Source organism: Lactococcus petauri (assembly GCF_023499275.1).
In the GTDB taxonomy this organism is placed as follows: domain Bacteria; phylum Bacillota; class Bacilli; order Lactobacillales; family Streptococcaceae; genus Lactococcus; species Lactococcus petauri.
On the sequence record NZ_CP094882.1, the window covers coordinates 633594 to 748936 of the forward strand.

Here is a 115343-nt window from a genome sequence, read left to right on the forward strand (position 1 = left end):
TGGTGAATCAATCTATGGTGAAAAATTTGAAGATGAATTTTCACAAGATGCGTTCAATATTCGTGGTGCCTTGTCAATGGCCAATGCTGGACCAAATACAAATGGAAGCCAGTTCTTCATTGTTCAAAACCAAAACCTCCCTTATCCAAAATCAGCCTTGATTGATGGTGGATGGCCTGAAGAAGTTGCTGAAGTCTACACTCAAGGTGGAACACCGCATCTGGACGGGCGTCACACAGTATTTGGCCAACTTGTAGATGAAAAATCATTTGAAGTTTTAGATAAAATTGCCGCTGTACGTGTCGGAATGCAAGATCGTCCAGTTGACGATGTAGTCATCGAAAATATTGAAATTATCGAGAAATAAAATGATTGATAAATCCGTAAAAATTGGTGATAAAGTCACTGCTGAGATAATCGGGCTCCAAGATTATGGTGCTTTTGTAAAGTTTGCGGACTGTCAAAATACTGAACATAAAGGCTTGATTCATATTTCTGAAGTTCAGTCAGGTTTCGTCAAAAATATTCGAGAAGTTATCAAAGTAGGGCAACATGTAAAAGCTCAGATAATAGATATTGATGAGTACAATGGTAAAGTCAGTCTCTCCATTCGCAGTCTCGAAGAAAATCCACAAAATCATTACTTTTATCGTAAAAAACGATTCACAGATTCTCGTAATAAGATTGGCTTTAAAAGTTTAGCTGAGAAAAGAGAACTTTGGATTGAAGAAGGCGAAAAATATCTGAAAGAAAGAGCAAACTAAATCCACACGAGGTGAAGATGAACAACAATGTCTTAAAATATACCAAACGAGTTTTTAACGTGATTACAATTTTGGGTTTTATTGCTACTATTGTTGGTAGTGTTTACCTCTGGCATCTCGGGGCTTTTCAAGATCAAGAAATTTTGAAACGTCTAGTAACAGCGCATGCTTTGCTTGGTCCGATAATTTTCTTCTGTATGCAAATTATTCAAGTAATTATTCCGATTATTCCGGGAGGATTAACAATTGCAGCAGGGGTCTTAATATTTGGACCTTTCTGGGGTTTTGTTTACAATTATGTCGGGATAGTTGTTGGTTCAGTGATACTTTTCCATCTTGGTCGAAAGTATGGACAGTCCTTAGTTCAGGTCTTTGTCAAAGAGAAAACCTACAACAAGTATATGGCTTGGCTCGAAAAAGGGCAAAAGAGATTTAATATCGCTTTTCTACTTTTAATTCTCTCACCAATCGCGCCTGATGATGCTTTGGTTCTCATTGCGAGTCAGACTCGTATGAGTTGGAAATTCTTTAACTGGGTGATGATTTTATGTAAGCCACTACCGATTTTATTCTATTCGTATGCTTTAATCTTCGGTGGAAACTTACTTGGAAATTTGTTCTAAGAAGAACTTTAAATAACAAACAATAATGGTTTTGCGAAAGCAACCATTTTTATATAAATAATGTATAATAGAGCCTATAGACTTTCTAGTGATGGAGCTTCATTTTGAATAATAAAACAAATACAATAAATAAAAAGAAAAAGCAGCCTAAAAATAAGCTAACTTTTGACAGTCGTATTGACTATGCGCTTATTCTACCAGCTTTTCTTTTAACAGTTATCGGTCTTTATGCCATTTGGGTTGCTGTAAGTCATGATTATCCGACACAAGCGGTTAAGATGGTTGGACAACAAGGGACTTGGATTATTGTCGGTGTTATTTTAGCCTTAATTGTCATGCATATGGACTCGAGGCTGCTTTGGAACCTTACGCCGGTTCTGTATGGTTTTGGTCTTATTTTGATGGTGCTGCCCATATTCTTTTACAGCCCTTCGATGTATGAGCTGACAGGTGCAAAGAACTGGGTTGCCTTTCATAACACCAATCTTTTCCAGCCCTCGGAGCTCATGAAAATAGCCTATATATTGTTTTTAGCAAGGATTGTCGTTTCCTTTCAAAACAAACTGAAAAAACGTTATCTTAAAGATGATTTTATCTTAATTGGACAAATTGGCTTGGCTACTGTGCCCATTGCTATTCTTGCAGCTTTACAAAAAGACTTTGGTACCTTTATGGTTTTCCTTGTGATTGCAGCGGGAATCATTCTTGTTTCAGGGGTATCTTGGAAAATTATCTTGCCTGTCCTCCTCATAGCTATCCTAGTCGCCGTGGGTGTTGTAGCTATGGTGATGAATCCTAAGGGACAAGAGCTCTTAGGAACTGTTTTCAGCCAATATCAGGTTAATCGTTTCTTAGCTTGGCTTCATCCCTTTGAGTACACACAGACATTCTCACTTCAACAATCTCGTGCTTTGATTGCTATCGGTGTCGGCGGTCTCTTTGGACATGGATTTGGAGTGGCAAATGTCAACGTACCAGTCCGTGAATCAGATATGATTTTTACCGTTATCGGAGAAGATTTTGGTTTTGTCGGTGCAACTTTTGTCATTTTACTTTATTTCATCTTGATTTATCGTATGATTCGGGTGACTTTTCAATCCAATAACCAGTTCTATATCTTTATATCCACGGGGATTATTATGATGATTCTGTTCCATGTCTTTGAAAATATTGGAGCAGCGATTGGCTTGGTCCCATTGACGGGTATTCCTTTACCGTTCATTTCACAAGGTGGTTCGGCATTGATCAGTAATATTATTGGTTTAGGGCTCGTACTTTCCATGAAATATAATCAATTGCCTGAGTTCGTATTAGTTCGCGAAGCAGGTAGAAAGAAATTAGAACATAAAAGAGCGCGTCTGTCTCGTTCATCCTATAAAAGAGTGAAGCCAAAAGGGAGACGTAGAATAAGTAAATAAAAAAGCTTTTCAAGGAAAAGCTTTTTTATTTGGAATAACTACAGCAATATGATGAAGTCCACGAAATTTATAAGCTAGAAATTTCACATACTTCACAAAATATGATAGTCTATAAGTGAAGGAACAAAGGAGGAATTATTAAGATGAAATATGCAGTAAGATATGCTTCACGAGGTGGAAATACACGTGCAGTTGCTGATGAAATTGCGAAAAAAATTGATGTGAAAGCAGAACGAATCTCTGAACCTCTAGAAGAGGAAGTAGATGTCTTGTTTCTTGGAGCAGGTGTTTGGTTTGCTTCTGTAACAAAAGACATGAAGGAATACTTGGCAGCTTTAGACAGTGGTAAAATCAAACAAATTGTTGCCTTTTCTACTTCGGGTCACTTGGAATCTGCAATTAAAAAAATTACTGCAGCAGCAAAAGACAAAGGCATTAAAGTTAATGAAGAATCTTTTGATTTGCATTTAAACATGCAAGGTATGACATTTTTCGCACCTGCTGGTGGTGATTTAACAAAAGAACAAATCAATGAAGTTGATGCCTTTGTTGATAAAGTTCTTGCAAAACTATAATATTAATTAACGCCCTTTTATTTAAAAGCTCCTTATTTTGGAGCTTTTTTTGTTTCTTTAAATTATATAGTGTATTAAAAACAAGTTACGCCGGTGCAATAATAGGTAATTTAAATGTAACACGATAAGCAGCTTCTGTAACAAAAATAAAAGGTTTTGTGATACAATAGTAATGTTCAAACAAGAAAACCTAGAGGAAGTAAATTTAAAATTTATGAAAAAGAAATTAATTATGACGCTAATGCTTTCAACGGTTGTCCTGACTACAGGTGCTCCCTTAGCTGCTGTAAAAGCAGATTCAACGGAAAATAAGTTAGCAGCACAGGACTCAAAGATTGCAAACTTGAAGGATGAGGCGAGTTTGGCACAAGCGAAAGTTGAAGCAGTTGGGACCCAAGTAGGGGCTCTAAAAGCTAAGCAAACTTCAATGAAAGAACAGATAGAAAAGCTGTTAGAACAGCAAAAAGCGCAGTCTACACAGATTCGTGAATTGGATAAGAATATTGAAGAACGTAGTCACGCATTAGAAGCACAAGCACGAAGTGCTCAAACTGATGGTTCAGCAACGAATTATATTTCAGCAATTTTGGATTCTAAATCTTTAACCAATGCCATTCAAAAAATCACAGCTATGTCGACTGTTGCAGGTGCCAATAAGGCAATGATTGAACAGCAAGAACAAGATCAAAAGAATGTTCAAGCGAAACTCAAAGATAACATGGAAAAATACGCGGAAGTTACGCGCTTGCAACAAGAGTTGAGCACTCAGGCCGATGAATTGGCAACACAAGAAGCACAACTTAAAGTTGCGCAACTTAATTACCAAGCCACAATCACATCTGAAGAAGGCAAAAAACAAGAATTGTTAACTCAAAAAGCTGAAGCTGAGCAAGCAGCACAAGAAGCTGTTCAAGCTCAAAAAATAGCTACACAAGAGTCAGTGGTAGCCCAACAGGAAAAGGTCAAAGAAACTGTAGTGGAAAGTAAACCAGCTCCAGTGGCACCACCAGTTGTTGATGAAGGCAATCAAACTGTAGAACCTGAAATTGAGAAACCTAAGCCGCCAATTACAGATCCTAAACCACCAGTTTCAACGACGAATCCATATCCAGCTGGACAATGTACGGCTTATGTTTGGGATTACTTTGGTGGTGCAATTCCAACATATGTAGGTAATGCGGCAGACTGGGTACGTTACGCAAACAGTGGACCAGCAGCGGGAACTATTGCTGTCTTTCCACCAGGAAACCAGGGTGCCGGTGGTGTTGGACACGTTGCAGTAGTCATCTCTGTTTCTGGCTCTACGATGAGAGTCAAAGAAGGCAACTTTAACGGTGGTTGGGGGACTGAACGTGAATGTTCAACAGCCGGCGTGAGCTTTATCCGTCCTTAGTAAAAGAGTAAACACAAGAAGCAAGGAGAACTTGCTTCTTTTTTAATTTTTCACCTCTAACTAGGAAAGGATAAGGTTTTTACTTCAATATATCTACTTAATAAGGTATACTAAGTTAAAAGATTATCATTTAATTTTAAGGAGGAAGGGATGCTCGAAGTGAAAAATCTCCGAAAGACATTCGGAGAACTTGTTGCTGTTGATGATCTGAGTTTTACTATTGAAGATGGTGAAATTTTAGGTTTTATTGGACAAAATGGATCGGGAAAAACAACAACATTTAGATTAATATTGGATTTTTTGATGCAAGATTCAGGAAGCGTGCTCTGGAATGGTAAGCCGCTCTCTAGTGATGAATATAACATCATTGGTTATTTACCAGAGGAAAGAGGGCTTTATCCTAAAGATAGTATAGAAACTCAGTTGCGTTTCTTTGGTCAACTAAGAGGCAAAACGCGAAAAGAAATCGATGAGAAAATCGATTATTGGATGGAAAAATTTGAGGTTAAAGGCAAGCGCACAGATAAGGTTAAAACATTATCAAAAGGGAATCAGCAGAAGGTTCAGCTTATAGCTACGCTGATTCATGAACCGAAGCTTGTTATTTTAGATGAACCGTTCTCTGGTTTAGATCCTGTGAATGCAGAGTTGCTCAAAACAGCTGTAGCTGAATTACGTGAGCAAAAAGTCTGTGTTGTCTTTTCAGACCATAATATGCTGAATGTCGAAAAAATGGTGGATAAGATGATAATGGTAAAAGAAGGTAAGAAAATACTGGATGGAACCGTTGATGCTGTACGTCAAAGTTTTGGACGGACTAAAGTATTTATTGAAGCACCGGTAGCACAAGAAGATCTCGCACAGCTGGAAGGTGTAAAAGAAGTACAGGTGGAGCGTAATGGTACTTATGAGTTAACTTTAGAAAATGAAGAAGCAGGCAAAGCTGTCTTTGACTATGTTACACAATCAGGCTATATCCAGATGTTTTCACAACAACCGCCAAGCTTGGAAGAAATATTCAAAATGAAGGCAGGTGATGCACATGAATAGTAAGTTTTGGACAATCGTGAAAGAAGTCTTTCGTAAAAATGTTAAATCAGTTGCCTTTTTAGTTATGGTCTTTCTCCCGCTTCTCATTGGATTAGTTATTTATGTTATTGCAAGAGTAGCAGATGATGGAGCAGGCGACGTTGATCGGATTGCGGTAGTGACAAAAAGCAAGGAAATTGGAAGTGCGCTGACTGAAGTTAAAGGCAATATTAAGTATGAAGTAATGGACAGAACAGCAGCAAATCGTAAACTTAAAGATGAAGATGTAGGCGCGATTTTAGCTTTAGAGATGGAACAAGGGAAAATAAGCTCAACCTTAGAAACCACACGTTCTCTTGATACGGCAACTCAAATGACTGTCTCACAGACGCTTACAGCAATCCAGCAAAGTGTCTTTGCCACTCAATTAGGCTTGTCACCAGAAGAAAAAACGAACCTTCTTTCTCCCGCGAAATTAGAGCCTGTGCATGTTGAGTTTGACGCGGATGGCAATAGAATTCAAGGTACAGATTATTCTGGTTTGAGGCAGGTTATAGCAACAGTCTTGATTGTAATGATTTGGATTTTTGTTGCAACTTATGGTAGTATTGTGGCGCAAGAAATTGCCAGCGAAAAAGGAACGCGTATTATGGAAGTGATTCTTTCAAGCGTTAAAGCCGAAACTCATTTTTATGGAAAATTAGTGGGGATTATCTTAGTCTGTTCAGTCAATGTTCTTGCTTATGCTGTTCAGATTGGGGTAGGTTATCTAATCTTCAGAGATAATGACATGATGCGTAGCTTCCTTAACGGTTTAAATCTTCAAGAAGTGTTTACTGGACAATTTTGGCTTGTAATTCCGATTGTCATCTTAGGAATTCTCCTGTTTACATTTTTAGCAGCTCTTTCTGGTTCATTGATTTCTCGTGTTGAAGATGTACCTAAAGCACAAACACCAATGACAATGATTGGGTTACTTGGTTACATGCTTTCTGTAATTTTTGCTTCTCAACCTGATAATATCGTGATGACCGTGACAAGTTATATCCCTTTTATTTCGAGTTTTGTCTTGCCAATGCAAATTGCAACAGGTGTAGCAAGTAATTTACAAGTCTGGATTTCCATGGGAATTATGTTTATAACGATGTTGTTTATACTCCTGTTCTCTGCTCGACTTTATAAATCAAATGTTTTAATCTATAGCAGCGATGGCTTACTTAAAGTTTTGAAACAATCACTTAATAATATCAAAAATGAAGACAAGTTAAAAAATAAAGCTTAATAAAAAAACCAAGTCTCTGAATTCAGAGGTCTTGGTTTTTTATTAACTCGCATGAATATGGAAGTCACGTTCTAATACAATATCACGTACTTTACGACTAATATCGCTCAATCTTACCTCACGAACAGGACGTGGGAGAAATTTTCGGATATCATCGTCATTGTAACCAATCTGAAGGCGCTTGTCATCCAAAATAAGCGGACGACGTAAAATGGAACGGTTCTCTTTCATGATTGTAACCAGAGTATTTAAAGAAAATCGCTCAAGGTCTAATGATAAACTCTGATATGCACGGCTTCTTTTGGAAATAATTTCCTCCGTACCATTTTCAGTCAAAGCAAGAATTTCAAGAAAGTCTTCTTTCTTAATATCATCTGTAAGAAGATTTATTTCTTGAAAATCTACACCGTTATCAACGAGCCATTTTTTTGCTTTTTGGCTTGAGCTGCAACCAGCAACTGTATAAATTTTTATCATATTATCCCCCTTGTCTAAAATCTTATTTATTTCTAATTTACTTATGAATTAATTATAACATTTTTACGGAAAGTGTCAAGAGTATTATTATAAAAATTTAATTGTAAATTTATAATTAATTTTAAAAATAGCATGTTTTGTTTAAAATAAAGGGTTTATGCTGTGTTTATAGAGGGGTGATAGAATACTCTTTCAAAAAGAAAAGAACTTTTTTCTCTTTTTATTTATTAAATAGAAGGCGCTTTCTATTTAATGTAAATCTTATTACTGTTTTTTGATACAAGTTTTTTTCACTGAAATCTCTCAAGTAAGAGATCTCTCAAAGTTTTCATTTGACTGCATCTTTAGAAAATGATATTCTACTAAAGATAAAACTTTTAAACTGGTCCAGAGAGGCTAGCAAGGTTGTGAACATGAATATTAAATCCTTTTGAATAAAAAGGGAATACTCTATCTTCTTTGCACTTGCTTTTTCTGGCAGGTGCTTTTTTCTTAAAATTCCTAGGAAATGAGAAAAATGTCTGTCAGAGAGTAGTACAAAGTTTATCTCACAGCTGCTTTGGAATTTTAGAAATGGGGATACTATGCCAAAACGTACGGATATTAAGAAGATTATGATTATCGGTTCAGGACCGATTGTTATTGGTCAGGCTGCTGAATTTGACTATGCTGGTACTCAAGCCTGCTTAGCGCTCAAAGAAGAAGGTTATCAAGTTATTTTGGTCAATTCAAATCCAGCAACGATTATGACTGACCGTGAAATTGCTGATAAAGTTTATATTGAGCCGATTACGCTTGAGTTTGTCAGCAAAATCCTTCGCAAAGAAAGACCAGATGCCCTCTTGCCAACCTTAGGTGGTCAAACAGGGCTAAATATGGCGATGGAATTGGCGGAAAGCGGTATTTTGAAAGAACTTTCGGTTGAACTTTTAGGTACAAAATTAACTGCCATTGACCGAGCAGAAGACCGTGAATTATTTAAAGAACTCTGTGAAAGTATTGGAGAGCCTTTGTGCGAATCTGAAATTGCCACAACGGTTGAGGAGGCAGTTAATCAAGCAAAAGAGATTGGCTACCCAATCATTGTCCGTCCAGCCTTTACGATGGGGGGAACAGGCGGCGGAATTTGCAACAACGAAACAGAACTTCGTGAGGTAGTTGCCAATGGATTAAAACTTTCTCCAGTGACACAATGTTTGATTGAAAAATCAATAGCCGGATATAAAGAAATAGAGTACGAAGTGATGCGTGACTCGGCAGATAATGCGATTGTGGTCTGCAACATGGAAAACTTTGATCCCGTAGGTATACATACAGGAGATTCGATTGTGTTCGCGCCTAGTCAAACCTTGTCAGATGTTGAATACCAAATGCTTCGTGATGCTTCATTAAAAATCATTCGTGCTTTGAAAATCGAAGGAGGATGTAATGTTCAGCTTGCTTTGGATCCACATTCTTATAAATATTATGTGATTGAAGTAAATCCCCGTGTCTCACGCTCCTCTGCCTTAGCTTCTAAAGCGACAGGTTATCCGATTGCTAAGATGTCGGCCAAAATTGCAGTCGGAATGACATTAGATGAAATTATCAATCCGGTAACAAACACGACTTATGCTATGTTTGAGCCAGCACTTGACTACGTTGTCTCTAAAATTGCCCGCTTCCCCTTTGATAAATTTGAAAATGGTGATCGTAATCTCGGGACACAAATGAAAGCGACTGGAGAGGTAATGGCTATCGGACGCAACATCGAAGAAAGCTTACTCAAGGCAGTACGTTCATTGGAGATAGGTGTGAGCCACAACCGTTTAGAAGGTGCTGAAGAAGTCACAGAAGAGTTCCTGTACGAAAAAATTATTAAAGCACAGGATGACCGTCTCTTCTATATTTCAGAAGCGATTCGCCGTGGTATTCCGATTGAGGAAATTGCGGCTTTAAGTAAGATTGACATTTTCTTCCTAGATAAATTACTCCATATCGTTGAGATTGAAAAAGAGTTAGAACTGAATGTTTTTGATCCAGAAATTTTGAAAACAGCCAAGAAAAATGGTTTTTCGGATAAAGAGATTGCTCGTCTTTGGAATGTGACAGAGTCCGAAGTACGTCGGCGTCGCAAAGATGGTGAAATTCTGCCAGTCTACAAAATGGTAGATACTTGTGCTGCTGAGTTTGAAAGTAGTACGCCATATTTCTACTCGTCTTATGCTTGGGAGAACGAATCTGTAAAATCTGAAAAGGAAAAAATCCTTGTTTTAGGTTCAGGTCCGATTCGTATCGGTCAAGGCGTAGAGTTTGACTATGCGACTGTTCATTCTGTTAAAGCGATTCAGGCTTTAGGTTATGAAGCAATTATTGTTAACAGCAATCCTGAGACGGTTTCTACTGATTTCTCAATTTCGGATAAACTCTACTTTGAACCTTTGACTTTCGAAGATGTCATGAACATTATCGATTTAGAGGAACCCAAAGGTGTAATCGTTCAGTTTGGCGGGCAGACAGCGATTAATCTAGCGGAACCTTTGGAAAAAGCTGGCGTAAGTATCTTAGGAACACAAGTAGCAGACCTTGAACGTTCAGAAGACCGAGATTCCTTTGAAAAGGCTTTGTCCGACTTGGATATTCCACAACCACCGGGAGCAACAGCCACAAATGAAGAAGAAGCAGTTGCCAATGCTGAAAAAATAGGTTATCCTGTCCTGCTACGTCCATCCTTTGTCTTAGGTGGACGTGCTATGGAAATTATTGATAATGAAGCAGATTTGCGTAATTATATGAACCGTGCAGTCAAGGCTTCGCCAGAACACCCAGTATTAGTAGACAGCTATTTGACTGGACAAGAGTGTGAAGTAGATGCTATTTGTGATGGAAAAGATGTTTTGTTGCCAGGAATTATGGAGCATATTGAACGTGCGGGGGTTCACTCGGGAGACTCAATGGCTGTTTATCCACCACAAACCTTCAGTCCTGAAATTATTGAGACAATCGTGGATTATACTAAACGCTTGGCAGAAGGCTTAAACTGCATCGGTATGATGAATATTCAGTTCGTTATCCACGAGCAAAAAGTCTATGTTATTGAAGTTAACCCACGAGCTTCGCGTACGGTTCCTTTCCTATCAAAAGTTACAGGAATTCCGATGGCACAACTTGCCACACAGATGATTTTAGGGAAAACACTAGCAGAACTTGGTTACACATCAGGTCTTGCCCCAGAATCTGAACTGGTCCACATCAAAGCGCCAGTCTTCAGTTTTAGCAAATTGGCAAAAGTTGATAGCCTCCTTGGTCCAGAGATGAAATCAACGGGGGAAGTGATGGGATCAGATACAACCTTAGAAAAGGCGCTTTATAAATCTTTTGAAGCTGCAAAACTGCACATGGCTGACCATGGGTCAATTCTCTTTACAGTGGCCGATGAAGATAAAGCAGAAACCTTAGAGATGGCAAAGCGCTTTGCTGATATTGGTTATTCGCTAGTAGCGACTTCAGGAACTGCACAGTACCTAAAAACTGCAGGGCTTTATGTTCGAGAGGTTGGTAAAGTGACGGAATCCACTGAGGACACAGTTATTGATGACATTCGTATGGGGCGTGTTCAAGCTATTGTGAATACAATGGGTAGCAAACGCGTATCAACACAAGAAACAGATGGCTTCCTCATACGTCAGGAAGCAATTAGTCGTGGTATTCCACTCTTTACAGCTTTAGACACAGCAGAAGCTATTCTTCGTGTGATGGAGAGCCGCTCATTTACCATGAATGTTATTTAAACAAAAAAAGCAGACTGGTACTGCTTTTTTTATGTGACATTTTCTTTATGGCAGGTGCGAAGCTGGACCACTTTTGGTACAATAGAGGAGATGATATTACTATTTAATAAACCCTTTGACGTACTCACAAAATTTACGGATACTGAAAATCGTAAAACATTGAAAGATTATATTGATGTTCCTAATGTATATGCTGCAGGACGTTTAGATAAAGACAGTGAAGGCTTACTTTTGCTGACAGATGATGGAAAGTTAAATCATAAGCTTACTGACCCCAAGTCCAAGTCTTATAAGACTTATCTTGTACAGGTCGAGGGAGAATTCACTGAGTCAGCAGCTCAAAAACTCCGTGCAGGTGTTTTGCTTAAAGATGGTAAAACACTTCCGGCGAAAGTTAGACGAGTTTCAGAACCAGAGTGGCTTTGGGAGAGAACACCACCGATTCGTGAGCGAAAATCAATACCCACAAGCTGGGTCGAAATCTCTATCAAAGAAGGAAAAAATCGTCAAGTGCGTCGAATGACAGCCAATGTTGGTTTTCCAACATTACGTTTAATCCGTACAAAGATTGGAAATTATGAATTGGGGAATCTTCCTTCAGGAAAGTATAAGATAATAAAATAAAAAAGAGCATTTGCTCTTTTTGTTTTATTAAAAACTCCGTCCACCGCCAGAACCTCCGCCACCAGAGAAGCCGCCTCCACTAGAGTTATTATTTCTAGGAATACGGCGAGTAGTAATGAAGGAGTTGACCAACGTATCGCTTTGTTTGGATAAGTTTAATTTTCCATTCTCTTGATAACCATAATTCCAGTGTGCGCCCATCTTTAATTGATAGCGAGAGACCAGAACAATAACAAAGGCACCAGCGGATATGAGTGCAAGAATAACTGCAATTAGAATATAAGCAGGACGGAAGGAACGATGAAAAGTAACGGCTCCCGTTTGCGGGTCAACCGTATATTTTCGTCCGCCAGGTATCCCCTGTTCATAATAATGCGTCACTTGTGCATAAAAACTCTCTATGGCTTGTGGATAATTCCCATCGGACAATTGAGGTTGCACAACATCTAAAATCGACTCAATCCGAGAAGAGGTAATGTAATACTTCAAGTTTCCTGTTGCCCAGATATAAAGTTTCCGCTGTGACATATTAATCACCAAGACAATACCATTGTTCCCTTGCCCGACTTTTTGTGCTAAATAATTGACTGCTAACTCTTTGGGCGATTCAGTATCGTCCATGGTTGTAACTACAAAAACTCCAGCTTTGGTCTGGTTTGCAAGCAGTTGAGCTTCTTGCTCAAGGGATTGTGTTGAGTCACTCAAAAGAGCAGCCTGATCGTCAATACCTACCTGCTGTGCAGAAGTATCTTTAGCAAAAGCAAACAATGTACAGAGTGTAATTACTGTAAAAAATAGTGTTAAAAGTATTCGTTTCTTTTTCATGAGACAAACCACCCCACAGTTACGCCAAGTATGAGTACAGTGATGAAAATAAGAAGTGCCACCAGAGCGACTTTCATTTTATCCACAGGAAGGATACCAGCGGTTTTACCTGTTTGCCCATTCATTGCATAATAGAAAAGTTTATCACTATTTTTTTGACGATAAGTCACGAGCCAGAGTGGTAAAAGCACATAATCACTTTCCAAATTTTTAATGCTTTGTTGAGAGTGAACACTGGTTACAGCAGTGTAGCCTTGAATTGTGTCGCGCATGAGCGCTTCGGAATACTGACGTAATTCGCTATCTACGCGTTCCTTGATTTCTGCATACTCAATATCTCTTTTTTCAGTTAAAAAACCGGAGAGATACTGATTTTTAAAAGATACCGCTTTGGATAAATCGAAAGGTTGGACCGCACCAACCATTTTTTCAGGTTCATTTTTTTTCAAGGCATTTTTAACTAAATCTTGAAAAGAACTGTTCCCTTCTCGGATAATTTGGTACTGCTTGGTTTCTGTGTATTCTAAATCTCCAACAATCCAGACCCGTATCCTATTGGCACGTGCTTGCAATTGTCCTTCTAAATCTGCACCAACAACCCAATAAGGAAAATAAACGCCTTGAAGTTGCTTGATTTGTTTTTTATCAAAGAAATCTTTTGGGACAAATCTCTTTTTCCCTACCCAGTCGAGGAAAGCTTTTTCAGCATCCTTCTGTTCAATCTGGAAAGGTAGAACTTTTTCTGGGAGAAATTTCCCAGAGAGACGTTCTGAAAGAACGACAGGATTGTGACAATAATAGCAGAAAGTAGAAGCAGTAGTTGCATCTGTCACAATTTCTGCACCACATGAAGGACAAACAAAGAGTCCAACCTGATCATCAATCGGTGTTTCTGCCTCATCAGTTTCTAAAGGAACATCTGGAATGCTTTCTTCTGGAATTCCCTTGTCTTTTTGTTTGGCTTCAAAGGCAGTAACTTCCTCTTCCGTAAAGGTAGATAAGCAGTACTGGCAATGAAACTTTTGACTTTTAGGATCAAATAAGAGGGGACCGCCACAATTAGGACAGAGATGGGTGAGAACCTTCGACTGGCTCATAATTTACCTCTTTTCTGATTTTTATAAAGGTTTAGCAACAAAAGGTTGTCCACATTCTGGACAGAATTTTGGAACACCATTAGCTAAATTAACGACTGCATTACAAGCTGAGCAAGCCATTTCGATCTTTAAGTTAGCTTGCACTTCAGGTTTTTTCTCACCACAGTTTGAACAGAATTTTCCTGCATTTTCTGTACCACAAGCTGAACAAGTCCACGTGTCTTCCGATTTTGTCGCTGCCTTTTCCTGTTGAGCCATTTGGGCTTGATTTGAGGTACTGGCCTGACCAAGCACATCTCCCGCTTGGTTCATTCCCATGCCCATTCCCATAAAGGCTTGCATGGCTCCACCAGTGTTGCTTCCAGCTGCTTCAATACCGCGCGCCACAGCGCCTTGCATATAGCCTTCACGTACACTTGGATCACCTAGCATTGCACCTTGGTTACGCATATTGATTAGTTTTTGGCTGTCATCTGTGTAACTGATTGAGCTTACAGCAACAGCGACCACTTCGATTCCACGAAGTTTGCGCCATTCTTCGTCAAGTGTATCTGCCATATATTTTGAAAGTTCAACAGATTTTGAAGGGAGGAAAGAAACGCGCTCACCTTGTGCTGAGTAGAGGTTGATTGACGTATTCAATGCTGTTAAAAATTCTTGGAGATATTGTTCATTGATATCTGAGATTTCAACTTGTGTTTGATTTTTTGGAATGGCATTAGCATAGAACAAGATAGGATCTGTAATTCTTAGCGAATATGTTCCATGTGTACGGAGAAAGAGTTCCGCATTATAGAAGTTATCAAAGTATTGTAAAGGCGTAGCTGTTCCAAACTTAATGCCTTTAATTTCTTGAAGATTAATATAGTAAACTTCTTGTTTTTGAGGTGTCACACCACCAAATTTAAAACGAAAGAAGGCTTCTTGAACAGATTCTTTAAGTCCACCGTTAAACATAGAAGGTGCAGTATCATTTTTGACCGTATAATAACCTTCTTCTGCGGTATAGTCAATGATTTTACCGCCGTCAACAAGGAGCATCATCATATTAGGATAGACATGCACGACAGATCCATCTGTAATGACATCAGAAGTTCCTTTACGATTGCTGCCACGTTTATCGTCCTTGCGCACCATAACACCTTTGGTCATAACAGTTTGATCGGACATATCTTCTGGTTCGATGACTTCAAGCCATTGATCGGCTAACGTTCCTCCGATGCTACTTGTCGCTGCTTTAATGATACCCATATTTTTCTCCTGTCTTTATTTAAATTACACGCTTTCATTATACCATATAAAGAAAGGATTTTTTTACAACTTGAGTAGGATTTATTGATTCTTGTAATTCCTCTTAATTTAAGTTATAATACTTTAAAACCTTTAACTTAGTCCAGAGAGGCTAGCAAGGATACGATAAATTATATCCCCTTTATTTCGCGTACTTTTAAGTATGAGAAAAGGATGATAGACGCTTTTGTACACCTGCAGCCTCTCTGCAGGTGTTTTTATTATCACTCTTTCTGCTTTAGCAGATTAGAATGATAATACGCAAGGAGCAAAGCGAGTTGTAAAGCATTAGTTATTATTTCTGCTTTAATATGCGGGTTCATTGTAGATAAAGAACTCTTGACCTGCAAAACGCTTTGGCTAATGGATTCGTTTTATAAAAAGGAGGAGCAATGAAGCTTCAAGAAGAGATGCTTATTGTCAGTCAGAAAGAAGTTGCTGAAGATATTTTTGAGTTGGTGTTGCAAGGCGATTTGGTAGATGATATGGAGATGGCAGGACAGTTTTTGCAATTAAAAGTTCCCAGTCAAGAATTACTTTTACGGCGGCCAATTTCGATTTCGAGTTGGAATAAGCAGGAAAAAACGTGTACATTACTCTATCGTCGAGGTGATAAAACCACGGGAACCCACCTTTTATCAAAAATGGTTGCAGGACAATCAGTGGATATTCTTGGTCCTTTAGGTAAAGGATTTCCAGTTGATGAAGTAACAGAAAATGATCAAGTCCTTATAGTAGGTGGAGGAATAGGTGTTCCTCCGCTGTACGAGTTAGCGAAGCAGCTTAGTAAAAAAGGCTGCAATATTACGGTTTTGCTCGGATTTGCACGTGCGGAAGTCAAGATTCTTGAAGAGCAGTTCGCGCAGCTCCCTAATATTGAGGTAAAAGTAGCTACAGATAATGGTTCTTATGGTTCTCGAGGACATGTTGGGCATTTATTCAATCAGCTTGAACAAGAGGTAGATGTGGTCTATGCTTGTGGTGCACCAATGATGTTAAAAACCGTAGCAACAAGGTTTGAAACTTTAGAGCGCTTGTATTTGTCAATGGAAGCACGTATGGCTTGTGGAATTGGTGCATGTTATGCTTGTGTTGTCCCAGATAAAAAAGACCCAGAACATGCTTTAAAAGTATGTCAAGACGGGCCGGTATTTAAAGGAAATGGAGTAGTAATATAATGAATCGACTTGCAGTGGAACTTCCTGGATTGAATCTAAAAAATCCAATTATGCCTGCTTCAGGCTGTTTCGGTTTTGGCGAGGACTATGCACGATATTATGATTTAAATCAACTGGGTTCCATAATGATTAAGGCCACAACTCTTAAACCACGTTATGGTAATCCAACGCCACGTGTTGCAGAAACAAGTGCCGGCATGCTTAATGCGATTGGTCTGCAAAATCCTGGTCTAGATGTAGTACTCTCAGATAAATTGCCTTGGCTGTATGAAAACTTTCCTGAGCTACCTATTATTGCTAACGTAGCCGGTTCTGAACTATATGATTATGTAGCTGTTTGCGATAAAATAGGGACAGCACCAAATGTTAAAGCTATTGAACTCAATATTTCTTGTCCTAATGTGAAGCATGGCGGGCAAGCATTTGGTACAGATCCGAAAGTTGCTTATGATTTGGTCAAGGCTTGTAAGGAGGTAGCGGATGTCCCACTTTATGTCAAGCTCTCGCCAAATGTGACGGATATCGTAGAAATCGCTCAGGCCGTAGAAGCAGCAGGAGCTGATGGGATTACGATGATTAATACTTTAATGGGAATGCGTTATGATCTGCAGACTCGTAAACCGATTTTAGCCAACATTACAGGTGGTCTCTCAGGGCCGGCGATTAAACCAGTAGCTTTAAAATTGGTTCACCAAGTGGCACAAGCAGTGGAATTACCGATTATCGGAATGGGCGGTGTAATGACTGCTCAAGATGTTCTTGAATTTTATCTGGCTGGTGCAAGTGCGGTTGCAGTAGGGACAGCAAACTTTTCCGATCCCTATGTGTGTCCGAAAATTATTAATGAACTTCCTGAACTTATGGATAAGTATGGGATTGAAAGTTTAGAAGAATTACGTAAAGAAGTAAAAAAGGAGAAAAAAGAAAATGCATGAATCAAGACCAATGGTAGCCCTTGACTTCCCCAGCTTACGCGACGTAAAAAATTTTTTACTGCGCTTTGATGATCACGAAAAACTCTATGTAAAAGTGGGAATGGAGCTCCTCTATCAAGAAGGACCGGTTGTTGTAGATTTCCTTAAATTTCAAGGTCATGATGTCTTCTTAGATTTGAAACTCCATGATATTCCAAATACAGTTGGCTCAGCCATGAAAGGTCTAGCCCGTTTAGGAATAGATATGATTAATGTTCATGCTGCTGGAGGGATTGAGATGATGCAGCAAGCTAAAGAAGGTTTGATAGCTGGAACACCTGCTGGAGAAAAGGTTGCAGATTTGATTGCTGTCACTCAGCTGACTTCCACTAGCCAAGAAAGTATGCACCATGATCAAATGATTATGACAAGTTTGGAAGAATCAGTTCTACACTATGCTAAATGCACAGATGAGGCTGGTTTAGATGGTGTTGTATGTTCAGCTCATGAGGTTCAAAAGATTAAAAGTGTCACACGTCCAGATTTCATCTGTTTGACACCAGGTATTCGTCCTGCAGGCACAGCCAAGGGAGATCAAAAACGAGTGATGACACCAGAAGAAGCACGCAATATCGGATCGGATTATATTGTTGTTGGCCGTCCAATTACGCGTGCTGAAAATCCAATTCAAGCCTATCAAACTATTAAAAATGAATGGAATGGGCGTGCATAATAAAGAAAAAGCTCTGAATGAACCAGAGCTTTTTAAAGTGGCTTTTTATTGGGCGTTCCCGCTTTTCGTGGGTACTTTTTCGGCGTTTCTTTTTTCTTTTCGATAATAGCAATGTGTCGCTCATCACCATTTGGAAGTTGATAATCAATCTGTTCGATAAATTTACTTCCTAAGACGGCAATTGCATGTTTAGCATCCGAAAGTTCTTCATCAAATTTAGCCGCTTTGAGTGACAAGAGCTGGCCATTTTTCTTAAGAAAAGGAATAGTGAGTTCAGAGAGTACACTGAGACGCGCAACTGCGCGTGCTGTAACAATATCAAATTGAGCGCGGTAGAGAGGATTTTGTCCAAAATCCTCAGCGCGACCGTGCAATAAAGTCACTTTCTCTAAGTGCAACTCTTTTGATAAAAGAGACAAGAAGTTGATGCGCTTGTTAAGCGAATCAATAATAGTTACTTGTAGCTCTGGGAAAATAATCTTCATTGGTAAACTAGGAAAGCCTGCCCCGGCACCAATATCAAGGATTTTTAAGGGTTTATTTTGAATGAGCTTATAGAGAATCGGTGCAATTGAATCATAGAAATGCTTGAGAAAGACTTCTTTTTTCTCTGTAATTGCCGTAAGGTTAATTTTTTCATTCCACTCAACGAGAAGCTCAAAATAGCGTTCAAATTGTTCTTTTTGTTGATCATTTAAGAAAAGGTCAAAAGTTTCAAGTTGCGCATAAAATTCTTCAGGGTTCATTATAAATTCCGTTCCAAAAGTTTTCTTGTAACACTGCTAATGTTATCACGTGTTTGGCCCTCAGGGAGTTTATTAATTAGATTGAGAGCTTGATTAGTATAATATTGGGCCAACTCTTTAGTTTTAGTCAGCGCTCCAGAGCTTTGAATGAAGCTGTAAACTTCTTCAAATTGTTCTTTTTGAATCAAAGATTTCACATGACGATGATCGATTTCTAAAGCAAAAAGAACGGGTGCAGAAAAGATACCTTGCTTGATGTCTTCATGTACAGGTTTTCCCAGGGTTTGACTGTCGCTAGCATAATCAAGATAGTCATCCATAATTTGGAAGGCAATTCCAATGTCCATCCCAATATTATAGGAGAGTTCAGATAAGTGAACATCTTGCATAATTAAAGGAGCGATTGAGGATGACATAGCAAAAAGTTCGCCAGTTTTTCCAGAAATATTTTGAATATAATCATCGAGCGTTTGCTCAAAATCAAAATGTTTGTTGAGTTGTCCAAGTTCTCCGCCTAAAAGGCGTTCAATAGATCCGATGTTTTTTGTTAAATTTGGCAAATCAAAAGAATATTTTGACAAAAGTTTAAAAACAGCTACAAAGAGATAATCGCCAGCATAAACAGCAATTGACGGATCGTATTTTTTCGAGAGAGTCTCGACACCGCGACGTGTATCTGCTTGGTCAACAATATCGTCGTGAATAAGCGTTGCAGTGTGCAGCATTTCGACGCTTGCAGCAAGTGCGATTTTACTTTTATTATCCATAGCAGTAAAATCAGCAAACATTAATAAATAAGCCGGACGTAGCATTTTTCCACCTGCATCAAACAGGTCAAAAATGGCTGACTTGATTTCTTTATTTTTGATGCCAACCTGTTGCTTCATCAGCTTTTGAACTTTGACTAAGGAAGATTCTAATTTTGGATATTCTGACCAAATTGTATTTTTTACGTCCATTTTTTACTTTCTTTAATAAATAATAACTGTATTGGTGCTACACGCTGAATGAGTTGGTTGCCACCAACACCGATGGCAAAACCAGCGAGCATACCGAAAAAAGAGAGCCATGGTAAATAAAGCATTACGGAGCTTGTACCTGTAATAAGCGAAGCAACAAGCAGTTGTCCGAGATTATGAAAGAAGCCTCCGACAACAGAAATACCAATGAGAGAGACCCATTTGGGTCCTAGTTGCTTCATGAGGTACATGGCTAAGAGGCTTAAAATAGCTCCTGCCGCAGAGTAGATAACCACAGAAACACCTGTGAATAAGGCAGTAATTAGCAAGCGCAAGACTTGCATTGTCCAAACTTTTCGCCAATCTAAGGTGAAAATGGCAATAATCATTACCAGATTAGCTAGGCCAATTTTGGCTCCCGGAGCAAAAGCGAAGAAGGAGGGAATCCAGCTTTCAAAAATGCCCATAACAACAGCTACTGCAGTGAGAAGTGCTATATAAATATTTTCTTTTACATTCATCCGCTATAATCCACTCCAGATTCTGATTGATCTCCAATGATTTGAATGACTAAATCATGAGGTAAACAAACGATAGTATCGTTAACTTTTGAAATAAAGCCACGCTGCACATCAATTTGATCGCGACAAGAAGCCTTAACAACAGCAATCGCTCCATCCTTTACCTCTATTTCATTGTAATCCCCATCCTCAGAGCGATAAGTCCAGCGCTGATTTTTGCTTAAATCAAATGTTTTAATCACTTTCCCTTGCACACGTAATTGGGCCTTTGTCCCAGAGCTATTGTGAGGCAGGAGAAAAAAAACAGAAAAAGAAGCACAAAATAAGGCAAGAATAATGATAATATCCAGAGCTTTAATCTTGATTTCTTTGAAAAATTTCATCCCCTCCATGATAGCATAATTTAGGCAAAATAAGAAGTTCGGAATGATTTGTTCTTACAAGGAAAAAGGGGATAAGAAGAGCTGCCCAAGCAAACGCTGGACAGCCTTGAATTATTTTTCAGTTTTGCTTTCAGATTTTAAAAGTTCTTCTGCTTTAGCGATGATGTAATCATGTAATTCATCCTTGATTTGTGGATGATTGAGACCATATTCGATAGTTGTTTCAACGAAACCAAATTTATCGCCGACATCATAGCGTTTGCCAGTGAACTCGTGTGCAAAAACGCGTTGTGTTTTATTTAAAGTTTCAATCGCATCTGTCAATTGGATTTCGTTACCTGCACCAGGTTTTTGTTTTTCTAAAACTTGGAAAATTTCTGGAGTTAAAAGGTAGCGGCCGATGATAGCCAAATCAGAAGGAGCATCCTCAACAGCAGGTTTTTCGACGAATTCTGCAACATTGTAAAGACCTTTAGAAACTTCACCTTCTGGAGCAATAACACCATATTTGTCCACATCGTCATGTGGAACTTTCATTACAGCGATTGTTGAAGCGTGTGTTTTCTCATAGTCAGAAATTAATTCTTTTGTGAGTGGTGTACCATCCCCCATGATGTTCATAAGATCGTCACCAAGCATAACAACAAATGGTTCATCGCCAACAAAGGCTTTTGCTTGAAGAACTGCATGTCCAAGCCCCATTGGGTGGCTTTGACGTATAAAGTGAAGATTGATATCTGTTGTTTCTTCAACTAATTTTAAAAGCTCTGTTTTACCTTTTTCTTTAAGGTTTTGTTCCAACTCAATGTTTGAGTCAAAGTGGTCTTCAATAGGACGTTTAGCTTTACCTGTAACGATTAAGATATCTTCAATTCCTGATTTTAAGGCTTCTTCAACGATAAATTGAATCGTTGGTTTATCAACGATAGGTAACATTTCTTTGGCAAGGGCTTTAGTAGCAGGCAAGAAACGTGTACCCAGACCGGCTGCGGGAATAATTGCTTTTCTTACTTTTTGTTTTGGGTTTGTTTTAATCATTTTAAAAATTAGCTCCTTTTGATTTAGATACTGAATTCGTTTTCGGTACGTGTTTCACGGCGCATAATGTCTAAGATGCCTTCACGGGCATCCATATTTTCATAAAGCACCTTGTAGATTGTCTCAGTGATGGGCATATCGATATGCATACTTTGTGCGAGTTCGTAAGCGGCTTTGGTTGTTGAAACACCTTCGATAACCATTCCCATATTTGCTTCGATATCCGCAAGCTTCTCACCTCGACCGAGAGCATCACCTGCTCGCCAATTGCGTGAGTGAATCGATGTACCCGTAACAATCAAGTCACCTACACCAGACAAGCCGCTATAAGTAAGTGGTTGAGCGCCCATAGCAACACCTAAACGGGTAATTTCTGCTAAGCCACGCGTGATAATTGCTGCTTTAGCATTATCACCAAAACCAAGACCATGTAAAGCCCCAGCACCGACTGCAATAATATTTTTCAAAGCACCCGCTGTTTCTACACCAATAACATCCGTATTGGTATAGAGTCGGAAATAATCGTTAGAAAAAATTTCTTGGGCATATTTAGCCGTCTCTAAATCATTTGAAGCAGCAGAGATTAAGGTAATATCACGTCGAATTGTTTCTTCGGCATGCGAAGGACCAGAAACCACAACAATTTCGCTTCGGTATTCTTCTGGAATCTCTTCTTCGAGTATTGAAGAAATACGTTCATGGGTCCCTTGTTCGAGCCCCTTAGATGCATGCATAACTGTCACTTTATGTTTAAGAACTTTTGCGACTTGTTGAGCAACCAAACGTGTGACTTTTGTTGGAACAACGAAAAGAATAGCATCAATATCAGACAAGGCAAATTCGAGATCGGTATAAGCAGAAATTTTCTGATTTAAAGTGATCCCTTTGAAGTAACGTTCGTTGGTATGCTTTTCATTAATTTCAGCAATTTGGTCAACATTGTTTCCCCAAATACGAACTTCATGTCCATTGTCATTAAGAACTTGAGAAAGAGCAGTTCCCCATGATCCAGGGCCGAGCACGGCAATTTTTTGTGGATTCATATTTTTTCCTTTACTAATTTATCCTAGCTTATAAAAGCCCAATACATCCTCATTTTACCATAATCTATATTAAAATTCACTGAAAACCCAAGTGAGAAAATAAAACAAAAAAGAAATTTTGCTTAAAAGATGTCAATAATACAGTAAACGCTTTTATTTACAGCGGGTTCATTGTATAATAAAGTCTAACTATTTTATTATGGAATAAGGAAGGTGAATATGCAAAGACAAAAACATATTGCGCTTTTGGAACGCTGTGTGGAGATTTCCCAAAATGCTCGCAATCATGGGAATACTCCTTTTGGTGCACTTTTGACAGATAGCAAGGGAAATATTCTCCTAGAACAAGAAAATATTGAAATTACAGAACAGATTTGTACGGGACATGCAGAAACCAGTTTGGCTGCAAAAGCTTCCAAGCTTTATTCTAAAGAATTTTTGTGGCAATGTAAACTTTATACTACAGCAGAACCTTGTGCAATGTGTACCGGAGCTATTTATTGGGGGAATATTGGAACTATCGTTTATGCTCTAACTGAAAAACGTTTGTTAGAATTAACAGGAGACAATGAACAAAATCCCACTTTTGATTTGCCTGCGCAACAGATTATTGATCGCGGACAAAAGCTCATACGGATTATCGGACCCTTTCCAGAAGTAGAGGAAAAAGCTAGAAAAGTTCATGAAGGATATTGGAAATGAAAAGCAAGGAGATTCTAAAATGAAAATCAGAGCACTAGAAAGAACAGACTTAAAAAATATTCATATCATCAACAATGAAGCTAAAACTATGCATTTATGGTTTCAAGAACCTTACGAATCCTTAGATGAATTAACGGCTCTATATGATAAGCACATTCATAGTATGGATGAACGTCGTTTTGTTGTAGATGTGGATGGTGCATTTGCGGGCATAGTAGAATTGATGGAAATCAACTTCATCCATCGTAGTTGTGAAATACAGCTTATCATTACAGAAGAGTATTCTGGTCGAGGCTTGGCACAAGAAGCATTTCACCAAGCCTTAGAATATGCTTTTAAAGTATTAAACATGCATAAAGTTTATCTTTGGGTTGATGTTGATAATGCTCCTGCTGTTCATATCTATGAAAAAGTTGGGTTCAAAATTGAAGGAACAATGAAAGAACATTTCTTTGCAGCTGGAAGTTACCACGACAGTCATTTTATGGGGCTTTTGAAAAAAGATTATTTAAAATAAAAAGGAGAAGAAGATGACAAGAATTCGTCCGGCACATTATTCTGATTTAGAAGAAATAGCACATATTAACGTAGACAATTGGCAAACGACATATGAAAGCATCTTGCCTCCTACTTATTTAGAAAGTTTAGAATATGATACATTTCAGAAAAATTGGGAGCATTTTCTTGCAAAACCCTCACAATATATTCTCGTCAAAGAGTTAGAAAATAACGTTGCAGGTTTCATTGCTTACTCAGAAAGTAGCGACCAGAGAGGTAACTTGTACATTGATTCCCTTCACATCTCCCAGAAGTTTCAAAGAAAAGGGGTGGGGACTCAGTTATTGTCACATGTGTTGCAGCAAGCAAAAGAAGCCCAAATGACGGTTACCATTGCAATTCTTAAAAATAATGAAAATGCAAGAAGCCTTTATACAAAGTTAGGTGCAGTACATTTTAAAGATTTTTCGGATAAGTTTGGGGATGTTACTACAGAGTCAGAACTTCTTATTTGGAAATAAGCTTATAATAAATTTAGAAAGAAGGTTTCTGTGCTATCCTTACTAATTGCGACCAAAAAATTATTCACTTCCTTTAGTTTTATCTTAAAAAAGGACGATACAAAAGCTTTGTTTTTCTTAATGGCAACAACCTTGATGAGTGGAACTATCTTTTATTCAACAGTAGAAAAATTTAGTATTCTTGATGCCTTGTATTTAAGTTTTATGACCTTAACAACGATAGGATACGGTGACTTATATCCGATAACTACAACAGGTAAAATATTTACAATGATCTATGCTACGGTTGGTTTAGGTATCATGGCTATGTTCATCTCTGTTATTGCCAAGGCCTTTATATATTCCAAACAAAAGCACAAAGAATAAATGTGCAAAAAAAAATCAGTTGTATTTGACAACTGTTTTTTTCTTTTAATATTCATAAACGTTTAATGATGTTGGAGCATATACTGACGAGTCATTGGAAGACCAACACCTGAAGGCCCTTTTGTTAAAAGATATTGAACCACATCAATGTTCCCTGATTCAAAACTAGCGGCACAAGCTTGAAGATAAAGCGTCCACATGCGAGCAAAGGGACGGCCCATTTCCTTTTCAACATCTACAAAAACTTTACTGTAGTTTTCGTTCCAGATTTCTAGTGTTTTTTGATAGTGACGACGTAAAGGTTCCAAATCATCAAGTTGTAATTTTGCAGTCATAATGTGTTCGACATTTTCAGCAATGTTTGGAATATAACCTCCTGGGAAGATATATTTTTCGATGAAGGGATCAACACCTGCTCCACGATGTTGACCAGTAATTCCATGGATAAGGGCACGAGAATTTGGTTTGAGATAATCATAAACCTTTTGGAAATACATTTCTAAATTTTCTTTACCCACATGCTCAAACATGCCCACAGAAGTTACATAATCAAAGGTTCCTTCATTTAGATCACGATAATCTGTAAGGAAGACTTTGACTTTATCCTCAAGTCCGAGTTTTTTTGCCTTATTTACGATATAGTTGTATTGTTCTTCAGAAAGAGTAACACCTACAGTTTCTAAGCCGTATTCTTGTGCAGCGGTAAAGAGCAATGTTCCCCAGCCACAACCAATATCTAATAAACGTCCGCCAGGTGTACTGTTGAGCTTGTCAAGGATATGATGTACTTTAGCGATTTGTGCTTGTTCCAGTGTCATATTCTCATTTTCAAAATAAGCACAAGAATAAGTCATCGTTGGGTCCAACCATTTTCTGTAAAAGTCGTTCCCAATGTCATAGTGCTGATGAATATCCTTTTTCGATTGCTTTTGGGAGTGATTGCCCAAGAGCTCAACAATGGATTTTCCGAAGCCTGATTGATTTGTTAAAAAGCTATCTGCTTTACGATAAGCGGAAGCGACAAGTTCTTGAATACTTCCTTCAATTTCGATTTCATCGTGCATGTAAGCTTCAGCAAGAACCAGAGTAGGCATGGATGCTAAATCGCTAAAAGCGAATTTTTTATTGAAAATGATGTGTACTTGAGCTTCACCATCGCCATATTTCTCTGTTTTGCCATCCCAGTAAGTTACTTTTACTGGAATATCAAAGGCAGAGGCGAGAGCTTTGTTTAATACTGTTTTTTCAAATACCAAGTTATTTCCCCTTTTCTAACTTTGCTATAGATAAAACTATACTCCGAGTTTTTTTGAATGTCAAATAGTTAAATTTTACAGATAAATGAGGTTAAGTGCTTCATTTATTTGATAGTCTGTTATGACTTCAAGCCCAGCAAGTGATATAATGAATAGCATAAAGATGAGTTAAATTGATAAAAAGTTTTAAATCACCCAATGAATGAAGCGACTAACCATTGGTATTTAAAACTTCTTAAAAATAAATTTAAAAACAGAAAGATAGCAATGACAACAACAGGACTTCTTATTTTAACAGCACTTATTATTTGGAACATTATTGTCTTTCTGTTTTATGCTATTGACAAATACAAGGCGCAGCATCATTTGTGGCGGATTCCAGAGAAGGTGCTTATTTCCCAGGCGATATTGGGCGGTGGTTTAGGCGCATTTCTAGGTGGAAAAATTTGTCGACATAAAACACAAAAAACATATTTTATCGTTTCATGGTATCTTGGCTTGGCTATTGATTTAATTTTAGTGGTTCTGATTTTTAAAACCTTGCTCAAATAAATCAAAACAGGCTTTTCAAAAGGAGTTCACTTATGAAAAATGTAAATTTATCCGCAAGTGAAGAACAGATTTTAAACGATATTTATCGATTAATATTGGATGAATCCTTGACGAGCCAAGAACGGGAAGTACTGACTAAGGCGAAAAACTTGATAGAAAGCGGTGACTATGTCCCGCAGATAGTGCAACGTATTCAAGTGAGCTTTACCTTGCTTGCCTTAAACGGAAAATTATCGCCAAATGCAAGAAAATTTAGTCAAAAAATTCCTGAAAGGCTTTATGAAATTTTGCCTTTTGGAAGTGTTCCGCTGGGGATAAATCGACCTTTATGATTGATCTAAAATAGGAGGAATAATAATCTGGAAAAAGGAGATGAGAGATGAGGTTATGGCACGAAGATTTAATAAAGCATCTTCCGCGGATGCAATTGCTTGGACAGCACAGAGAATGCTGTGCTTTGAGAGGGAGAGGCTGGGGCAAGCCACACGCGACTGTAAATTATGTTTTTGATTATTCACCCTATAAATTATTTCAATATCATCAACAAGTTATGGAGGAAATGAAGCGAAGAGGATACAAACCGGCTAAGGAATGGGAAAGTCCCTTGTACCGTGGTAACCATTGTTTAAATTATGAGTCACTGGAGACTATGTCTTTGACTGTTCCTATTTATCCAGAGCATAATGTAGATTATTTGATAGAATGCCTGGATAACTTAAAGGCTAAAAATGTGCTGATTGAACTCTAAATTATAAGGAGTTATATTATTAAAATTAAAAAAACAAGTGCAAAAATTTCAGTATCTATTCGCTCTCTTTTGATAATCCTAGTTGCTGCCCTATTGATTTATTTCAGCCCACTTTTATTAGTGTTGGGTTCTTTTGCATGTACGGATATAAGCGCCAAAATGTATAGCCAACAAAATATTACGGACATTATTAACGATCCACAGATGCGAGGCGCTAAGATTCAGCAGGATAAGGACAGTTCGAGTTTATCATGGGATGCCTTAAGCACTCCTATGATAAATATCAAAAATGCTTCTACCAAAGACCTAGAACGATTAGCAAAATCTGTTTATGGTAAAACAAATTATGACAGATGTGCCGTCAAAAAAATGAATCTTGACACTAAAGTAGAGTTTTATAAAGAAGATTCCCTTATTTATACTGTTAATTTTACAGGAAATTAGTGCTCACAGCCAAAAAGAAAAACAAGAAAGTCAAGGAGGAAGAGAAAATGGAAAATAAAAAAATGAGTTTAATAAATGCAGTAATGAGTGCCTTTTTAGGCAGTGTCCTCATTGTGTTGTCTCTTTTTGGCTTCCAACTTTTCTGGAATACTAATCCATACTTTAATGGGATTCAAGGACACGTACCAGAGAACTGGAATCCTCAATTATTATTAGGTATGTTTGGTGTAACAGTAATTATTAGTATTATTTTGATTATTATGGGGGTTGTGGACCGTAAATCTTCAACAGAAAAAGATACTAGGCGTGCAGGTTTTTATTTTATCTTGGGCGGAATATTTGGATTGTTTCCATTTTTAGGCTTTGTTGGAGGAATCTTGACTTGGATTGGCAGTGGAATGAGTGTCAAGGATTAATAATAGTATTAACAATTACTTATGAAATAGAAGTTGTGGAAGGAATGAATTAAAATGAAAAAAGCACAACCTTTTGAAGCTTACTTTAATGATAATGACTTAAGTGAAGAAAAACTTGCAAGAATGCGACTTACACGACAGTTGGTTCATACTATCTATCCTGATGTGCAAGAACGTGTTTCTTATGCAATGCCAGGTTTTTACCCTAAACAAGCCAAGAAAGCCACACAACAACTATTTTTACTAATGGCTAATAAGGGCTGGTTAGGTATTTATGGAACACAAGGTATGAAAGAAAGCGATTTTTCTGATTTTGCTGATTATGGTCTTGAATTTGGAAAAGGGTCACTCAAGATCCCTTATGATATGCCAGAGCTGGAGTATAAAAAATTGCTTCAACTCATAATGAGTTACAATGCTAAGAGAAATGGATTTGATATCTCTTAGCTATAAAGGTTCTATATATGTATCGTATGACTTTACTGATTGAGCTTCTAGAATAAAAATATGATAAAAAAACAAAAAATATTTATTGCTCTTCTAATAATGAGTTTCTTCATCATCTTTGCTCCCCATGTTCTGGCATTAGCTGGGGGCTTCCATGGAGGTGGAACTACGGGTGGTGGAGGTTTCCATGGAGGGACTGGAGGCATTCACACTAGTAATAACTCACCATCAAGTGTAGAAGGTGGTATATCAAATAAAGTAAAGCTTATGCTTTCTCTTGTAGGTCTTGGTATTATCATAGCTATTAGTGCAGTTATTAAACCTAAGGGAATATATACTGAGGGAGTTCATATTGATGATATGGAACTTTCTAATGCCATAAAGAAACAGTTCTTATCTATTCAAGATGCTTGGAATACACAGGATATATCAAGAGTATCGAAGTTATATAGTGAAAAACTTTATACCAAGCATACTAAAACTTTGTTAAACTACTTAGATAAGCGAAAAATAAATCACACAGAAAATATTGAAATCGAAGGACTCAGTCGCCTATACTGGAAAAAATCTAACACTTTCGAGATAGATATATCTTTTAAGGCTGTTGATTACGTAATAGATAAGGATACTCAACAAATACTAAAAGGTCTTCCCAATTATCAACAAAAATTTAAACAAAGATGGACATTTGTTACTGATAAAGAAGGAATGAAGGTTGATAAGATTAAGGAATTTAGGATTTAAAACTATTATTTTCGAGATGTCTACTTGATGTTTACATTTTTATCATGCACCTCTTGATTAAAGTAGTGTTCTAAAAAATATGAGTGCTGTACATCACTTTTACACATTGAAATGTTTCTACGAGTGAAAAAGGATAGTTACATTTATTGATGTTATAATTAGAAGTATTAACTCCTTTTCTAGGGAGGTAATTCTACGTAATAGCAAATCCTAAAAATCCTTATAAAATAAAAAACGAACATCTCTAGGTGTTCAGAGTTATTAAAAAAGATTGGAAAAAAATCATGAAATTTATTATTTATAGTTGTGAAATAGTAGCAATAATTTTATTGTACTTATTTGCGCCATTAAGTCTTTTGCTTAAAATTATAGGTTTTGTAATAATTATTTGCATTTCACAGTACGCCCTTTCAATGTTAAAAGAGAATGAGACGAACGATACTCTTTCTTAAAATTTACGCTGAATTTTCAGTTTTTTCACTATAGTGTGATGAACTCTCAAAATAAAAGGAACACTAATTCATGACTAAAAAATATATTAACCTATTGATCACGTTACTTTCACTTATTGCTATTGGAATCAATTTTATATTTTATAACAGCAATCCTTATGTATCCCTCGTAATTGCTGTTGTTTTACTATTCAATCTTTACTTTTCACTGCCTAAAAGAACACAGAAACCAAGCCAGACCACAAATAAAGAAGTATAAAAGAGATATGTTTGAGAAAAAGGAATGAAAAAACTTTTTTCTCTTTTTTTTTCTTACGAAAAATTATATCTGCAGTCTTCAAAAATCGAGCTTATAATCTTACGATAAGCACTCTTATCTCAAATTAGAAATCATACGAAAGTCTGAAAAGTTTCCTTCAGAATATGATAAAATTAAAGTATAGCCAGTTGGCTGATGAAATAAGTAAAGAAAGCTTGTTATAACAGGAAAACAAGAATGGAGGCTAAAAATGCATATGACAGGAATGATGATGGGTGGAATGCATGGATTCATACGAACAATTCTAATTCTACTAGTGGCACTTTGGCTGATTAGCTTAATGAGAAACAAATCGAATAAAAAGAATAAAACAGCAAAAAAACCACCGCGTAAAGAAAATATACAACGCTATCAAGAAGCAGGACTTTCTGAGAGTGACATCGAAATTTTTCGTGATACTTTAGCAGATGCTAAAGAAAACATTGAAAAATGGGAAGTAAATACGAAGAAAAATGACGAGCTACAAGTTGTGGAATCTGTCACAGGTGGCCTTGAAGCAAGTAAACTCCTCTTCAAACATATCGTGCAAAACCCAACACAATTGACAAAACAGAATGATTTTCTCTATAAAGATTTGCCCAATATGGTAAAATTAACAGAGAAATATCTGGAAATGCAAAAACAATCTGTTAAGTCTGATGAAGTTAGTCGTGATATGGATGAAACACTGCTTCTGATTAAGACACTGGCAACAAATATCTCGAAAAATTATCATGAAGTTTTGATGGATGATGTCAATGTTATTAAGCATGAAGTAAAGTTTGATTAAGGAGTGAGAATGGAAAACCCTATTTTAGATGAATTAATTAATGGTGATAAAGTCGTGAAAGAAGCAGAAGCGCTGTCTGAAACCCAAAAGACAGAAATTGTTGATATGCACCAAAGAGCTTCTTTACGCGCGATAGATGCTCTAAGTCCAGAAGAGCGTGAAAAAGCGAAGGAACTGGCTAAACAACTCGATGAGAATAGCTCACAGTCTGTGATTGCTTATGGGGCAAATGCGCAAGATAAGATTTCAGCTTTTTCACAAAGTGTTTTGGATAAAGTACAGGCGCAAGATTTAGGAGATGTCGGCGGCTCTTTGACTGATTTGATGTACAATCTCCAACAAGCAAATCCTAATGAACTTGTTGCTGAAAACAAAAGTGTTTTCCAAAAAATGTTTGGAAAAGTTAAAAAATCAATCTTTGAAGTCACTCAAAAGTACCAAAAAATTGGTGCTGGAATTGATAAAATTTCGGCAAAACTTAATAATGAGCAACAAGGGCTTCTTCAAGACAATGAGATGCTTGATAAGCTTTATGATGAAAATCTCAACTATTTTAAAGCCCTTAATGTTTACATTGCAGGAGCAGAATTTAAGATTGAAGAGCTAGAACAAGAAATCCTACCAGCAGCACGTCAAGAAGCTCAAGGTGCTGGTGATGATGGGGCTTTAGCAGTTCAAAAGGTAAGCGATCTTGAAGCTTATAAAAATCGTTTAGATAAACGGGCGCACGACTTGCGTTTGGCGCGTCAATTAACGATTCAGCAAGCTCCACAGATCCGTTTGATTCAAAATACAAACCAAGAGCTTGCAGAAAAAATTCAAACCTCAATCAATACAGCGATTCCTTTGTGGAAAAACCAAGTCGCAATTGCCTTGACTCTATTGAAGCAAAAAGATGCTCTAGCGAGTCAACGTATTGTTTCAGAAACAACCAATGATCTTCTACGTAAGAATTCTGAAATGCTTAAATCTTCAACGATTGAAGCAGCTGAAGAAAATGAACGTGGACTTATTGATGTGGAAACATTAAAAGTTACACAACAAAATCTTATCGATACAATTCAAGAAACTATGCGCATCCAATCTGACGGACGTCAAAAACGTCAGCAAACTGAGCAAGAATTGGTCAAAATGGAAGATGAAATTAAGCAAAAATTGCTCGAACTTTCTAATAAAAAATAAGCAAAAAGTCAAGTATTGATATATACCAATTCTTGACTTTTTTAGTACCGAGTGTTAAAATGTTGGAGAATACAAAGTATCGGAGGAACCCTTTTATGACTTACTATATTAAAGCAGACAAATTTTTCTATCCTTATGAAGTGAAAACAGGTGGTTTCCTGCAAATCACAGACGGCAAATTTGGAAAGTGGACAGCAGATGCTCCAGCTGGAGCTGATATTCTAGATTATTCAGGTCAATCCATTGCTCCTGGTCTGGTAGACACACACATTCACGGTTTTGGTGGAGCAGACACTAATGACCGTAAAATCGAAGGTATCGTCCAAACAATGAGTGAAGGACTTTTAGCAGCAGGTGTTACAAGTTTCTTCCCAACAGCTGTGACTGCAAGTCATGAAGAATTGTTGGAAGTCGCTGATGAAATTGGTTCAAATGTAGATAAAGCAGCTGGTGCTAAAATCCGTGGTCTCTTCTTTGAAGGTCCTTACTTTACGGAAGAATTTAAAGGTGCTCAAAATCCTAAATACATGCGCGACCCTTCATATAGCGAACTTGCTGAATATGGTGAAGCAGCCAAAGGTTTACCTATCAAAATTGGTATTGCACCAGAACGTGAAGGTTCAACTGCTTTTGTGAAAGAAGCGGTAGAACATGGCTTTACAATCGCCCTTGGACACTCAAATGCAACTTATGCAGATGCAGTTGCAGCAGTTCAAGCTGGAGCTACAATGTGGGTACATGCTTTTAATGGAATGCGTGGTCTTAATCACCGTGAGCCTGGTATGGTTGGAGCGGTCTTCAACTTACCAAACACTTATGCAGAATTGATTTGTGATGGCTTCCACGTACGTCCAGAAGCATGTCAGATTTTGATGCGCGAAAAAGGTACAGACCATGTCGTATTAATTACAGACTCAATGCGAGCTGCTGGATTAAGCGATGGTGAGTATTACCTTGGCGAGTTCCCAGTAATTGTTAAAGATGGTGCCGCACGTTTGAAAGAAGGGGGCAACCTTGCTGGGTCAATTCTTTTGCTCAAAGATGCAGTGAAAAACGTTGTAGATTGGCAAATTGCAACACCAGCTGAAGCTGTAAAAATGGCTTCTTTGAATGCTGCTAAATCTACGAAGATTGATGATGTTTGCGGCCAAATTAAAGAAGGCTTAGATGCAGACTTTATCGTTCTGGATGAACACCTTGAGCTTGTTGCAACTTATCTTGATGGTGAAAAACGTTATCAAGCCTAAAAAAATAGTTCCGTAAAGGAACTATTTTTATAACTTTAAAATACAAAAAGAGTTTTAGACAGTAATAATCTTTTTGTAATCTGAAAACCATTACATTTGAAAAACTATAAATAAAAACGCTGTCATAGCGTTTTTATGAGATTTTTTTTTCGTATCGTGATATAATAAACAATGAAATAAAAATTGAACTTTAAATTTGCAATTGCAAATATAAGTATCAGATATGATGGAGGAAAAAACTTTAATGAAACGCATTGCAGTTTTGACTTCTGGTGGTGATGCACCAGGTATGAACGCAGCTATTCGTGCTGTTGTTCGTAAAGCGATTTCTGAAGGTATCGAAGTTTACGGTATCAACCACGGATATGCAGGGATGGTAGCGGGCGATATTTTCCCACTAACATCTGCAAGTGTTGGTGATAAAGTTGGACGTGGCGGTACATTCTTGTATTCAGCACGTTTCCCAGAGTTTGCTCAACTTGAAGGGCAACTTGCGGGTATCGAGCAACTTAAAAAACATGGCATCGAAGGTGTTGTTGTTATTGGTGGTGATGGTTCTTATCATGGTGCAATGCGCTTGACTGAACATGGTTTCCCAGCAGTAGGACTTCCAGGTACTATTGATAATGACATCGTTGGTACAGATTTTACAATCGGTTTTGATACAGCTGTATCCACAGTTGTGGATGCCATTGATAAAATTCGTGATACATCATCATCTCACCACCGTACTTTCGTTGTAGAAGTTATGGGACGTAATGCTGGAGATATCGCGCTTTGGTCTGGTATCGCTGCAGGTGCTGATGATATTGCAATTCCTGAAAAAGAATTCAAATTTGAAAGTATCGTACGTAATATCAAATCAGGATATGCCAAAGGTAAAAACCACCACATCATCGTAGTTGCTGAAGGCGTTATGTCGGGTGAAGAATTTGCTATGAAGCTGAAAGCTGCTGGTGATGATTCTGACCTTCGCGTATCTGTTCTCGGTCACATCCAACGTGGTGGATCACCTACAGCGCGCGATCGCGTTCTTGCATCACGCATGGGTGCTCGTGCAGTAGAATTGCTTCGTGATGGTATTGGCGGTGTAGCTGTCGGTGTTCGTAACGAACAACTTGTCGAAAGCCCAATCCTTGGTACTGCAGAAGAAAATGCCCTTTTCAGTCTGACAGATGAAGGTAAAATCGTTGTCAACAATCCACACAAAGCTGGATTGGAACTCTATCGTTTAAACGCTGATTTAAACAACCTTGACATCAAATTTAATTAAGTTATTGTTAGTAATCTTATTTGGTTGATGTCAGAGTGAAGTTAAAACACTGAATGCTCACATTGACTAAATAATGAGTACATTTATAAAAATAGGAGAATTACTCAAAATGAACAAACGTGTAAAAATCGTCTCAACACTTGGCCCTGCAGTAGAAACTCGTGGTGGTAAAAAATTCGGAGAAAAAGGATACTGGGGAGAAGAGCTTGATGTTGAAACATCAGCACAAACCATTGCTGATTTGATCAAAGAAGGTGCTGACGTTTTCCGTTTTAACTTCTCTCACGGTGACCACGCTGAACAAGCTGCTCGTATGGCAACAGTACTTCGTGCTGAAGAAATTGCTGGCCGTAAAGTTGGTTTCTTGCTTGACACTAAAGGTCCAGAAATGCGTACAGAAGTGTACGAAGATGGTGCAGACGAATACAAATATGTTACTGGTGACCAATTCCGCGTTTCTACAAAACAAGGTTTGAAATCGACTCGTGATAACATTGCCTTGAACGTTGCTGGTGGTCTTGACATCTTTGATGATGTTGAAGTTGGTCAAACTATCCTTATCGATGATGGTAAATTGGGTCTTACAGTAGCTGCTAAAGACGTTGAAGCACGCGAATTCGATGTTGTAGCACAAAATGACGGTGCTATTGGTAAACAAAAAGGTGTTAATATTCCTAACACTACAATTCCTTTCCCAGCTCTTGCAGAACGTGATAACGACGATATCCGTTTCGGTCTTTCACAACCAAATGGTTTGAACTTCATCGCAATCTCATTCGTACGTACTGCGAAAGACGTTAACGAAGTTCGTGCTATCCTTGAAGAAACTGGTAACACACACGTTCAACTTTTGGCTAAAATCGAAAACCAACAAGGTATTGATAACCTTGATGAAATCATCGATACAGCTGACGGTATCATGATTGCTCGTGGTGACATGGGTATTGAAGTACCATTTGAAATGGTTCCAGTCTTCCAAAAAGAAATCATCCGTAAAGTTAACCAAGCAGGTAAAATCGTTGTTACAGCAACAAACATGCTTGAGTCTATGACTGAAAAACCACGTGCAACACGTTCTGAAATCTCTGACGTCTTTAATGCTGTTATCGATGGTACTGATGCAACTATGCTTTCAGGTGAGTCAGCTAACGGTAAATACCCACGTGAATCAGTTCGTACAATGGCTACAGTTAACAAAAACGCTCAAACATTGTTGAAAGAATACGGACGTCTTCACCCAGAAAACTTCGATAAAGATTCAGTAACAGAAGTTGTAGCATCAGCAGTTAAAAACGCTGCAGAATCAATGGAAGTTAAACTTATCGTTGCTTTGACTGAGTCAGGAGCAACTGCTCGTTTGATTTCAAAATACCGTCCAGAAGCTGATATCTTGGCAATCACTTTTGATGAAAAAGTTGAACGCGGATTGATGATCAACTGGGGTGTTATCCCAATGCTTATGGACAAACCAGCTTCAACAGACGATATGTTCGAAGTAGCTGAAAAAGCAGCCTTGGCTTCAGGTCTTGTTGAATCAGGTGATAACATCGTTATCGTTGCTGGTGTTCCAGTTGGTTCAGGACGTACAAACACAATGCGTATCCGTACTATCAAATAATAAAAATTTTTCAAGAGCAGTTTTTGCTCAAAAAAAAAGCATCCAATGTGGTGCTTTTTTTGATTGATTTTCTTTATGGAAAGCTCACGAAATATAAACGTATCACGCTTTAAATGTAAGCGTTATAATGTGATATAAATCACTTTCCAATGTGACAAGAATGTGAAAAAATGCTATAATAATATAGTAAACATTATTATTGCATTCAGGAAAGGAATGAACAATTATGACTAAACAACATAAAAAAGTTATCCTCGTTGGTGATGGTGCCGTAGGTTCAAGCTATGCTTTCTCACTTGTAAACCAAGGAATCGCCCAAGAATTGGGTATCGTAGATATTTTCAAAGAAAAAACACAAGGTGATGCAGAAGACCTTTCACACGCTCTTGCGTTCACATCTCCTAAGAAAATCTATTCAGCAGACTACTCTGATGCACATGATGCTGATTTGGTTGTGTTGACTTCAGGTGCGCCACAAAAACCAGGTGAAACTCGTTTGGATCTTGTTGAGAAAAACTTGCGTATCACTAAACAAGTTGTTACTGAAATTGTAGCATCAGGTTTCGATGGTATCTTCCTTGTTGCTGCTAATCCTGTTGATATTTTGACATATGCAACTTGGAAATTCTCTGGTTTCCCTAAAGAACGTGTTATCGGTTCTGGTACTTCACTTGACTCAGCACGTTTCCGTCAAGCATTGGCTGAAAAACTTGATATTGACGCGCGTTCAGTTCACGCTTATATCATGGGTGAACACGGTGACTCTGAGTTTGCTGTATGGTCACACGCTAACGTTGCAGGTGTTAACCTTGAGGAATTCCTCAAAGATAGCCGTGGCGTAAAAGAAGAAGAATTGGTTGAACTTTTCGAATCAGTTCGTGACGCTGCTTACTCTATCATTGAGAAAAAAGGTGCGACATTCTATGGTATCGCTGTAGCTCTTGCACGTATCACAAAAGCTATCCTTGACAACGAAAATGCTGTATTGCCACTTTCAACTTTCCAAGAAGGTCAATACGAAGGCGTAGAAGGACTTTACATTGGTCAACCAGCTATCGTTGGTGACAAAGGTATCGTTCGTCCAGTCAACATTCCATTGAACGATGCTGAATTGCAAAAAATGCAAGCTTCAGCTAAACAACTTAAAACTATTCTTGACGAAGCTTTCTCAAAAGAAGAGTTTGCTTCAGCATCTAAAAACTAAGTATAAAAAAATACCTAAATTTAGGTATTTTTTTTTTTGAGCTTTTTTCAATTTTTTTTCGTACTAAATAATAAGAATAAAAAAGTTGAGGAAAAAGATATGATATGGCTAAAAAAGTACACTATGGCAAAGTTTTTCAAAAGATAAGGAAGAGAAGAAAGTTATCTCTGAAGGATTTCGAGGGGATCGTTCCGCGTAGGAGTCTGTCTCGTTATGAAAGAGGGGAGACTGTGTTCCCGATAGTTAAACTGCAGGCATTATTGGAAAGTATTGACTTAAATATTATTGATTTTTATCATATTGCCCACAAAGAGAAGATATATGGCAGATACGGAAAAATATTTACAAAAATTAGAAAACAAAACGGCTTTTCACGAGAAGACTTTACGCATCTTTCTATTTCTGCGGCACAACTGAAACTTTTTGAATCGGGGCTAATTATGTTTGAGTTTGATAAACTGTACGCCATACTTATGGAGATGAACATAAGCCTTGAAGATTATTGTTCTCTCCTCGATAAAGGGAGTGAAAGCCCTATAGAGTTTTTTTGGAAGCAGGTAGATCTTGCTTATTACAGAGGTGATACGCCGAAACTGAAAAGTTTGTATGAGGGCCTTGCTGAGTGTAATGAACACTTTTTTCTATCACTTTGCCTCAAAGGAATGGTGGACAACATTTCTGACCAAGAGAGAATAGCAATTAAAAAATATTTTATTACAAGAGAATACTGGACTACTCGAGAACTTTTTATTTTTCAATACAGTGCTAAGTTTCTAAGTTCAGATCACTTAAAGTTAGTTTGCGAAAATTTGCTATATTCTAAAACACTTTTTAAGGAAAAAAATACTTATCCTAGACGTTTAGTCTTGGCGGGTCTTGAAATAACGCTCTTAAGACTAACGGAAAATAGTCTTCTTGAAGCAGAATATTTCTTGGCATTTGCCAGAGAGTTTGTTCAAGAAACAGATGATCTTGCAAAAATGGCTTACCTTTTTGTCGAAAGCTTATTTAAATACAAACAAACTGGAAAAGGACAGTACAAAACAACAATGAAGTCTATTTGTAAAGCTTCCTATATGTATGATGGACTAATGAAAAACTGGTATCATAAAAATTATGAAAGCTATATAAGGGGGGACATATCTAACTAAAGTTATCTTATCAAAGACATGAGGTGCTTATATTTACAGAAATTTCTACAGCTTGAGTGTTACTTACTATCAAAGATAAATTAATAAGAGTGTCCTCCTCGAAAATGTAAAAGTTGATTATAGTGGAAAGAGTAGCATATTTTGGATTAATGTTCCAAGGTATAATGTCGTCGATTAGACAAGAGGTATTTGATGTAGACTGTATAATTCTAATAGGATGGAGGTATGTAAGAAGTGATTTTTGTCAGTATAGTTTTAATAGCACTCATAGTTTTAATTATCGTACTTGTTTATTTTCTTAAAAAGCTTATTATGAAAATAAACAAGTAATTATCAACATATTGTAATAAATGATTTCGTATGCTCTTAAAATATAAAAAGCATCTCAAATTGAAATGCTTTTTTTATTTTATTTCGTTTTGATATAGTTAACACCGTCAGCTTTAGGGGCAACAGCTTTTCCAAGAAAGGCCGCAAGAACGATGATTGTTACTACGTATGGTGCCATTTGGAGGAAGGCAGAAGGAATTTCTTTGATAACGGGAATTTGGCCGCCTACGACTGCCAGTGAGGTAGAAAGTCCAAAGAGGAGGGAAGCAAGCATCGCTCCAACAGGATTCCATTTACCAAAGATCATAGCAGCCAATGAGATGAAACCTTGCCCTGCGATTGTAGCCACAGAGAAGTTACCCGAGATAGATTGGGCATAAATTGCACCACCAATACCACCAAGGATACCGGAGATGATAACTCCAGCATAACGCATAAGGTAAACATTGATACCGAGAGTATCTGCTGCTTGAGGGTTTTCACCTACTGAGCGGAGACGAAGTCCGAATTTCGTTTTAAAGAGAAGATACCAAGAGAGGAAGGCAACGAGAATCGCAAGAAAACCTGGTAGTGAAGTCTGTGAGAAGAAGATTTGTCCAATCACAGGAATTTTTGAGAGAACAGGGAAATTCCAGTAACCAATTTGGTTAGTAATATTTACCTGTCCAGCATTGTAAAACGTTTGAATTAAGAATACGCCAAGCGCAGGAGCCATTAAGTTAAGAACTGTACCTGAGACGATATGGTCAGCGCGGAAGTTAATGGTTGCTACCGCATGAATCAGGGAGAAGATACCACCAATAAATGCTCCAAAGAGGATGGAGAGCCAAGGTGTCATTCCACCAAATGTTTCTGTGAAAGTAAGGTTAAAGACGACAGAACTGAAAGCCCCCATTGTCATAATACCTTCTAAACCAACGTTGACGATACCACCACGTTCAGAGAATACTCCACCGATACTTGTAAAAATTAGAGGTGTTGAGTAAATAAGCATATTTGCAACAATAATTTGCAATGTATCTACGATATTCATTATGCTTTTTCTCCTTTCTTCTTAATATTTGGGAGAACTTTTTCGATAATATATTTTACGGCAATAAAGAAGATGATTGTAGCTGTGACAATCTGTACAATTTGCGGCGGAATATTATCGATATTACTCATATTTCCTGAACCTGTTTGAAGCATTGAGAACAAGAAGGCAGCAAACAGGATACCGACAGGATTTGTTTCACCTAAGAGAGCAACAGCCATACCGTTGAAACCAATGTCTAGTGTTGCGGACTGTGTGACGAAGTTTTGCATGTATCCAAAACCGTAAACTACACCGCCAAGACCTGAGAGAGCTCCGGCAACTAGCATTGACATGATGATTGTACGTTTGGCTGAAATCCCTGCATACTCAGAAGCATCTGGATTTAAACCGACAGACTTAATTTCAAAACCAAGTGTAGTCTTAGAAAGGACAATAGCCATAATGACAAGAACGATTAAAGCAATAAAAAGGCCAATATTCAAGGTTGAATTATTTGTCAAATCTGACAACCAACCTGTACGGAAGGAAGCATTTGCACTAATCAATTTTGTTTGGTCAGTTGAGTTAGGCATCATTATTTTTGAACTAAAGACATCATGAATCAAGAAGGTTGACATAAAGAGGATGACATAGTTAAGCATGATGGTAGTGATGACTTCCGAAGTACCTAAGAAAGCACGTAAGATACCAGGAATTGCACCCATAAGAGCTCCAAAGAGCATACCGATAATGATTACTAATGGAATCATAATTGGTTTAGGGATGTCAGGGAAACTGAGGGCAAACCACATTGACATAATCCAACCTGCAAGAGCCTGACCTGACATACCGATATTAAAGAGACCGGCCTTCATACCAACAGAGAAACCTAAGGCACAAAGAATCAAAGGTCCCATAGTTTGAAGTGTCTCACCAATGGCACGTGGTGTACCAAAGGCACCGATAATTAAATCTTCGTAACCATATATAGGATTAAAACCGAAGATGAGCATAATGATTGCACCAATTAAGAAACCAGAAAGTACGGCGATAATAGGTACAAGGATTTTTTTAGTTTTGCTGTTCATTGATATTACCTCCGACCATGAGAATTCCAAGTTCTTGTTTGCTTGTCGTTTCAGGACTGACAATTCCTTGAATTTGTCCATCGTGAATAACAGCAATACGGTCCGAAACATTCAGAATTTCATCTAATTCAAAAGATACAACGAGCACAGCTTTTCCTTCATCACGTGCTTGAATCAAACGCTTGTGGATATATTCAATGGCACCGACATCAAGCCCACGTGTTGGTTGAGCAACAATAAGCAAGTCAGGATTACGATCGACCTCACGCGCAATAACAGCTTTTTGTTGGTTCCCGCCTGAAAGTGATTTGAAAGGAATTTGTTCACCAGCACCGCGGACGTCGAACTCTTCCATAAGTTCGCGGGCTTTAGCATTGATTTTATTGTAATCCAAGAAACCGTACTTACTTAATGGTGCTTTGTAATAAGTTTGAAGCGCAATATTTTCAGCAACAGTCATCTCGAGTACTGCACCATCACGGTGACGGTCTTCTGGGACATGACCTACAGAATCTTCAATGATTTTACGAGGTTTGTGAGTGGTGATGTCTTTACCTTTGAGTTTAACAGAACCAGAATCAATCTTCATCAAACCAGTAATGGCTTTAATCAATTCTGTTTGACCATTGCCATCAATACCAGCAAGACCGACAATCTCACCAGCACGGACATCTAAAGAAAGTCCTTTTACAGCGAAGGAACCACGTTTTTCTTTAACAGAAATATTATCAATACAGAGAACAACGTCCTGCGGTTGAGCAGCTTCTTTTTCCGTTTTGAAAGATACAGAACGCCCCACCATCATTTCAGCGAGTTCTTTATTTGATTTATCTCCCAGTTCGACTGTTTCAATAGAAACACCGCGGCGAATAACAGTAATACGATCAGCTACCGCACGGATTTCATCAAGCTTGTGGGTAATAAGAATGATGGACTTGCCTTCTTTAACCAAGTTGCGCATGATTTCCATGAGCTCAGTGATTTCAGAGGGAGTCAGCACAGCTGTAGGTTCGTCAAAAATTAAGATATCTGCTCCACGATAGAGTGTCTTCAAAATTTCGACACGTTGCTGCTGTCCAACAGAGATATCGCGAACAAGTGCATCGGGTTCGACAGAAAGTCCATAACGTTTTGACAATTCCACGATTTTATTTCGAGCTGTTTTAAGGTCAAGGCTTAAGCCTTTCGTCACTTCACTTCCGAGCATGATATTTTCAGTAACAGTAAAGGCATCAATCAGCATGAAATGCTGGTGAACCATACCGATACCAAGCTGAGAAGCTTTTGTTGGAGAGTCTATTTGCTCGAGTTTGCCGTTAACATGAATCTCGCCTTCTGTAGGTTCCAGAAGACCAGAGAGCATGTTCATCAGAGTTGATTTACCGGCACCATTTTCACCGAGCAAGGCGTGAATTTCACCTTTTTTCAGCTCCAAGTTGATCTTGTCGTTTGCGACAAAGTCACCAAACTTTTTGGTAACGTTGATCATTTGGATAACATTTTCGTTGGCCATGGCGGCTCCTTCTAAAAAAATTTATGACATAATGCCTAAAGTTAAAAAAGAAAGACTTACTGGAAAGCCCTAATATAGCTACACTTTAGACAAAATAATTACATTTTATTATAACAAATATCGGGGCTTTTATAAAGAACTTTCTATACCTAAAAATGAAGCGTTTTCACAGATTGTTAAAGTTTTCAGTGTTTTAAAGGGTTTTTGACAATTTTTACATAGAAAATTTAACGGGACTTTGATAAACTAAAAAGTTCACAAAAATTATATGTGAACTTTTTTTTATTTTATTTTTGCATTTTTGATGATGGTCTCATCAGGCGTAACACGAATAGTTTTTTGACCAGTATAAGTCACAAATCCTGGAGGAGTTCCTGTTGGCTTATGAAGTTTCTTCACATCAATCATATCAACCTGTACTAAGTTAGAATAACGGGCCTTAGAAAAATAAGCTGCGAGTTCTCCGGCGAAAGTTATCGTTTCATCTGAAGGATTTGCATTCCCAGTAATTAAGACATGGGAACCAGGAATATCCTTCACATGGAACCAGAGGTCACCTTTACGACTGAGTTTAAAACTGACTTGCTCATTTTGAAGGTTATTTTTACCGACAAGAATAATCGTTCCATCTTCAGCTTGATACTTTTCTGGAGGCAGCATTTTTTGTTTTTTATTATTCCGATATTTTGCCTTAACAAATCCTGTTTGGATGAGTTCTTCACGGATATCGGCAATTTCAACGACGTCAGCATGCGTAAGATTAGCTTCAACAGATTCCAAGTAAGAAATTGTCTGTTTAGTGTTTGCGATTTGATCGCCAAGAAACTTCACAGCCTGTTTTAATTTTTGGTAGCGGTGGAAGTAGCGTTGGGCGTTCTGTGAAGGACTAAGTGCAAGATTTAGGCTAATCGTGATTGGCTCATTGGTATAATAATTATCTAAGGTCACTTCAGGCTTATCGTTTGGAACTTGATGAAGGAAGGTTGTAAGCAGCTCTCCTTTTTGGCGGAAAATCTCAGCATTCTCTGTAGCACGTAACTCCGCTTCCTGTTTTTTGATCTTGTCACGATTTTTCTTAAGCTCATTTTGAACTTTTTTGATCACTTCACTAGCAACCTGCTTTACACGATCACGTTCGGCTTTGTCTGCATAATAAACATCTAACATTTCAGATAAGCTGGGAAATTCTTGATAGTCTTCCCCGAGTTGAAGAGCAGAAAATTTATCGTTAGGATAGATAGAAGGAAGAACTTTGTGCAGTCTTTCCTTGAATTCCGGAAGTGTCAAGTTCTCTAAAGCTTGGAGGCTATCACGCCCGATACCTTGAAAGGTTGACTGTAATGTATGTGTCTGCAGTGCCTCAAAAATCTTTTCGTCAGAAGCTGTAAAAGGATCGACCTTATCGCTTGCTGGTGGGGCAATATAAGTCGAACCGGGAAGAAGTGTCCGATATTGATTTTGCGAAAATCCGACATGTTTAATGGTTTCAATAATTTTATTGCTGCTTTTATCCATAAGGATAATATTGCTATGTTTCCCCATGATTTCAGCAACCAGTGCAATCTTCATAGCATCACCAATTTCATCTTTGGTTGAGATATGGAAAATCAATTGGCGGTCATTGCCTACTTGCTCAATATCTTCAATAAAAGCGCCAGACAGGTACTTGCGTAAAATCATGACAAAATTATTAGGATTTTGAGGATTTTGGAAGTCTGTCTTAGTGATTTGGATTCTGCCGAAAGTTGGATGAGCAGATAATAATAATTTATGTGATGTTCTTCCTGAACGAACCGTTAAAAGAAGTTCTTGTTCAAAAGGCTGATTGATTTTTTGAATTCGTCCTCCTTTAAGGATTTCAGAAATTTCAGCTGTCATATGATGTAAAAAAATACCGTCGAAAGCCATGTTTTACCCCGTGTTTCTTAATAATCTAATGCTTATTTTAACATAATTATGAAGGCTGTTGGTAAAAATTATGTTAAGATGTCTATAAAGAAAGGTTTAACAGATGAAAAGTTTAAAAGAAGAGATCCAAAAGCTTGCGGCAGACCTCAATATTCAAAAAATTGGATTTACAAAAGCAGATGATTTTGAATACCTTCGTGCCTCTTTGATTGAACAGAAAGAAGCGGGACACACGTCTGGTTTTGAACATAAAAATCTCGATGAGCGTTTACAACCAAAGTTGTCTCTCGAAGATGCAAAAACAATCATATCCATCGGTATAGCCTATCCTAATAAGGCAGAAGAAAAGCCCGAAAAAACAGAATTCCGCCGAGGTTCCTTCTCCCGGGGAAGTTGGGGCGAAGATTATCACCACGTGCTTCGACGAAAGTTAAAAGAACTTGCGGAAGGAATAGAAAAAATAGCGGGAAGCTTTAACTATACAGCCATGGTGGATACAGGGGCACTTGTGGATGTCGCTGTAGCTGCGCGGGCAGGCTTGGGATTTGTGGGGAAAAACGGTTTACTCGTCAGCAAGGAGTACGGTTCTTGGATGTTTTTGGGCGAACTGGTAACCAATTTAGAGATTGAGGAAGATCAGCCTGTCGATTATGGCTGTGGCTCTTGTACACGCTGTGTCGATTTCTGTCCGACGAAGGCACTTTTAGGAGATGGACGCTTAAATGCGCAGCGTTGCTTATCTTATCAAACACAAACACGGGGGCCGATGCCAGAAGAATACCGTGAAAAAATTAAAACGGTAATTTATGGTTGTGATATTTGCCAAGTGGTTTGTCCCTATAATAAGGGAATAAACAGTCATTTCCACCCGGAAATGGAGCCCGATCCAGACTTGACAAACCCAGAGCTGCTCCCACTTTTGGATTTATCTAATAAAGAGTTTGCGAATAAATTTGGCAATATGGCAGGCAGCTGGCGAGGGAAGAATCCTATCCAACGCAATGCGATCTATGCCTTAGGAAATGCAAATGATCGGACAGCTCTACCCAAATTGCATGAGATTGCGGAAAATGATGTTAGGGATTATATGGTAGATGCTGCCGAATGGGCGATTGAAAAACTCGAAAACAAGCATCGTATGCGACCACGAAAAAGATAGGAGCCTTAGCGCTGCTGTCTTTTTTTGGACAAATATGCTAAAATAGAGCCTATGGAACTATCTGAAATTAGAAATAAACTAGAGACATATGGTCAGAAAGTCGAAGATTTTCGTGGCTCACTTGACTTAGATCGCTTAGAAGAAGAAATCGCTTTGCTTGATAATGATATGGCTGAGCCTGATTTTTGGAATGATAATGAAGCTGCGCAAAAAGTCATTGATGAATCAAATGCGCTTAAGGCAAAGTATGAAAACTTCATGTCAATTGCAACACTTCATGAGGACAGCGAAGTCTTGTTAGAGATGCTGCAGGAAGAAGACGATGAAGATATGCAAGTCGAGCTTGAAGAGAACGTTGAGAAGTTAGGTAAAAAGATTGAAACTTACGAGTTGGAAATCATGCTCAACCAACCTTATGACCACATGAATGCCATCTTGGAAATTCACCCAGGATCTGGGGGAACCGAGTCACAAGACTGGGGCAGCATGCTCATGCGTATGTATGAACGCTGGGGCGCTGCACACGGCTTCAAGGTAGAAGTTTTGGATTATCAAGACGGAGATGTTGCAGGTCTAAAATCAGCGACATTAAAATTTGAGGGCCGAAATGCCTATGGCTTCTTACGCGGCGAAAAGGGAGTACACCGATTGGTGCGTATCTCGCCTTTTGACTCACAAAACCGTCGTCATACTTCATTTACTTCGGTAGATGTCATGCCAGAACTTGATGATACAGTTGAAGTTGATGTTCGCGATGCAGATATTAAGATGGATACTTTCCGCTCAGGTGGTGCAGGTGGACAAAATGTCAATAAAGTCTCAACAGGTGTACGTTTGACACACGTTCCTACTGGAATTGTAGTGGCTTCTACAATGGACCGTACACAATACGGTAACCGAGACAAGGCAATGGCCATGCTGAAATCAAAACTTTATCAATTAGAGATGGATAAAAAACAAGCCGAAGTCGATGAACTTCGTGGTGATCAGTCAGACATCTCTTGGGGAAGCCAAATTCGTTCTTATGTCTTTATGCCTTATCAGTTGGTCAAAGACACAAGAACAGAGTATGAGACAGGGCAAATTGATAAAGTAATGGACGGAGATCTTGATGGCTTTATCCATGCTTACCTACGTTGGAAAATGTAAGTTAGTAATTCAAGCGAAATTCATTTGTAACTTTAAAGAAAAACTGTAAAATAATTTATACCTAAAAATCTTTTTATCTGGTATAATGAGAAGAACTTTGTTTTTTTGGAGCAGAAAAAATAGTTTCAAAAAAGGAACTCCCTTCCCTCTTTATAGAGAGGAAAGGGGAAGAAAAAAGTTGCAAAACAATTCAATGGAGACTAGGGATAATGAGTATTATTAAATTAAATAATGTATCAAAAAAATACTCTAACGGTACAACAGCCTTACGTAACATCTCTCTTGACATCGAGGCAGGAGAATTTGTTTATATTGTTGGACCGTCTGGAGCTGGTAAGTCGACCTTTATTAAGTTGCTCTACCATGAACTAAAAATTGACAAGGGGACAGGCGTCGTTGCAAAGTTTGACTTGATGAAACTTAAACGTCGTGATGTGCCTTTGTTACGTCGTTCTGTAGGGGTTGTCTTCCAAGACTACAAACTCTTGCCGAAGAAGACTGTATATGAGAATATCGCTTATGCAATGGAAGTTGTCGGAAAACGTCCACGCGAAATCAAAAAACGTGTCAATGAAGTTTTGGATCTTGTAGGCCTAAAACATAAATTGCGTTCTTTCCCTGATGAACTTTCAGGTGGTGAACAACAACGTGTAGCAATTGCACGTTCAATCGCTAATGCGCCTAAACTCTTGATTGCTGACGAACCTACAGGAAACTTGGACCCAGAAAATTCATGGGAAATTATGAATTTGCTCGAAAAAATTAACTTGCAAGGAACAACTGTTCTCATGGCAACTCACAATAGCCAAATCGTAAACACATTACGTCACCGCGTTGTTGCTATTGAAAATGGACGTATCGTTCGAGACCAGGCGGAAGGAGATTACGGTTACGATGATTAGAAATTTATTTAAACATTTATTGGAATCACTGAAAAATCTCCGTCGTAACGGATGGATGACTGTAGCAGCAGTTTCCTCTGTAATGATTACTTTGACTTTAGTCGGTCTTTTTCTCTCAGTTATTTTAAATACGGCGAAATTGTCCAGTGATATCGAAAAAAATGTACGTATTGTTGCTTATATGGATTTGAATATTCATGATATGGATAAGAAAATTGAAGATCCAAAAAATCCTAAGAAAGAAATCAACAATCCAAACTATCGTAAAATTTATTCAGAAATTGAAAAAATCCCTGATGTTGCTTCAATCAAGTTCTCAAGTAAAGATGAACAACTTAAGCAATTGACAGAGACATTGGGCAGCACTTGGGCTCTTTTCCAAGGTGATGCTAACCCGCTCTACGATGCTTATATCGTTGAAGCAGATAATCCACAAGATGTCGAAAAAGTTGCCAGTGCTATTAAGAAGATTAATGGTATCCAATCTGCAAACTATGGTGGTGCCAATACAGAACGTATCCTTGCTTTAGGGAATAACGTGAAGATCTGGGGTGGTGCAGCAGCAGCTCTGCTTATCTTAGTTGCCGTCTTCCTCATCTCAAACACAATCCGTATCACGATCATGTCACGTCAACGTGAGATTCAGATTATGCGATTGGTGGGAGCACGTAATGGTTATATTCGTTGGCCATTCTTCTTGGAAGGTGCTTGGGTTGGACTCTTGGGAGCTATTGTCCCAAGTGTATTGATAGCTTGGCTTTATAACCTTGCTTTCACAAGCTTCACACCAAGCTTGAAACCGCAAAGTCTATATCTGCTTCCCGCAGACACCTTTGTGCCAATGATGGTGGGTTTACTCTTCCTTATTGGTATCTTGATCGGTTCACTCGGAGCAGTAACTTCAATGCGTCGTTTCTTGAAAGTTTAAAAATGAAAAATGCGTACCAAATGGTATGCATTTTTTTGCAGTGTGGGTAAGCTATCAGTAATAAAAAAGACTAGGAAACAATTCCTAATCTTTTTTATTTTATTTCATACCAATCATATAGTCGTCATCTGACATAGCTTCAACTTCACCGAGCAGATAAGAGTTACCAACTTGACTAAAGAAGTCATGGTTTGATGAAGAAGTAGAGATACCGTTCATTACAACAGAGTTGACATCCGCTGCTGTATCGGGGAAGAGGGGATCTTGACCTAAGTTCATGAGTGCCTTGTTGGCGTTGTAACGAAGGAATTTCAAGACTTCATCTGTCCAGCCGATTTCATCGTAAAGTAAGTGTGTATAAGCTTCTTCGTTCTCATAAAGTTCGTAGAGCAAGTTGTACATCCAATCACGGAGTTCACTTTGTTCTTCTTCAGATAATTCGTTGAAACCAAGTTGGAACTTGTAACCGATATAAGTGCCGTGGACACTTTCATCACGAATAATAAGTTTGATGATTTCAGCAGAGTTGATCATTTTGTTGTTGCCGAGATACCAGAGTGGTGTGAAGAAACCAGAGTAGAAGAGGCAAGTTTCAAGGAAGACACTTGCGATTTTCTTCTGAAGGGCTGTACCATTTTGATAGATATCGTTGATGATTTCTGCCTTCTTTTGCATGTAAACATTTGTATCGACCCAATCAAAGAGCTCTTCAATCTCTGATTTTGTATTTAAGGTACTAAAGATTGTAGAGTAAGATTTGGCGTGGACCGACTCCATAAACTGGATATTGTTGAAGCATGCGATTTCTTGAGGAGTACGTGCATCATGTTTGAGCACCTCTGCACCGTCTACAGATTGCAAAGTATCCAAGAGAGTCAAACCAGCAAAAGCTTTCGCGAAAGTATCACGTTCAACTTGGGGCAATTTGCGCCAATCGTCAAGGTCATTTGAAACAGGGACACGTGTGTCCAACCAAAACTGGCTGGTCAGTTTTTCCCAAGTATATTTATCAATAGAATCTTCAATTGCATTCCAGTTAATGGCTGCATAGTAAGTAGGGACTTTTTGGTTATTTTGTTCAGACATAGTATTTCCTTTTTTTAAACAACACAGCTTTCACATTGGTTTGAGCCAACTTCCTCTTCATCGTCAGTAAAGGTACGGACGTAATAGATAGTTTTGATACCTTTATTGTAAGCATAGTTACGTAGGATACTCAAATCACGTGTTGTCATTTTATTATTTGCAATTTTCCACTCATAAAGGCCTTCAGGTAGGGTTGAACGCATGAAGAGGGTCATAGACAAACCTTGATCGACATGTTCTGTTGCAGCAGCGTATACGTCAATGACAGCACGCATGTCTGTATCGTAAGCAGATTTGTAATAAGGAATGGTATCTGTTGAAAGACCAGCGGCAGGATAGTAAATCTTACCGACTTTCTTTTCTTGGCGTTCTTCGATACGGTTAACGATCGGGTGAATCGAAGAAGAACAGTCGTTGATATAAGAAATTGATCCATTAGGTGCAACGGCCATACGGTAAGAGTTATAAAGTCCACCTTGCATAACTTTTTCTTTTAAGGCAGCCCATTCAGCTGGACCAGGTACAGCAATACCAGCGAAAAGTTCTTGGATTTCGTTTGGAACAGCAGCGAAATAGTCATGGTTAAGGTATTTGTCGAAGTAAGAGCCATCAGCATAAGCAGATTTATCAAAGTCTTTGAAGGTTGCTTGGCGTTCAACTGCAAGTGTATTTGATGCAACTAAAGTATAGTAGTTCAAGAGCATAAAGTAAACACTTGTAAAGTCAACAGCGGCTTTGCTGTCGTAATGGATATGGTTTTTAGCGAGGAAAGAATGAAGCCCCATAGCACCAAGTCCAATGGCACGCATTTCGTTATTTCCTTTACGTACAGTTGGTACAGAGTCAAGATTTGAAGTTTCAGAGATGAAAGTCAAGGCACGAACCATTGATTCAATTGAGCTTCCAAAGTCTGCGCCTGAAGTCATCATGTTCATGACATTTGTTGAACCCAAGTTACATGCAACGTCAGTTCCTAATGTTGAATATGTTTGATCATCATTAAGTACAGAAGGTGTTTGAACTTGAAGGATTTCAGAACAAAGATTACTCATAGAGATAACACCATCGACAGGGTTAGCTTTGTTTACTGTATCGATGTTCACGATGTAAGGATAGCCAGATTCTTGTTGGAGTTTAGAAAGTTCTTGTTCCAACTCACGCGCGCTGATTTTGATTTTACGGATATTATCGTTTGCGAGCATATTGTCGTATTCTGCTGTAATATCAACATGGGCAAAAGGCATACCATATTCTTTTTCAACAAAGTAAGGCTCAAAGAGGTACATATCTTCGCCCTTAGCTGCAAGTTCGTAGAATTTATCAGGAACAGTTACACCGAGTGACAAAGTTTTCACACGGATTTTCTCATCAGCATTTTCTTTTTTTGTTGAGAGGAATTCCATAATATCAGGGTGGAAAATGGAAAGATAAACCACACCAGCCCCTTGACGTTGTCCAAGTTGGTTGGCATAAGAAAAGCTATCTTCGAAAAGTTTCATCACGGGAACAACGCCCGCTGCAACGCCATCGTAACCTTTGATTGGTGCACCAGCACCACGTAAATTGGTCAAGTTAAGACCAACACCGCCTCCATTTTTTGAAAGTTGGAGGGCAGAGTTAATGGTACGACCAATCGAATTCATATCGTCTGTCAACTGTAAAAGGAAACAGCTGACAAATTCGCCGCGGCGTTTACGTCCAGCATTGAGGAAAGTTGGAGTTGCAGGTTGGTAACGGCGATTAACCATAGCAAAGGCTAAATTACGTGCAAGTTTTGTATCACCATCAGCCATGTAGAGCGCGTTCATCAAGACGCGATCTTCAAAGTTTTCAAGGTAGAGTGTACCTTCGTTGTTTTTCATGGCGTATTGATTGTAGAACTTGTAAGCAGCCATAAAGCTATCAAACTTAAAGCCAAAGTCCAACAATTCTTGATGAAGTTGTTCAATGAAACTCATTTCATACTTACGGATGAAGTCTTCTTCTAGGTAATCACCTTCTAGAAGGGCTTCAATTTTTTCGGCATAAGTATCTTTAGTGAAAGTGTTAGGCTCAACATTTTCCTTGAAGAAGGCAGTGATCGCTTCTTTGTCTTTTGCTAAAGGAATAGAGCCGTTAACGGGGATATTGATTTGATTGTTAAGTGTAAAGTACGTAACATCTTCAAGATTTTTAAGTGACATATATTTCTCCGGGGCTTTGCGCCCGCATGCTAATTTTTTATTTTTAGTGAAATTTATGATTTGAGACTGATGTTTGCTCCAGACTCTAATCGAGCTGCAATGTCTTCGACAGCAGCTACATCGCTCGGTGTACCATTAAATTCGAAATCGTAAACAATAGGAATTTGGAACTGAGCGGATAATTCTTTTGCGGTAAATATATATAAAGAAGCAAAATTTCGATTTCCTGTACCGACAATGCCTTTACAGTATTGCGCGTTATTGGCATAGGACATAAACTCAAAGACTGGGTCCATAATGTCCATGCTTTTTTCAGCTCCAGGAGTTTCATCCGCATAACTTGGGACGATAATCAGGAAATCTTCATTTGCTTCAAATTCGGGATCGTTAGGCAGAATTTCTTCATGCTCTAAATTGGTTTTATTGACAAAACGACGTGTTTGGCCAGTTATACTGAAATAGATTAATTTCATGCCAATTTTGCCAATTCGCTTGGGTTAAAACCAGAGAATGAAACGTCGTCTTTGACAACGACAGGTGCAGCACGATATCCCATATCAAGCACTGTTTGTACAAATTCTGGTTTTTCGTCAATGTTAATTTCTTCAAAGTCCACAGTGTGTTCTGTGAGCCATTTTTTTACCATTTTACATTGCATGCAGTTGTTTTTTGAGTATACAGTGACCATAATTATTCTCCAATTTTTTCTTTAATTTTATTCTTTTATTTTAGTATAAAAAAAATACCTAGTCAAGTTATCGATACTAGATATTGTGGTCTATAATTATGTAAAATACTATATATTGTGTTGTTTGCTGAGGTTTAAGCCGAATGGTACCAAAGATTCTTCTTTATTTTTTATTCTCTTAATGTTACTCTTGTGTCGAACGATGATAATAGAAGCCAAGGCTAAAATTATTACCGAAAACAAGGGATCGTAATCGGGTAAAATAAAGTGGAAATAAGGAAAAACAAGAACGCCAATCAGTGCAGCAATGGCTCCTAAAATAGAAGACAGGCTAATCATGCTGAAAAGGTAAAGCACGAGGAAGAAAACTACGGCCAGATAAAGGAGGAAAACGGGGTTAAATCCAAGAACAACACCAGCTGAAGTCGCAACAGCCTTTCCACCTTTAAATTTGTCAAAGACGGAAATGGTGTGACCAACGACCGCTAACAATCCAAAAATAAGTGGCGAAACACCATGAACATGGAAAATGAGAGGCAGAAGTGTGGCCAATGTACCTTTGAGAAGGTCAAAGATGAAAACAATGATGCCAGCTTTTTTTCCAAGAATACGGAAAGTATTCGTTGTACCAGTATTTCCAGAACCATACGCGTGCAGATCTTTTTTAAAGAAAATCTTTCCAATCCAAAGTCCTGCAGGAATCGCTCCAATAAGGTAGGCAGCGATGCATAAAATTATTATAGTCATATCATCTTTCTTTTACGTTTGTAATAGCTCTATAATTATAACATAAAAGTTGACGATTTTTAGCGATTCTTTGAAAGAAAATCTTTTCAAATTTAATTTTTTTAGGTAATAGGGATAAAAAAGCTCAGTTTGTTTTATAAAGACTTTTGACAAAGGCTCTTGAAGAATGTAGAATAGGAAAGATGAATATTTCTGCTGGTTTAGAGCTAGCTTAAATGGAGAATAATGAATGGTAGATATAAATAATTACGACGACAGCGCGATTCAGGTCCTGGAAGGGCTTGATGCCGTAAGAAAGCGCCCAGGGATGTATATTGGTTCAACGGATTCAACAGGCTTGCATCACTTGATTTGGGAAATTGTAGATAATGCTGTCGATGAAGCCTTGTCAGGCTTTGGAACAAAGATTTCGGTAATATTAAATAAAGATGGCTCTGTTACTGTGGAAGATGAAGGGCGTGGAATGCCTGTCGGAATGCACGCTACAGGCAAACCGACTGTTGAAGTTATCTTTACTGTCCTTCATGCGGGTGGTAAGTTTGGCCAAGGTGGCTACAAAACATCCGGAGGCTTACATGGTGTAGGTTCTTCCGTCGTGAATGCCTTGTCAAGCTGGCTTGAAGTAGAGATTACACGTGATGGTAATGTTTATCGTCAACGTTTTGAGAACGGTGGACATCCTGTAACAACATTAGAAAAAATAGGTAAGGCACCAAAATCTAAAACAGGGACAAAAGTTACCTTTATGCCAGATGCGACGATTTTTTCGACGATTGAATTTAAATACCAAACAATCTCGGAAAGGTTAAACGAATCTGCCTTTCTTTTGAAAGACGTCACTCTCTCGCTTACAGATCAGCGTGGAGAAGAGGAAGTTAAGGAAGAATTCCATTATGAAAATGGCGTACAAGATTTTGTAGACTACCTCAATGAGGATAAGGATACGCTCACACCCGTTTTATATTTTGCAGGGGAACAAGATTCTTTCCAAGTAGAAGTAGCTTTACAATATAATGACGGTTATTCGGAAAATATCCTTTCTTTTGTTAACAATGTCCGGACAAAGGATGGCGGAACACATGAAGCTGGGCTTAAAACAGCCTTGACCAAATCTATGAATGATTATGCCAGAAAAACAGGTTTACTCAAAGACAAGGATAAAAATCTCGAAGGCTCAGACTATCGTGAAGGGCTGACAGCTGTTCTCTCTATTCTTGTACCAGAAGAATACTTGCAGTTTGAAGGGCAAACGAAAGATAAACTTGGGTCACCCTTAGCACGTCCAGCAGTTGATGCTCTGGTCTCTGAAAAATTGACTTTCTATCTTTTGGAGAATGGTGAACTGGCACAAAATTTAATTCGTAAGGCGATTAAAGCGCGTGAAGCACGTGAAGCAGCACGCAAAGCACGTGAAGAATCTCGAACAGGTAAAAAGAATAAGAAAGACAAAGGACTTCTTTCAGGGAAATTAACACCAGCACAAACTAAAAATCCTAATAAAAATGAACTCTACCTTGTCGAAGGAGATTCTGCCGGGGGTTCAGCAAAACAAGGACGCGACCGTAAATTCCAAGCGATTTTACCTTTGCGTGGTAAGGTAATCAATACTGAAAAAGCCAAAATGCAGGATATCCTTAAAAACGAAGAAATCAACACAATGATTTACACTATTGGTGCGGGTGTTGGAGCAGATTTTACCCTCGCGGATCGGAACTATGATAAAGTAATTATTATGACCGATGCGGATACAGATGGTGCACATATCCAAACCCTACTTCTTACCTTTTTCTATCGCTACATGAAGCCTCTTCTCGAAAATGGGCACGTTTATATTGCCTTGCCACCGCTCTATAAGATGAGTCAAGGTAAAGGCAAAAAAGAAAAAGTTGCTTATGCTTGGACAGATGCTGAACTTGAAGAACTTCGTCAAACTTTTGGCAAGGGAGCAACGCTTCAGCGTTATAAAGGTCTAGGAGAAATGAATGCTGACCAGCTGTGGGAGACAACTATGAATCCTGAAACTCGTACATTGATTCAAGTAACTATTGATGATGCAGCGCAAGCTGAAAAACGGGTTTCAGTTTTGATGGGAGACAAGGTGGAGCCTCGTCGTAAATGGATTGAAAACAATGTGAAGTTTACATTGGAAGAAAACACAGTCTTTTAAGTAATTGCATATTTTTAGGAAAAATGAGAAAGGAATGTGATAAGGTGGAGCATTACGTAGTATTTGACTTTGAGACAACAGGATTTAGTCCTCAAAAAAATGAAATTATTCAAATTGGTGCTGTCAAATATGACCAATCGCACCAAGAAATTGCGCGCTTTAATCAGTTGATCAAACCCACGCGTTCTTATCTTCCAACTAAAATTTCAGAACTGACTGGAATTTGGCCGGCTTCCTTACTGGGGCAACCAGTTCTAGCTGAAGTTTTACCTGATTTTATAGCCTTTTCAAGGGATAGCTTGATGGTGGCTCATAATGCGCCTTTTGATGTCAGCTTTCTTTATCAGGCGATAGTAGATTGTGAGATTGGTGATGCACCTCATTTTCAAGTCTACGATACACTTTCTGAAGCAAAAAAATTAGTGCAGATGCCCAACTATAAGTTGGAAACCTTCAAGGATGTTTTAGGTATTGATTTGCGCAGCCACGATGCACTCAATGATTGCCTTATCACCGCCCGTCTCTATCAGTACTTACAAGACTTGTCACGTCCACCCAAACCGCAACTAGTATCAAACGAAAGTTTACAAATGGATTTGTTTGGTGAGGTAGATACGACAATCACGGAAGAAGTTCGCCGAAAATTGAGCTTACCAATTACGAAAGATTTGGTTTATTATCGTAGAGATACACAGCGAAATTGGCAAAAATTCGAGGTGACAGGCTTGGCGATAACAGCAGCTTATTCAACGGGTTACAGTCTGACAGCTACGCTTTATAATAATGAGACAGTAACCATTCATTCTGACTTTTTGAAGGAAATGCAGAAAGCTAACTTTACAAACGAAATAGAAAAAGAGGGATAAATATGGCATGGAAGATTAAAAATTTCGAAGAACTTACGCGATCAGAACTCTACAAAATTTTACAAGTCCGCTCTGAAGTTTTTGTTGTTGAACAAGAATGTGCTTATCAAGATGTCGACGGTAAGGATCAAAAGTCATTGCACTTGTGGTTAGAAGATGATGAAGGTGCCATTCAATCCTACTGTCGTATCTTACCGGCGGGGCTTTCTTATCCTGAGGCCTCTATTGGCCGTGTACTGGTGAAGGAAAGCCAACGTGGCAAAGGAACGGCGCGTAAAATGATGCAACAGGCTCTTGAGTTTCTGGCTCAATCATGGCGAGAACCTGTAGTGCGTATTGAAGCGCAGTACTATCTCCGGGCATTCTATGCTTCTTTTGGATTCAAGGAAGATTCAGAACCCTTTTTGGAAGATGGCATAAAACATGTTGAAATGATTTTGGACTTAAAGGATTTTGCCTCTTAAAAAACATTTTGTAAGCTTAAAAATGAAATAACTGTTGGAGGACTAATGTCTAATATACAAACTCTACCTTTAGAGGATATTATGGGCGAGCGTTTTGGACGCTATTCAAAATACATTATTCAGGAACGTGCCCTACCTGATATTCGAGACGGCTTAAAACCCGTTCAACGACGCATCCTGTATTCAATGAATAAGGATGGCAATACTTTTGATAAAGCTTATCGTAAGTCTGCCAAGTCTGTCGGAAATGTTATGGGTAATTTTCACCCACATGGAGACAGCTCAATTTATGATGCGATGATTCGCTTGTCGCAAGATTGGAAAATGCTTGAGCCTTTGATTGAGATGCACGGGAATAACGGATCGATGGACGGTGATCCACCGGCTGCTATGCGTTATACTGAAGCACGTTTGGCAGAAATTTCTTCGTATTTATTAAAAGATATTGAGAAAGATACAGTTGCTCATGCTTGGAATTTTGACGATACGGAAAAAGAGCCAACTGTACTTCCCGCAAGCTTTCCTAACTTGTTGGTGAACGGTTCAACGGGGATTTCGGCAGGTTATGCAACAGATATCCCGCCGCACAATCTTGGAGAAGTTATTGATGCGACAATCTATATGATTGATCATCCTAAAGCTGATGTTGAGAGAATCATGACTTTCATGCCCGGCCCCGATTTTCCGACAGGTGCCATTATTCAAGGGCGTAGTGAGATCAAAAAGGCATACGAAACAGGCAAAGGGCGCATTGCTGTCCGTTCAAAAGTAGAAGTTGAAAAACTTAAAGGCGGTCGTGAACAACTCGTTGTTACAGAGATTCCTTATGAAATCAACAAAGCAACTTTAGTTAAACGGATTGATGATGTGCGCGTAAATGCCAAAGTGCCTGGAATTTCTGAAGTGCGTGATGAATCCGATCGTGAAGGGCTGCGCATTGCTATTGAGCTGAAAAAAGAAGCCAATAGTCAGCTGGTGCTTAACTACCTCTATAAAAACACAGATTTGCAAATTAATTATAATTTCAATATGGTGGCAATTGACAATATGACGCCACGTCAAGTCGGTGTTCTTCCTGTTCTGCGCTCTTATATTGCCCATCGTCAGGACGTTATTGTTAAGCGTTCAAAATTTGACTTGAGTAAAGCTGAGAAAAGATTACATCTGGTTGAAGGTTTGATCCGGATGGTCTCTATCTTGGACGAAGTCGTTGCTTTAATCCGTGCATCTGAAAACAAATCAGATGCTAAGGAAAACTTGAAAGTGAGCTATGCTTTCAGTGAGGAACAGGCCGAAGCCATAGTCACACTGCAACTTTACCGTTTAACTAATACCGACATCGTAACTCTAGAAAATGAACAAGCTGAACTTGAAGCTAAGATTTTAGAACTCCGTGCGATTATCAATGATGAACGTACACTTTATAACTTGATGAAACGTGAGTTACGTGAAGTCAAGAAAAAATTTGGCAAGGAACGACGTTCAGAACTACAAGATAATGTTGAAACGATAGAGATCGAGGCGCAACAACTGATTGCGGAAGAGGAAACGGTTGTTTCAGTTACGCGTGGTGGTTATATTAAACGCACATCACCACGTAGTTTTGCCTCTTCCAATGTTGAAGAAGTTGGTAAACGTGAGGATGACGAATTAATCTTTGTTAAAGCAGGCGCACGGACCACGCAGCACCTGCTGATGTTTACCAGTCTTGGAAATGTTATTTATCGTCCAGTCCATGAATTGTCTGATGTCCGCTGGAAGGATATTGGCGAGCATATCTCCCAAACTTTGAACAATTTTGCCAGCGATGAAGAAATTATCTTTGCACAAGTACTTGATAATTTTGAGTCTGGCGAAAATTACATGGTAGTCACTGCAGCTGGTCAAATCAAGCAAGTTGAACTTGATTCCTTTAAACCTTGGCGGACATACCGCTCTAAGTCAATGGCTTACGGGAAACTCAAAGGAGACAAAGACAGTATTGTAACCATCGCACCGATTGTTAAAGGTGATGAAGATGTGATGTTGATTTCTGAAAATGGCTACGCCCTTCGCTTTAACATCTCAGAAATTCCAGTTGTGGGGGCTAAAGCAGCTGGTGTTAAGGCAATGAATCTTAAAGCAGGAGATTTGGTCAAGGCCGCCTTCTTTGTGCAAACAGACAGTTGGTACCTACTCACACAACGTGGCTTTATCAAGCGGGTAAAATCTGAGGATATTCCGGAAACAAGTCGAGCAAATCGTGGCCTACAGGTTTTACGTCCTTTGAAGACCAATCCGCATACCGTATTCTCAGCAGGTAGTGTGATCAATACTGATAAGACACCACTTTCAGAGACAGTTGATCTTTTCAGTCCTGCAGAAGCAGAAGATACGCCAACTGATAAGAGCCAGATTTTGGAGGTAACTTCAGCAGTGGGCAAAGTCTATCAAACAGAACTGACAGACTTAAATTTATCCGATCGTGCAAGCAATGGCCATCCCTTAGCCGAAGATATTGATCGTGTGATTGAAGCAAAAATAAAATAAAAATGATCCTCAATGAGGATTATTTTTTTATTTAGAAATACTGTCAAAATAAGCCTGATTTACAAGGGAAAAGTATATTCAAAAGATTTAAAAACAACTGTAAACAATAAGAAATTATGGTATAATAGAGACAGTGTTTATACATTGAAAGAGGAGAACATGGAAGATAAAAATATCATAAATGTCAATCTTGCTGAGGAGATGAAAACCAGCTTTCGTGACTATGCAATGTCAGTTATTGTGGCACGTGCCCTACCTGATGTACGCGATGGTTTGAAGCCGGTTCATCGCCGCATTCTTTACGGAATGAACGAGCTTGGTACAACGCCTGATAAGCCACATAAAAAATCTGCCCGTATTACCGGGGATGTCATGGGTAAATATCACCCACATGGAGACAGCTCGATTTATGAGGCCATGGTACGTATGGCTCAGTGGTGGAGCTATCGCCACATGCTGGTTGACGGACATGGGAACTTTGGTTCCATGGATGGAGATGGCGCTGCCGCTCAACGTTATACCGAAGCACGCATGTCAAAAATTGCCTTGGAAATGCTTCGTGACATCAACAAAAACACTGTTGACTTCGTTGATAACTATGACGGAACGGAACGAGAACCAGAAGTACTTCCGGCACGTTTTCCGAACCTTTTGGTTAACGGAACAACGGGGATTGCCGTTGGGATGGCGACAAATATTCCACCTCATAACTTAGGAGAAACAATTGATGCGGTTGACTTGCTGATGGAAAATCCAGAGGCGACAACACGTGATTTGATGGAAGTATTACCTGGGCCAGACTTTCCTACTGGTGCTCTAGTCATGGGTAAATCTGGTATTCGCCGTGCTTATGAAACAGGTAAAGGCTCAATTACGCTTCGTGCGAAGACAGAAATTGAGGAATTACCTGGCGGTAAGGAACGCATTGTAGTTACTGAGTTCCCTTATATGGTCAATAAGTCAAAAGTTCATGAGCATATTGTTCGTTTGGCACAAGAAAAGCGTATTGAAGGTATTACAGCCTGTCGTGATGAGTCAAGTCGTGAAGGTGTACGTTTAGTGGTTGAAGTCCGTCGCGATGCATCGGCACACGTGATTTTGAACAACTTGTTCAAACTCACACAACTTCAAACATCCTTTGGTTTTAATATGTTGGCCATTGAAAAGGGTACGCCAAAGATTCTGTCATTGAAACAAATCTTGACCGACTACATTGAGCATCAAATCGAAGTTGTAGAACGTCGTACACGCTTTGATAAAGCTCGTGCAGAAGCTCGTGCTCACATCTTAGAAGGTTTGCGTATAGCCTTGGATAACATTGATCGTATGATTACTATTATCCGTGAATCTGCAACAGATGCAATTGCTCAAAAAGCGATGATGGATGAATTCCAACTGTCAGACAAGCAATCGCAAGCTATCTTGGATATGCGTTTGCGCCGTTTGACAGGTTTGGAACGTGACAAGATTGAAAATGAGTATCAAGAGCTTATTGCCTTGATTGCTGATTTGGCAGATATCTTGGCTAAACCAGAACGTGTTAAAGCTATTATTCGAGAAGAATTAGGTGAAATTAGACGTAAATTTGCAGACAAACGTCGCACAGAGCTTTTGGTTGGAGAAGTCTTGAATCTGGAAGACGAAGATTTGATTGAGGAAGAAGATGTTCTTATCACTCTCTCAAATAAGGGATATATCAAACGTCTTAGCAATGACGAATTCCGTGCACAAAAACGTGGTGGACGTGGTGTTCAGGGCATGAACATGTCCGACGATGATTTTGTACAACATCTGGTATCAACAAGTACACACGATCATTTGCTCTTCTTTACTAATCTTGGACGTGTCTATCGGATGAAGGGCTATGAAATCCCAGAATACGGTCGTGCTGCTAAAGGCTTGCCTATCGTCAATCTTTTAAAACTTGATGAAGGTGAAAAGATTCAAACAATTATTAATGTTGTGAAGTCAGACGAAGAAAGATATCTGTTCTTTACAACACGTAAAGGCTTAGTCAAACGTACCAATACCCAACAATTTGCTAATATCCGAACTAACGGTCTCAAAGCTCTAAATCTTCGTGAAGGTGACGAGCTTATCAATGTTCTACTCACATCAGGCAAAGAAAACATCATTATCGGAACGCATAATGGCTTCTCCGTACGCTTTGAGGAAGCTGTAGTACGTGATATGGGCCGTTCTGCTACGGGTGTTAAAGGTGTCAGCCTGCGTGAAGGCGACTTTGTTGTTGGTACAGCGATTGTTCATGATGAACAGGAAGTCTTAGTGATTTCTGAAAAAGGTTTAGGTAAGAGAACGATTGCGAGTGAATATCCTGTTAAAGGACGTGGTGGTAAAGGGATTAAAGTCATGAACATCACTGACCGCACAGGTAAACTTGCCGGTTTGACTGCTATCAATGGTGATGAAGATATTATGGTCATTACTGATACAGGTGTTGTGATTCGTACAAGTGTTGATAATATCTCACAAACGGGTCGTGCAGCGCAAGGAGTGAAAATCATGCGTTTGGATGATGATGCACAAATTGTGACATTTGCTCTGGTTGAACCTGAACAGGAAGAGGAAGAAATAAACGAGGCAGAGAGAGCTTCAAATACGGAAGAATAAAATGAAAAAATTATTTATATTCTTAACTGCAGCTGTCAGTATCTTTTTACTGGCAGCTTGTAGTTCAAATAAGGAGACCCGTGATCTTTTAGAGCAGCCAATCAAAAAAGATGCCACAACAATGGGAACATACATCCAAGTCACTGTCTACGATAAAGGTAAGGAAAAAGCGGTTGAAGAAGCTTTAAATATTGCTGAGAAATATAACGATTGGGTATCTGTAGATCAAGCAAAGTCAGTTGTCGATAAAATCAATGACAATGCTGGTATTAAACCTGTCAAAGTAAATTCTGAAATTTATCAATTGATCAAGCTAGGCTATAACTATTCTGCTAAGAACATGGGCTATGATATTACCATAGGTCCTTTGAGCAAGCTCTGGAATATAGGCTTTCCTGATGCACGGAAACCTTCACAAGATGAGATAGACAAGGTCTTACCTCTGATTAACTATCAATTTATCCAGTTTAATGAAAAGGACAGTACCGTCTATTTAAGTCAAAAAGGTGCCCGCTTAGATTTAGGTTCAATAGCTAAAGGATATACAGCCATGAAGATGGTTGAAAGTCTTAAAAATAATGGCGTAACCACTGGGATTGTCGATTTGGGATCAAGTTCTATCTACGTGATTGGACATTCTCCACGTCAAACAAATGATGCGTGGACGATTGCTATAAAAGACCCCAATGATCCAGAAAAATCGCAGTTGGGAATTTTAAAAGCAAGTGATCAACATGTAAATACTTCTGGTATTTATGAACGTTATTTAGAAGTGGATGGGCATCGCTACTCTCATATCCTTAACCCTAAAACGGGCTTCCCATTTGACAATGATATTGCCAGCATCACTCTTTTAATTTCTGGTGATGATGCTACAAATGGTGATGGTTTATCTACTATGATTTACGCTATGGGAACCAAAAAAGGTTATGAATATGTCGAAAGCCTGAAAAATGTTCAAGCTGTATTTGTGGATAAAGATAACAAGGTCTATATTACGGATGGCTTAAAAGATAAATTTGACTTAACCAGTGAAAACTATAAGATCGGTCAAATTAAAGACTTAAAATAGAAAGAGGCAACATGGCGAAAAAAAGTAAGAGTTGGAAACGCGTGCTAGTCAATTTGCTTATTTTGGTTCTCTTTCTTGTGGGTTTAATCCTTGTTTTTAACAAACCTATCCGAAACTGGTTAATCGGCAGAAATACGGCGCATTATCAGATAAATAATGTGACACGGGAAACGATTAAAGAAAACAAAGAAGTAAAGGGCAACTTTGACTTTGACAGTGTAGAGTCGATTAGTTTTGAACAAGTGGTACGTAACCAGTTAAACCGTCAACCCATGCCAGTCATTGGGGGCATTGCAATTCCAGATGTTGGCATTAATCTGCCAATTTTCAAAGGCTTAGCAAATGAGAACCTTGCTTTTGGAGCGGGTACGATGAAGGAAGAGCAAGTGATGGGGCAAGGAAATTATGCTTTAGCCAGCCATAACGTCACTGGATTTAGCAGCGATGTTAGCCTACTCTTTACCCCGCTTGAACGTGCGAAAGAGGGGATGGTTATTTACGTCACGGACAAAAATAATATCTATCAATATCGTATCAACAAAATATCTGTCGTTTCTCCAGAACATTCAGAGGTAATCGATGATACACCAGGAAAAACGGAGATTACCTTGGTAACCTGTGCTGATCCAGAAGCTGTAAATCGAATTATTGTACATGGTACATTTGAGAAAAAAGTTGCTTATGATGCTGCGACACAAGAGATGAAATCTGCTTTTGACCGCAGTTATAATCAAGTACTTTAATAAAAATAAAAAAACTTCCAGAAATGCTCTGGAAGTTTTTTTCGATACTTTTATAAATCCTGTTTGCGAAGATAGAAAATACCAATGAGGCCGAAAACTAAGATTTCTATAATATGGTAACCAATACTGAAGAGACTGTTATTACTTACAAAGGTAGAACTAAAGTCTGAAGTTCCTACTTGTGCAAGGAAGAGGAAAAATAGACTCATTAAGACTGTTTGAAGAATGCGAGAGGTGAAATTAAAAGCAATGTATACAAATAAACCTGATGTTCTTCCGCGCGTGATAATAACGGCTAAAGCCATTGTTACCATCATAGCTACGAGTCCTAAAATATAAGAAAGAAGTCCCATAAAAATATCGGCAGAATGAACGAGTAAGTCAAGCGATCGAAAGAGAGAAAAGACCGTTTCTTGGTTGAAGATAAAGAAGGTGACAAAGGGGACAACTAAGACAAGAAAAAGAGCAATTAATTGAGTCAAAATTGTTGTGCCAATTTTGACAAAGTAATATTTGACCCGAGAGACTCCACTTGCAATCATCAAACTCATGACCTTGTTTTTATAATCAATATTGAGCAGATGAAAAGGATATAAGAGGGAAAAGATAGCTAACCCAATGACGGCAAAGACAGTCGTAATCGAAAGAAAGGTGAGGAGGATGGGAAAGTTTTGAAAATCAATGTTTGTCAAACTGACAGCTAACCATGAAAAGTTAAGCAGTAAACTTAAAGAAATGAATACGGCAAGGACAATCATGTAAGTTTTATCCTTTATGTTTTTATACATTTCCATTTTAAAAATATTTTTGGCATTCATACTGAGTTCCTCCTATTTCACAAGTTCAATGAACTTGCTTTCTTTTTTAATCTGATAAAACTCAATATCTTGAGCTACAGCTTCCTTGAAGAATTCACGATACTTGTCTTCATTCATTTCAAAAATAGTCCAGTTTTCGGATTGTTGTGAAAACTTAACTTGTAACTCCGTTAGGAAGGTGTGAAGCGCTTGAGGCTGATTTGTTTGTACACGGTAAATATAGGTCTGATTCTTCTTATGAAGATCGAATTTTTCAACAAAATTACCATTTTCTAGGACTAAAACTTCATCGGCTAGAGTTTCAATGTCTTCTTGAACATGACTTGAAATAAGAATCATTCGTCCCTCTGTTTTTAAATGAAGTAAGTAATGTTTAAACCATTCGACTGTTTTTTTATCTAAGCCACGGAAAGGCTCGTCAAAAATGAGAATATTCGCATCGCTCATCAGGGAAATCAGAAGAATCAACTTTTTATTCATTCCTAAAGAATAACGGCTTACTTTTTCGTTCAGGTTATCGTAAATATTTAATTCTTTAGCTAAGATGCGGGTTCTCTCTTCATCAAAATTTCCACGTAGCCCACCAAAGTAGCGAAGATTAAACCAACCTGAGTAGTTTTTATAAAGTTCCATATCATCAAGAACAATACCGACAGAAGTAAGTACTTTAGGATTTTCTTTAATATTCTTCCCATCAATTTCGATGCTACCGGAATAGTTGGTAATAATATTAGTCAGCGTTTTAAAAAATGTCGTTTTTCCGACACCATTTCTTCCCACAATCCCATAAATTTTTCCTTGGTCAAAAGACACAGGGGATAAATTCAGGACATTGTGCGCTTGGTAAGAGAAGCGGAGGTTTTGGATGTTCAGCGTCATGTTTTTCCTTCTTTCATTTTATGAATAATTCTATCATGTGTGCGTTGCTTTTACAAGCCAATCCATAAAGTGTAATACCATATTTACAGCTTTGATTATTGCGAGAGTCATTACATTTAATGAAAAAGAATTTAGGGAAAACAGATGTGCAGGATAGGTCCTCTTTTGTTATAATAGGAGAGCAAGACTAGACTGGAATTGAGAGAATAAATGAATCCTTTATTAAATGGAATGAATGAAAAACAAGCAGAAGCAGTACAAACTACAGAAGGACCACTTTTGATTATGGCGGGCGCGGGTTCCGGAAAGACCCGTGTTTTGACACACCGTATTGCTTATCTTATTGATGAAAAAATGGTGAATCCTTGGAATATTTTGGCGATTACCTTTACCAACAAAGCTGCACGGGAGATGAGAGAACGTGCACTTAATTTAACCCCGGCAGCTCAAGATACATTAATTGCAACATTTCACTCTATGTGTGTCCGAATCCTCCGACGCGATGCAGATCATATTGGTTATAACCGTAATTTTACGATTATTGATCCAGGGGAACAAAAAACCTTGATGAAGCGTATTTTGAAAGAAGCTAACTTGGATCCTAAAAAATGGGAACCCAAAACGCTCCTTAATACGATTTCAAACGCTAAAAATGACCTTCTCGATCCCGAGGCTTACGAAGGACAAATCAATGCGCGTAATCCTTATGAGTTACTGACAGCCCGTGTTTATAAAACCTATCAGGCAGAACTGCGTAAAGCGGAGTCGATGGATTTCGATGATTTAATCATGCAAACCTTACGTCTTTTTGATAAAAATCCAGATGTTTTAGCCTATTATCAAGGTAAATTTCAATATATCCATGTGGATGAATATCAAGATACTAACCATGCGCAATATCAGCTCGTCAAGTTAATGGCTCAACGTTTTAAAAATATTTGTGTCGTTGGTGATGCTGACCAATCAATCTATGGCTGGCGTGGTGCAGATATGCAGAATATTCTTGACTTTGAAAAAGATTATCCCGATGCGAAAGTTGTTTTACTTGAAGAAAATTATCGTTCCACAAAAACAATCTTACAGGCTGCCAATAATGTGATAAACAACAATGTGAACCGTCGTCCTAAAAAATTATGGACTCAAAATAATGATGGGGAGAATATTCTTTATTATCGTGCCAACGATGAGCGGGATGAAGCAATCTTTACAGCTTCGACAATCAATGAGCAAGTGCAAGCTGGACGGAAATACTCTGATTTTGCAGTCCTTTACCGGACAAATGCACAGTCACGTACAATAGAAGAAGCCTTCTTGAAGTCTAATATTCCTTATAGTATGGTCGCTGGGACAAAGTTCTACTCACGTAAAGAAATTCGTGATGTGATCTCTTATCTTAACGTGATTGCCAATCCTCGAGATAATATGAGTTTTGAGCGGATCGTTAATGAGCCTAAACGTGGTGTTGGTCCAAGTGCTCTGGAAAAATTGAGAAACTTTGCGGATATGCAAGGTAAATCTTTAGCAGAATCAACGTTGGATATTACTTTATCGGATATTCGAGGTAAAGCAGCTGGCGAAATCTACAATCTTGGGCTAATTTTTGATTTCTTGCGTAGCTTCATTGAAACATCTAGTATCACGGAACTTGTTGAAGAAATGCTTGACCGCACGGGCTATATGAAGTTCCTACGAATGCAAGCAAATCTTGAAGCTCAGACACGGATTGAGAATATCGAAGAATTTCTCTCCGTGACAAAGAATTTTGATGAAAAATCAGAAGTACCACTAGATGAAATGACCGGAGAACCAATCAAGGAAACCGGTTTGGACCGCTTGAGTCGTTTCCTTAATGAAGTGAGTCTTCTTTCTGAGGTGGATGAATACGAAGAAGCGAGTGACGCGGTTACCATGATGACCTTACATGCTGCAAAGGGTCTAGAATTTCCTGTTGTATTTCTTATTGGGATGGAAGAAAATATCTTTCCACTTTCACGTGTTAATGATGATCCTGATGAATTGGAAGAGGAACGTCGTCTTGCCTATGTGGGAATCACGCGCGCCGAAGAATTTCTTTATATGACCAATGCAAATCAACGTGTGCTCTACGGTAAAACCAGCTATAATCGTCCGAGCCGTTTCATCTCTGAGATTGATGATGAGTTATTGGACTATGGAGGGATTGCACGTAAGGCCAATTCAAGCTTCAATGCTAGTTATAAAATGGCTGGAGGTGCGACACGATTTGGTACTGGCATGTCCATGACAGATGCTCTTCATCAACGTAAAGCTGCAGTCAATCCTGGAGCATCACGTGTGATTGAAAAAGCAGATGTAGCTACAGAAGATTGGACGATTGGAGATACTGCCGTCCACCGCAAATGGGGTGAAGGTATTGTGTTAGCTGTTACTGGAACCGGTAAGAATATGGAGCTGAAAATTAAGTTTCCTGAAGTGGGTATGAAACGTCTTTTGGCTGCAATGGCACCAATTGAGAAAAAGGAGTAGTAAATGGATAAGAAGTGATGCAAGTGGTGTCTTTCTTCGGAGAAGATGATTCATTATCATGATACATATTGGGGTACTCCGGTCCATGACGATCAAGAGCTTTTTGCAAAACTCGTTTTAGATATGAATCAAGCAGGCCTCTCTTGGTCAACCATTTTAAACAAACAAGAAAGCTTCTATAAAGCTTATGATCAGTTTGAGATTGAAAAAGTAGCCAGCTATAGTAAGGAAAAGGAAGAAGAACTCCGCCAAAATGCGGGAATTATCCGCAACAAGCTAAAGATAGCAACTGCAGTAAATAACGCTCAAAAAGTTTTAGAACTTCAGAAAGAATTCGGTTCTTTGGATAAATATATTTGGTCTTTCTCAGAAGGTCAAGTGTTGCAACATCAAATTACTGATGAGAGCCAAGTACCTGTTACCAATGCTTTAGCTGAAGCTATGTCTACAGACATGAAAAAAAGAGGAATGAAATTTGTTGGTCCAACAATCATCTATGCTTATCTTCAAGCTGTAGGCGTGATTAATGACCATGCGGATTATTGTTTCCGTAATAAAGAGCTGTTGTAGAAAGAGAAGCGTCTGACATTTATCAGGCGCTTTTTGATGCTTCTTAATAATCAGCAAAATACTAAAGGTTAAGGTTTGAATTGCTTTGAGAACTCTTCCTTTTTTGATATACTAATATTTAAAAAGGAGAAGAATATCTGTTTGGATTACGGATAAAATTTTAGGCTCCTTAAAGAAAATATAGAAAAAGGAACTCTATGAACACATCAGTCCCGCCAAATTGGCGGAAAAATTTTTATTTGTTTTTGATAGGTCAGCTCCTAACGGGCGTGACTTCAATGATTGTCCAGTATGCGATTATTTGGTATTTGACCCTTGAAACAGGTGAAGAATCTGTCCTTGCAATTGCTACACTTGTAGGTATGTTACCAATGGCGCTTCTAAGCCCGTTTGTTGGGCCATTCATTGACCGTATCAACAAGAAGTTCTTACTTATTTCATATGATGCTGTGGTGGCAGTAATAGCCTTGGGTCTTTTTATTTACGGGATTAATAATGATGTTTATCCACTTTGGATGGTCTTTGTGACTATTGGTATTCGTGCGGTTGCACAGACCGCTCAGATGCCAACAGTCCAATCTATTATGCCCACAATGGTACCAGAAGACGAAATTACTCGAGTCAACGGACAGTTCGGTATTATTCAATCTTTGATATTTATTGTTTCACCTGGGATTGGAGCTTTCATGGTAGCAACTATGCCGATTCATTGGGTTATTTTACTTGATGTGATTGGCTTCATTCTTGGTGCTGGAATGTTGCTTTTAGTCAGGATTCCCGAAGTCGCTTCACAGGGCGAAAAGATCTCTGTGATGAAGGATGCACTTGAGGGCTTTAATATTCTCCGTGAGAACAAACCGATGTGGAAAATGACCCTCATCGGTGCCCTATTTATGTTACTTTTTATGCCTGCAATGAGTCTCTATCCTCTAGTGACCACAAAATATTTTGGCGGCACGATTGTCCACGCGGGTTGGGTTGAAGTTCTATTTGCTGCTGCGATGCTGATTGGCTCTTTTGCTGTCGGTATTTTTGGAAAAACTAAGGACCGTATGCCCTGGATTATTGCGGCTTATCTTATCGTTGGCTTGAGCATCGGTGGTTCAGGCTTTCTTCCTGGCAATATGAACGGGTTTTGGGTTTTCCTTGTTTTGAATGTTTTTGCTGGAATTGTGGGACAGATTTATACCACAATGAATATGGCAATCACGCAGCAATCATTTGAAGCCCAATACTTAGGACGGGTTATGGGAATAGTCTCTGCATTGATGAGTATTGCCGGACCAGTTGGGCTAATCTTCGCAGCTCCAGTAGCGGAATCCATAGGTGTTCAAAACATGCTTGTGATTGCAGGCTTTGGAGGCATATTAGCTGCAGCTCTATTATATTGTACGCCCTCAGTTCGGAACTATGATAAACATTTGCAAAGAAAGTTAGAAAATGAAGGACAATGAAATAAATGTCAAATCAATAGTTGAAAGAGCTTCCTTATGATAAAATGAAGGTATCACAATAGCAAGTATAAAAAAGAAAGAGGCGCTTATGGCTAACATACATCCTTATATTGCTCTTAATAATACCAAAGAAGCACTTGCTTACTATGAAGAAGTTCTTGGTGCAAAAAATATCCGCCGTGTTCCTGTTGCTGCTGAACAGGCAAAAGAATTTGGTTTATCTGAAGAACAAGCAGCAGAAATGACAATGCACAGTCAGTTTGATATCTTAGGAACGACTATTATGGCAGCAGATAATTTTCAACATGAAGCTTTAAGTTATACAGGAATATCGATCTTATTAGATCTTAATTCAGAAGATAAAGAGGCGATGGCAGAAGCGCAGGAATTTTGGAAACACTTATCTGATTCAGGAAAAGTGACAATAAATATGCCTTTTGAAGAACAATTCTGGGGCGGCGCTATGGGCGATTTTACTGATAAATATGGCGTACGATGGATGTTGCATGCGCAACCTTACTCTAAACTTGGAGAAATGTAAAAACGGGCAAAGTTCACTTGTATTTTAACGTAGCAGAAAATGCTACGTTATTTTTATGTAAATATTTTAAATTGAAGCGCTCCTTTATCTGAAATAAGTCTGAAAAAGTGCTATAATTATGTATCTATGAATGGAATTTTAAATGTATATAAAGAAGCGGGCTGGACATCTTTTGATGTTGTTGCTAAACTTCGAGGAATTTTAAAAACAAAAAAAATCGGCCACGGAGGAACGCTTGATCCACAAGTGACAGGAGTTCTCCCTGTAGCTGTTGGTAAAGCCACTCGCCTTCTGGAATACATGGAAGAGGCGGGGAAAGTATACGAAGGTGAAGTGACAATCGGTTTCTCTACAGAAACAGAGGATGCTGAAGGTGAAGTCATTGAAACTACACCTGTGCCATCAACCCTCTCAGACGAAGAAATTGATGAGGTAATGACACGTTTTGTCGGGGAGATTCAACAGGTCCCCCCCATGTATTCAGCAGTTAAAGTGAAAGGCAAGCGCCTTTACGAATATGCACGGGCTGGGCAAATGGTTGAGCGTCCCATACGAAAGGTTACCATCAAATCATTTACGCGGACAAGTCCAGTGACTTTTGAAAAGGGCTGCGCACGATTTACGTTTCGTGTAGCTTGTAGCAAGGGTACTTATATTCGTACTTTGGCAGTTGATCTCTCTGATGCTTTAGGCTATGCGGGGCATATGTCTAAATTACAGCGGACTGCAGCTAACGGTTTGCATATTGCTGATGCAATGACTTTGGAGCAGATTGAGACTTTAGTTAAGGCTGAAAAACTTGATGAAATATTACAGCCAAATGAAGTCGCAGTCTCTGACTTACCGCGCCTTGATGTGACAGACGAACAAGCAGCAGCAGTACGCGTGGGTAAAAAGTTTGAAGAAGCTGAGTTTGCTAAGCTTGGCGAAGCCACACGTTTTGCTTTCTTTTATCAAGATCAATTGATTGCTGTCTATATGAGACATCCCGAAAAACCAGGAATATTAAAACCAAATAAGGTAATAAATTAAAATGAAAACTTTATATTTTGACGAAATTGAAAATTGGACTGAACCGACAGTTCTTGTCTTGGGCTATTTTGATGGTTTACATCGTGGTCACCAAGCTTTGTTTGCTGAGGCAAAAAAACTCGCAGCTGTTCTAAATTTGAAGATTGCCGTCTTAACTTTTCCAGAAAAACCGACACTTACTTTTCAAAAATTTGAACCAGATATGTTGCTTAAGTTAACAAGTGATAAAAAACGAGAAGCACTTTTTGCAGAAAATGGGGTGGACTATCTAGTTTTTAAAGATTTTACTTCAAGTTTTGCTAAACAAACAGCAGAAGAATTCTCAAAAAATGTAGTGGAAAAATTCTTACCGAAAATTGTTATTACAGGCTTTGATCATAAAACAGGCTCAGACATGACACAACTCAAAAGCAATGATCAATATAAAGTGGTCGTTATACCAGAAGTTGCAGATGATGAAGGAAAAATTTCCTCTACTCGGATACGTGAACTTGTAAAAACTGGAGATATTGAAGCAGCAAACGAGCTTTTAGGTTATCCTTATGAGACAACTGGAATTGTGGTGCATGGTTTTGCACGTGGCCGAACAATCGGCTATCCAACTGCTAATCTAGCGATTAAAGACTTTATTCATCTCCCATCAACTGGTGTTTATACGGTAGATGTTCTTTGGGAGGGCCAACGTCAACGTGGTTTTGCTTCAATCGGCTATAATGAAACTTTTAATGGCAAAGAAAAAACAGTCGAAATCCATATTTTTGATAAAGATTTGGACTTGTATGGAGAAAATTTAACGGTTCTCTGGCTAGATAAGATTCGAGAAATGATTAAATTTGACAGCATTGAAGCTTTGATTGTTCAGATGAAAGATGATGAAGAAAAAGCACGTCAATATAAAGTAAAAGAAGCCTAATTTTGATTAGGTTTTTCTGTTACCCTTTACTTGGTTCACGAGTTGGCGGGTAAAAGGTTGAAACGTTAATCCAAGCAGAAAGAGCCAGATTGTGATATACTTAATAAGAACAATTTTTAAGGAGAACATTAATAATGTCACGTAAACCTATTATCGCTGGTAACTGGAAATTGAATAAAAACCTCAAAGAGGTTAAAGAATTTATCGCTAACATTGACGGTAAATTGCCATCAGAAGACAAAGTAGAAGTTGCTATTGCAGCTCCTGCACTTTACCTTGTATCAATGGTACAAGAACGTGGAAATAACCCACTTAAAGTTGCAGCAGAAAATGTTTACTTTGAAAATTCAGGTGCCTTCACTGGGGAAATCGCTCCAGCTATGCTTGCAGCAGAAGGAATCGAATACTCAGTAATCGGTCACAGCGAACGTCGTGAGTACTTCCACGAAACAGACGAAGACATCAATAAAAAAGCTAAAGCTCTTATCGCAGCTGGTGTAACACCAATCCTTTGCTGTGGTGAAACACTTGAAACTTTTGAAGCTGGTAAAACAGCTGAATGGGTTTCAGCTCAAATCGAAGCTGGTCTTGCTGGTATCGACGGTAAAGATGTTGCAAACATGGTTATCGCTTACGAACCAATCTGGGCTATTGGTACAGGTAAAACTGCTACTGCTGAAATCGCTGACGAAACTTGTGGTGTTGTTCGTTCAACAGTTGAAAAACTTTACGGAAAAGAAGTTTCAGATGCTGTACGTATCCAATACGGTGGTTCTGTAAAACCTGAAACAGTTGCTGAACTTATGTCTAAAGAAAACATTGACGGCGCTTTGGTTGGTGGAGCTTCACTCGAAGCTGATTCATTCCTTGGCTTGCTTGAAATTTACAAATAAGATTAACATGCATAATAAAAAAGGGAACCTTTAAGGTTCCTTTTTTTATTTCATATAGTATTATTTACACTCATCTCTTCTTCAAATAATCCGAGTAATATTCCTTAAGGAGATTGATAATCTGCTTCCCAATCAAGTAATAATCCTCTGTAGGTAAGTTGGCTTGAGAGATGCGGAGTGTTCCGCTAGAAGCACCAAAACCTGTCCCGTCCATCAAAACAACGCCATTTTTGTCGGCGAGATTGAGCAAGAACTCTAAGTAATCAAAGTTTTCTTCCAAATAGATACGGAATTTTTTACCAAAACGGATTTCGGCAAGTTGGTAAATATCTACGAGCGTATAATATTTAGCATTCTCTTTCGAGTTGTCTGGCTCTAATTTCATGGCTTTAAGCAAATCTTGATAACGTTCATCGATAAGAGCATCACAAGCTTCAAAGTAAGGATCTGCCTCTTTACGATGAATCAAATGCGTAAAGGCAAAAAGAACTTCCATGATTTGTTGTGGTGTAGAGAGGCCAGCGGTATGATAGAGACCAACAGAACGTGAATCCGCAACAATACGTTCGATAAATGGTAGCTCTTTAGTGTCATGTGTTACAATATCATAGCGCTTGTCGAGTTTCTCAATATCCTCAGGATCAAGCTCAGAGATAAGACGGTCAAAGACATTATCTTCCTGCATGGCAATAAGCCCTAAACGCCAACCTGTTGCACCAAAAAGTTTTGAGAAAGAATAAACGAGAATGGTATTATAGGGAACAACACTATAGACAGATTGGAAATCTTGAACGAAAGTTCCATAGACATCGTCTGTAATAATGATGAGATCCGGATTTTTTTCAACAGCTCGTTTTAAAGCGTCAAGTGTTTCTTGACTGAAAGCTTTAGAACCTGGATTTGATGGATTAACTAAGAAGAATGCCTTGATTTCAGGATCTGATAATTTTTCGATTTCTGTTTCGGGAATGCTCCAATTGTCGCTCTCATCAGAAGTAATTAATGTTTCAACCAGATTGAATTCACTTAAACCAGGAAGTTGCAAGTAAGGTGTAAAGATAGGTGTGTTAATAGCTATTTTATCACCCGGCACAACTAATTTATTGCGCTTGAGTGAGTTGAAGATATAGACAATCGCAGCTGTACCGCCTTCCGTTGGGAAGATTTGTGTCTTATTTTCGAGATGAACGCCATTATACAGAATTTTTTCCATAAAACGATTCAAGACAATTTCGGTATTTCTCAGACAGCGGCTAGGAACAGGATAATTATTTCCGATAGCACCATCGATAAATTCCTTAATCACATCGTCAATATTTAGCTTAAGATCAATTTCGATATAGTCCATGACATCAATCAAGAATTTATCAATCTCATCATCGTCAGGTTCTAAGAAAGCCTCAAAGCGTTGCCCAATACCTTTCAATGTTGTGTATCCAGCCATATCAGCTTTTTCAATCGTACGAAGGGAGTCTTTAATACCAAATTCAATCAAGCGATTAAAGGCTAAACGTGCTTTTGTATTAATCCAGTTTGGATTGCCGCGACCGGCATTCAAAAAGATATTGGCTTTTTTATTTTTTTCTGCCAGTTTAAGCATTTCAAAGCTAACTTCAAAAGCTCCTAAACCGGTATAATCAGTAATGGTAACTTCTTTTTCCATGTGTTCTCCCATTTAAATTTATTGAACTTTTGTTATTAATTATAACACAATAAATAGAAAACAAATTGACTCAAATAGTCTAAAATGATAAAATTTTCGCTCGTTTTTTGTTACAATAGTAAGATATGAGTTTTTACCAGTAAAGGAGAGCGGCAAGATGGCATATTTACTTATTTTGAGTGCTGCTGTTACCTTATATTTTGCTTTGGGCTACGTTAGAGCCACACTCAAAGGCTGGGTTATTCCCAATAAAGTAACTTGGTTTCTCTGGGCTTTAGCGCCAATGATTGCTTTTTTTGCCACCTTTTCTTCGTCGGGGTTTAGCCTTGGTCAAATTCCTGTTTTTATGGCTGGCTTTACGCCCTTGCTTGTTTTTGGCGCTTCCTTTATAAATAAGCAGTCTTTTTGGAAAATAACCTTTTTTGACTTGTCCTGTGGAATAGTTTCACTGATCACCTTAGTCATCTGGTATTTGACACAGAATTCTAATCTGGCGATTTTATTGGCCATCATGAGTGATGCTTTAGCAGCTTTGCCTACCTTGATTAAAGCTTGGAGATATCCTGAAACTGAAAGCATTAAGCCCTTTGCTGCGGGAATAGTAACCACGGGAATTGCCCTTCCCGCTACAAGTACTTGGGATTTTGCACATCTTGCTTTCCCTGTTTATCTTTTTCTATTAAACATCTTAATGACAGTGATTTTAAAAGTGAAAGATAAGTCGATAAAGAATAGCGAAAAATGAAGATTTGTAAAAATCATAGAAACAAATAATGAAGAGGAAATAAAGTGAAAAAGAACGAAACAAAAGCAGCTTATGTCCATATCCCTTTTTGCTCACATATTTGTTACTATTGTGATTTTGCTAAAGTTTTGATGACGGGACAACCGGTCGAAGCCTATATTGATGAGTTGCTCAAAGAATATGATAGTTATGATATTAGTAGTTTAAAAACGCTTTATATTGGAGGTGGGACACCGAGTGTTTTACCTGCAGATCAGCTTGAAAAATTACTCACGCATCTGACAAAAAAGCTTGATTTAGAAGAACTTGAAGAGTTCACAGTGGAAGCAAACCCTTCTGATTTAACAGATGAAGTCCTTGCTGTTTTAGCGAATTCGCCTGTGAACCGCATCTCACTTGGTGTACAATCGTTTGATGATAAACTGTTGAAAAAAATTGGGAGAACACATACTGAAGCACAAGTTTACTCTTCAATAGAAAGACTACGTGCTGCCGGATTTGAAAATATCACAATAGATTTAATTTATGGCTTACCGAACCAAACGATGGAAATGGTTGAGCGGGATGTTCAAAAATTCTTAGAATTGGACCTTCCCCATGTTGCCTTATATAGCCTGATACTAGAAGATCATACAGTATTCATGAATCGTCAACGTCGTGGACGCCTCCGTTTACCATCTGATGATCGCAATGCGGATATGTATGAGTATATTATTGAAATGCTGACTTCTAAAGGTTATTCGCATTATGAAGTTTCAAACTTTGGAAAAATCGGCTATGAAAGTAAGCACAATATGACATATTGGGACAATGCGGAATACTATGGCATTGGAGCTGGAGCTTCAGGTTATCTTGATGGTATTCGTTATAAAAATCATGGACCTGTTCATCATTATTTACGCGAGGAAAATAAACGTGTAAATGAAGAAGTATTGACAAGAAAACAAAGAATTGAGGAGGAAATGTTTTTGGGCTTACGCAAAAAAAATGGCGTATCCATTGAACGTTTCCATAAAAAGTTTGGTCAAACACTTGAAGAAGTTTATGGCACAATTATTGAAGAATTGGCGTTTCAAAAAATGTTGTTTGAAGCTGATGGACGGATTCAGATGACGGAAAAAGGATTTGAATTAGGAAATGAAGTTTTTGAGCGTTTTTTGTTAGATTAAGTATGCATATCTGAAAGATATTGTTCTAATCTATGTTACAATAGTGTGAATGAAGAGTGAAAATAGTAATATGAGAAAAAAGCTTACCCCTCTAGCAACCATGATTGTTGCTGGAATTTTTACTGCTCTGGTCTTTGCTTTTGGAAACCTAAGATATCAGGTTCCCGAAATGGCAGCGACGCATGAAAAAGAAGAAACGGTGGTTGTAAATAAATCATTAAGCAATGATGATGTTGATTTGAACCGTTTTGTAGTAGATATCTCCGCATGGCAACGACCAGAAGATATTGATTATAATTTAATGAGTCAAGAAGTTATTGGTGCTGTCGTACGTGTACAGACAGGAAAGTCAAGTAAGGACAATGCAGCAGCTTATAAAAGTGGTGAAGATCGTCAATTTAAAACGCACATGAGCGAATTGCAAAAGCGTGGTGTTCCTGTTGCTGTATATGCCTATGTCAATGGTAAAAATGTTGAAGAGATGAAAGAACAGGCACGTCTTTTTTATGAGCGAGCTCATCCTTTTAAACCAACGTATTATTGGCTGGATATTGAAGAAGTCAGCATGGATAACATGAGCGAAGGTGTGGATGCTTTCCGTGAGGAGCTTAAGAGCCTAGGTGCCAAGAATATAGGTATCTACGCGCAAGATTGGTTCTTGACTGACCATAAGATTGATTCTAGCCATTTTAGTTCAATTTGGATGGCTGATTATGGTCGAAATACCGGGATGTGGGATACATCTCCTAAAACAGACTTGAACTATGACATGCACCAGTTTACGGACCGCGGACAATTGTCGAGCTATGGTGGGCATTTAGATTTAAATATGATTCGTACGCAAGAACAGTACGATAAACTTTTTAGAAATCCCTAATCTAATAAAGGGAAGTAGCAGTAGACGAAAGTCTATTTTCTTTATGTTGTTTTTGAGACAAGAAGAATCAAACATTGAACGAGTAATAAGATAAAATCAGGAGCGAAGATGGCAAAGAAAAAACAAACAGGTTTGAAAGCAGGGGCAGGGATTCTAGGAACAGTTGTTGTTCTTGGTTTAGGGTTTCTAAAGTCGAATCCCGAAATATTGTCGACAGTCACAGGAACACCATCACTGAATCAGCCAGCGCAAAGCCAGCAACTTAAGAATTTTAGCAAGGTAGATTATGGCAGTGTCAAAGACAAAGTGCCGACACAATCTTTAGCACAATCGGTTTTGACACCTTCAATTAAAAAGAACCTCAAAGATTCAGTCACTTATAATGGAACTGGTGCCTTTATTGTCAATGACAATAAAACAGACTTGGATGCTAAAGTTAACAGTGCACCTTATGTTCAACTGGTAAAACAAGATGCTTTAGGTCGTCCCAAACTAGCCAATGCACTCCTCAACAAGACAAGCCGCCAGTACAAAAACCGTTCAGAAACAACGGGAGCAGATGGAAAGTCCAACAGTGCGAAAATAAATCCTGTAGGCTGGAAACAACTCATGATTCCTTCTGGTTCATACAGCACACTCTATAACCGAGGACATTCAATTGGCTACGCGCTAGCTGGAAATATTAAAGGCTTTGATGCTTCTGAAGCAAATCCACAAAATATCAGTACACAAACCGCTTGGGCCAATCAGGCGAGTAATGGCAATGAGGAAAATACAGGACAAAACTATTATGAAGGTTTAGTGCGTAAAGCGCTCGATAAGAACAAAACAGTCCGTTATCGTGTAGAACCTATGTATGATGGGAATGATCTCGTTCCCTCAGGGACGCATATGGAAGCCAAGTCGAAAGATGGAAGCTTAGAGTTTAATGTTTTCATTCCAAATGTGCAGCCCGGTATTCAAATTGATTATGCTTCAGGTAAAGGCATGATTTTGCAGTAGGAGAGTAGATTCCTGTTTGAATAAAATAAAAAACGTAGAAACAGAGTTTTTGTTTCTACGTTTTTTATGTCTTTGAGAAAGAAAGACTAAATCTTATCGTATTGATCTAAACCGTAACTCTCAATCATTTGAATGAGCTTTTCAGTATAGGCTGGGTCAGTTGCATAACCAGAAGTTTGCACAGCTTTCGCGGCTTCTTTATAGTTTTTCGCAGCTAAAACGCTCGCATACTGCTTAGGGTTCCATGTAGTGCCCTTAGTAAAGAGATAGGCATGTCCTTCGACAGATTCTTTCCAACCATCGTAAACGCGAAATTGCGCTTTTACAGTCACCCATTTATCATTTTCAAATTCTTTGGTTTCTAAAGTTACTGTGGGGACATTTCCGTAAGCTTTGATACCAAAAAGATTGTAATATTTTGCGGCAAGTCCACTTTGGCCAAAGTTACTTTCCAAAGCAGCCTGAGCCAAAGTCAGAGAAGCGAGAACATTATACTTTTCTTGTGATTCTTGCGCATATGGTGCTATAGTACGAATGAAGTTATATTCTGTAATTGTTTCAACTTGGTTGGCAAGCTCAGTGTCATTGCGATTATCACTGGTTTGTATCACTCTAAAATTCAAGAGGTTAGCTGCAACAAAGAGAAAAATCAAAAGCTGCAAAATAATGCGGAAGAAACTTCGGATCTTAGAAGTCGCCTTGCGGCGCTTTTTATCATATGTCATGTCACTAGTATAACAAAAAAGTTTCAATTTGTGGATAGGTTCAACACTTGTTATGCTAGAAAAATATGCCAGCAGCTTCGCTTTTGAACACAAATAAAAAAGTTTCCACTTTTTTGGGAAACTTTTTTTCTTACTTTCTATTTCGCTCTTTAATCGTTTGAGTACCAAACTGAGGTAGACGTATGAATGAAAGACGTTGCAAGAGTTCTTGACGGTAGTCAGCACGGCCAACAATCAAAGTGACCTTACTGAAGAGGTAACAAGACAACAATGTGACAGCAAAATTGGGTAAGGTAAGGTATGTGAGAAGCGAAAGACTCAAAACAATGACATCACCACCAAATAAAACTTTGTCTACTTTGAAGCTCCATTTTTCTTCTAAAATTCGTCCTAGAAGCAGCGTTCCACCAAAGGTTCCTTCAGAAATAATGACTAAACCAGCAGCTGTTCCTGAGAGAATTCCGTCGAAAATACCAGCAAAGACAATATTAGAAAACTGAATCCCAGTAATCCCGATTGCTTCATAAATTATCATCCAGACACTCATAGCGGCTGCACCCGGAATACTGAGAAGAAGCTCACGCGAAGATAAGTATTTACGGCCAAAAGTAAAGAGTGGCACATTAACGAGGAAGAAAGTTAAAGCTGGATTAACACCAAAGACAAAGTCCATCAATACAGAAAATCCAGCAACGCCATTACTGGCTAGTCGGTTGGGGATGACGAAAAGCTGTACAGATAGGACATATAGTCCTACGCCGATCAGTAGTATCAATAAATCCCGCATAAAATATTTATCTATTTTTACGCCTAAAAGTGTCATAAGTTCTCCTTAACAGTTCGTTATTTCTAGGATATCCTTAAAGCTTTGAATAAATAATTTCGTATCTTTGTAATTGCTTTAAAAGGAGCCTATATTTATCAGTGTTGTAACTATTATTATTACATTTAAAACTTAATTAAACCTTGTTTAAGGTCAAAATTACTATTATATTATAGTAAATATATAAAAATTCAGACAAATCTAGAAAAAAGATATTAATTCATTAAAAAAGCAGTCTTTTTTAGTCTTGGTTAAGAAGACGAATGTATAATATAACTATTCCAAATAATACTCTTTTTGTAACATCTTTAGTCCTCACCAATGTGAGGACTTTTTAAAATCACAAAATGTTATAATATAAGAATTAGTTAACAATTTAGTTTTTAAGGAGGGAAATAAAAATGAGCAATGCAAATGAAATAGGTGTTACAAGTGAGTTTGCACCACTGAGACGTGTAGTTTTAACACAATCGGAATTTATCTTACCTCACGAAGAGCATACCAATGATGATGGCTCCTTCCTTGAAGATGATGTTCTTGATATGTTTAATAATAAAGACACCAGTGGAAAAAATTATGCAGAAGTATTTCCTGAAAGACAAAGAAAATGGGAAGCAGAGCGTACTAATCTACAAGCTTTGTTAGAAAAATATGATATTGAAGTTTTGCGACCACGTCTTCTCACGGATTATGAGAAAGAACAAGGAAAAGTCTATGGTGCTGCAAACTTTTTTGTACGTGACCCGTTCTTTACGATTGGTGACTCTTTGATTGAAGGGTCTATGCGCTTTTTCCATCGCCGCAACGAGGTTTTACCCGTAAGAAACTTACTCACTGAACAAGCCTATTCTAGCGATGCTTTTTACGTTTCTCTTCCAATGGCAGATACTTCACAAGGAGAAACGGATGAGAGTGGACCTTTCTTAGAAGGTGGCGATATCCTCGTTTTAGGAAAAACAGTATTTGTAGGAAATTCAGGTAAAGCGAGCAATCATAATGGCTATTTATGGCTTAAAGCTTATTTAGCACATTGGGGCTATCAGGTGATTGAGGTTAAACTTCATCATGATGTTTTGCATCTTGATTGCGCTCTAAGTCTAGTTAGAGATGGTCTAATGATTATCTGTGAAGAAGCCTTTCTAACTGGTATACCTGAACAGCTTAAAAATTGGGATAGAATAAATGTTCCTTTTGAAGATATTGCAAAGCTAGCAATAAATGGTCTACCAATAAATGACGAGGTATATATACTAGATTCAGAATTTAAATACATTGGCGAAGCTCTGGAAGCACGAGGCATCCGCTCAGAATACCTTGATTTTAAAATATCCCGAAGCTTGGGCGGTTCATTTAGATGTAGCACACAGCCTTTACTTAGAAAATAAGAAGCATAAGTTTAAAACAGAAAGCCAGCCCTTGGCTGTGATATAATTATCAAATGAACTACGAAAACTATATCTGGGATTTAGGTGGCACTTTACTTAATAATTACGAAAATTCTAGTCATGCTTTTGCTGCAGCACTTTGGCAAAAGGAAGAACGAGTAGTTTTGCATGACGATGTCTATGCAGCACTCAAAGTTTCTACAGCACATGCTGTGGACCAATACGCGAGTCATATACCGCAGTTTCTTGAAACATATCGGAAATTAGAAGCAGAAGCTTTGGACAAGCCAATTTTGTTTGAAGGTGCTGTTGATCTTTTGCATACTATCGTGAGCCAGAACTGCAAAAACTTTATGATTTCTCATAGAGATAAGCAAGTACTGGACATTCTTGAGGCAGCCCATATTTCTCAGTATTTTACTGAAGTTGTTACTGCTGATAATGGTTTCCCACGTAAACCAGCACCAGATTCAATAAAATATTTAGTACAAAAATATAATTTAGACCCCAAGAAGACGGTGATGATTGGTGACCGTCCTTTGGACATTGAAGCCGGTCGCGCAGCGGGTATTGCGACTATTTTCTTTGATAGCCAGCAGGAGTATCCCCAAGCAACGCGAAGCATCAAAAAATTATCAGACATTATGGAGTAAACTGAACCACAATGAATACTTTTTTTATATCGAATGAAAAAGCAGTTGGGCCAGGCTTTGGCCTTTTTAGTGCCAATCACTTTTTTGCCCTTGCTGTTCTAGCACTGCTCAGTTTTGGCTTGATTCGTATTTATCTGCGCGCAAATGACGAGAGACGTAAACTGTTACGTCTACTTGTTGCCTCGTTTACCCTGTTGCTCGAAATCATTAGAGATATCATTTTAGTGATGACTCATCAATTTTTGTACGCAGACTTGCCTTTGCAGCTGTGTGGACTTGGCATATTCATTATTGTTTTTGATGCAATGCGTTCAAATAAGACGAGTCGTGAGCTCTTGTATAGCTTAACTTTACCTGGAGCAATTTTTGCACTTGTGACACCGAACTGGGTAACCAATGATTTTGTTAATGTCTTTGTATGGCAGAGCTTTTTGATTCATTGCTTACTTATCTCGTATGTTTTAATGCGTCTGATTGCAGGCGATTTTGTCCCTCAATGGCGTGAACTCTGGCGCTCTGCTGTCTTTTTGTCGATTGTTGTACCGATTTGTGCAGTCCTCAATCAAGTTTGGAATCAAAATTTTTTCTTCCTAAGGACACCAGTTCCGGGAAGTCCACTTGAACCCATCTATGATGTGTTCGGTTCTTATTATATCTTAGGTTTAATTTTTATTGTATTGATGTTTTGGCTTGTTATTTATCTTCCTTGGTCATGGAAAAAATCACCAAAAGTTCGGATGAATTAAGTAAAAAGACAAAATATATTAAACAAAAAAGCAGCTTAAAGCTGCTTTTTTTCTGAAATTATTAAGATGGAGTAAAAGCTTTTATGGCTCGCAGTATATAGTAAAAAAAGCTAGAATGTGCTATAATTATAAGTAAGTATTTTCAAAGAAATGAGATTATTTTGAACGAAGAAAATAAAGAACAAATTGAAAAAATGGCAGAAGAATATGATGCCAGTCAAATTCAAGTTTTAGAAGGACTTGAAGCGGTGCGTATGCGTCCTGGGATGTATATCGGATCAACTTCAAAGGAAGGATTGCACCACTTAGTGTGGGAGATTGTTGATAACTCGATCGATGAAGCGCTAGCGGGGTTTGCCAGCCATATCGAAGTGTTTATTGAACCTGATAACTCAATTACAGTTGTCGATGATGGACGTGGTATTCCCGTAGACATTCAAGAAAAAACAGGACGTCCTGCGGTCGAAACGGTCTTTACTATCCTTCATGCTGGTGGTAAATTTGGCGGTGGCGGCTACAAAGTTTCTGGTGGTTTACACGGTGTTGGTTCATCCGTTGTTAATGCCCTCTCAACACAGTTAGACGTTACTGTACATAAAGATGGTCAAAAATACTATCAAGAATACCATCGTGGTGTTGTCGTCGAAGATTTGGCCATTATTGGTGAAACAGATAAACGAGGGACAGTCGTTCACTTTACACCAGATCCAACAATTTTCACCGAAACTCAAGTTTTTGACTATGATAAGTTGGTGACACGTGTCCGTGAGTTGGCTTTCTTGAACCGTGGTTTGCGTATTTCTATTACCGATAAACGTGAAGGCCAAGAAGACAATCATGCTATGTTCCACTATGAAGGTGGGATTCAATCTTATGTTTCCTTTATCAATGAAAACAAAGAAGTTATTTTTGATACGCCAATCTATACAGAGGGTGAGTTAGATGGAATCACTGTCGAAGTTGCTATGCAATATACAGGAACTTACCATTCAACAATCATGTCATTTGCAAATAATATCAATACGCATGAAGGTGGTACGCATGAACAAGGTTTCCGTACAGCTTTAACGCGTGCGATAAACAATTACGCAAAGGCTCAAAAGCTTCTTAAAGATAACGAAGAAAACCTTACTGGGGACGATGTTCGTGAAGGTTTGACCGCTGTCATTTCTGTTAAACACCCTAATCCACAATTTGAAGGTCAAACGAAAACCAAACTGGGGAATAGTGAAGTAACAGGTATCGTCAATAAGCTTTTCTCAGAAGCTTTGCAAACCTTTATGCTTGAGAATCCTCAAGTTGCGAAGAAGATTGTTGAGAAAGGGATTCTTGCAAGCAAGGCACGTATTGCGGCCAAACGCGCACGTGAAGTAACGCGTAAAAAATCCGGTTTAGAGATTTCTAACTTGCCTGGTAAACTTGCGGACTGCTCTTCCAATGATCCTAAACAAACAGAACTTTTCATCGTCGAAGGGGATTCTGCTGGTGGTTCTGCTAAGTCTGGCCGTAATCGAGAATTCCAAGCTATTTTGCCCATCCGTGGTAAAATCTTGAACGTGGAAAAAGCGACAATGGATAAGATTTTAGCAAATGAAGAAATCCGTTCACTCTTTACAGCGATGGGAACTGGTTTTGGTGCTGACTATGATTTATCTAAAGCACGGTATCATAAACTGGTTATCATGACCGATGCCGATGTCGATGGGGCACACATTCGTACACTCTTGTTAACTCTTTTTTACCGCTATATGCGTCCTGTAGTTGAGGCCGGTTATGTTTATATTGCTCAACCACCAATTTACGGAATCAAAGTCGGTTCGGAAACAAAAGAATACATTCAACCAGGGGAGAATCAAGAACGTGAGCTGAAGCTTGCACTTGAAAAATGGTCTCAAGGTCGTGCTAAACCAACAGTACAGCGTTATAAAGGTTTAGGAGAAATGGATGACCACCAACTTTGGGAAACAACTATGGATCCAGATGCCCGCCTCATGGCGCGTGTATCTGTAGAAGATGCCGCTGAAGCAGACAAAATCTTTGATATGCTAATGGGCGATCGTGTGGAACCACGTCGCGAATTTATCGAAGCCAATGCACAATATTCTACTATTGATGTTTAATAACTTAAAAACCCTTGTATTTACAAGGGTTTTGTTATGCCGATTTTCTTGTTTTATTAAAAAGGGGCAGAAAAGGGGCAAGGTGTTAAATGTTATTCAGCGCTTCAATGACTTCTTCCCGAGTTTTTTTAGTGACATGGTTGTAAATCTTTAGCGTTGTATTAGCGTTAGAATGACCTACACGTTCCATTATAGATTTTAAAGGGAGGTTTAACTCTGCGAGAAGTGAAACGTGAGAATGACGGAATATGTGGCTAGAAAGTGATTTGTTTATATTGCATTCTTTTTCTGCTTTTTTGAGAATACGGTTAAAGGATTGAACTCCTAGAGGGAGTTTTCTATTTGAAAGAAAAATATAGTCGTCTGGTTCTGCTCGATCAAAATATAGTTTGTTTGCTGCTTTCGTTTCTTGTAGAATATCTTTTGCCTTTTGAGGGAGATCAACAATTCGATTACTTGCTACTGTTTTTGGACTAATTTTTTCATTGTTTATCCCAAGAGTACCATTTACCTCTATGCTGGTGCCATTATAATTTTTCCATTGCAGGGCTTGTAGTTCACCATATCTCAACCCAGTGAGCCATAAAAATTCAACTATTCTCGCATGGAGTAAATTATTTTTATTCTTCTTTAAATATGTGATTATAGCATCGATTTCTTCTCTTTCAAGAAACTTCTCATCCATTTTTTGCTTATGATTTTCTTCTTGGTCTTTTTTTCTTTTAATTTTGATGAAAGCTATTGGATTTTTATCAATATATTCCCTTTCAACAGCGTAATTAAGCATATTTCCAAGTGTATTTTTTATTTGGATAGTGTAAGCGTAGGATAGATTACCAAAACTATATATCTTATCAAAAAAATCTAAGAATATTTGACGATCCAAGTTTTTTACTAGATTATTTTTGGGAACATATACAAACACTTTTTTCATTGCCTTAGAAGTAGCTAGAGCGCTCCGTTGCTTTACAGTAATCTTATAGCGAGAGAACCACTCTTCATATAGCTCTGATAGCGTGATTTTAGCTGTTATATTGTTAGTGTTGGTAAGTTTATCTATTTTTTCTTGAAGCAGTGTGAGCGCCTGTTTTTTAGCTTGTGCAGTATTTTTATCAAGAGTTATAGATGTTTTTTTAGTTTTTTCAGTATATGGTTCTATGTAACGTTCAACATATTTATATTTTCCATTGGTTAAATCTTCAACCCACATTTGCTTTCCACTCCTTTTTTCTGTAAAATAGAGTACAAGAAAACTTCACGAAATCCGTGTTGTTTTTGTACTAGTTCTTAAGCCGCCCCTCAGTCGCCAAACTTGGGCGGTTTTTTTATTTTTTAAGCTATTGCATTTTCCACCATTGCTAATGATTGGTTATATTCCTGAGCAAGTATCGTTTTGTTAAAACTTGCAGTAGGATCAATTTCTTCTATAATATTTTCTATTTGATTAATATCAACTTTGAAAAATTCTTTACGGAGATTTACTTTATTCACGCGATTATTAGTAAGCATACGATGTAGTTTATTCTCTAAACCTACAGCATCATCACTGAATACAAAAGCATGGACATCAAATTTAAATGGAACTGAGGCGCTACCTAGTTCATCAATTCTTTGTTGAGGTTCCAACCTTCTTGTCATACCTATTTTAAATATATTTTCACCAAATGAGCCAAGGTTAGAAATAATATAAACATATCCAGCTTTACCTAAGGATAGTTTAGCAATTTCTTCCTTTTTCGTTTCAACAGATGATAACTGATTTTGCAATTCTAAAATACGAACTCTAAGTTGCTCAATCTTATTTGTATCTGTTTCATTTTCAAGTAGTTGAGAATTCTTTTCAATCTCGGTTTTATATTTGCTTTCTTCAATTGATAGTTTCTTTTTCTCAGCTTCCATCGCTTTTCGTTCTTCGGCTTCTTGTTTCATCTGCTCTTTAAGCTGACGCTGTTCTTCTTTTTCACGTTCACGGTAAATAAAATATTTATATTCTATGTCGAGTAGTTCTTTATAAAGGGGCTCTATTTCAAGAAGAAATTTGGTAATTGTAGGTAAAATTGTTTGATTACCATCTCCGGCAATAATAAGGAATTTATTTATTATTTCTTTTAATTTATCTTTTGAATCCGACAACTTATTAAATGATAAATTATACATTAAAATCTTTATCTCAGATTGTAGACCAATAATCATTAAAGAGTATATGGTCATATTTGACTTAGTAGTATAATTCTTTTCATATTTTTTAAGGACATTTGTGATCTCTTTACTTGTAGCTCTTGATAATTTTCTAAGCTCTTTTGAATCTTCTGAGTGAAGGTGTAGATTTGAAATAGTATCTAGCAATCCATCTTTAGAATAGACTTCCTTTATATTTTCATAAATTGCTTCGTTATCATAATAGGGATATTCTTTATGGAGGTTTTTGATAAGTTGAAGTTCAGAACGGAACTTACGCCCTTGTGTCTTTAGGCGATTATTCTCTTTTAAGAGCTTGGTGTTCTCTTCAATTAGAGTTTCATTCTCTTTGACCATTTGATGGTATTGTTCCATGAGATTAGATACGTATATTTCGGCATCTTTTCGAATGTTTTCACTATCTTTATTTGCTGAATTAATTATTTCTAATCTTAAATTTTCGTTTTTTTGAGCAAACTCTTCAGAAATTTTTCTGGTTAATAACTCTTGATCATCAAGTAATTTTTGATTATCTTCAAGTTTTATTTCAATGGAGTTTAACTGAAGCTTTAGCTTAACTAAATATCTATTTCTTTCCTCAATATCTTTATTTAGCGTAGTTAGTTGTTTTAATTTTTTAAATATATTCATTTGTTTTTAAATTTTTCTCGTAATTGTTGGAGTTATTTTACTTGGTTTTAAAAGTAATATTGGAATTCTGACAGAAACTTGACTTGTCATAAAATATTCCATATTTTTCATCTTATAAACATGCATAATCTATATGCAAAACTGTTTTAAATATTTTTACTGCAGCATCATACTTTTCATATGGCAAATTATATGCTTCAAGGAAATGATAGGTATTGATTTGCTCCACAACATCAAAATGCGAAATATAGTCAATAACACATTCCTTTAGTGACATTTTGCTATAATCTTTTGTCTGGATATTCTCTTTATTTAAGGCTTTTATAACTTCTGAGTTAACTTTGCAAAGAAGAGAAAAAGAAGCATCACAAGGGCAGCCAGATATTTCAATAAACTTCTGAAAAAGTTCGAAACTACCACCTTCAGTTATGAATATATCCCATAGAAAAAGAATAGCCTCTTTATTAGTTCGTTTCTCTTGAGGACTTATAGTGTCACATTCTCCTAGGCGATAAGAATCATTATTCTTAATATGCATCAATTCATGGCATAGCTTAAATGCTTTAACCGTAGTGGGATTAAAAATTGTTATCTTTTTTCTATTGTTTGTTACAGCGTCTAAAGGAAAAGATTCATAACTGATAACTTCAATTCCATATTTTTCTATCTCAAGTATTATACGCTCTATTAGTTCCTGTTCGTTCATAGAGCCCCCGATTAGTCTTCAAGACGTTTACCCAAAATAAGTTTTAATGCAGATTTTACTTCATCAGTAAGTGGCTTACCATCAAAAGAAACCCATTCATCCCAATCAACTTTATTTTCGTCAACGAGATCTGCCAAGTCTACCGGTTCTTTAGTTACTGTGTTTTTTTCACGACCTAGAAGATAATCAACTGAAACATGGAAATAATCAGCTACTTTTGCTAAATGTTCTGCTGAAGGAGATTTTTTACTTTTTAAGTTGTAAAAGTAATTTGGACTAAACCCTAGATCACTTGCAACTTTTTGGAGTGATTTGCCTTGTCTGTCAGCAAGTTCTTTTATTCTATCAAATGTAGTCATATCAAGCCTTTCAAAGGTATGACAAAAAATAATTCACTTTTTCGTGATATTCCTCTTGACAAATATAACTCGAAAGAGTAAAATAGTTTTTGTAAAGATAAATTATATTTCTAATAAAGAAAACCTAAAAATACTTAATAAACACAGCCACCAAGCGAGTTTTATAGAGTGTTTAATAGGCTCTTTAACTATGCTTTCATTTTACTCGTTCGTGAGAAAAAAGTCAAGTGTAAATATACAAAAATATAATTTTTATTTATAAAAACTTTATTTTGGGAAATAGGAGGAATTATGACACAAGAAAAATTTGAGCGTTATCGGAAAGCAGTAGGGGAACTGAAAAAGAAGAAAGGTTACACTAATGCTTTTCTAGCAAGTATCGCTTCAGAGAAAGCAGATTCTAAAATTCCTGCTAGTCGTATGTCAAATGTTATGAGCGGTAAAGAGAGCGGCAAAGCAGCCTTGGTTATTTTAGCAGATATTGCCTTTATCTACGATTTGGATGTTTAGAAGGAGTAAACATGATCAATCTTAGTTCACTAAACTCTGATGAGTGGGCAACTGATGAAAAATTAGCAGAAGCTCTAGGAGTTAAAAAAGAAACTATTCAAATTAAAATTCGCAAATTTCAAAAAGAAACCACTGATAAAGATTATGTTATTGATCTAGGAAAACGAATAACGTTTGTACCAGCTTTTATAGCATGGAGTAATTACTCGAAGAAATATCAGGGAGTTTCTCGCAAACCTAAATTTGAATACACAGGAGATTAATATTTAAGGAGCAACTATGCTAGAATATGACACTTTTTATACAACTGATGGGAAAGAAGTATGTATAAATAATGTAAATAAAACTTGGACAGTATATCGGCCAGAATTTACGTTTCCTAAGACATTTTATAAATTAAGCGATTACCTTCGCTACATGACAAAATAAAAAGCCCTAGCAGAAACTAGGAGGAGAGGAGGGCAATACCTATGTCAGAAAAACTAGAAATCAAAGTTCCAATACAAAAAGTAGTAGAAACTAAAGACAAATTATTAATTGATGATTTCAGTTTAGAATTCGTTGCAGAAGATGGCGTTAATCTCAGATATTTATCAAAGAATCTTATCGAGGTTTCTGTTACATTTTACGCTCAATCTCATGAATTTAAAGAAACAGACGAGCTATAAATTTAGTGATGTTTGAAGGAGTAGTAGGTACACCTTGATCTTTTAACTCATTTTTAAGTTTGTTTAAAAATGTATCATTTTTTAATGACAAAAGATACTGATGACCTATTGTAGTTAAACCACTGAATATATAAATAGGACCATCTTTTGTGGAAGTCTTATTTGCTTTTATTAATCCATCTTCTATCAAGTTATCTAAAGTTTCAAAAGTTGCTTGTATAAGAAGTTCAGAAGAAGTTCCGTTCTTTAATTCAGATAATACGAAATCTTGATTATTCATTGAATTAATGAAATCAGCAGTTTGTCCAGGAGCGTCTTTTTGTATAACGCTGAGACAAGTCTCGTAAAGTTTAAAATAATCTAGCATCTAATTACTCTTTTCTAAAATATTTTGAATAAACCACCGGAGGCGTGTTTCATTCATGTATTATTATACCAAAGTAGGTTAGCGTTTTCAGCTATATGTAGTATTATTTTTTTAAAAATAAATGAAAGGGCACAATATATAGTATGTGGAATAAAATTGAACAATTACTAAAAGAGAAAAATATGACACCATACCGCCTTGCTAAATTATCGGGATTAAATAAGGCAACTTTAGCTCATATTAAGAGCGGAAAAGTAAAAAAGCCATTATTTGAAACGGTATGCAAGATAGCAGATGCTCTGGAAGTTGATATCAATGAGTTCAGAGAAAAATGAAAAAGCTCACTTTGCAGAGCGAGCTGAGTAGAAATTTTTGAGAAGTTTCTACTCTTAGTATAACACAAGAGGAGAAAATAAAAAATGAGTTTACAACTAATACCAATGGATAGAGAAACTGGTGAAGTGCTTGAGTTTCGTCCATCAATGATTAAAGAATTGGATAATAGCGATTTAACCGCATTTTTAGAAGCTGTAAAAGCTGCAGATAAGATGAAAAAAGAGGCGGAGAAGGAAGTTAAGAAGCGCCTTGATGAAGGTCAAAACTTTACTCGTTTATCTTATGGGAAGAACCAATTTACTAGAGAAATTGTTATGGATAATACTGCTAAAACAGCGCTTATTAGAAAATATGGGTTAGAAAGTGTAGAGCCATTGTCAATTGCTAAATTAGAAAAGAAATATGGGGAAAGTATTCTTGAAGACATTGAGCAATTTATCATCATGAAACCTAAGAAAGCAAAAATTGTATGGGACAAATAGGAGAACAGCTCATGACAGAAAATAAAACTCCGTTTGAAACGCTTTACTATATTGATGTAAGTGACAATGTGGAGACAAAAAAATCAGGAAAAACGACATTATCCTATCTAAGTTGGACCTGGGCATGGGCAGAATTTGCAAAACGATTCCCAAGTGCGACGTATGAAATTGAGAAATTTGAAGCTCCAGATGGCACAAAGAGACCTTATATTTTTGATGAAAATACAGGTTATATGGTTTTTACAAATGTCACGATTGATGGACTAACTCATGAAATGTGGCTTCCAGTTATGGATGGTGCGAATAAAGCCATGAAATCAAAACCATATAAATATATGACTAAATACAATGGAGAAAAGTCAGTTGAAGCTGCTTCAATGTTTGATGTGAATAAAACTATAATGCGTTGTTTAGTTAAAAATTTAGCTATGTTCGGCCTTGGGCTTTATATCTATTCAGGGGAAGACCTTCCAGAAGTAAATGAGGAAGCAAAAGGAAAAGAAGTTGCAGCCTTTAAGAAAAAGGTAAAAGAACACGAGAAAAAAATAGATGATTTAGAAACAACAGATTCCATTAAAAAATATTGGAATATGTTGCCTCAAGCGGAAAAACAAGCTACTAAAGACTTTGTTATTAAAAAGGGTGAAACCCTCAAGCTACTAAAGGAGAAAGAGGAAATAAATGATAAATAATGTTGTGTTAGTTGGACGTATTGTCCGTGAACCAGAATTAAGATATACACCTCAGAATACGGCAGTAGCTACTTTCACTTTAGCAGTAAATCGCCGTTTTAAAAATGCTCAGGGTGAACGAGAAGCAGATTTTATAAACTGTGTTATCTGGAGACAGCCCGCTGAAAACTTAGCAAATTGGGCAAAAAAAGGAACTTTAGTTGGTATTACTGGAAGTATTCAAGTGAGAAATTATGAGAACAAGGAAGGCCAACGTGTTTATGTAACAGAAGTATTGGCTGATAGCTTTCAAATGATAGAAAGTAATTCAAATAAAACAGAAAAAGGTAAAACTAAATCTAATCAAGATAAAGATCCTTTTGCAGGTTCACCAATGGAAGTCTCAGATGATGATTTACCATTCTAAATAGCAGACATTAGGCTTCGGTGCAGGAAGGACCGAGTAAGTCGGGCGTTATGTACTCAGAGAGACCCAGCGCTAACCTATTTTTTATGGAGAATTAATATGAATAAAAAATTAAGACACCAAGATAGAGTATTAAATTATATAAAGGAATTTGGATCAATTACAAGTGCAGAATGCTTTACAGAGCTTGGAATTATTGATTTGCCAAAGAAAATTTGTTTGTTGCAAGATGAAGGTTATGTTTTCAAAAAAGAACCTATCACGCAGAAAAATAGATATGGTGATTCCACTACTTACAAACGTTACTCTTTGGCTAGGGAGGTAATCTAATGCGCATAAATGAAGTGGTAGGGTTACTTTCAACTTTTCCTTTGAGTACTGAGATTAAAATCGCTCAGAAAAAAGAAGGAACAGAAGAATATGTCACATCGAATATTGATTCATATAAATTCAATATCAAGGATGGAGAATTAGTTTTAATAAGTGAGGGTTAATTATGGAACAAAAAAGTACATTATTTTTCAACCAGATCCCCGCATCAATTATTGAAGCTGAAGATTTAAATGACTTTGAAAAATTACTTTTTGGAGAAATATATACAATGGCTAATTCATATGGGAGTATATTCCCCTCTAACACTTTTTTAGCCAAAAGATACAAGAAAAGTATTTGGACTGTCTCTACGTCTTTGAAAAAACTCCAAGATAAAGGGTATATCAATATGGAGTACCAGTATAAGGGTAGGGAGATATTAAAAAGGTTCATTTATCCCTGTTTAGATAAATCACAAGGGGGTATTGTGAAAAATCTAAAGACCCCTTGTGAAAAACCAAAAGGGGGTATTGTGAAAAACCCAAAAGATAATATATCATCTAATAAATCAATTAATAAATCATTTAATAATATATCGAACAAGTCCGATATAGAATCTGATTTAGAAAATAGATTTGCAACTCTTTGGAAAATGTATCCAAATAAAAAAGGGAAGCCAAAAGCATTAACAGCATATAAAAAGGCTGTTAAATCTGGTGTAACGGATAAAGAGATTCAAATTGGTATTGAAAACTATTTAGCAGAAATAAATGCAAAAGGGACTTTAAAAGATTATATCAAGCATGGGAGTACATGGTTTAACGGTAAGGGTTGGGAAGATGATTATGATACAACACCTAGACAAGAAACTTTTGCAGGTAATAAAGTAGTGAAATCTGCACCTAGTTGGGCTACCCCCTATACAGAGCCAGAATATACTGATGAGGAGATAGCAGATGTCTTTAAGTAATAAATCACAGTGGCTTAAAACTCAACAAGCTGTAGGCTCATTTATTAATGCTGCAGAGGACTGCTGTACTAGAGTAACACCAGAGCATTATCGAAAGTTTACAGATTGGTATTTTGAGAAACCTCGAAAGCTAGCACTGAATTATATGACTTTTGTTTTATATCTTACTCGTTCTGTTTATAGTGTGGATCAACTCAATGAGATACGACAAGATAAATCTTTGGGAAAAATCGAAGTCCTACCAGTAGATAGGTGGGTAAGTAAGACATGAAGTTTTCTTTCGAGCTACAGAAGATGCCAACAACGGCACAGCAGAAAGGCGTTTCTTATAAAAACGGTAATCCTGTATTTTATAACCGAAAAGGGACTCAAAACTATGAGTTACAAGGTGCATTAAAAAAAGCAGCACCTAAACAGTCTTTTCCAAAAGGTACACCGCTTATTCTAGATGTTGTTTTCACATATGCAATCAAACAGAAGAGGTTGTGGGGCGAGTATAAACAAACGAGGCCCGATTTAGATAATCTCATGAAGAATCTACAGGATTATATGACTAAATTTGGTTTTTACGCCGATGACAGTCAGATAGTAGTTCTCTGTGCCAGAAAATTTTATGGAAACAAAAATAAAATTGAAATAGAAATAACTGAGTTGGATAGCTCAGGAAGCTAAAAAATCATGCTAATTTCGTCACTTAAATATGTTTTGGATAGATTGTGCCTTCTAAATGTAAAACGTACGAGAGAGCGAAATACAAGCGTATAAGAAAGGGGAGAAATGACAAAGGAAATAGTAACATTATTTTTAATTCTAACTATATCAATTGTGTCTTACACAGGGTGTGCAATCCGAGCAGATAAAGCACGTCGATATCATGAAAGACAAGGTGATAAATCCACAGAAGTATTGGAACAAATTGCAAAGCTTTGGGGCTCATCAGCTAAAACATCTAAAACAGTAATGAAGTGCGAAATTTGTCACAAAAATACAGCTATGGCAACAGTTGATCATAAATTACTTTGTAAATCTTGTTATGAGCAGATTGAGGTGAATAAATGACAGTTTAGGCTTTATTTGATATTGGAAACGACTGTTATAAACACTCTACTGATGAATTAGTAGAGTAAAATAAAAAAGCTAGCCATAAGGCTAGGATTTAAAATTTATCTATAACTATAACTCATTCGAGTTTCTTTATCTGGAAGAGTTAAACAATAGGCGAGTATAAAAGGTCCTGCATAGGGGATAAGGAAGAGGAATAAAGTTCCCCAGTGCAAACCAGCATTGTTCAATCTTCTAATAGTGATTGTAAGAGTTGGCAGTAAAGTTGCTAAAAAGTACACAGCTGATAGTGACATACTTCCAATTACAAGAATATCATCAGGTAGACCGTTACCGTAACTGTGTCGCATTCCAATACCAATTATTAGGAGGATGAATAGAGCAGTATAGATACAAAAGTGAGTAAGTATAATTTTCCAGAAATCACCTACATTACATTCATCTTTAAAATTGGAATATTTTGTCTAAAATGTTTTATATGTATGTTTCATATTTACCTACTTTCTATAAGAATATTATACTTTTTAAAATAGGAGGTGACACTTACAAAAGTGTAATAAAAATCAGACGTTTCAACAAAAAAAGCATCATTTTTGATGCTAACAGATTTACTCAGCTTTGTTTTCAGCTATGAAATCAAAGTAAATATTTTTATGGAAACGAGGTAGAAATTTTCTTGCACGATTCTCTGTAAACCCCACTAATAGTTTAGTCTCATCAACAATAATTGGAGTGCGTATAACAGTTCGGTATCTTTTTAAGAAGGATATCATTTCGCTTAGGGAAGATTCTTCAAATGAGTGGTGATATTTCTTATACATGGCACTTCTGTCTAAAAGGATATCATCGATTCCATTTTCTGTAAGAGATAAAATATGTAAGAAATCTGAAGTAGATAAGTCATCTTTAGCTACGTTTATCTCAGTGAATGGAATATTGTAGCTGTTTAGCCACTCTCTAGCTCTTTTCGAAGAGTAACAATGGTTAACAAAATATAATTTAATCATATAGTGGCCCTCCTATCATTAATAAATTTAGTATAATATTATAATTTTATCATAATAATATAAAAATTCAGAAAGATATCTGGGCTAAAATTAAAATAAAACTTAAAAAATAATAAAAAAGCCTGCTGGTACAGGCTTAGGCATGAGTTTTTATCTGTCTATATTATAACATACTGGAGGAAGTTTATTCATGGCAGATAAGCTAGATTTATTAATTAGTGATTACATGACTGGAATGCTTCAAGTGAAGATAAATTCTCGTGCAATGTGGATTACTCGTCAGAAGAACGAAGAACGAATTGGAAGTAGTGGAACAAGTAATAATACAGCACCCCAAGAAAGAAATTTTCTTATTTTAGAAGCAGATAAAGAACTTGGAAAGTTAAAGGACCAAAAGCAAACACTTGATGAATTAATGGAAGTGATTCAAGGTACACTCGTTAAAGAAATAATCATTGCAAGATTTAAATACCGACTATCTTGGTATAAAGTTGGTTTAAGGGTCTGTTTGGAAGAAAGCACAGCTAGGAAACAATATGATGCTTTTAAAAAGACACTAAGAGAAGGATTATGGAGAGAAACATTGTATTGATTTTACTTTCCGTTTTCTTCCCGAAATTTTCCCATTTAGTTCCTATTTTAAGTGAGATAATGATAACATGAACAATTCGGTAAAAACACAAATTACATGTTCGGTTGAATTAAAAGTGCTGAAATTGTTTCATAAATGTTAAAAAGCTTAATCAAATTGATTAAGCTTTTTTTGTACCTAAACCAATTAAAAATTGGAAGGTATAATAAAATTAAGATAATCAAGAGGCCTCTATTATCTTAAAGAAATAAAAACGGAGGTAGGAAATGGCACGAACGATTGCAGAAGTTAGAGCATTTCTTGATAGCCTTATTGGGCTAGTAACTGTAGATAAGTCAGACAGTAGTCTTAATGGGCAATGTGTTAGCTTAATTAAAAATGTGCTGGAATTTGTTGGAGCACCTAATCCTTACGTGGCAAGGGGACATGCTAAAGATGTTCCAGTAACCTACGTAACACAGGGAATTGCTAGAACTGGTAATGGTACTTTAAATGTAGCAGTAAACAGATACGGTGGTAATGGATTCGGCCATGTGTGGATTAAAATTGGTTCAGATACATGGCAAGCTAATATGAACGGTAAACCAGTCAAAAAAAATACGTATGAAGATCCCATTACCGATATAATTAACTTAGACCAATGGATTACTGGAGGAGCCCCTTCTCCTGGAGGTGGTGGTAAAGCAACATCTACAGGTCCAAAAGGTAAAGCATTGATTAAAGACTTCGAAAAATGTGTTCTAACTGCTTATGATAATAATGACGGTATGATTACAATTGGTTGGGGTCACGCTGAACCTAAAGGAAACACTAGCCTTGTGGCTGGTGTTACTCGATGGTCACAAGCACAAGCAGATAGTACATTTGAAAGTGATCTCAAAAAGTATGAAAAAGCAGTAAATGATTACTTTACACGAAGCTTTAATCAGAATCAATTTGACGCAATGGTGAGTTTCACATACAATCTTGGAGTCGGTGTTTTTGCAAATGACGCTTGGGATAGAAATGCATCTAATGAATATATTTTAGCTTCATTGCCTAAATATATTAATAAAGGATCAGCTCATGAACCAGGGTTGGTACGACGTCGAAATGCAGAAATAGCATTATTTAATACACCAGTATCTGGTGGAGGTTCAGAAACAGATGAAGGAGAAATTGAAATGATTTTATATAAAGTAAACGACAAGAATTCTAAAATGAATGGTTCAATCTGGATGTTCAACGGTGAGCAACTTACACGCTTGGATGGAGTATCAGCAGCTAAGTTTGCAAAAAACTTTAAAACTACAGATGTCAACCAAGCAGAAATGAGTTCATTTAAAAATATTGGATTCCGTACTGTGGGTGAATTTAAATATTAAACATTTTTAAGTAGCTAAAGTGGGTCTCATGGTCAAGGTTCGATTCCTTGATTAGTTATTAGAAGTACTTACAGGGAAGTGCTTAATACTAAAAAGTTGTCATAAAGGACAGCTTTTTTTGTAACCTGGAACAATTGAAAATCCAGTTCTATAATATATTTAAGATAACTAAGAGGCCTCTATTTATCTTAAAAGAATAAAAATAAAGGAGGTAGGAAATGGCAGACTTATTGGCATTAGCATCAGCTAAGCTTGGTCAAACTGTAGATATGGATGGCATGTACGGTGGTCAATGTATGGACTTGATTGTCTATGTTGTTCAAACTGCATATGGTGTTCATATGGGCGGTAACGCTATTGATACAGGGAGTGCAAGTAATATTGCTGCTTTGCAAAATGCAGGAGTAAAAGTTCAACGTATCACAAATCGTAGCCAACTCCAACGAGGAGATATTGTTGTCTTTTCAGATGGAGGTTACGGTCACGTTGCAATCATCGAAGAGCCTACACACCCAACACTCGTTCAACAAAACATTAACGGGCGACAATACGTAACACGTGACAGTTTTGCATGGTCAGATTACTATGGCTTGTCGTTTGCATACGGATTACGATTGGGTGGAGATAACCCAGTTCCAGACCCAGAGGAGGAAATAGAAATGCTTAAATTATTTAGAGTTAATGAAGGACATAAATCACTTCGTGTTATGAACACTGCTACAGGTAAATCACTTGCAGTAGATGCTACAGGAGGAGCAGCTTTGCGTGCATTCCTTAAAGATGAGCCAACAATTGAACGTGCTCAACTTGATACTTTGAACGTTATTTTGGGAAAAATTTCTTAATTGAAATATTGATCCAATATTTTAGTCGAATATCTTGAAGCTTCAAGATATTCGTGAAAAAACTGAACATGTTGAAAAAATCTCGTGTTCAGTTTTTTATTTAGGGATTTAGCTCAAATGGATAGAGCATTCGCCTTCTAAGCGAACGGTTAGGGGTTCGAATCCGCTAGTTCCTATAGCAGGTACTTACAGGGAGTGCCTGACTCTAGAAAATACTTATAAATATTTTAATAAGATATTACCTGTAGAATTTAAAGACATTTTATAGTATCCTTAAATAATAAAGAATTAAAGGGGAAACTATGAGTAATTTAAGTAATATTTTATTGTTATTAATTTTAGGAGGCTTGACAATTGTTGGATATTTTCTTAAAGATCTTCCTAAATTGTTACGAGGGTTGAGAGTGGAAGAGAGTAGAAAAAATAGTGAAAAAGAAATACAAAGAGAAATATTTTTTAGACAGCTAAAGGGATCAGAACTTGCAAATACTCTTGAAGACTGGTCAAATCTAGTTATGGAAATGGGAAAAAGTGGACAAAAAGGTATAACTCCTGAACAGATATCAGAGTTGCAAAAAAAAGTTTTGTTATATGGTTCAGATAGAACGATAAAAATTCTAGCCGAGACACAACAATACTTTTATAATCCTAGCGATAATTCATTTGTGGGTATGTATTATTTATGTTATGTGGTTTGTGGGTTGAAATCAGATTTTACAGGTTATGAAATATCACCAATGGATATTATTAAAATAAAAATAAATGACTATGATTCAAAAGAAAATGTTGTTAAATTTGAAGAAGCTAGAAAAATAGTTAATAAAAGACTTAAACAACTTAAATTACTTTGAGGTAGAGATATTGTTATTTCTTGCGGTAGCCGTATTAGCATTAAAAACATTAAATTTAATAAGTATATCTTGGACTCAAGTTATAGTAATACTTTTCGTATTATTAATAGCTTCGTTATTTGAATTGAGATATATTTATAAAAAAATAGATAAGAGATTTAAATAAAGCTGTCATAAATGGCGGCTTTTTGCATATCTAAGGAGGGAGGTATGAAACTAACTGAAAAACAGAAGAAATTTTGTGATGAGTATATTAAATTAGGTAATGCGAAGGAAGCAGCGATAAATGCTGGATATAGTAAAAGGACAGCAAAATCTATAGGAGCTGAAAACCTTACTAAACCTGACCTAAAAAAATATATTGATGAGAGAATGGCTCAATTAGCTTCTGAGCGTATTATGAGCGCACAGGAGATACTTGAAAGACTAAGCCTAATAGCTAATGCAGAAATAAAAGAAACAGTCGTAGTGGCTAACGCAGAGGGCTATGCAGAAGTTGAAAAACCTCCTGACTTTAAGACACAAATACAAGCTATGAAAGAACTTCTTAAACGCTATCCAGGAAATGATAAACTTTTGGAACAACAGCTTAGAAAACTTACTGCTGAAGCCAATATGGCAGAGCTTAAAGTTGAGTCTATTAAAAATTCATCTAATGAAACTGTGGAAGAAAAACTGGATGCATTACTCGGTAAGATAAGCGGTGAATTAGATGATTAGTGATGTATATACAAAAAGACAAATAGAGGTATTAAGCCAAACAGTAAATAAAGACTGGTTTATTACATTGCTTCATGGTGCTAAACGTTCTGGAAAAACAAAGATCAATAACGACCTTTTTTTATTTGAGTTAAGACGTGTGAGAAAGATTGCGGATGAAGAAGGAATAAAAGAGCCCATGTATATATTGGCTGGTGTTTCTTCGAGTACGATTCAGAAAAATATCTTACAAGAACTTTATAACATGTATAATATTGAGCCGAAATTCGATAAACATGGAAACTTTAAACTCTTTGGTGTCAAAGTTGTTCAAGCTTATACAGGTAATATTGGTGGTGTAGGTGCAATTCGTGGTATGACTGCTCATGGCGCTTATGTTAATGAAGCATCACTTGCTAAACAAGAAGTATTTGCTGAGATTATTTCTCGTTGTTCTGGAACTGGAGCACGTATACTAGCTGATACCAACCCAGACAATCCAGAGCATTGGTTGAAGAAGGAGTATATAGACAAGAAAAATGAAAATGTTAAATCTTTTCAATTCCAGCTGGATGATAATACTTTCTTGTCTCAGCGTTACAGGGAAAATATTAAGGCAGCAACTCCAAGTGGCATGTTTTATGACCGAGATATTAAAGGTCTGTGGGTTTCTACTGATGGTGTTGTTTATCAAGATTTTGATGCTAGCAAGCATTATATTCATTCTAAAGATTTGCCAAGCTTATCCACATTTTATTGTGGAGTTGACTGGGGTTATGAACACTGGGGCTCTATTGTTGTATTTGGGGAAACAGATGATGGCACAGCTTATCTTATTGAGGAACACGCCTCGCAGTTTGAAGAAATTGACTACTGGGTAGAAGTGGCTAAAGGAATCCAAGAGAGATACGGAAAGAAAGTCCCTTTTTGGTGTGATTCAGCTCGTCCAGAACACATTGCCAGATTTCAAAGGGAAAGAATAAATGCTTTTAACGCAGATAAGGCCCGACTAAGTGGTGTAGAAGCAGTCGCAAAACGTTTTAAGACAGACAAACTATTTATTTGCCAAGATAAAGTAGAAAAATTTAAAACTGAAATTTATCAGTATATCTGGGATAAGAAAAAAGGTGAACCAATCAAAGAATTTGATGATGTTCTTGATGCTGTTCGATACGCTATTTACAACCAAAGTAAACCGAAGGCAAAAATTAAATCATTCAAGAGGGGGTTATAGTTGGATATTAAGCCAATTGAATTAATGACTTTTTCAAAAGATGGAGAAATTACTCCTGAGGTAGTGAAAAAGTTTATAGAAAAACACAAAGAAGAAATTGCACGCTATCAGTATCTAATAAACATGTATAAGGGTATTATGGATATCACTTCTCAGAAAAAGAAGGATGATTGGAAGCCTGATAATAGGTTAGCTGTTAATTTTCCAAAATATATTGTAGATACTTTTACAGGTTATTTTAATGGGATACCTGTTAAAAAATCGCATAAAGATTCTAAAGTATTAGAGAAGCTGCAGTCATTTGATAATTTAAATGATATGGAAGATGAAGAGTCGGAACTTGCTAAGATGGCATGTATTTATGGACGGACTTTTGAGTTACTTTATCAAGATGAAGTTACACAAACAAATGTTGTTTATAACAGTCCTGAAAATATGTTTATGGTTTATGATGATTCCATCAAAGAAGAACCGTTATTTGCTGTAAGATATGGATTTGATGAAGATGATAATCTCAAAGGAGAAATTTATACTCTACTGGAAACAATTGAAATTAGCGGTAAGGTCAGTGAATTAAGTTTTGGAGAAAGAACTTATAATCCTTATCCAGAACTGCCCGTTGTTGAGTTTTATTTTAACGAAGAACGAATGAGTATCTTTGAATCTGTAATCTCACTTGTTAATTCTTTTAATAAGGCAATCAGTGAGAAAGCAAATGATGTAGATTATTTCAGTGATCAATACCTAGCTTTCTTAGGCGCAGAAGTTGAAGAAGAAGATTTGAAGAACATACGCAGCAATCGTGTGATTAATTATTTTGGGAGAGACAACGAAAAAGGAAATGTTGACGTGCGATTTTTGGAGAAGCCTGATAGCGATGCTCAAACAGAAAATTTATTGGATCGTTTAACAAAACTTATCTTCCAAATAACAATGGTTGCTAATATCTCAGATGAATCTTTTGGATCATCAAGCGGTATTGCATTGGCTTATAAGCTGCAAGCTATGAGTAACCTTGCTTTATCTTTTCAACGTAAATTTCAATCTTCACTCAATAAGCGTTATAAATTATTTTGTAGTCTGACGACTAATGAAGCTGGGAAAGACTCATGGAAAGATATTGAATACTCCTTTACACGTAATGAGCCTAAGGATATTAAAGAGCAAGCTGAGACAGCAACTCTTCTCATGGGCGTGACAAGTGAAGAAACTGCTTTAAGTGTTTTATCTGTTGTTCCTGATGTAAAGACAGAAATAGAGCGAATTAATAAGGAAAAAGCTGATAATCCAGTGTTTGATCAAGATAAAATGCAGCAAGATGAAGCAACACAACAAAAGGAGTAATTTATGAAAACTCCAGATTATTGGATAAAGCGTGAAAAAGCTTGGCAAGCCCAACAGATTAAAGATGATAAAAAACGTATGACACAAATCATGGATAAACTTTTTGATGCACAAGAAGCTATTCAAAAAGAAATCAATGCGAATTGGCAGAACTTTGCAAATGGCCAAGGTATCTCAGTAAGTGAAGCTATGAAACGTGCAGACAAAATGGATGTTCAATCTTTTGGGAGAAAAGCTAAGAAATATGTGGAAGAAAAAGACTTTTCACACAAAGCAAATCAAGTTTTAAAACTTTATAATCTTACAATGCGAGTAAACCGATTGGAGTTATTAAAAGCAAACATAGGCTTAGAGCTTATTGCTGTCTTTGATGAACTTGATAAGTACTTCTCTAACAAGCTGACTGGAGTAGCATTAAGCGAGTTTGAAAGACAAGCAGGTATTCTTGGTTTAACCGTTCCTAAAAATGGATATACTAGCTTAATAGAAACAGTGCTTAAGGGAAGTTTTTATGTGGAGGGCTTTGCTAGTTTTTCAGATAAGCTATGGCAATATCAATTTGAATTAAAAGCAGATATTGAAAAACTTCTCATTAGGTCCGTGACAAGTGGTATTAATCCTAAAGAACTATCTGCACAGCTTAAGAAATTAATGACTGAGGCAGGACGAGAGAATGCAACATATAACGCAAATCGTTTACTCATTTCAGAAACTACACGTATTCAAACAGCTATTCAAGAAGAAAGCTATAAAAGAGCTGCTATTGAAGAATATGAATACATTGCAGAACCTGATGCATGTCCTATATGTGGTGCCTTAAATGGCAAAATATTTAAGCTAACAGACATGAGCCCAGGGATTAATGCACCTAATATGCATCCGTGGTGCAAATGTAGTACTGCTCCACATGTTGATGATAAGTCTTTCTGGAATAGTTTGTTAAAGCGTGGAGTAATCAACCAAGATGAATATAAACAAGCTTTCGAGGATAGAGCAGAAGCTGATAGAGCAATTAAAGAAATCAAAATAGATAGAAAAAATAAATAGCATTTGTCATTGACGAGTGCTTTTCTTTTGTCCAAGCATTGAAGACATAAAAAGCTATGGAAAGTGCAAGCATTTATCCACGTTAAAAGATATGGAAGGAGCATCACTATGAAAAACAAACAATTATTGCCTTTAAACTTGCAATTGTTCGCAGATGGAGAACCTAGGAATAATCCAGACGGTGGAACAAGCTCTGGCCAAGCCACTCCACCAGAATTTAAATTAGAAAATCTAACCGATGAACAATTAGCAGCAGTCAAAGAAAAATTTGGACTTAAAGATGATAATGATGTTGACTCTATCGTGAAGTCTAAACGTTCACGCTGGCAAAAAGAAGTTGAAGCTGAGAAGCAAGAAGCAGAAAAGCTAGCAAAAATGAACAAAGACGAAAAAGAAGAACATGAACGTAAAAAGCTTGAAGCTCGTATTGCAGAATATGAGCGCAAGGAAAACTTGCGGGAAATGTCCAAAGTTGCTGGAACTATGCTGAAAGAGCAAGAAATCCGTACCACTGAAGCTGTGTTAAATATCTTAGTTTCAGAAGATGCGGACAAAACGAAAGCAGCAGTCAAAGAATTTGCGGATTATATCAAAGAAGAACGCAAACTTTGGGAAGTAGAACGCAATACAGGTAAAACGCCTAATAAAGTACCAAGCAATACAGGAATTTCAAATATTGCAGAAGCTCAAAAAGCACTTAACGAACATCGAATTATTAAATAGGAGAATAAAATGAAAAAACAACTACTAAACCTTAATTTACAACACTTTGCATTTGATCCAGACAACGTGACAATGCAGGCCGCAAAAACAGGATCAATTCCTAAAAATCAATCTGCTGATATTATCACATCAGTGAAAAATGGTTCTGCAGCTATGCGCTTAGCTAAGGCTGTGCCAATGACAAAACCAATTGAAGAATTTACATTCATGACTGGTGTTGGTGCTTACTGGGTTGGTGAAGGTGAGCGTATCGAAACAAGCAAGCCAACTTTTGTAAAGGCTGAACTAGCTTCTAAAAAAATGGCCGTAATCATCCCAACAACTAAAGAAAATCTGAACTATTCAGTAACGAACTTCTTTGAATTGATGAAGGCAGAAATTGCAGAAGCTTTCTATAAGAAATTTGACCAAGCTGTATTCGGTGGAATTGAAAACCCGTATAAATTTAGTGTGCTAAAGGCAGCTACAGATGCAGGGAATGTAATCACAGAAACAACAAATAAATATGATGATTTCAACGATGCAATTGCATTAATTGAAGATAATGACTTAGAGCCAAATGGTATTGCATCCACTCGCTCACAACGTCGTAAATATCGTGCAACAAAAGATGAAAATAAACTTCCAATCTTCAACACTGCTAACTCTAATGGTGTTGACGACATCCTTGGTTTGCCTATTGCTTATACTCCTAAAGGATCGTTTGGAACAGGGGATACAGCTCCTTTGGAATTGATTGCTGATTGGAACTATGCATACTACGGAATTTTAAAAGGTATTGAATATGAAATTCTTACTGAAGCTACTCTTACAACCGTTGTGGATGAAAATGATAAACCTATTAACTTAGCAGAACGTGATATGGCTGCAATTAAAGCAACGTTTGATCTTGGGTTCATGACTGTTAAAGATGAAGCATTTGCTGTAGTAAAAAAAGCATAGCCCCTACGGGTGTAACGTTGAATAAAACAACATTATCACTCGCAGTTGGGGCAAACGAAACGTTAACAGCAACAGTAACACCAGAAAATGCAGAAGATAAGTCAGTTCAATTTTCATCAAGCGATGCAGCTATTGCAACAGTAACGCCAGTTCAAGGAAAAATTACAGCAGTTGCAGAAGGAACAGCGACAATTACAGTTACAACTGCAAATGGGAAAACAGCAACTTGTGAAGTCACAGTAACTCCTGCAGGATAGGGAGGCACATATGTCATTAACTGAGGATATAAAAAGCCTTCTCGGGGGAACACCAGAGAAACGTTTAGAGGTTATTGAAAAAAGAACTCGCGAACGGCTGCTTGTTATCATTGGCGCTAGTATAGAAGAAGTGCCGCCAGAGCTTGATTATATTGTTATGGACGTTGTTTTAAAACGATTTAATAGAATTGGTCAAGAAGGGATGCAGTCATACTCACAAGAGGGACTAAGCATGACATTTGCAGAATCAGATTTTGATGAATATGCCAGCGAGATTGAAGCATGGCAAAAATCAAAAGAAGAGGAAAGCAATAAGAAAATTGGGAGGTTTAGGCTTTATTGAGGTATTTAGAAAACGTGACGTTTGTCAAAGAATCTTCTGGAACTCATTATGATCCTGATAAAGGAGAATGGGTTGAAAGTGAACCAATCAAAAAGACTTTTAGCGCAAATGTAACAGATATTGGCACAGAACGCAGTGTAAAAATCTTTGGAGATATTAAACAAGGGGCTAAAGTCCTGCGAATGATGCCCCTTTTTGATATGCCAGAATACGATTATATTGAGTTTGACGACAAGAGATGGAAGCTGGCTACATACCGTAATCCTAGCGAGCGTAATACTTTCTTATTACAGGAGGTGAATATGTAAAAACTAGCTTGTCATTTAAAGGGATTGATCAACTTGTTAAGCATTTAAATAAAGCAGCTTCTTTGAAAGATGTCCAAAATGTTGTTAAAAGTAACGGTACTGACCTAACAAAGAAAATGCAACAGCTAGCTCCAGTTGATACAGGCTATCTAAAGCGTTCAATAAAAATGTCTTTAACTGATGGGGGATTTAGTGCAGAAGTTGGTCCGTATGCTGATTATGCAGCGTATCTCGAATATGGTACACGATTTCAGAATGCTCAGCCTTTTATTAGGCCTAGTTTTAATATTCAAAAAGAGATATTTAAAAGTGATTTAGAAAGGTTGATGAAATGATTAAAACACGAGACCAATCTATTTTTGATGAAGTTTTTAAACGCTGTGAGTTGCTAGGATATAAAGTTTATGATTATAAGCCCGCGGATGATGTTTCTTACCCTTTTGTTGAAATAGGCAACACTCAAACTATTCATCAAATGAACAAGACGGATATAAAAGGGACAGTTTCTCTTTCATTATCTGTATGGGGGCTACAGAAGAAGCGTAAAGAAGTGTCTGACATGGCAAGTAATATATTTAATCAAGCATTGGATATTGAGGCAACAGATGGATATTATTGGTCTTTAAATGTGCAAGCAAGTGATATACAAATGCTCGATGATACAACAACAAATACACCGCTAAAAAGAGCGGTGATTAATTTAGAATTTAGATTAAGATAGGAGAATACTATGGCAGATTTAGTAGCCAAACAAGGTAAAAATATTATTTTGCTTTATCGTTTACTGACGAAGGCAAAAGATGAAGCAGCATGGAAGCTTGCATTTCAAACAGATCATTCAAGTGAGAAAACTCGTGATTATAACACGACACCTACCAAAGATGGGCCAGTTGGTGCTTTAGCGGCAGCAGAATATAGCCTGTCTGCAACATCTATTGCAGCGGATGGAGATACTCATATTGATGAAATGGATGATGCATTTGATAACGGAGATATTGTAGAAGTATGGGAAATTGATAAAGCAGAAAAAGGGACTGGGGAAAATTCAGACAAGTACAAAGCAAAATATTTACGTGCTTATTTAACTAGTTTTTCTTATGAACCTAATTCAGAAGATGCGCTTGAGTTGAGTCTGGAATTTGGAGTATTTGGTAAACCTCAAAAAGGATATGCCACTCTTACAGATGAACAAGCGGATGTAGTTCAATATGTATTCAAAGATACAGTCAAAGAAGAAGCAGCACCTCAAACATTGAAATCAGAAAGCAAATAGAGCAAATACTGCTCTATTTTTTATTAAGGAGAAAATATGGAATTAACAATTAACGGTAAACAAGTATCTTTTAAATTCGGTGTCAAGTTCGTTCGTGAACTCGATAAAAATTTTGTAATTGAACAAAATGGAGTGAGTTTTGGTATGGCACTCGCTGTAAAAATCATTCCTGAATTAGAAATGGCAAACATTGCAACTTTGGCCAATGTTCTGTTTTTAGGAAATCGAACAGAAACACCAAAGCTTTCTCAAGGAGACATTGATGACTTTATTGATGAATGCGAAGATATTGAAAAATTGTTTGATGATGTCTTGAAAGAAATTACTGAAAGTAATACGGGGAAGCTCATCAAGGCAAAAATGAAATAGATCCTTCTTTTGAATCTTCACAAGATACGTATGAGGAGATGATGATTAATTTCTTCCGATTCTTTGAAATGACAGACATGTTGGAATTTGAACGTATGACTATAAGAGAATACAGCATTAGAATGCTTGCTTTTAGATTGAAAAATCTTGACAAGCGAGAGCTTATTCATCAACAAGCATGGGCTAATTGGCAAGTTCAGTCAACAAGGACAAGAGGAAAGAAAGAAGAACCCGTATATAAAACATTTGATAAATTCTTTAATAAAAAAGAACAAGAAAATGAAATATTGGGTATTGAGACCTCGAAATTTAAATCTGAATCTGATAAACAACTTATGCAGCTTATGAAGAATGCAAATAAATAAGGAAGGAGGAATATATGGAATCTTTTAGCGTTAAAGCATACTTACAGGCAACCGACAACAATTTTGTAAAAACCTTTAATGATGCTGCTAAACAGGTTGAAAACTTCCAAAAAAATACAAATAGCACCATGTCAGCAGTAGGGAAAGTTATGACTTCCTCTGGGAAAGCAATGACTAAGATGGTTACATTGCCAATTGTTGGTATGGGTGTTGCTGCTGCAAAAGTCGGTGGAGACTTTGAAGAGCAGATGAGTCGAGTAAAAGCAATATCTGGAGCGACAGGTAAGTCATTCGATTTATTAAGGCAACAAGCTATTGACTTAGGGGCAAAAACTGCATTTAGTGCAAAAGAATCTGCAGCAGGTATGGAAAACTTAGCTTCTGCAGGTTTTGATGCAACCGAAATTATGCAAGCTATGCCTGGTCTTTTAGACTTAGCTGCAGTTTCTGGTGGTGATGTAGCTTTGGCTTCTGAAAATGCTGCTACTGCATTACGAGGATTTAACCTTGATGCAAGTCAAGCAGGACACGTTGCAGATGTTTTTGCAAGAGCTGCCGCAGACACAAATGCCGAAGTCGCAGACATGGGCGAGGCTATGAAATATATTGCCCCTGTTGCAAATGCGATGGGATTGTCAATTGAAGAAGTATCTGCAGCAATTGGTATTATGTCAGATGCAGGTATTAAAGGTTCTCAAGCGGGTACTTCACTTCGAGGGGCCCTTTCTAGATTGGCAAAACCTACTGATATGATGCAAGCTAAAATGGATGAACTAGGTTTATCATTTTATGATTCAGAAGGCAAAATGAAACCTTTGAAAGACCAAATCGGTATGCTGAAAGATGCCTTTAAAGGTTTAACACCAGAGCAACAACAAAATGCTTTGGTTACCTTGTATGGTCAAGAGTCATTATCAGGTATGATGGCATTAATTGATAAGGGACCAGAAAAGCTTGGTAGCTTAACAAAATCTCTTAAAGATTCAGATGGTGCTGCAGACGAGATGGCCCGAACAATGCAAGATAATATGAATTCATCATTAGAGCAAATGATGGGGGCATTTGAATCTGCAGCGATTGTTATCCAAAAAGTAATGGCTCCTTCTATTAGGAAAATAGCGGATGCAGTATCAGGATTGGTAGATAAGTTTGTTTCTGCTCCAGAGCCTGTTCAAAAACTTGCTATAGCAATAGCATTGATAGTTGCAGCAATAGGCCCATTATTGGTTATATTTGGTCAGGCTGTTGTTACTCTTCAAAGGGTAAAAGTTGGTTTTACAGCTATACAAGCAGGACTTGCTTTAATGGGAACATCTGTAACGGGCGTTATTTTACCTGTATTAGGGATTGTAGCAGCAATTGCTGCTGTAATTGCTATTGGAGTTTTGGTTTATAAAAACTGGGATAAAATTGCTGCTTTTGGAAAACAAGTTTGGAGAAATATTACTAAATTTGTTTCAGATTCCGCTAATGCAATAAAAGAAAAATGGGGCGATATAACAAACTGGTTTTCTGATAAATGGAATGATATTAAAAATGGTGCCAAGGGTCTTTGGGATGGCATGATTCAAGGTGCAAAAGATGCAGTTGATAGCGTTAAAAACACTTGGAACAGCACCAAAGAATGGTTTGCAAATTTATGGCGAGGTACTAAAGACACTGCTTCAAATGCTTGGGATAATGTGAAAAAAGGTGCCTCAAATGCATGGGAAGGCACCAAGTCTGCTTGGAGTAGTACTAAATCATGGTTTGGAGATGTTTGGGATGGTGTGAAAGCCAAATCAGGCGCTGCGTGGGATGGAATAGTAAGTACGATTTCGCCTTATGTCTCGACTATTATTGATGTTTTTAAACCTATGATCAATTTCTTTACAGATTTGTGGAAACAAATCGGAGATATAGCCGGTGCAGCATGGGAAGTGATAAAAACTGTAATCATGGGCCCGGTCTTATTATTGATTGACCTTATCACAGGCGACTTTAATCAATTAAAAGAAGATGCAACCATGCTTTGGAATACTCTCACTCAAAATGTAGCTGCGATTGTAACAGGATTTGTTCAAATTGTTACAGGTTATTATACCGCTCTTAAAGCTACTCTTGTTAATATCTGGGACCAATTAGTAACAATTATTCAAGATGCATGGCTAGGCTTTAAAGTTTCGATAACGGAAACTACAAAGATGATTGTTGATGGAATTGTTTCATTATGGAACAATCTCAAACAAGGAAGTATTGATGCTTATAATGCCACAATACAGTGGATTAAGGATACTTGGTCTGCTTTTACAACGTGGATCATCAATACTACAAAAGCCATTGTGGATGGCATTGTGAACGGATGGAACTCCTTCAAACAAGGAACAATCGATTTATGGAATGCAACAATTAATTGGATAAAAACGACTTGGAACAATTTCAAACAATGGATTAAAACAACCACTGACAACTTAGTCAATGGAGTTAAACAAGGTTGGGAAAACCTTAAACAAGGTACAGTCGATATTTTTAACGGCTTAGTCAATGGGGCTAAACAAGCTTGGCAAAACTTAAAGGATAGTGTAGATAATGTTGTTCAAAGTGTCCGAGATATTTTTGAGACTTTAAGAAATATTGATCTCCTTGATATTGGTAGAGCCATTATTGATGGTTTTGTTAAGGGATTAAAGTCAGCTTGGGAAGCTGGTATGGAATTTATTAGCGGCATTGGAGACTGGATCCGTGAACATAAAGGACCGATTCGTAAAGATAAAAAGCTCCTTATTCCTGCGGGTCTAGCAATTATGGACAGTTTGAATAATGGTTTACAGAGTGGATTTAGCTCAGTTCAATCAAGTGTTTCTGGAATGGGAGATTTGATTGCTGAAGCAGTTAATTCTGATTACTCTGTAGATATTGGAGCTAATGTTGCTGCAGCTAACAAATCAATAAAGAGCGAAATGACTCATGATGTCAATCTTAATAAAGGTAAGCAACCAGGTATTGTCAATGTAAGAATTGGTAAGCAACAGTTCAAAGCCTTTGTAGAGGATATTTCTAATGCTCAAGGCCAAGAAATCATAATGAGTACACAATACTAGGAGGAAAAATGTATAAATTTAGAGATACACCAAAAAGGAAACATCAATCTGAACATATCTTTATTCCAACTAGTGCCATGATCTATAAAGGGACATTTATAGAACGCCTTATTGAGGGTTATCAGACACTTTCAGTTGAAGGCAGAGAAATGTATTCCTTAAATCATGAACTGCAAGAACTGCAGTATGGAGGAATTATCACAAACACAAAACTTCCAGCTCGTGTTCTGACCATCAAATACAAATTAGAGGACAAAGACTCCGAAAGCTTACAAAATAAGTTTGATGAGTTGATGGCCTTTTTATTTTCTGAAGAAGATGTGCTGATACAGTTCAACGATGATTTAGAGTATTTCTTCAAAGGGCGTTATCAAGCTGCAGACCAAGTGCCAGGTGATACAAATTCAATCATTTCTACTTTTACAATAATCTGTGGAGATCCCTATAAGTATGGCAAGGAACAAGTTTCTACAGGAAAAATTCTCGGGAACCTTCCTTATCCTGTAAAGCCAGAGAGTTTAAAAGCAACGATGACAGCTTCCTCTTTGAAAATTACAGATGGGAAGTATGTGTTAAAAGCTTCTGATGTGAAAAAAGGAGATGTTCTTTATTTCGACTTTAAAACAGGGAATGTTTTAGTTAATGGGAAATTGAAAAATGACATTCTTGATCTCAATTCAGATTTTAAAAATATTCGTTTGAGAACAGGTTCGATATTCACTGATGAAAATTGCGACATAGAAATAAAGTATAGAAAGGCGGTGCTGTAGTGGCAAACGTTCTTTTTTTGGATAAGTTTCAAAAAGTAATGAAGGGTTTTGACTCTGCAGAACTTTCGGAATGTATTCAAACAAGGGAAATTACAACAAATGCTTCTGAGCTAATGAACGATAGTCTTTCTCTATCTTTAGCTTATGAAGCGTTATTAGAAGAAGCGAGTTATATTGCTTTAAATGACTCAGGAAAGAAAGAATTCACGCTTTACCGTATTTTGAAAAGTAGTGATGAAGAAAATATTTTGAGTTTCGAAAATATTAACTTTGCGGTTGATGAATTAGACAACTTTATTATTAAGGATGTCCGTCCCAAAAATAAAGCCTTATCTCAAGTTATTAATCAGCTTCTTAATGATTCTGGCTGTGATTGGAAACTTGGAGTGTGTGAAGCAAATAAAAATATCACTAGTAATTTTTATTATTCTTCAATGCGTGAAGCCCTAAAAGCGCTCCAAGAATTTGGCTGTGAATTTACTTTTACAGTGGAAATAATAGGAAATGCGATCACAAGGAAAATCATCAATTGCTATAACAAGATTGGTAAAGTCACAAACAAACGTTTTGAGTATGGTGAAGAAGTTTTAAAAATTGTCCGTGAAAAAGACAGAACAAATATTGTGACTGCCATCATTGGACGAGGTAAAGGCGAAGAAGTTGGAGATGGATATGGCCGAAGATTAGAGTTTACAAATGTCGAGTGGAAGAAATCAAACGGCAAACCACTTGATAAACCAAAAGGACAAAACTATCTGGAATATCCTGCAATGACTGCAGAGTATGGTATTCCTTCAAATGGGAAAATGTTACCACGGAAAACCGTGGTTGTTTTTGAAGATATTGAAGATGCGAATGAGCTGTTACAAAAGACATACGAAACTCTTGAGTACTATAGTCGTCCTTTGGTGCAGTTTAGTACAGAAGTTTTAGGTGCAGATGCTATTGGTAATACTGTGACGATTCACAGAGGAGACCGAGGGTATCACTATCAGACCAGAGTATTTAAAGTTGTCACGAATTATGTGACTGGCCAAGTACAAGCAGGACTTGGAGATAACTTGAACGGGACTTCTATAAATAGGCAAGTTTCAAATGTGCAGAATAATATCTCTGATTTAAACCAAAATAAAATGGGCTTCTATGAGTCCACTGAAATCGGGAAGTACCAAGACGATATTATGCGAGGAGCAGGTAAGAACGGTGGCTCTGTTCGTTGGGTAAATGGTATTGAAGCTGGAGTAAGCAACTCTCGTGAAATTTATGAAGCTATTTTTATGGATGGGAAAAACATTGAGAATTCAAAAGACTTTCTTGTCCAAAATAATGCTGGGATTGTATTTAAACATTGTAAAAAAGGACAATGGAAAACGGTTCAAGACGTTCACAATGGAGCAGGTAAGACAGCGTGGACCATGGATGGTGTATTTAATGCAGACTTTATCAAAGCAGGTACGTTAGAGGGTGTTAAATTAAGATCTGTAAATAACAAATTTATCGTTGAAATATCTGACGGAAAGGTCAGATTCCTTAAAAACTTGGGGAATGGAAAAGAAGAAGAAATGATTGCCTTTGCCCCGGTTTTCAATGTGGATACGAATGAGCTTAAAGGTGTGAGTTTAATTCAGAATCCAGGTTTTAAATTCTCTATCGCTTCAAATACTTCAAGTGGCATTTCTTATGATGTTTTGAGAGTTCCAGAAGACAGTATTGGAAAGGACCGCAAATTAGATTTATTTGGAGATATTAATATCACGGGTAGATTATTACTTAATGGCGAAGAAGTAGTCGCAGGAGGTGGCTCTGGTGGTGGAGAAGGAGAGTTTCCACCAGAAATAGTTACAGATCAAGAAAAGAATGCTTGGATTGTTTGGCAGTTCTTGAAGTCAAAAGGTTATACCGAACAAGCTGCCGCAGGTATTCTCGGGAATATGGACCAAGAGTCTGGTGTGATGCCAGATACAGACCAAGTTGGCGGTCCTGCTTATGGTTTGGTACAGTGGGACGGTTCCGCTTATCCTCTGGTTCCTCCTGCTACATGGAACGGACGTGAATATGTTCAAAACTTGATGCGTGCTGCAGGTATTTCTGGAGATTATCGTATTGCTAAAACACAATCTCAACTCTTAGAGTGGTGTATGTTTAATGGGCAATATATCCCAACAAGTAGCTATCCTTATTCTGTTGCTCAGTTTAAAGGATTAACTAATATTTCCACAGCCACAACAGCTTTTGAAGCGAACTTTGAACGTCCTGCAGCGACTCATCCAGAACGTGTTCAGCTTGCGATTAAATGGTATAACAAACTTCACGGTTTGAAACCACCAACTCCAAGCGGAAATTTAAAAGAGCAGTTGGATAAATTCTACAACACCTATAAAGAACGTTACGTTCAGAATGGGCAGTGCGTAGGATTGACAACGGCATGGATGGCGACACTAACCGCAAATAAATATGGTATGACACCGTGGAATTCTCAAGCTTATAATCCAGATGGTTCTCCAACTTCTGGAAATCCACGCTGGAATTATGAAATTAATATCGGTGATGGAATTTCGGCTGCAACAATTGGTACATTCGCACCGCCTCCAGGTTGGACAAAAATTGTCCCTCATAGTGCAGAAGATTGTAAAGCGGGGGATATTTTCTATGTCGGAACAGACAGTGGAATATCTACAGGACATACTGGAATCGTCTTTGAAGATGGGAAAAATGGAAGAGTTCCTACACTTGACCAGAACTTTCTTAATTCTCCTGTGAGGTGGTTTGATGGTGGTCCAAGTAGTTCTTGGGGGCTTTATAACTGGTTCTGTATTTGGAGAAAGAACACATAAGGAAAGGAGAAACAATTGAAAAAATGGAATGTCACACTTTCCACAACGGAGCCTGATAACTATGTAGGGATCATTAATGTCCGTCAAGGGAATGTCAATAGTGAAGTGATGGAAGCACAAATTGT

The 115343-nt window shown here is 37.5% G+C and carries 123 protein-coding genes, 1 tRNA gene and 1 pseudogene (2 of these 125 cut by a window edge); 93 read left to right on the forward strand and 32 right to left on the reverse strand.

The genetic code is table 11. The annotated features are described in order from the left end of the window. The 8 genes from lgb_RS03110 to lgb_RS03145 form a co-directional block, all read left to right on the forward strand. Positions 1 to 367, forward strand: partial view of a peptidylprolyl isomerase gene (locus tag lgb_RS03110; protein ID WP_019291662.1) — the 3' portion only. The gene continues 224 nt to the left of window position 1, outside the view; 367 of the gene's 591 nt are visible here — the last part of the coding sequence; its start codon lies beyond the left edge, outside the window; the stop codon is at positions 365 to 367. A 1-nt stretch (position 368) separates the two neighbouring features. Continuing rightward, positions 369 to 764, forward strand: a complete 396-nt coding sequence (locus tag lgb_RS03115; protein WP_249663235.1) for a CvfD/Ygs/GSP13 family RNA-binding post-transcriptional regulator — start codon at positions 369 to 371, stop codon at positions 762 to 764. Positions 765 to 781: 17 nt separating this feature from the next. Continuing rightward, complete coding sequence (locus lgb_RS03120; RefSeq protein WP_019291660.1) at positions 782 to 1387, forward strand: TVP38/TMEM64 family protein; 606 nt, start codon at positions 782 to 784, stop codon at positions 1385 to 1387. A gap of 104 nt (positions 1388 to 1491) precedes the next feature. Next, a complete protein-coding gene (locus tag lgb_RS03125) occupies positions 1492 to 2805 on the forward strand; it encodes an FtsW/RodA/SpoVE family cell cycle protein (protein WP_019293734.1) in 1314 nt (437 codons plus the stop codon). A 143-nt stretch (positions 2806 to 2948) separates the two neighbouring features. Further along, a complete protein-coding gene (locus lgb_RS03130) occupies positions 2949 to 3380 on the forward strand; it encodes a flavodoxin family protein (protein WP_004258465.1) in 432 nt (143 codons plus the stop codon). Between the two features lie 214 nt (positions 3381 to 3594). Beyond that, the gene (locus lgb_RS03135; RefSeq protein ID WP_019293733.1) at positions 3595 to 4773 is read left to right on the forward strand and encodes a coiled-coil domain-containing protein; all 1179 of its coding nucleotides are present in this window, start codon (positions 3595 to 3597) and stop codon (positions 4771 to 4773) included. 150 nt (positions 4774 to 4923) lie between these two features. After that, positions 4924 to 5823, forward strand: a complete 900-nt coding sequence (locus lgb_RS03140) for an ABC transporter ATP-binding protein (protein WP_019293732.1) — start codon at positions 4924 to 4926, stop codon at positions 5821 to 5823. Then, positions 5816 to 7084, forward strand: coding sequence for an ABC transporter permease (locus tag lgb_RS03145; RefSeq protein WP_019293731.1), 1269 nt, complete (start codon positions 5816 to 5818; stop codon positions 7082 to 7084). Before lgb_RS03140 ends, lgb_RS03145 begins: the two co-directional genes overlap by 8 nt. Positions 7085 to 7126: 42 nt before the next feature. On the opposite strand, the gene lgb_RS03150 is transcribed toward lgb_RS03145, so the two are convergent. Then, complete coding sequence (locus lgb_RS03150; protein WP_019291655.1) at positions 7127 to 7561, reverse strand: Spx/MgsR family RNA polymerase-binding regulatory protein; 435 nt, start codon at positions 7559 to 7561, stop codon at positions 7127 to 7129. Positions 7562 to 8145: 584 nt separating this feature from the next. Here lgb_RS03150 and carB point away from each other — a divergent pair. Next, entirely contained in the window at positions 8146 to 11331 is a 3186-nt protein-coding gene (gene carB / locus lgb_RS03155; RefSeq protein ID WP_019293730.1) for a carbamoyl-phosphate synthase large subunit, read from the forward strand. Between the two features lie 90 nt (positions 11332 to 11421). Next, the gene (locus lgb_RS03160; RefSeq protein WP_019291653.1) at positions 11422 to 11955 is read left to right on the forward strand and encodes an rRNA large subunit pseudouridine synthase E; all 534 of its coding nucleotides are present in this window, start codon (positions 11422 to 11424) and stop codon (positions 11953 to 11955) included. 27 nt (positions 11956 to 11982) lie between these two features. On the opposite strand, the gene lgb_RS03165 is transcribed toward lgb_RS03160, so the two are convergent. From lgb_RS03165 to lgb_RS03175, 3 genes are read right to left on the reverse strand one after another with little or no spacing between them, the layout of a single operon-like run. Continuing rightward, positions 11983 to 12780 carry a TPM domain-containing protein gene (locus lgb_RS03165; protein ID WP_019293729.1) on the reverse strand — a complete coding sequence of 266 codons (798 nt, stop codon included), beginning with the start codon at positions 12778 to 12780 and terminating at the stop codon, positions 11983 to 11985. After that, on the reverse strand, positions 12777 to 13877 hold the full coding sequence (locus lgb_RS03170; protein ID WP_019293728.1) for a Rieske (2Fe-2S) protein: 1101 nt from the start codon (positions 13875 to 13877) through the stop codon (positions 12777 to 12779). The genes lgb_RS03165 and lgb_RS03170 overlap by 4 nt, the downstream gene beginning before the upstream one ends. A gap of 21 nt (positions 13878 to 13898) precedes the next feature. Next, positions 13899 to 15128 carry an SPFH domain-containing protein gene (locus lgb_RS03175; protein ID WP_019293727.1) on the reverse strand — a complete coding sequence of 410 codons (1230 nt, stop codon included), beginning with the start codon at positions 15126 to 15128 and terminating at the stop codon, positions 13899 to 13901. Positions 15129 to 15559: 431 nt separating this feature from the next. Between lgb_RS03175 and lgb_RS03180 the strand changes: the two genes are divergently transcribed. From lgb_RS03180 to pyrF, 3 genes are read left to right on the forward strand one after another with little or no spacing between them, the layout of a single operon-like run. Beyond that, complete coding sequence (locus tag lgb_RS03180) at positions 15560 to 16345, forward strand: dihydroorotate dehydrogenase electron transfer subunit (RefSeq protein ID WP_019293726.1); 786 nt, start codon at positions 15560 to 15562, stop codon at positions 16343 to 16345. Then, positions 16345 to 17280: a dihydroorotate dehydrogenase gene (locus tag lgb_RS03185; RefSeq protein ID WP_019291648.1), complete on the forward strand. Its 936-nt coding sequence runs from the start codon at positions 16345 to 16347 to the stop codon at positions 17278 to 17280. The genes lgb_RS03180 and lgb_RS03185 overlap by 1 nt, the downstream gene beginning before the upstream one ends. Beyond that, on the forward strand, positions 17273 to 17992 hold the full coding sequence (gene pyrF / locus lgb_RS03190; protein WP_019291647.1) for an orotidine-5'-phosphate decarboxylase: 720 nt from the start codon (positions 17273 to 17275) through the stop codon (positions 17990 to 17992). Before lgb_RS03185 ends, pyrF begins: the two co-directional genes overlap by 8 nt. A 32-nt stretch (positions 17993 to 18024) precedes the next feature. Here the strand turns inward: pyrF and rsmG are convergent, their stop codons facing one another. The 6 genes from rsmG to lgb_RS03220 all read right to left on the reverse strand — a co-directional run bounded on the left by rsmG (position 18025) and on the right by lgb_RS03220 (position 22682). After that, positions 18025 to 18738, reverse strand: coding sequence for a 16S rRNA (guanine(527)-N(7))-methyltransferase RsmG (gene rsmG, locus lgb_RS03195; protein WP_019293725.1), 714 nt, complete (start codon positions 18736 to 18738; stop codon positions 18025 to 18027). Then, entirely contained in the window at positions 18738 to 19697 is a 960-nt protein-coding gene (locus lgb_RS03200; RefSeq protein ID WP_019291645.1) for a polyprenyl synthetase family protein, read from the reverse strand. Before lgb_RS03200 ends, rsmG begins: the two co-directional genes overlap by 1 nt. Further along, positions 19688 to 20218: a Gx transporter family protein gene (locus lgb_RS03205; RefSeq protein ID WP_019293724.1), complete on the reverse strand. Its 531-nt coding sequence runs from the start codon at positions 20216 to 20218 to the stop codon at positions 19688 to 19690. The genes lgb_RS03200 and lgb_RS03205 overlap by 10 nt, the downstream gene beginning before the upstream one ends. Beyond that, entirely contained in the window at positions 20215 to 20610 is a 396-nt protein-coding gene (locus lgb_RS03210) for a NusG domain II-containing protein (protein WP_004258398.1), read from the reverse strand. Before lgb_RS03210 ends, lgb_RS03205 begins: the two co-directional genes overlap by 4 nt. A gap of 102 nt (positions 20611 to 20712) precedes the next feature. After that, on the reverse strand, positions 20713 to 21639 hold the full coding sequence (gene galU, locus lgb_RS03215; RefSeq protein WP_019291643.1) for a UTP--glucose-1-phosphate uridylyltransferase GalU: 927 nt from the start codon (positions 21637 to 21639) through the stop codon (positions 20713 to 20715). A 23-nt stretch (positions 21640 to 21662) separates the two neighbouring features. Continuing rightward, positions 21663 to 22682: an NAD(P)H-dependent glycerol-3-phosphate dehydrogenase gene (locus lgb_RS03220; RefSeq protein WP_019293723.1), complete on the reverse strand. Its 1020-nt coding sequence runs from the start codon at positions 22680 to 22682 to the stop codon at positions 21663 to 21665. A gap of 219 nt (positions 22683 to 22901) precedes the next feature. On the opposite strand from lgb_RS03220, the gene lgb_RS03225 reads away from it, so the two are divergent. Genes lgb_RS03225 through lgb_RS03240 form a run of 4 tightly spaced genes read left to right on the forward strand, consistent with a single transcriptional unit; the run spans position 22902 to position 24769 of the window. Continuing rightward, positions 22902 to 23384 carry a nucleoside deaminase gene (locus lgb_RS03225; protein ID WP_019293722.1) on the forward strand — a complete coding sequence of 161 codons (483 nt, stop codon included), beginning with the start codon at positions 22902 to 22904 and terminating at the stop codon, positions 23382 to 23384. Between the two features lie 19 nt (positions 23385 to 23403). Further along, entirely contained in the window at positions 23404 to 23901 is a 498-nt protein-coding gene (locus lgb_RS03230) for a GNAT family N-acetyltransferase (protein ID WP_086582126.1), read from the forward strand. Positions 23902 to 23914: 13 nt separating this feature from the next. After that, positions 23915 to 24403, forward strand: a complete 489-nt coding sequence (locus lgb_RS03235; protein ID WP_019293720.1) for a GNAT family N-acetyltransferase — start codon at positions 23915 to 23917, stop codon at positions 24401 to 24403. A 30-nt stretch (positions 24404 to 24433) separates the two neighbouring features. Further along, a complete protein-coding gene (locus lgb_RS03240; protein WP_019293719.1) occupies positions 24434 to 24769 on the forward strand; it encodes a potassium channel family protein in 336 nt (111 codons plus the stop codon). Between the two features lie 62 nt (positions 24770 to 24831). On the opposite strand, the gene lgb_RS03245 is transcribed toward lgb_RS03240, so the two are convergent. Next, positions 24832 to 26025, reverse strand: coding sequence for an SAM-dependent methyltransferase (locus tag lgb_RS03245; protein WP_019293718.1), 1194 nt, complete (start codon positions 26023 to 26025; stop codon positions 24832 to 24834). A gap of 267 nt (positions 26026 to 26292) precedes the next feature. Here lgb_RS03245 and lgb_RS03250 point away from each other — a divergent pair, with 267 nt between their 5' ends. From lgb_RS03250 to lgb_RS03315, 14 genes are all read left to right on the forward strand, one after another. Then, the gene (locus lgb_RS03250) at positions 26293 to 26577 is read left to right on the forward strand and encodes a DUF1294 domain-containing protein (RefSeq protein ID WP_029343287.1); all 285 of its coding nucleotides are present in this window, start codon (positions 26293 to 26295) and stop codon (positions 26575 to 26577) included. Positions 26578 to 26609: 32 nt separating this feature from the next. Next, positions 26610 to 26909 (forward strand): bacteriocin immunity family protein, encoded by a 300-nt coding sequence (locus lgb_RS03255; protein WP_019293716.1) that lies wholly within the window; start codon positions 26610 to 26612, stop codon positions 26907 to 26909. Between the two features lie 47 nt (positions 26910 to 26956). Beyond that, positions 26957 to 27325 carry a TIGR02328 family protein gene (locus lgb_RS03260; protein ID WP_019293715.1) on the forward strand — a complete coding sequence of 123 codons (369 nt, stop codon included), beginning with the start codon at positions 26957 to 26959 and terminating at the stop codon, positions 27323 to 27325. 159 nt (positions 27326 to 27484) lie between these two features. Continuing rightward, on the forward strand, positions 27485 to 27769 hold the full coding sequence (locus lgb_RS03265) for a hypothetical protein (RefSeq protein WP_019291633.1): 285 nt from the start codon (positions 27485 to 27487) through the stop codon (positions 27767 to 27769). Positions 27770 to 27816: 47 nt separating this feature from the next. After that, complete coding sequence (locus lgb_RS03270; RefSeq protein ID WP_227671654.1) at positions 27817 to 28185, forward strand: hypothetical protein; 369 nt, start codon at positions 27817 to 27819, stop codon at positions 28183 to 28185. A gap of 54 nt (positions 28186 to 28239) precedes the next feature. Then, a complete protein-coding gene (locus lgb_RS03275) occupies positions 28240 to 28632 on the forward strand; it encodes a hypothetical protein (protein WP_019291631.1) in 393 nt (130 codons plus the stop codon). A gap of 60 nt (positions 28633 to 28692) precedes the next feature. Beyond that, positions 28693 to 29376 (forward strand): TIM44-like domain-containing protein, encoded by a 684-nt coding sequence (locus tag lgb_RS03280; protein WP_019293713.1) that lies wholly within the window; start codon positions 28693 to 28695, stop codon positions 29374 to 29376. 961 nt (positions 29377 to 30337) lie between these two features. Then, entirely contained in the window at positions 30338 to 30916 is a 579-nt protein-coding gene (locus tag lgb_RS03285; protein ID WP_019293712.1) for a 5-bromo-4-chloroindolyl phosphate hydrolysis family protein, read from the forward strand. Between the two features lie 9 nt (positions 30917 to 30925). Beyond that, positions 30926 to 32098: a toxic anion resistance protein gene (locus lgb_RS03290; RefSeq protein WP_019293711.1), complete on the forward strand. Its 1173-nt coding sequence runs from the start codon at positions 30926 to 30928 to the stop codon at positions 32096 to 32098. 95 nt (positions 32099 to 32193) lie between these two features. Further along, positions 32194 to 33345, forward strand: coding sequence for an N-acetylglucosamine-6-phosphate deacetylase (gene nagA / locus lgb_RS03295; RefSeq protein WP_019293710.1), 1152 nt, complete (start codon positions 32194 to 32196; stop codon positions 33343 to 33345). Positions 33346 to 33589: 244 nt separating this feature from the next. After that, complete coding sequence (pfkA, locus tag lgb_RS03300; protein ID WP_004258348.1) at positions 33590 to 34618, forward strand: 6-phosphofructokinase; 1029 nt, start codon at positions 33590 to 33592, stop codon at positions 34616 to 34618. Positions 34619 to 34727: 109 nt separating this feature from the next. After that, positions 34728 to 36236, forward strand: coding sequence for a pyruvate kinase (gene pyk / locus lgb_RS03305; RefSeq protein WP_014025066.1), 1509 nt, complete (start codon positions 34728 to 34730; stop codon positions 36234 to 36236). A gap of 226 nt (positions 36237 to 36462) precedes the next feature. Continuing rightward, entirely contained in the window at positions 36463 to 37440 is a 978-nt protein-coding gene (locus tag lgb_RS03310) for an L-lactate dehydrogenase (RefSeq protein ID WP_019293709.1), read from the forward strand. A gap of 104 nt (positions 37441 to 37544) precedes the next feature. Beyond that, entirely contained in the window at positions 37545 to 38591 is a 1047-nt protein-coding gene (locus lgb_RS03315; RefSeq protein ID WP_019293708.1) for an Rgg family transcriptional regulator, read from the forward strand. A 409-nt stretch (positions 38592 to 39000) separates the two neighbouring features. On the opposite strand, the gene lgb_RS03320 is transcribed toward lgb_RS03315, so the two are convergent. From lgb_RS03320 to lgb_RS03335, 4 genes are all read right to left on the reverse strand, one after another. After that, positions 39001 to 39954 carry an ABC transporter permease gene (locus lgb_RS03320; RefSeq protein WP_019293707.1) on the reverse strand — a complete coding sequence of 318 codons (954 nt, stop codon included), beginning with the start codon at positions 39952 to 39954 and terminating at the stop codon, positions 39001 to 39003. Continuing rightward, complete coding sequence (locus lgb_RS03325; RefSeq protein ID WP_019292477.1) at positions 39954 to 41024, reverse strand: ABC transporter permease; 1071 nt, start codon at positions 41022 to 41024, stop codon at positions 39954 to 39956. Before lgb_RS03325 ends, lgb_RS03320 begins: the two co-directional genes overlap by 1 nt. After that, positions 41008 to 42537, reverse strand: coding sequence for an ABC transporter ATP-binding protein (locus lgb_RS03330; RefSeq protein ID WP_004258328.1), 1530 nt, complete (start codon positions 42535 to 42537; stop codon positions 41008 to 41010). The genes lgb_RS03325 and lgb_RS03330 overlap by 17 nt, the downstream gene beginning before the upstream one ends. Before the next feature lie 282 nt (positions 42538 to 42819). Continuing rightward, positions 42820 to 44445, reverse strand: coding sequence for an Rqc2 family fibronectin-binding protein (locus lgb_RS03335; protein ID WP_019293706.1), 1626 nt, complete (start codon positions 44443 to 44445; stop codon positions 42820 to 42822). Positions 44446 to 44548: 103 nt separating this feature from the next. Here lgb_RS03335 and queG point away from each other — a divergent pair, with 103 nt between their 5' ends. The 4 genes from queG to ftsX all read left to right on the forward strand — a co-directional run bounded on the left by queG (position 44549) and on the right by ftsX (position 48583). After that, on the forward strand, positions 44549 to 45604 hold the full coding sequence (gene queG / locus lgb_RS03340; protein WP_019293705.1) for a tRNA epoxyqueuosine(34) reductase QueG: 1056 nt from the start codon (positions 44549 to 44551) through the stop codon (positions 45602 to 45604). A 51-nt stretch (positions 45605 to 45655) separates the two neighbouring features. Next, a complete protein-coding gene (prfB, locus tag lgb_RS03345) occupies positions 45656 to 46753 on the forward strand; it encodes a peptide chain release factor 2 (RefSeq protein WP_029343296.1) in 1098 nt (365 codons plus the stop codon). Between the two features lie 209 nt (positions 46754 to 46962). Beyond that, positions 46963 to 47655, forward strand: a complete 693-nt coding sequence (gene ftsE / locus lgb_RS03350; protein WP_017369093.1) for a cell division ATP-binding protein FtsE — start codon at positions 46963 to 46965, stop codon at positions 47653 to 47655. Continuing rightward, on the forward strand, positions 47648 to 48583 hold the full coding sequence (gene ftsX, locus lgb_RS03355) for a permease-like cell division protein FtsX (protein WP_019293704.1): 936 nt from the start codon (positions 47648 to 47650) through the stop codon (positions 48581 to 48583). Before ftsE ends, ftsX begins: the two co-directional genes overlap by 8 nt. 99 nt (positions 48584 to 48682) lie before the next feature. Here ftsX and nrdF read toward each other — a convergent pair whose 3' ends face one another. The 5 genes from nrdF to plsY form a co-directional block, all read right to left on the reverse strand. Beyond that, positions 48683 to 49669 (reverse strand): class 1b ribonucleoside-diphosphate reductase subunit beta, encoded by a 987-nt coding sequence (nrdF, locus tag lgb_RS03360; RefSeq protein ID WP_017369812.1) that lies wholly within the window; start codon positions 49667 to 49669, stop codon positions 48683 to 48685. A gap of 14 nt (positions 49670 to 49683) precedes the next feature. After that, positions 49684 to 51852 (reverse strand): class 1b ribonucleoside-diphosphate reductase subunit alpha, encoded by a 2169-nt coding sequence (nrdE, locus tag lgb_RS03365; protein ID WP_019293703.1) that lies wholly within the window; start codon positions 51850 to 51852, stop codon positions 49684 to 49686. 53 nt (positions 51853 to 51905) lie between these two features. Then, positions 51906 to 52325 carry a class Ib ribonucleoside-diphosphate reductase assembly flavoprotein NrdI gene (nrdI, locus tag lgb_RS03370; RefSeq protein WP_019292484.1) on the reverse strand — a complete coding sequence of 140 codons (420 nt, stop codon included), beginning with the start codon at positions 52323 to 52325 and terminating at the stop codon, positions 51906 to 51908. After that, complete coding sequence (gene nrdH, locus lgb_RS03375) at positions 52322 to 52540, reverse strand: glutaredoxin-like protein NrdH (protein WP_019292485.1); 219 nt, start codon at positions 52538 to 52540, stop codon at positions 52322 to 52324. Before nrdH ends, nrdI begins: the two co-directional genes overlap by 4 nt. 108 nt (positions 52541 to 52648) lie before the next feature. Continuing rightward, positions 52649 to 53287 (reverse strand): glycerol-3-phosphate 1-O-acyltransferase PlsY, encoded by a 639-nt coding sequence (plsY, locus tag lgb_RS03380; protein WP_019293702.1) that lies wholly within the window; start codon positions 53285 to 53287, stop codon positions 52649 to 52651. Positions 53288 to 53516: 229 nt separating this feature from the next. Here plsY and parE point away from each other — a divergent pair, with 229 nt between their 5' ends. The 7 genes from parE (at position 53517) to lgb_RS03415 (ending at position 63759) form a co-directional block, all read left to right on the forward strand. Next, entirely contained in the window at positions 53517 to 55454 is a 1938-nt protein-coding gene (parE, locus tag lgb_RS03385) for a DNA topoisomerase IV subunit B (protein WP_019293701.1), read from the forward strand. A gap of 23 nt (positions 55455 to 55477) precedes the next feature. Next, positions 55478 to 56320, forward strand: a complete 843-nt coding sequence (locus lgb_RS03390) for a 3'-5' exonuclease (protein ID WP_019292488.1) — start codon at positions 55478 to 55480, stop codon at positions 56318 to 56320. A 2-nt stretch (positions 56321 to 56322) separates the two neighbouring features. Beyond that, a complete protein-coding gene (locus lgb_RS03395; RefSeq protein ID WP_019292489.1) occupies positions 56323 to 56784 on the forward strand; it encodes a GNAT family N-acetyltransferase in 462 nt (153 codons plus the stop codon). A gap of 45 nt (positions 56785 to 56829) precedes the next feature. After that, the gene (parC, locus tag lgb_RS03400) at positions 56830 to 59313 is read left to right on the forward strand and encodes a DNA topoisomerase IV subunit A (protein ID WP_019293700.1); all 2484 of its coding nucleotides are present in this window, start codon (positions 56830 to 56832) and stop codon (positions 59311 to 59313) included. A 159-nt stretch (positions 59314 to 59472) separates the two neighbouring features. Then, entirely contained in the window at positions 59473 to 61944 is a 2472-nt protein-coding gene (gene gyrA, locus lgb_RS03405; RefSeq protein ID WP_019292491.1) for a DNA gyrase subunit A, read from the forward strand. Between the two features lies 1 nt (position 61945). After that, a complete protein-coding gene (locus lgb_RS03410) occupies positions 61946 to 63016 on the forward strand; it encodes an FAD:protein FMN transferase (protein WP_019293699.1) in 1071 nt (356 codons plus the stop codon). A gap of 11 nt (positions 63017 to 63027) precedes the next feature. Next, positions 63028 to 63759, forward strand: coding sequence for a class A sortase (locus tag lgb_RS03415; protein ID WP_019293698.1), 732 nt, complete (start codon positions 63028 to 63030; stop codon positions 63757 to 63759). Positions 63760 to 63809: 50 nt separating this feature from the next. Here the strand turns inward: lgb_RS03415 and lgb_RS03420 are convergent, their stop codons facing one another. Together lgb_RS03420 and lgb_RS03425 are read right to left on the reverse strand one after the other, a co-directional pair. Then, complete coding sequence (locus tag lgb_RS03420; protein WP_019292494.1) at positions 63810 to 64577, reverse strand: ABC transporter permease; 768 nt, start codon at positions 64575 to 64577, stop codon at positions 63810 to 63812. 12 nt (positions 64578 to 64589) lie between these two features. After that, positions 64590 to 65456: an ABC transporter ATP-binding protein gene (locus lgb_RS03425; RefSeq protein ID WP_019293697.1), complete on the reverse strand. Its 867-nt coding sequence runs from the start codon at positions 65454 to 65456 to the stop codon at positions 64590 to 64592. 210 nt (positions 65457 to 65666) lie between these two features. Here lgb_RS03425 and pcrA point away from each other — a divergent pair, with 210 nt between their 5' ends. The 7 genes from pcrA (at position 65667) to tpiA (ending at position 73364) form a co-directional block, all read left to right on the forward strand. Continuing rightward, complete coding sequence (gene pcrA / locus lgb_RS03430; protein WP_019293696.1) at positions 65667 to 67961, forward strand: DNA helicase PcrA; 2295 nt, start codon at positions 65667 to 65669, stop codon at positions 67959 to 67961. 45 nt (positions 67962 to 68006) lie between these two features. Beyond that, on the forward strand, positions 68007 to 68531 hold the full coding sequence (locus tag lgb_RS03435) for a DNA-3-methyladenine glycosylase I (protein WP_249663236.1): 525 nt from the start codon (positions 68007 to 68009) through the stop codon (positions 68529 to 68531). Between the two features lie 197 nt (positions 68532 to 68728). Continuing rightward, positions 68729 to 69985: a multidrug efflux MFS transporter Mdt(A) gene (gene mdt(A), locus lgb_RS03440; RefSeq protein ID WP_019293694.1), complete on the forward strand. Its 1257-nt coding sequence runs from the start codon at positions 68729 to 68731 to the stop codon at positions 69983 to 69985. Between the two features lie 88 nt (positions 69986 to 70073). Next, positions 70074 to 70526 (forward strand): VOC family protein, encoded by a 453-nt coding sequence (locus tag lgb_RS03445; RefSeq protein ID WP_004258242.1) that lies wholly within the window; start codon positions 70074 to 70076, stop codon positions 70524 to 70526. Positions 70527 to 70652: 126 nt separating this feature from the next. Continuing rightward, positions 70653 to 71558, forward strand: a complete 906-nt coding sequence (truB, locus tag lgb_RS03450; protein WP_019293693.1) for a tRNA pseudouridine(55) synthase TruB — start codon at positions 70653 to 70655, stop codon at positions 71556 to 71558. A 1-nt stretch (position 71559) separates the two neighbouring features. Continuing rightward, the gene (locus lgb_RS03455; RefSeq protein WP_061413260.1) at positions 71560 to 72471 is read left to right on the forward strand and encodes a bifunctional riboflavin kinase/FAD synthetase; all 912 of its coding nucleotides are present in this window, start codon (positions 71560 to 71562) and stop codon (positions 72469 to 72471) included. 134 nt (positions 72472 to 72605) lie between these two features. Then, on the forward strand, positions 72606 to 73364 hold the full coding sequence (tpiA, locus tag lgb_RS03460; RefSeq protein ID WP_004258230.1) for a triose-phosphate isomerase: 759 nt from the start codon (positions 72606 to 72608) through the stop codon (positions 73362 to 73364). 70 nt (positions 73365 to 73434) lie between these two features. Here tpiA and lgb_RS03465 read toward each other — a convergent pair whose 3' ends face one another. Continuing rightward, positions 73435 to 75027 carry a bifunctional aspartate transaminase/aspartate 4-decarboxylase gene (locus tag lgb_RS03465; RefSeq protein WP_019294126.1) on the reverse strand — a complete coding sequence of 531 codons (1593 nt, stop codon included), beginning with the start codon at positions 75025 to 75027 and terminating at the stop codon, positions 73435 to 73437. A gap of 157 nt (positions 75028 to 75184) precedes the next feature. On the opposite strand from lgb_RS03465, the gene lgb_RS03470 reads away from it, so the two are divergent. The 4 genes from lgb_RS03470 (at position 75185) to lgb_RS03485 (ending at position 78820) form a co-directional block, all read left to right on the forward strand. Next, positions 75185 to 75772: a hypothetical protein gene (locus lgb_RS03470; RefSeq protein ID WP_019294125.1), complete on the forward strand. Its 588-nt coding sequence runs from the start codon at positions 75185 to 75187 to the stop codon at positions 75770 to 75772. Positions 75773 to 75816: 44 nt separating this feature from the next. Continuing rightward, complete coding sequence (gene hemW / locus lgb_RS03475; RefSeq protein ID WP_019293296.1) at positions 75817 to 76941, forward strand: radical SAM family heme chaperone HemW; 1125 nt, start codon at positions 75817 to 75819, stop codon at positions 76939 to 76941. Between the two features lie 70 nt (positions 76942 to 77011). Beyond that, positions 77012 to 77818, forward strand: a complete 807-nt coding sequence (locus lgb_RS03480; protein WP_019292139.1) for a GH25 family lysozyme — start codon at positions 77012 to 77014, stop codon at positions 77816 to 77818. Positions 77819 to 77926: 108 nt separating this feature from the next. Beyond that, the gene (locus lgb_RS03485; RefSeq protein WP_019293295.1) at positions 77927 to 78820 is read left to right on the forward strand and encodes a DNA/RNA non-specific endonuclease; all 894 of its coding nucleotides are present in this window, start codon (positions 77927 to 77929) and stop codon (positions 78818 to 78820) included. 86 nt (positions 78821 to 78906) lie between these two features. On the opposite strand, the gene lgb_RS03490 is transcribed toward lgb_RS03485, so the two are convergent. Beyond that, positions 78907 to 79545 (reverse strand): glycoside hydrolase family 73 protein, encoded by a 639-nt coding sequence (locus lgb_RS03490; RefSeq protein ID WP_227671653.1) that lies wholly within the window; start codon positions 79543 to 79545, stop codon positions 78907 to 78909. 130 nt (positions 79546 to 79675) lie between these two features. Continuing rightward, complete coding sequence (locus lgb_RS03495) at positions 79676 to 80368, reverse strand: YitT family protein (RefSeq protein WP_019293293.1); 693 nt, start codon at positions 80366 to 80368, stop codon at positions 79676 to 79678. 401 nt (positions 80369 to 80769) lie between these two features. Here lgb_RS03495 and lgb_RS03500 point away from each other — a divergent pair, with 401 nt between their 5' ends. From lgb_RS03500 to gyrB, 4 genes are all read left to right on the forward strand, one after another. After that, positions 80770 to 81753 (forward strand): dimethylarginine dimethylaminohydrolase family protein, encoded by a 984-nt coding sequence (locus tag lgb_RS03500; RefSeq protein WP_019292136.1) that lies wholly within the window; start codon positions 80770 to 80772, stop codon positions 81751 to 81753. A 53-nt stretch (positions 81754 to 81806) separates the two neighbouring features. Further along, positions 81807 to 82406, forward strand: a complete 600-nt coding sequence (locus tag lgb_RS03505) for an HAD family hydrolase (protein WP_019292135.1) — start codon at positions 81807 to 81809, stop codon at positions 82404 to 82406. A gap of 11 nt (positions 82407 to 82417) precedes the next feature. Further along, complete coding sequence (locus tag lgb_RS03510; RefSeq protein WP_019292134.1) at positions 82418 to 83152, forward strand: YwaF family protein; 735 nt, start codon at positions 82418 to 82420, stop codon at positions 83150 to 83152. A gap of 161 nt (positions 83153 to 83313) precedes the next feature. Beyond that, on the forward strand, positions 83314 to 85272 hold the full coding sequence (gyrB, locus tag lgb_RS03515) for a DNA topoisomerase (ATP-hydrolyzing) subunit B (RefSeq protein ID WP_019292133.1): 1959 nt from the start codon (positions 83314 to 83316) through the stop codon (positions 85270 to 85272). Positions 85273 to 85357: 85 nt separating this feature from the next. Here gyrB and lgb_RS03520 read toward each other — a convergent pair whose 3' ends face one another. From lgb_RS03520 to lgb_RS03535, 4 genes are all read right to left on the reverse strand, one after another. Beyond that, positions 85358 to 86482 carry a tyrosine-type recombinase/integrase gene (locus lgb_RS03520; protein WP_249663237.1) on the reverse strand — a complete coding sequence of 375 codons (1125 nt, stop codon included), beginning with the start codon at positions 86480 to 86482 and terminating at the stop codon, positions 85358 to 85360. A gap of 122 nt (positions 86483 to 86604) precedes the next feature. Then, positions 86605 to 88101 (reverse strand): GIY-YIG nuclease family protein, encoded by a 1497-nt coding sequence (locus lgb_RS03525; protein WP_249663238.1) that lies wholly within the window; start codon positions 88099 to 88101, stop codon positions 86605 to 86607. 112 nt (positions 88102 to 88213) lie between these two features. Beyond that, positions 88214 to 88807, reverse strand: a complete 594-nt coding sequence (locus lgb_RS03530) for a hypothetical protein (RefSeq protein ID WP_249663239.1) — start codon at positions 88805 to 88807, stop codon at positions 88214 to 88216. 11 nt (positions 88808 to 88818) lie between these two features. After that, positions 88819 to 89166, reverse strand: a complete 348-nt coding sequence (locus lgb_RS03535; protein WP_249663240.1) for a helix-turn-helix domain-containing protein — start codon at positions 89164 to 89166, stop codon at positions 88819 to 88821. A 291-nt stretch (positions 89167 to 89457) separates the two neighbouring features. On the opposite strand from lgb_RS03535, the gene lgb_RS03540 reads away from it, so the two are divergent. From lgb_RS03540 to lgb_RS03550, 3 genes are all read left to right on the forward strand, one after another. Continuing rightward, positions 89458 to 89676: a hypothetical protein gene (locus lgb_RS03540; RefSeq protein WP_249663241.1), complete on the forward strand. Its 219-nt coding sequence runs from the start codon at positions 89458 to 89460 to the stop codon at positions 89674 to 89676. Between the two features lie 11 nt (positions 89677 to 89687). Further along, entirely contained in the window at positions 89688 to 89939 is a 252-nt protein-coding gene (locus lgb_RS03545; protein ID WP_249663242.1) for a hypothetical protein, read from the forward strand. Positions 89940 to 90146: 207 nt separating this feature from the next. After that, on the forward strand, positions 90147 to 90344 hold the full coding sequence (locus tag lgb_RS03550; protein ID WP_019292872.1) for a hypothetical protein: 198 nt from the start codon (positions 90147 to 90149) through the stop codon (positions 90342 to 90344). Here the strand turns inward: lgb_RS03550 and lgb_RS03555 are convergent. Then, positions 90322 to 90711: a DUF2513 domain-containing protein gene (locus lgb_RS03555; RefSeq protein ID WP_249663243.1), complete on the reverse strand. Its 390-nt coding sequence runs from the start codon at positions 90709 to 90711 to the stop codon at positions 90322 to 90324. The two genes, lgb_RS03550 and lgb_RS03555, sit on opposite strands and share 23 nt — an antisense overlap. A gap of 143 nt (positions 90712 to 90854) precedes the next feature. Here lgb_RS03555 and lgb_RS03560 point away from each other — a divergent pair, with 143 nt between their 5' ends. The 10 genes from lgb_RS03560 (at position 90855) to lgb_RS03605 (ending at position 94968) form a co-directional block, all read left to right on the forward strand. Beyond that, entirely contained in the window at positions 90855 to 91046 is a 192-nt protein-coding gene (locus lgb_RS03560; RefSeq protein ID WP_249663244.1) for a helix-turn-helix domain-containing protein, read from the forward strand. A gap of 84 nt (positions 91047 to 91130) precedes the next feature. Continuing rightward, entirely contained in the window at positions 91131 to 91529 is a 399-nt protein-coding gene (locus lgb_RS03565; RefSeq protein WP_249663245.1) for a DUF2800 domain-containing protein, read from the forward strand. Positions 91530 to 91540: 11 nt separating this feature from the next. Then, positions 91541 to 92221 (forward strand): Sak single strand annealing protein, encoded by a 681-nt coding sequence (locus tag lgb_RS03570; RefSeq protein ID WP_249663246.1) that lies wholly within the window; start codon positions 91541 to 91543, stop codon positions 92219 to 92221. After that, complete coding sequence (gene ssb, locus lgb_RS03575; protein ID WP_249663247.1) at positions 92211 to 92627, forward strand: single-stranded DNA-binding protein; 417 nt, start codon at positions 92211 to 92213, stop codon at positions 92625 to 92627. The genes lgb_RS03570 and ssb overlap by 11 nt, the downstream gene beginning before the upstream one ends. 99 nt (positions 92628 to 92726) lie before the next feature. Beyond that, positions 92727 to 92957 (forward strand): helix-turn-helix domain-containing protein, encoded by a 231-nt coding sequence (locus lgb_RS03580; protein ID WP_249663248.1) that lies wholly within the window; start codon positions 92727 to 92729, stop codon positions 92955 to 92957. Continuing rightward, entirely contained in the window at positions 92957 to 93121 is a 165-nt protein-coding gene (locus lgb_RS03585; RefSeq protein ID WP_249663249.1) for a hypothetical protein, read from the forward strand. The genes lgb_RS03580 and lgb_RS03585 overlap by 1 nt, the downstream gene beginning before the upstream one ends. Before the next feature lie 2 nt (positions 93122 to 93123). Continuing rightward, the gene (locus lgb_RS03590) at positions 93124 to 93909 is read left to right on the forward strand and encodes a helix-turn-helix domain-containing protein (RefSeq protein ID WP_249663250.1); all 786 of its coding nucleotides are present in this window, start codon (positions 93124 to 93126) and stop codon (positions 93907 to 93909) included. Continuing rightward, on the forward strand, positions 93896 to 94180 hold the full coding sequence (locus tag lgb_RS03595; RefSeq protein ID WP_249663251.1) for a hypothetical protein: 285 nt from the start codon (positions 93896 to 93898) through the stop codon (positions 94178 to 94180). The genes lgb_RS03590 and lgb_RS03595 overlap by 14 nt, the downstream gene beginning before the upstream one ends. Further along, positions 94177 to 94581, forward strand: a complete 405-nt coding sequence (locus lgb_RS03600) for a RusA family crossover junction endodeoxyribonuclease (protein WP_249663252.1) — start codon at positions 94177 to 94179, stop codon at positions 94579 to 94581. Before lgb_RS03595 ends, lgb_RS03600 begins: the two co-directional genes overlap by 4 nt. Before the next feature lie 105 nt (positions 94582 to 94686). After that, positions 94687 to 94968: a hypothetical protein gene (locus tag lgb_RS03605; RefSeq protein WP_249663253.1), complete on the forward strand. Its 282-nt coding sequence runs from the start codon at positions 94687 to 94689 to the stop codon at positions 94966 to 94968. Between the two features lie 104 nt (positions 94969 to 95072). Here the strand turns inward: lgb_RS03605 and lgb_RS03610 are convergent. Together lgb_RS03610 and lgb_RS03615 are read right to left on the reverse strand one after the other, a co-directional pair. After that, positions 95073 to 95417, reverse strand: a pseudogene (locus lgb_RS03610) (DUF805 domain-containing protein); the annotation flags it as partial. Positions 95418 to 95579: 162 nt separating this feature from the next. Further along, complete coding sequence (locus tag lgb_RS03615; protein ID WP_249663254.1) at positions 95580 to 95978, reverse strand: Spx/MgsR family RNA polymerase-binding regulatory protein; 399 nt, start codon at positions 95976 to 95978, stop codon at positions 95580 to 95582. A gap of 190 nt (positions 95979 to 96168) precedes the next feature. Here lgb_RS03615 and lgb_RS03620 point away from each other — a divergent pair, with 190 nt between their 5' ends. The 23 genes from lgb_RS03620 to lgb_RS03730 all read left to right on the forward strand — a co-directional run. Beyond that, a complete protein-coding gene (locus lgb_RS03620; RefSeq protein WP_249663255.1) occupies positions 96169 to 96570 on the forward strand; it encodes a DUF722 domain-containing protein in 402 nt (133 codons plus the stop codon). Between the two features lie 266 nt (positions 96571 to 96836). Beyond that, the gene (locus tag lgb_RS03625; protein ID WP_249663256.1) at positions 96837 to 97934 is read left to right on the forward strand and encodes a lysozyme; all 1098 of its coding nucleotides are present in this window, start codon (positions 96837 to 96839) and stop codon (positions 97932 to 97934) included. 218 nt (positions 97935 to 98152) lie between these two features. Next, positions 98153 to 98779 carry a CHAP domain-containing protein gene (locus tag lgb_RS03630; protein WP_249663257.1) on the forward strand — a complete coding sequence of 209 codons (627 nt, stop codon included), beginning with the start codon at positions 98153 to 98155 and terminating at the stop codon, positions 98777 to 98779. Positions 98780 to 98881: 102 nt separating this feature from the next. Beyond that, positions 98882 to 98955: transfer RNA gene (locus lgb_RS03635), tRNA-Arg, on the forward strand. Positions 98956 to 99081: 126 nt separating this feature from the next. After that, positions 99082 to 99630 carry a hypothetical protein gene (locus lgb_RS03640; protein WP_249663258.1) on the forward strand — a complete coding sequence of 183 codons (549 nt, stop codon included), beginning with the start codon at positions 99082 to 99084 and terminating at the stop codon, positions 99628 to 99630. Positions 99631 to 99840: 210 nt separating this feature from the next. Beyond that, positions 99841 to 100350 carry a terminase small subunit gene (locus lgb_RS03645; protein WP_249663259.1) on the forward strand — a complete coding sequence of 170 codons (510 nt, stop codon included), beginning with the start codon at positions 99841 to 99843 and terminating at the stop codon, positions 100348 to 100350. Further along, positions 100343 to 101563, forward strand: a complete 1221-nt coding sequence (locus lgb_RS03650) for a PBSX family phage terminase large subunit (protein WP_249663260.1) — start codon at positions 100343 to 100345, stop codon at positions 101561 to 101563. Before lgb_RS03645 ends, lgb_RS03650 begins: the two co-directional genes overlap by 8 nt. Then, on the forward strand, positions 101564 to 102907 hold the full coding sequence (locus lgb_RS03655) for a phage portal protein (RefSeq protein ID WP_249663261.1): 1344 nt from the start codon (positions 101564 to 101566) through the stop codon (positions 102905 to 102907). A 3-nt stretch (positions 102908 to 102910) separates the two neighbouring features. Further along, positions 102911 to 103954, forward strand: coding sequence for a minor capsid protein (locus lgb_RS03660; RefSeq protein ID WP_249663262.1), 1044 nt, complete (start codon positions 102911 to 102913; stop codon positions 103952 to 103954). 108 nt (positions 103955 to 104062) lie between these two features. Next, positions 104063 to 104677, forward strand: coding sequence for a DUF4355 domain-containing protein (locus lgb_RS03665; RefSeq protein ID WP_249663263.1), 615 nt, complete (start codon positions 104063 to 104065; stop codon positions 104675 to 104677). 9 nt (positions 104678 to 104686) lie between these two features. Continuing rightward, positions 104687 to 105619: a phage major capsid protein gene (locus tag lgb_RS03670; RefSeq protein ID WP_249663264.1), complete on the forward strand. Its 933-nt coding sequence runs from the start codon at positions 104687 to 104689 to the stop codon at positions 105617 to 105619. A 17-nt stretch (positions 105620 to 105636) separates the two neighbouring features. Further along, the gene (locus lgb_RS03675) at positions 105637 to 105876 is read left to right on the forward strand and encodes an Ig-like domain-containing protein (RefSeq protein WP_249663265.1); all 240 of its coding nucleotides are present in this window, start codon (positions 105637 to 105639) and stop codon (positions 105874 to 105876) included. A 10-nt stretch (positions 105877 to 105886) separates the two neighbouring features. Continuing rightward, positions 105887 to 106219 carry a phage head-tail connector protein gene (locus tag lgb_RS03680; RefSeq protein ID WP_249663266.1) on the forward strand — a complete coding sequence of 111 codons (333 nt, stop codon included), beginning with the start codon at positions 105887 to 105889 and terminating at the stop codon, positions 106217 to 106219. Continuing rightward, complete coding sequence (locus lgb_RS03685) at positions 106216 to 106527, forward strand: hypothetical protein (protein WP_249663267.1); 312 nt, start codon at positions 106216 to 106218, stop codon at positions 106525 to 106527. The genes lgb_RS03680 and lgb_RS03685 overlap by 4 nt, the downstream gene beginning before the upstream one ends. Before the next feature lie 8 nt (positions 106528 to 106535). Beyond that, positions 106536 to 106862, forward strand: a complete 327-nt coding sequence (locus lgb_RS03690) for an HK97-gp10 family putative phage morphogenesis protein (RefSeq protein ID WP_249663268.1) — start codon at positions 106536 to 106538, stop codon at positions 106860 to 106862. Further along, positions 106859 to 107248, forward strand: a complete 390-nt coding sequence (locus lgb_RS03695; protein ID WP_249663269.1) for a phage capsid protein — start codon at positions 106859 to 106861, stop codon at positions 107246 to 107248. Before lgb_RS03690 ends, lgb_RS03695 begins: the two co-directional genes overlap by 4 nt. Before the next feature lie 9 nt (positions 107249 to 107257). Beyond that, a complete protein-coding gene (locus tag lgb_RS03700) occupies positions 107258 to 107800 on the forward strand; it encodes a phage major tail protein, TP901-1 family (RefSeq protein WP_249663270.1) in 543 nt (180 codons plus the stop codon). 36 nt (positions 107801 to 107836) lie between these two features. Beyond that, on the forward strand, positions 107837 to 108169 hold the full coding sequence (locus lgb_RS03705; RefSeq protein WP_249663271.1) for a tail assembly chaperone: 333 nt from the start codon (positions 107837 to 107839) through the stop codon (positions 108167 to 108169). 68 nt (positions 108170 to 108237) lie between these two features. Next, on the forward strand, positions 108238 to 108534 hold the full coding sequence (locus lgb_RS03710; protein WP_249663272.1) for a hypothetical protein: 297 nt from the start codon (positions 108238 to 108240) through the stop codon (positions 108532 to 108534). 14 nt (positions 108535 to 108548) lie between these two features. Further along, a complete protein-coding gene (locus lgb_RS03715; RefSeq protein ID WP_249663273.1) occupies positions 108549 to 111614 on the forward strand; it encodes a phage tail tape measure protein in 3066 nt (1021 codons plus the stop codon). Positions 111615 to 111622: 8 nt separating this feature from the next. Further along, positions 111623 to 112384: a distal tail protein Dit gene (locus tag lgb_RS03720; RefSeq protein ID WP_249663274.1), complete on the forward strand. Its 762-nt coding sequence runs from the start codon at positions 111623 to 111625 to the stop codon at positions 112382 to 112384. Further along, positions 112384 to 115218: a phage tail spike protein gene (locus tag lgb_RS03725; protein WP_249663275.1), complete on the forward strand. Its 2835-nt coding sequence runs from the start codon at positions 112384 to 112386 to the stop codon at positions 115216 to 115218. Before lgb_RS03720 ends, lgb_RS03725 begins: the two co-directional genes overlap by 1 nt. 15 nt (positions 115219 to 115233) lie before the next feature. Next, positions 115234 to 115343, forward strand: partial view of a BppU family phage baseplate upper protein gene (locus tag lgb_RS03730; protein ID WP_249663276.1) — the beginning only. The gene runs 835 nt beyond the window's last position; 110 of the gene's 945 nt are visible here — the first part of the coding sequence; the start codon lies at positions 115234 to 115236; the stop codon falls past the right edge of the window.

Excerpts from the sequence above, each read along its gene's own strand:
- lgb_RS03115 (WP_249663235.1), top strand. The coding sequence starts at position 369 with ATGATTGATAAATCCGTAAAAATTGGTGATAAAGTCACTGCTGAGATA.
- lgb_RS03120 (WP_019291660.1), top strand. The coding sequence starts at position 782 with ATGAACAACAATGTCTTAAAATATACCAAACGAGTTTTTAACGTGATT.
- lgb_RS03130 (WP_004258465.1), top strand. The coding sequence starts at position 2,949 with ATGAAATATGCAGTAAGATATGCTTCACGAGGTGGAAATACACGTGCA.
- lgb_RS03135 (WP_019293733.1), top strand. The coding sequence starts at position 3,595 with ATGAAAAAGAAATTAATTATGACGCTAATGCTTTCAACGGTTGTCCTG.
- lgb_RS03140 (WP_019293732.1), top strand. The coding sequence starts at position 4,924 with ATGCTCGAAGTGAAAAATCTCCGAAAGACATTCGGAGAACTTGTTGCT.
- lgb_RS03145 (WP_019293731.1), top strand. The coding sequence starts at position 5,816 with ATGAATAGTAAGTTTTGGACAATCGTGAAAGAAGTCTTTCGTAAAAAT.
- lgb_RS03150 (WP_019291655.1), bottom strand. The coding sequence starts at position 7,561 with ATGATAAAAATTTATACAGTTGCTGGTTGCAGCTCAAGCCAAAAAGCA.
- carB (WP_019293730.1), top strand. The coding sequence starts at position 8,146 with ATGCCAAAACGTACGGATATTAAGAAGATTATGATTATCGGTTCAGGA.
- lgb_RS03160 (WP_019291653.1), top strand. The coding sequence starts at position 11,422 with ATGATATTACTATTTAATAAACCCTTTGACGTACTCACAAAATTTACG.
- lgb_RS03165 (WP_019293729.1), bottom strand. The coding sequence starts at position 12,780 with ATGAAAAAGAAACGAATACTTTTAACACTATTTTTTACAGTAATTACA.
- lgb_RS03170 (WP_019293728.1), bottom strand. The coding sequence starts at position 13,877 with ATGAGCCAGTCGAAGGTTCTCACCCATCTCTGTCCTAATTGTGGCGGT.
- lgb_RS03175 (WP_019293727.1), bottom strand. The coding sequence starts at position 15,128 with ATGGGTATCATTAAAGCAGCGACAAGTAGCATCGGAGGAACGTTAGCC.
- lgb_RS03180 (WP_019293726.1), top strand. The coding sequence starts at position 15,560 with ATGAAGCTTCAAGAAGAGATGCTTATTGTCAGTCAGAAAGAAGTTGCT.
- lgb_RS03185 (WP_019291648.1), top strand. The coding sequence starts at position 16,345 with ATGAATCGACTTGCAGTGGAACTTCCTGGATTGAATCTAAAAAATCCA.
- pyrF (WP_019291647.1), top strand. The coding sequence starts at position 17,273 with ATGCATGAATCAAGACCAATGGTAGCCCTTGACTTCCCCAGCTTACGC.
- rsmG (WP_019293725.1), bottom strand. The coding sequence starts at position 18,738 with ATGAACCCTGAAGAATTTTATGCGCAACTTGAAACTTTTGACCTTTTC.
- lgb_RS03200 (WP_019291645.1), bottom strand. The coding sequence starts at position 19,697 with ATGGACGTAAAAAATACAATTTGGTCAGAATATCCAAAATTAGAATCT.
- lgb_RS03205 (WP_019293724.1), bottom strand. The coding sequence starts at position 20,218 with ATGAATGTAAAAGAAAATATTTATATAGCACTTCTCACTGCAGTAGCT.
- lgb_RS03210 (WP_004258398.1), bottom strand. The coding sequence starts at position 20,610 with ATGGAGGGGATGAAATTTTTCAAAGAAATCAAGATTAAAGCTCTGGAT.
- galU (WP_019291643.1), bottom strand. The coding sequence starts at position 21,639 with ATGATTAAAACAAACCCAAAACAAAAAGTAAGAAAAGCAATTATTCCC.
- lgb_RS03220 (WP_019293723.1), bottom strand. The coding sequence starts at position 22,682 with ATGAATCCACAAAAAATTGCCGTGCTCGGCCCTGGATCATGGGGAACT.
- lgb_RS03225 (WP_019293722.1), top strand. The coding sequence starts at position 22,902 with ATGCAAAGACAAAAACATATTGCGCTTTTGGAACGCTGTGTGGAGATT.
- lgb_RS03230 (WP_086582126.1), top strand. The coding sequence starts at position 23,404 with ATGAAAATCAGAGCACTAGAAAGAACAGACTTAAAAAATATTCATATC.
- lgb_RS03235 (WP_019293720.1), top strand. The coding sequence starts at position 23,915 with ATGACAAGAATTCGTCCGGCACATTATTCTGATTTAGAAGAAATAGCA.
- lgb_RS03250 (WP_029343287.1), top strand. The coding sequence starts at position 26,293 with ATGACAACAACAGGACTTCTTATTTTAACAGCACTTATTATTTGGAAC.
- lgb_RS03255 (WP_019293716.1), top strand. The coding sequence starts at position 26,610 with ATGAAAAATGTAAATTTATCCGCAAGTGAAGAACAGATTTTAAACGAT.
- lgb_RS03260 (WP_019293715.1), top strand. The coding sequence starts at position 26,957 with ATGAGGTTATGGCACGAAGATTTAATAAAGCATCTTCCGCGGATGCAA.
- lgb_RS03265 (WP_019291633.1), top strand. The coding sequence starts at position 27,485 with ATGTATAGCCAACAAAATATTACGGACATTATTAACGATCCACAGATG.
- lgb_RS03270 (WP_227671654.1), top strand. The coding sequence starts at position 27,817 with ATGGAAAATAAAAAAATGAGTTTAATAAATGCAGTAATGAGTGCCTTT.
- lgb_RS03275 (WP_019291631.1), top strand. The coding sequence starts at position 28,240 with ATGAAAAAAGCACAACCTTTTGAAGCTTACTTTAATGATAATGACTTA.
- lgb_RS03280 (WP_019293713.1), top strand. The coding sequence starts at position 28,693 with ATGATAAAAAAACAAAAAATATTTATTGCTCTTCTAATAATGAGTTTC.
- lgb_RS03285 (WP_019293712.1), top strand. The coding sequence starts at position 30,338 with ATGCATATGACAGGAATGATGATGGGTGGAATGCATGGATTCATACGA.
- lgb_RS03290 (WP_019293711.1), top strand. The coding sequence starts at position 30,926 with ATGGAAAACCCTATTTTAGATGAATTAATTAATGGTGATAAAGTCGTG.
- nagA (WP_019293710.1), top strand. The coding sequence starts at position 32,194 with ATGACTTACTATATTAAAGCAGACAAATTTTTCTATCCTTATGAAGTG.
- pfkA (WP_004258348.1), top strand. The coding sequence starts at position 33,590 with ATGAAACGCATTGCAGTTTTGACTTCTGGTGGTGATGCACCAGGTATG.
- pyk (WP_014025066.1), top strand. The coding sequence starts at position 34,728 with ATGAACAAACGTGTAAAAATCGTCTCAACACTTGGCCCTGCAGTAGAA.
- lgb_RS03310 (WP_019293709.1), top strand. The coding sequence starts at position 36,463 with ATGACTAAACAACATAAAAAAGTTATCCTCGTTGGTGATGGTGCCGTA.
- lgb_RS03315 (WP_019293708.1), top strand. The coding sequence starts at position 37,545 with ATGGCTAAAAAAGTACACTATGGCAAAGTTTTTCAAAAGATAAGGAAG.
- lgb_RS03320 (WP_019293707.1), bottom strand. The coding sequence starts at position 39,954 with ATGAATATCGTAGATACATTGCAAATTATTGTTGCAAATATGCTTATT.
- lgb_RS03325 (WP_019292477.1), bottom strand. The coding sequence starts at position 41,024 with ATGAACAGCAAAACTAAAAAAATCCTTGTACCTATTATCGCCGTACTT.
- lgb_RS03330 (WP_004258328.1), bottom strand. The coding sequence starts at position 42,537 with ATGGCCAACGAAAATGTTATCCAAATGATCAACGTTACCAAAAAGTTT.
- lgb_RS03335 (WP_019293706.1), bottom strand. The coding sequence starts at position 44,445 with ATGGCTTTCGACGGTATTTTTTTACATCATATGACAGCTGAAATTTCT.
- queG (WP_019293705.1), top strand. The coding sequence starts at position 44,549 with ATGAAAAGTTTAAAAGAAGAGATCCAAAAGCTTGCGGCAGACCTCAAT.
- prfB (WP_029343296.1), top strand. The coding sequence starts at position 45,656 with ATGGAACTATCTGAAATTAGAAATAAACTAGAGACATATGGTCAGAAA.
- ftsE (WP_017369093.1), top strand. The coding sequence starts at position 46,963 with ATGAGTATTATTAAATTAAATAATGTATCAAAAAAATACTCTAACGGT.
- ftsX (WP_019293704.1), top strand. The coding sequence starts at position 47,648 with ATGATTAGAAATTTATTTAAACATTTATTGGAATCACTGAAAAATCTC.
- nrdF (WP_017369812.1), bottom strand. The coding sequence starts at position 49,669 with ATGTCTGAACAAAATAACCAAAAAGTCCCTACTTACTATGCAGCCATT.
- nrdE (WP_019293703.1), bottom strand. The coding sequence starts at position 51,852 with ATGTCACTTAAAAATCTTGAAGATGTTACGTACTTTACACTTAACAAT.
- nrdI (WP_019292484.1), bottom strand. The coding sequence starts at position 52,325 with ATGAAATTAATCTATTTCAGTATAACTGGCCAAACACGTCGTTTTGTC.
- nrdH (WP_019292485.1), bottom strand. The coding sequence starts at position 52,540 with ATGGTCACTGTATACTCAAAAAACAACTGCATGCAATGTAAAATGGTA.
- plsY (WP_019293702.1), bottom strand. The coding sequence starts at position 53,287 with ATGACTATAATAATTTTATGCATCGCTGCCTACCTTATTGGAGCGATT.
- parE (WP_019293701.1), top strand. The coding sequence starts at position 53,517 with ATGGTAGATATAAATAATTACGACGACAGCGCGATTCAGGTCCTGGAA.
- lgb_RS03390 (WP_019292488.1), top strand. The coding sequence starts at position 55,478 with ATGAGAAAGGAATGTGATAAGGTGGAGCATTACGTAGTATTTGACTTT.
- lgb_RS03395 (WP_019292489.1), top strand. The coding sequence starts at position 56,323 with ATGGCATGGAAGATTAAAAATTTCGAAGAACTTACGCGATCAGAACTC.
- parC (WP_019293700.1), top strand. The coding sequence starts at position 56,830 with ATGTCTAATATACAAACTCTACCTTTAGAGGATATTATGGGCGAGCGT.
- gyrA (WP_019292491.1), top strand. The coding sequence starts at position 59,473 with ATGGAAGATAAAAATATCATAAATGTCAATCTTGCTGAGGAGATGAAA.
- lgb_RS03410 (WP_019293699.1), top strand. The coding sequence starts at position 61,946 with ATGAAAAAATTATTTATATTCTTAACTGCAGCTGTCAGTATCTTTTTA.
- lgb_RS03415 (WP_019293698.1), top strand. The coding sequence starts at position 63,028 with ATGGCGAAAAAAAGTAAGAGTTGGAAACGCGTGCTAGTCAATTTGCTT.
- lgb_RS03420 (WP_019292494.1), bottom strand. The coding sequence starts at position 64,577 with ATGAATGCCAAAAATATTTTTAAAATGGAAATGTATAAAAACATAAAG.
- lgb_RS03425 (WP_019293697.1), bottom strand. The coding sequence starts at position 65,456 with ATGACGCTGAACATCCAAAACCTCCGCTTCTCTTACCAAGCGCACAAT.
- pcrA (WP_019293696.1), top strand. The coding sequence starts at position 65,667 with ATGAATCCTTTATTAAATGGAATGAATGAAAAACAAGCAGAAGCAGTA.
- lgb_RS03435 (WP_249663236.1), top strand. The coding sequence starts at position 68,007 with ATGATTCATTATCATGATACATATTGGGGTACTCCGGTCCATGACGAT.
- lgb_RS03445 (WP_004258242.1), top strand. The coding sequence starts at position 70,074 with ATGGCTAACATACATCCTTATATTGCTCTTAATAATACCAAAGAAGCA.
- truB (WP_019293693.1), top strand. The coding sequence starts at position 70,653 with ATGAATGGAATTTTAAATGTATATAAAGAAGCGGGCTGGACATCTTTT.
- lgb_RS03455 (WP_061413260.1), top strand. The coding sequence starts at position 71,560 with ATGAAAACTTTATATTTTGACGAAATTGAAAATTGGACTGAACCGACA.
- tpiA (WP_004258230.1), top strand. The coding sequence starts at position 72,606 with ATGTCACGTAAACCTATTATCGCTGGTAACTGGAAATTGAATAAAAAC.
- lgb_RS03465 (WP_019294126.1), bottom strand. The coding sequence starts at position 75,027 with ATGGAAAAAGAAGTTACCATTACTGATTATACCGGTTTAGGAGCTTTT.
- lgb_RS03470 (WP_019294125.1), top strand. The coding sequence starts at position 75,185 with ATGGCATATTTACTTATTTTGAGTGCTGCTGTTACCTTATATTTTGCT.
- lgb_RS03480 (WP_019292139.1), top strand. The coding sequence starts at position 77,012 with ATGAGAAAAAAGCTTACCCCTCTAGCAACCATGATTGTTGCTGGAATT.
- lgb_RS03485 (WP_019293295.1), top strand. The coding sequence starts at position 77,927 with ATGGCAAAGAAAAAACAAACAGGTTTGAAAGCAGGGGCAGGGATTCTA.
- lgb_RS03490 (WP_227671653.1), bottom strand. The coding sequence starts at position 79,545 with ATGACATATGATAAAAAGCGCCGCAAGGCGACTTCTAAGATCCGAAGT.
- lgb_RS03495 (WP_019293293.1), bottom strand. The coding sequence starts at position 80,368 with ATGACACTTTTAGGCGTAAAAATAGATAAATATTTTATGCGGGATTTA.
- lgb_RS03500 (WP_019292136.1), top strand. The coding sequence starts at position 80,770 with ATGAGCAATGCAAATGAAATAGGTGTTACAAGTGAGTTTGCACCACTG.
- lgb_RS03505 (WP_019292135.1), top strand. The coding sequence starts at position 81,807 with ATGAACTACGAAAACTATATCTGGGATTTAGGTGGCACTTTACTTAAT.
- lgb_RS03510 (WP_019292134.1), top strand. The coding sequence starts at position 82,418 with ATGAATACTTTTTTTATATCGAATGAAAAAGCAGTTGGGCCAGGCTTT.
- lgb_RS03520 (WP_249663237.1), bottom strand. The coding sequence starts at position 86,482 with ATGTGGGTTGAAGATTTAACCAATGGAAAATATAAATATGTTGAACGT.
- lgb_RS03525 (WP_249663238.1), bottom strand. The coding sequence starts at position 88,101 with ATGAATATATTTAAAAAATTAAAACAACTAACTACGCTAAATAAAGAT.
- lgb_RS03530 (WP_249663239.1), bottom strand. The coding sequence starts at position 88,807 with ATGAACGAACAGGAACTAATAGAGCGTATAATACTTGAGATAGAAAAA.
- lgb_RS03535 (WP_249663240.1), bottom strand. The coding sequence starts at position 89,166 with ATGACTACATTTGATAGAATAAAAGAACTTGCTGACAGACAAGGCAAA.
- lgb_RS03540 (WP_249663241.1), top strand. The coding sequence starts at position 89,458 with ATGACACAAGAAAAATTTGAGCGTTATCGGAAAGCAGTAGGGGAACTG.
- lgb_RS03545 (WP_249663242.1), top strand. The coding sequence starts at position 89,688 with ATGATCAATCTTAGTTCACTAAACTCTGATGAGTGGGCAACTGATGAA.
- lgb_RS03550 (WP_019292872.1), top strand. The coding sequence starts at position 90,147 with ATGTCAGAAAAACTAGAAATCAAAGTTCCAATACAAAAAGTAGTAGAA.
- lgb_RS03555 (WP_249663243.1), bottom strand. The coding sequence starts at position 90,711 with ATGCTAGATTATTTTAAACTTTACGAGACTTGTCTCAGCGTTATACAA.
- lgb_RS03560 (WP_249663244.1), top strand. The coding sequence starts at position 90,855 with ATGTGGAATAAAATTGAACAATTACTAAAAGAGAAAAATATGACACCA.
- lgb_RS03565 (WP_249663245.1), top strand. The coding sequence starts at position 91,131 with ATGAGTTTACAACTAATACCAATGGATAGAGAAACTGGTGAAGTGCTT.
- lgb_RS03570 (WP_249663246.1), top strand. The coding sequence starts at position 91,541 with ATGACAGAAAATAAAACTCCGTTTGAAACGCTTTACTATATTGATGTA.
- ssb (WP_249663247.1), top strand. The coding sequence starts at position 92,211 with ATGATAAATAATGTTGTGTTAGTTGGACGTATTGTCCGTGAACCAGAA.
- lgb_RS03580 (WP_249663248.1), top strand. The coding sequence starts at position 92,727 with ATGAATAAAAAATTAAGACACCAAGATAGAGTATTAAATTATATAAAG.
- lgb_RS03585 (WP_249663249.1), top strand. The coding sequence starts at position 92,957 with ATGCGCATAAATGAAGTGGTAGGGTTACTTTCAACTTTTCCTTTGAGT.
- lgb_RS03590 (WP_249663250.1), top strand. The coding sequence starts at position 93,124 with ATGGAACAAAAAAGTACATTATTTTTCAACCAGATCCCCGCATCAATT.
- lgb_RS03595 (WP_249663251.1), top strand. The coding sequence starts at position 93,896 with ATGTCTTTAAGTAATAAATCACAGTGGCTTAAAACTCAACAAGCTGTA.
- lgb_RS03600 (WP_249663252.1), top strand. The coding sequence starts at position 94,177 with ATGAAGTTTTCTTTCGAGCTACAGAAGATGCCAACAACGGCACAGCAG.
- lgb_RS03605 (WP_249663253.1), top strand. The coding sequence starts at position 94,687 with ATGACAAAGGAAATAGTAACATTATTTTTAATTCTAACTATATCAATT.
- lgb_RS03615 (WP_249663254.1), bottom strand. The coding sequence starts at position 95,978 with ATGATTAAATTATATTTTGTTAACCATTGTTACTCTTCGAAAAGAGCT.
- lgb_RS03620 (WP_249663255.1), top strand. The coding sequence starts at position 96,169 with ATGGCAGATAAGCTAGATTTATTAATTAGTGATTACATGACTGGAATG.
- lgb_RS03625 (WP_249663256.1), top strand. The coding sequence starts at position 96,837 with ATGGCACGAACGATTGCAGAAGTTAGAGCATTTCTTGATAGCCTTATT.
- lgb_RS03630 (WP_249663257.1), top strand. The coding sequence starts at position 98,153 with ATGGCAGACTTATTGGCATTAGCATCAGCTAAGCTTGGTCAAACTGTA.
- lgb_RS03640 (WP_249663258.1), top strand. The coding sequence starts at position 99,082 with ATGAGTAATTTAAGTAATATTTTATTGTTATTAATTTTAGGAGGCTTG.
- lgb_RS03645 (WP_249663259.1), top strand. The coding sequence starts at position 99,841 with ATGAAACTAACTGAAAAACAGAAGAAATTTTGTGATGAGTATATTAAA.
- lgb_RS03650 (WP_249663260.1), top strand. The coding sequence starts at position 100,343 with ATGATTAGTGATGTATATACAAAAAGACAAATAGAGGTATTAAGCCAA.
- lgb_RS03660 (WP_249663262.1), top strand. The coding sequence starts at position 102,911 with ATGAAAACTCCAGATTATTGGATAAAGCGTGAAAAAGCTTGGCAAGCC.
- lgb_RS03665 (WP_249663263.1), top strand. The coding sequence starts at position 104,063 with ATGAAAAACAAACAATTATTGCCTTTAAACTTGCAATTGTTCGCAGAT.
- lgb_RS03670 (WP_249663264.1), top strand. The coding sequence starts at position 104,687 with ATGAAAAAACAACTACTAAACCTTAATTTACAACACTTTGCATTTGAT.
- lgb_RS03680 (WP_249663266.1), top strand. The coding sequence starts at position 105,887 with ATGTCATTAACTGAGGATATAAAAAGCCTTCTCGGGGGAACACCAGAG.
- lgb_RS03695 (WP_249663269.1), top strand. The coding sequence starts at position 106,859 with ATGATTAAAACACGAGACCAATCTATTTTTGATGAAGTTTTTAAACGC.
- lgb_RS03700 (WP_249663270.1), top strand. The coding sequence starts at position 107,258 with ATGGCAGATTTAGTAGCCAAACAAGGTAAAAATATTATTTTGCTTTAT.
- lgb_RS03705 (WP_249663271.1), top strand. The coding sequence starts at position 107,837 with ATGGAATTAACAATTAACGGTAAACAAGTATCTTTTAAATTCGGTGTC.
- lgb_RS03710 (WP_249663272.1), top strand. The coding sequence starts at position 108,238 with ATGACAGACATGTTGGAATTTGAACGTATGACTATAAGAGAATACAGC.
- lgb_RS03715 (WP_249663273.1), top strand. The coding sequence starts at position 108,549 with ATGGAATCTTTTAGCGTTAAAGCATACTTACAGGCAACCGACAACAAT.
- lgb_RS03720 (WP_249663274.1), top strand. The coding sequence starts at position 111,623 with ATGTATAAATTTAGAGATACACCAAAAAGGAAACATCAATCTGAACAT.